A 93,362-nucleotide genomic window follows, 5' to 3' on the forward strand; every position below is an offset into this window, starting at 1 on the left:
TCCTGCCCGCCGCCGCGGCACAACTTCCTCACGCTGCCCAGGATCCGCTCCGAATCCCCGGCGTTCGACCTGCACCACCCTGAGATCGCCGCGATCGGCCAGCTGGAGAACCACGGGCAGAAGGACACCGCGCTGCTCGGTGGCAAGGAGGTCGGCAAGTGAAGATCCAGGGCAAGATGTTCATCTGGCTGAGCGTCTTCATCCTCGCCATGGCCGTCGTGTACGGCCTGTGGTCGAAGGAGCCGGCCGGTACGACGGCGCTCTTCCTGGCCTTCGGCCTGGCGGTCATGATCGGCTACTACCTGGCCTTCACGGCCCGGCGCGTGGACGCCATGGCGCAGGACGACAAGGAGGCCGACGTCGCGGACGAGGCCGGTGAGGTCGGCTTCTTCTCGCCGCACAGCTGGCAGCCGCTCTCCCTGGCGATCGGTGGCGCCTTCGCCTTCCTGGGCGTCGCGCTCGGCTGGTGGCTGCTGTACTTCGCCCTGCCGCTGATCCTGATCGGCATCTGGGGCTGGGTGTTCGAGTACTACCGGGGCGAGAACCAGAACCAGTAGTCCTACTGGCTCACGGTCGCGCTCGTCGAGGGGCCCGGTGACCTCCGCAAGGAGGTCACCGGGCCCCTCTTTCGGGCGTATCCGGCGTGCCGCTGTCGACAGCTCTTCCTACGGTGTGCTCATGAGCCACACGATCCGTTTGCACACCGCCATAAGCTGCACTCTGCTGGCCGCCGTCACCGGAGCGAGTGCGACCGCGTGCGGTGGCCCGGAAGGCCACCCCCTCTCCGCGGAGCCGTACGACGCGGCTCAGCAGATCGAGTTCAACGGCCCCTCCGGCTCCCGGAAGGCCCCCCTCGACAAGCCGCTCGAAGTCACCGCCAAGGGCGGGGACGGCCGCATCACGGACGTCACGGCCGTCGACGCCGCGGGCCACTACCTGGCGGGCGAGCTCGCCGCCGACGGCAGCCGCTGGCGTTCCACCGCGCCGCTGGTGGCCGCCACCCGCTACACCGTCCGGGTCGCCACGGAGGACGACAGCGGCGCACCGGGCGTCCGTACGCTGACGTTCGAGACGGAAGCGGCCAAGAGGGTGCTGAACGTCCGTTTCGGCCCGGAGGCGGGCACGTACGGCGTCGGACAGCCCATCACCGCCGAGCTCAGCTCCCCGGTGAGCTCCAAGACGGGCCGCGCCGCCGTCGAGCGCTCCCTGAAGGTCCGCTCCACCCCGGCCGTCGAGGGATCCTGGTACTGGGTGGACGACAAGAAGCTGCACTACCGGCCCAAGGAGTTCTGGCCCACGGGTGCGTCGGTCACCGCCACCGGCAAGCTCGCCGGCGTACGGATAGACGGGGCCCTGTACGGAGGGCCCGTCAAACCCCTGAGCCTGACCATCGGCGACCGCATCGAGGCCATCACCGACGCGGCGAGCCACCGGATGACGGTCAAGCGCAACGGGGAAGTGATCAATACCATTCCGGTGACCACCGGAAAACCGGGCTTCTCCACCCGTAACGGCATCAAAGTCGTGCTCGGCAAGGAGTACTACGTCCGGATGCGCAGCACCACCGTCGGCATCGCCGCCGGCAGCAGCGAGTCGTACGACCTGCCCGTCTACTACGCCACCCGGGTCACCTGGAGCGGCGAGTACGTCCACGCCGCGCCCTGGTCCGTGGGATCGCACGGCGCCGCCAACGTCAGCCACGGCTGCACGGGCATGTCCACCAGCAATGCGGCCTGGTTCTTCAAGACCGTCCGTCCGGGTGACATCGTCACCGTCGTGAACAGCAGCGGCAACCCGATGGACCCGTTCGGCAACGGCTTCGGCGACTGGAACCTGCCCTGGGACAAGTGGCGCACGGGCAGCGCCCTCCTGACGGGCTCCCACCCGAACGCCACTCCGGCGGACGCGGCACGGATCCGCCCGGCGGCTCTCTGACCCGGTGCACCTCCGGGGCGCCCGGGCCCCCTGCCGACGGCCGGTCGTGCCCGAGTCGCTCACCCGCGACCGAGGCTCACGCTTCGACGGCGAGGCGGCTCCGCAGCAGGCCGGCCAGGGCGTCCGCCAGTTCCACCGGGTCGACCGGGAGCGTCACCGCGGCGTCCGCGCGGCTCCAGGTGGCCAGCCAGGCGTCCTGCGGGCGGCCGATGAGCAGCAGCACGGGCGGGCACCGGAAGACCTCGTCCTTGATCTGCCGGCAGATCCCCATACCGCCGGCCGGCACCGCCTCGCCGTCCAGGACGCAGACGTCGATGCCGCCCGCGTCCAGGTGCTCCAGCACGGCCGGGAGCGTCGCGCACTCGACGTACTCGACCGGGGGAACGTCGGCCGCGGGCCTGCGTCCGGCCGCCAGCCGCACCTGCTCGCGGGTGCTGGCGTCGTCGCTGTAGACCAGGACGGTGGCGCTCGACTGCATTGTTCCTCCGAGTACGTCGGCGGCATGGGCAGGTTCGGCAGGTACCGATGGGCCGGATGCTACTCCTCCGCACCCCCTGTCAACACCGCTTCGAAACACCCCTTCGAAGCCCGTTCGGATGCGCCGTTCGGGCCGGACGGAACGCATCAACACACCGAACGGCACCCCCCGGAGTGAGGGCGGGATAAGCGACCGACATAATGTCGGTCGTGGCGACAGCAACGACAGTAGAAACCGGGCACGCGCACCCGTCGGTCAATCGGCCGAACCTCACCAGCGTCGGAACCATCATCTGGTTGAGTTCCGAGCTGATGTTCTTCGCGGCCCTCTTCGCGATGTACTTCACCCTTCGATCGGTGACGGGTGCCGAGTTCTGGTCCCAGCAGGCGGGCCACCTGAACTTTCCGTTCTCGGCGACCAACACCACGATCCTGGTGCTCTCCTCCCTCACCTGCCAGCTCGGCGTGTTCGCCGCCGAGCGGGGCGACGTGAAGAAGCTCCGGGCGTGGTTCATCGTCACGTTCGTCATGGGTGCGATCTTCATCGGCGGCCAGGTCCTCGAGTACACCGAGCTGGTCAAGGAGGCGGGGCTCTCCCTGTCCTCCGACCCGTACGGCTCCGTGTTCTACCTGACGACCGGCTTCCACGGACTGCACGTGACGGGCGGCCTCATCGCCTTCCTGCTGGTCCTGGGCCGGACGTACGCGGCGAGGAGGTTCACCCACGAGCAGGCAACCGCCGCCATCGTCGTGTCCTACTACTGGCACTTCGTCGATGTCGTCTGGATCGGCCTCTTCGCCACGATCTACATGATCAAGTAATCGGGCCGGTACCTGCGTACACAGGTACACCCGACACATCCAGCAAGCATCGACGCAGAAGATCCTGACACCGGGGTAATCCGTGAAAAAGCTCTCCGCACGACGACGCCATCCGCTGGCGGCGGTCGTCGTCCTACTTCTCGCGCTGGCGGCCACTGGGGGGCTGTACGCCGCGTTCGCACCCGCGGGCAAGGCGCAGGCCGACGAAACCGCCCAGTCACTCGCCATCGAGGAGGGCAAGAAGCTCTACTCCGTCGGCTGTGCCAGCTGCCACGGAACCGGCGGTCAGGGCACCTCCGACGGCCCGAGCCTGGTCGGCGTCGGCGCAGCCGCCGTGGACTTCCAGGTGGGCACCGGCCGCATGCCGGCCCAGCAGCCGGGTGCACAGGTGCCCCGCAAGAAGGTCATCTACACGCAGGCCCAGATCGACCAGCTCGCGGCGTACGTCGCGTCCCTCGGTGCCGGCCCGAGCGTGCCGACCGAGAAGCAGTACAGCCCCGAGGGTGCCGACATCGCCCGCGGTGGTGACCTGTTCCGTACCAACTGCGCCCAGTGCCACAACTTCACCGGCGAGGGCGGTGCCCTGACCGAGGGCAAGTACGCGCCCGAGCTCGACGGAGTGCCCCCGAAGCACCTGTACGAGGCCATGCAGACCGGGCCGCAGAACATGCCGTCCTTCCCCGACACGACCATGCCGGAGCAGGAGAAGAAGGACATCATCGCGTACATCCAGACCGTCAACGGCGACAAGACCGCCACCCCCGGTGGCTTCGCGCTGGGTGGTCTCGGTCCGGTCAGCGAGGGTCTGTTCGGCTGGATCTTCGGTCTGGGTTCGCTGATCGCTGTTGCCGTCTGGGTCGCGGCCCACACCGCTAAGGCCAAGAAGTCATGAGTAGCCAAGAGATTTCCGAAGAGAGCCTGCCCCACAAGCAGGACGCCGCGCACGGCACGGCGGTAGCCGAGAACCCGTTCGCCGACCCGGGGCTGCCGCCCCACAAGCCGCGTGTCCAGGACATCGACGAGCGGGCCGCCAAGCGGTCCGAGCGCACGGTCGCCCTGCTGTTCACGCTGTCGATGCTGGCCACGATCGGCTTCATCGCCTCGTTCGTGATCTTCCCGGTCGACAAGATCATCTATGTCTGGCCGCTGGGTCACGTCAGCGCGACGAACCTGTCGCTCGGTCTGACGCTCGGCATCGCCCTCTTCTGCATCGGCGCGGGCGCGGTCCACTGGGCCCGCACCCTGATGTCGGACGAGGAGATGGCCGACGACCGGCACGCCATCCAGGCGGACCCGGACGTCCGGGCCAAGGTGATGGCCGACTTCGCCGACGGTGCGCGCGAGTCCGCGATCGGCCGCCGCCCGCTGATCCGCAACACCATGTTCGGCGCGCTGGCCATGGTGCCGCTCTCCGGTGTGGTGCTGCTGCGCGAGCTGGGCCCGATGCCCGAGAAGAAGCTGTTCCACACCTCGTGGAGCAAGGGCAAGCAGCTCATCAACATGAACACGAACGAGCCGCTGCGTCCCGAGGACGTCGCGGTGGGCTCGCTGACCTTCGCCAAGCCCGAGGGCCTGGAGGAGAGCGACCACGAGTTCAACACGAAGATCGCCAAGGATGCCCTGATGATCGTCCGGATCCAGCCGGAGGACATCAAGGACAAGCGCGAGCTCGAGTGGTCGCACGAGGGCATCGTGGCCTTCTCCAAGATCTGCACCCACGTGGGCTGCCCGATCTCCCTGTACGAGCAGCAGACCCACCACGTCCTCTGCCCGTGCCACCAGTCCACCTTCGACCTCTCCGACGGCGCCCGCGTCATCTTCGGCCCGGCCGGTCACGCCCTCCCGCAGCTGCGGATCGGCGTCAATGACAAGGGCTTCCTCGAGGCGCTCGGCGACTTCGACGAGCCCGTCGGTCCTGCATTCTGGGAGCGCGGATGAGCACCACGACCGCAACAGACGCCAAGCGGAAGGCGTCCTCCGGCGAGCGCGTCGCCGACTGGGCCGACGGCCGGCTGGGGATCTACTCCCTGGCCAAGGCCAACATGCGGAAGATCTTCCCGGACCACTGGTCCTTCATGCTGGGCGAGGTCTGCCTCTACAGCTTCATCATCATCATCCTCACGGGTGTGTACCTGACGCTGTTCTTCCACCCGAGCATGAACGAGATCGAGTACCACGGCTCGTACGTGCCGATGCAGGGCATCCGCATGACCGAGGCGTACGCCTCGACCCTGGACATCAGCTTCGACGTCCGCGGTGGTCTGCTCATCCGGCAGATCCACCACTGGGCCGCGCTGATCTTCATCGCGGGCATGTTCGTGCACATGATGCGCGTGTTCTTCACCGGCGCGTTCCGCAAGCCGCGTGAGATCAACTGGCTGTTCGGCTTCCTGCTGTTCGTCCTGGGCATGTTCACCGGCTTCACCGGTTACTCGCTCCCGGACGACCTGCTCTCCGGCACCGGTGTCCGCTTCACGCAGGGCGCGATCCTGTCCGTGCCGATCGTCGGCACGTACATCTCGATGTTCCTCTTCGGCGGGGAGTTCCCGGGCCACGACATCATCGCCCGGTTCTACTCGATCCACATCCTGCTGCTGCCGGGCATCATGCTCGGCCTCGTGGTGGCGCACCTGATCCTGGTCTTCTACCACAAGCACACGCAGTTCGCGGGTCCCGGCCGCACCAACAACAACGTCGTCGGCATGCCGCTGCTGCCGGTGTACATGGCCAAGGCCGGAGGCTTCTTCTTCCTGGTCTTCGGTGTCATCGCGATCATCTCCGCGCTGTTCACGATCAACCCGATCTGGGCGCTCGGCCCCTACCGCCCGGACCAGGTGTCCACCGGCGCGCAGCCCGACTGGTACATGGGCTTCGCCGAGGGTCTCGTCCGTGTGATGCCGGGCTGGGAGATCAACCTGTGGGGCCACACCCTCGTCCTGGGCGTGTTCGTCCCGCTGGTCGTCTTCGGCATCATGCTCGCCGCGATCGCGCTCTACCCGTTCATCGAGTCGTGGATCACCGGCGACAAGCGCGAGCACCACATCCTGGACCGCCCGCGCAACGCGCCGACCCGTACCGCCCTCGGTGTCGCCTGGGTGACCGCCTACATGGTCATGCTGATCGGTGGTGGCAACGACATCTTCGCCATCAAGTTCCACATGTCGATCAACGCGATCACCTGGTTCGTCCGGATCGCCTTCTTCGCCGCTCCGGTCGTCGCGTTCATCGTCACCAAGCGGATCTGCATGGGTCTGCAGCGGCGCGACAAGGACAAGGTGCTGCACGGCCGCGAGTCCGGCATCATCAAGCGCCTGCCGCACGGTGAGTTCGTCGAGATCCACGAGCCGCTCAGCCAGGCGCAGCTGCACGCGCTCACCGCGCACGAGCAGTACAAGCCGATCGAGATCGGCCCCACGGTCGACGAGAACGGTGTCGAGCGCAAGCCGTCGCGCGGTCAGCGGCTGCGCGCCAAGCTCAGCAAGGGCTACTTCGGGGCCGACAACCAGGTCCCGAAGGCCACCGTGGAGGAGTACAAGGAGATCTCCAGTGGCCACGGCCACCACTGATCTCCCGGCGCTCGCCGCCTGACCCCAGGGTCGCCACACCGCATCGAGCCCCGTCCATTCACCGGACGGGGCTCTTTGCCGTTCCCGGTGTCTCGATAGGGTGGAGTCACCCTTTGACGTACCGAAGACACCAGGAGCGACCATGAGCGCTGTGCAGCCTGCTGGGGGGGGTGCCCCCCGCGAAGCGAGGGGGAGCTCGAACGCGGCGGGTCGTTCCTGGCCCGAGGTGCTGAACGGCCTCCTGGAGGGGCGCGACCAGAGCGCCGACGACACCGCGTGGGCGATGGACCGCATCATGCGCGGCGAGGCCACCGACGCCCAGATCGCCGGCTTCGCGGTCGCGCTGCGGGCGAAGGGCGAGACGGTCGACGAGCTCGCCGGCCTCGTCCGCACCATGTACGCGCACGCCAACCTGATCGAGGTGCCGGGGCCGTCGGTCGACCTCGTCGGCACCGGCGGCGACGGCGCCAGGACCGTCAACATCTCCACCATGTCCGCGATCGTCGTCGCGGGCACCGGCGCCAAGGTCGTCAAGCACGGCAACCGCGCCGCCTCCTCCGCCTCCGGCTCCTCCGACGTGCTGGAGAAGCTCGGCGTCAACCTGGAGCTCACGCCCCGGCGGGTCGCGGAGGTCGCCGAGGAAGCGGGCATCACCTTCTGCTTCGCGGTGAAGTTCCACCCGGCGCTGCGCCATGTCGCCATCGCCCGCAAGGAGCTGGGCATCCGCACGGTCTTCAACTTCCTCGGCCCGCTCACGAACCCCGCGCGTGTAGGGGCCCAGGCGACCGGCGTCGCGGACCCGCGGATGGCCCCGATCATGGCGGGCGTGCTCGCCGAGCGCGGCTCCTCCGCCCTGGTGTTCCGCGGCGACGACGGCCTCGACGAGCTGACGACCACGGCCACCTCGAAGGTGTGGGTGGTACGGGACGGTGCGGTGCGCGAGGAGGCGTTCGACCCGCGCGACGTCGGCATCGAGCTCGTACCCGTCGAGGCGCTGCGGGGCGCGGACGCCTCGTACAACGCGGACGTGGCCCGGCGGCTGCTGGCCGGGGAGACCGGGCCGGTGCGGGACGCGGTGCTGCTCAACGCGGCGGCGGCGCTGGTGGCCCTGGAGCCGTCGGACGCGCCGCTCGCGGAGCAGCTCCGGGCCGGTATGGCGAAGGCGGCGGAGTCGATCGACTCGGGTGCGGCGCGGGCGGCGCTGGACCGGTGGGTGACGGCGAGCAACGCGTAGCGCGTCCGCGCGCCGACGGGGCCCGGCCATCGGCCGGGCCCCGTCGTGCGTCCCGCCATCCGGACGCCCGGCTTGCGCGGAGGCGATCACGTGGTTTAGCTTCTCGGCAGGTCATGAGTGACAGCGAAGAGGCCCCGGCCCGCTGTCCGGCAACCCTCCGTCCGTGGCGGGGTGCCCCGGGTGAAGACCAGGTCGCAGGCAGCGAGGTCTGCGGCAAGCGCGGACCCCTGCACACCCTGGGGTCCTGGTCCTCAAGGGAGCAGTCTCGTGAGCAAGCGAATGCGATAGGGCGAATCCGCCCCTCCTCCGGCACCCCTCTTTCTCTCCTTCTCCGCACGAGCCGCGCCGCGTCGTGATGTCGCCGACGCGCCCCGGCCTGCGGATTCCGCTTGCTTCGTACGGGAGTTCGCCATGTCTGCCACCGCCGTCGCCGCCGACCAGTCCGTTTGTGCCCCGCTGCCCGTTCTGGGGCGGGATGTCACCGTGCCGCTCGTCACCGGTGGCGAGGTCACCTACGCCGCGCTCGACTACGCCGCCAGCGCCCCCGCGCTCCAGCGGGTGTGGGACGACGTGGCCGCGTACGCGCCCTACTACGGCAGCGTGCACCGCGGTGCCGGGTACCTCTCGCAGCTGTCGACCGACCTGTTCGAGAACAGCCGCACCGTCGTGGCGGAGTTCCTCGACTGCCGCGACGGCGACCAGGTCGTCTTCACCCGGTCGACCACCGACTCGCTGAACCTGCTGGCCCGGGCGCTCCCGGCCGGCTGCGAGGTCTTCGTCTTCGAGACCGAGCACCACGCCTCGCTGCTGCCCTGGCAGGACGCCCGCGTCACCTTCCTCGACGCGCCCCCCACCCCGGCCCTGGCCGTCGAGACGCTGGAGCGCGCACTCGCCGGCCGCGACCCCCACGGCCCGGCGCTGGTCTGCGTCACCGGCGCGTCCAACGTGACCGGCGAGCTGTGGCCGGTACGGGAGCTGGCCGCCGCCGCCCACGCGCACGGCGCCCGCATCGTGCTCGACGCCGCCCAGCTCGCCCCCCACCACCCGGTGTCCGTGAAGGAGCTGGACGTCGACTGGGTGGCGTTCTCCGGACACAAGCTCTACGCGCCGTTCGGCTCCGGTGTGCTCGCCGGCCGCGCCGACTGGCTGAGCGAGGCCGACCCGTACCTGGCCGGCGGCGGCGCCTCCCGGAAGGTCGCCCGGCGCACCGACGGCGGCGTGGACGTGGAGTGGCACACCACCGCCGCCCGCCACGAGGCCGGCTCGCCCAATGTCATCGGCGTGTACGCCATCGCCTCCGCCTGCAAGGCCTTGAGCGAGGCCGGGTTCGACGGTCTGGTGGCGCGCGAGCAGTACCTGGTCGGCAAGGTGCGCGAGGGCTTGGCCGAGGTGCCCGAGGTCAGGGTGCTGTCGCTGTTCGGCGACGAGGCCCCCCGGGTCGGCGTCCTGTCCTTCGTGGTCCGGGGCTGGAACAGCTCGCACTTCGCGGCGGCGCTGTCGGCCGAGTACGGCATCGGCGTCCGCGACGGCCTGTTCTGCGCCCACCCGCTGGTGCGCACCCTGCTGGGCAGCGAGCCCCAGGACGCCGGCGAGTGCGGCGCGCCGGAAGCCGCTCCGGGAGAGAAGTCGCTCAACGCGATCCGCGTCAGCTTCGGGGCGGGGACGCCGGACGAGCACGTCGACCGGTTCGTTCGGGCCGTGAAGGAGCTCGTCCGGGACGGGGCGAAGTGGAACTACCGTACGGAGGACGGGCGCTGCGTGCCCGACCGCGGCTGACCAGCCGCGTGCCCACCAGCACCGTGCGCAGGGCCCGCTCGGCGGCGTCCGCGAGGAGCCCGGCGGCGTGCTCCAGGGCGTGTGACAGCGGTACCGGGCCGGGGGCGATCGACTCGTAGGCGTCCAGCCCCGCGTCCCCAGCCCCGGGGCCGAGGGTGCCCGCCAGCGCGAGGACCGGGACGCCGGCCTCGCGCGCCCGGCGCGCCACCTCGCCGGGGATCTTGCCGCGCACGGTCTGCTCGTCCAGCGCGCCCTCGCCCGTGATGACCAGGTCGGCACCCGCGAACCGCTCGGTCAGGTCCAGCCCGTCGAGCAGTACCTCGAAGCGCGGCAGCAGGTGGGCCCCCAGGGCCGCGAGCCCCGCGCCCAGGCCGCCCGAGGCACCGGTGCCGGGCGCCGCGCGCAGATCGGTGCCCGGCGCGAACGCCGCCGTCAGCGCGGCCGCCCAGTGCTCCAGGGCCGCCGACAGCTCCTCCACCTGCGCGGGCGTCGCGCCCTTCTGGGGCCCGAAGACGCGCGCCACACCGCGCTCGCCGCACAGCACGTTGTACGGGTTGCACGCCACCAGCAGCTCGGTGTCCGCCAGGCGCGGGTCCAGCCCCTCCGGGTCGACCACCGCCAGCCGCGACAACGCCGCCCCGCCCCGGGGGAGTTCCCGGCCGGCTCCGTCCAGGAGGCGGACACCCAGCGCCTGGAGCGCGCCGGCGCCCCCGTCGGACGTACCGGAGTCGCCGCAGCCGACCAGGACGCGGCGGGCCCCGGAGTCCAGGGCGGCGCGCAGGAGTTCACCCACGCCGTACGTGGTCGTGGCGCCCGGGTCCCGGCGGTCGTGGTCCACCAGCGCGAGCCCCGCGACGGCGGCCATCTCCACCACCGCCGAGCCGTCGCCCAGGAGCGCGAAGTGGCTGTCGACGGGGTCGCCCAGCGGGCCGGTGGCCGTGCACGGCACGAGACGCCCGCCCGTCGCGGCCGCCAGCGCCTCCGCCGTACCCTCGCCGCCGTCGACCAGCGGGACCAGGTCGAGCTCCGCGGTCGGCAGCACCCGCAGCACCCCCTCGGCGATGGACTCCGCGGCCTCCCGCGCGGACAGCGATTCCTTGAAGCCGCTCGGTGCGACGGCGATGCGGTAGGAAGGGTTCACGGCTGGGCCTCCAAGAGGACGGGCACGCCGAGCAGCGGCCAGACGGTCAGGGCGAACAGCAGGACCACACCCGCGGTGAGCGGCGCCAGCACCGCCGACAGCCGCAGCAGGTCGCGGGGTGTGTAGGTGGGCACGCCCGCCGGGACGTCGGCGAAGAGCGCCACCGGCTTGGCGGACGCCGGCAGCGTGTGGCAGAACCCGGCCGCGGCGGTGGAGGCCAGCGCGGCGGTGACCGGGTTGACCCCGGCGGCCACCGCGGCCGCCACCACCAGCGGCACCAGCACCGAGGAGCGGGCCGAGCGGGACTGCAGGGCCAGATGGGCGGCCGTGCTGACCAGCACGACGACGGTCAGGAACAGCCACGGCGGCCCGTCCGCCGGCAGCCCTGCCACCAGCCACGCCGCTGCCCCGGAGTCCGCCAGCGCCACGCCCATCGCCATCGTCGCCGCCATGAACAGCAGCAGCGGCCACGGCACCGTCCTCAGCGCCTCCTTGAGCCGTACGGTGCCGAGCGCCGGCGACGCGGCCACCACCGCGCCGATCAGCGCGACCACGGCGGGCGGGACCCGGTGCAGCGGCTCGCTGCACCACAGGACCACCACCGTGGCCAGCAGCAGCGCGCAGCGGGCCTCGGCGGTGGTCAGCGGACCGGTGACGGGGGTGGGGGAGTGCTCCTCGATCGCCGCGGGGGTGAGGTCCACCGGGGCGCGCCGGTCGGCGCGCGAGGTCGTGGTCAGCAGCACCGCCTCGGCCGCCAGGTGGGACGAGACGACGGCCAGCGGCAGGCCCAGCAGCAGCCACTCCACGAACCCGAGCCGCCGGCCCGCCTGCTCCCACAGGACGCTGACGGTGATGAGGTGGGCGCCCGCGCCGATCAGCGTGGCGACGGCGGACAGCAGCACCACGGTCGGGAAGAGCAGCGCCAGCATCACCACCAGCCGCCGCCGGTCCTCCAGCACCTTGGCCAGGGCCAGGAAGACCGGCAGCGCGAGGGCCGCCCGCCCCGAGGTGGCCGGGACGGCGAAGGACGTCACCAGCAGCGCGGCGGTGGCGAGGTGGACCAGCTGGCGCACCGTACGGGCGCCGCTGACCAGGAACGCGGCCGCCCGCCCCGCGAGCCCCGTCCGGGTGACCGCGGCCGCCAGGACGAACGCACAGATCAGCAGCCAGACCGTCTCGTCGCCCAAGGTGGCGAAGAGGGTCCGGCTGCTGATCACCCCGGTCGCGGTGAGGGCGAGTCCGGCACCCAGCGCGATGTACGTGTCGTCGACGGACGTCGCGATCCAGGCGACGGTGGCGAGGACGAACACGGCGAGGGTGAAGCGGGCGTCGGCGCCGAGACCGGGGAACAGCGACGGCATGGCCAGCAGCGCGCATATCCCGAACGCACCGCCGACCCCTGCCGACCGGCCGGGGGAGAGGGTCACGGCTCCAGTCTCGGACCGGGCCGTGAGCCCTCAATGAGTGCTTTGTGAAGGAAAACTCATCCATGGCATGCGATACCCCATACCGCGCACCGTCTCCAGCCGCTGCGCGCCCAGCTTCTTGCGCAGGTTCCGTACGTACACGTCCACGATGTTCGAACCGGGATCGAAGTCGTACCCCCAGACGTGCGACAGGATCTGCTCCCGCGAGAGCACCTGGCCCGGGTGGCGCAGGAACAGTTCCAGCAGGACGAACTCACGGGCCGTCAGGTCCACGGTGCGCTCCTGCGAACGCGCCCGGCGGGTGCGCAGGTCGAGGCTGAGGTCGCCGCTGCGCAGCACCGTCACCTCCGGCGCGCGGGCGGCGGTGCGCAGCCGCAGCCGTACCCGGGCCAGCAGCTCCTCGAAGCGGAACGGCTTGGTCATCCAGTCGTCGGCGCCGCCCTCCAGGCCGGCGACCGTGTCCCCCACCGAGTCCCGCGCCGTCAGCACGATGACGGGGAGCGTCACCCGCGCCTCACGCAGCTCGCGCAGGACGGTGAAGCCGTCCCGGCCGGGCAGTCCGATGTCCAGCACCATCAGGTCGAAACCGCCGGTGACGCCGTAGTCGAGGGCGGTGTCGCCGTCGGCGGCCACGGTGGTGGTGAAGCCGTTGGCCCGCAACCCCTTCTCGACGAAGGCGGCGATCCGTTCCTCGTCCTCGGCGATCAGAATCCGGTTCACCGCTCGTCCTCCTCCAGTACGAGTACGAAAGTGGCCCCGCCGCCCTCGGTACGGCGCAGCTCGACGCGGCCGCGGTGGCCCTCGGCGATGGCCTTCACGATGGACAGCCCGAGCCCGGCCCCGCCGCTGGACCGGGTGCCGCGCCGGGCCGTGCCGCGCCGGAACCGCTCGAAGATCACGGTGGCGTCCTCGGCCCGGACACCCGGCCCGGTGTCGGCGACGTACAGCTCGATCCGGCCGTCGAGGTCACGCGAGCCGATCCTTATCCGCTGGCCCGGCACGGTGTGCTGGACGGCGTTCTGCGCGAGCTGAACCATCGCCTGGGTGATGCGCTGCGCGTCCAGCTCGGCCTCGCGGTCGGCGACGCCGTCGAGGACCCATTCGCGCTCGCCGAGCGCCCGGGCCTTCACGAACACGTCGGCGGTCAGCTCCCCGAGCGGGACCGGCTCGGGCCGGACGAAGTCGGGGCGTTCGGCCTTCGCCAGCAGCAGCAGGTCCTCGACGATCCGGCTCATCCGGTCCAGCTCGTCGGTGACCAGGCGGATCGTCTCCCGCTGCTCGGCCGGGTCGTCGCCCATCAGCTCCAGGTGCCCCCGCACGATGGTGATGGGCGTGCGCAGTTCGTGCCCGGCGTCGTCCACGAACTGCCGCTGCGCGGCGAACGCCCGCTCCAGGCGGTCCAGCATGGCGTTGAACGTCTCCGCGAGCAGGGCGATGTCGTCGCGGCCCCGCACCGGGATGCGGCGGGTCAGGTCCTGCTCCGTGAGCTGCGCGGCCGCCCGGCGGACCAGCCGTACGGGGGCGAGGATCCGGCCCGCGACCGCCCAGCCGATGCCGGTCGTCATCAGCAGCGCGACGCCCGAGATGGCGAGCTGGGTGCGGAACGCCTCGGCGGCGATGGCCTGCTCGTGTCCGGCGTGGAACGCGACGACGAAAGCACCCGGCGCCGCTTCCCCCGCCGGGTCGATGGGCACCTTGGCCCAGCGGACCTCGCCCTGCGGGCGCTCCAGCGTGCCGGAGGGCGCGCCGGCGGCGAAGATCCGGGCGAGCGCGTCGCGGTCGCGGTACAGGGCGCTCGCCTCCGCGATGTCCCGCGGCTGGCGCAGCACGTCCGGCCCGCGGTCCGTGCCGGCGGTCAGGCCCAGCAACTCCTCGTCGGGGTCGGAGTACTGGCGCTGCAGGAACACCTGGAGCAGGCGGCGCGGTTCGGTGAACGGGTCGCCGGTCCGCGGGTCCACGCCCTGATCGACGAAGTTCGCGAATTCCCGCGTCTCCTGCGTCAGCAACTGGCTGATCCGGTGGTCCACGTCCCGCAGCAGGATCGACCGGGTGGTCATCGCGACGGCGGCGAGCGCCACGGCCATCACGAACAGCAGCCAGAGCAGGATCCGTACGCGGGCGGAGATCCGGCGGTCAGTTCTCGTCAACGGCGTCGTCACCGAAGTCGTCATCGTCGTCGTCCCCGCCGGCGGCGGGCGGTCCGGGCACGACCGCGTCGGTCGGCGTCCCGGCGGGCCCGGCGCCGGTCCCCGGCCTCGCGCCGGGCGGCCGGACCGGGGCCGGACCGGCCGGCGCCGTCCCGGGCGGATGCACGACGGCGGGCGGCACCGCGGACGGCGAGGAGCTGCCCGGCACCGGGGTCCCGGAGGCCGTGGTCCCCGGCGAGGTCGCCGCGGGGGACGCAGCCCCGCCGGCACCCGCGCCCGGGCTCCCGCTCCCGCCGCCCGGCCGGGGCGTGGCACCCAGCTTCACCTCGGGCGGCACCTTGGGCGTCTCGGGCGACTCGGTCAGCGTGTAACTCGTCGCTGCGATGCCGAGCGGGACGGCGACGACCGCGGCGAGCGTCGCCATGCGAAGGGTGAAGGCCATGGCCCCATCCTGGGCGCCGGCCGGCCCGCCCCGAATGAGGACAGGATGAAGGCTCCTTCATGAACCGGCGGGCCCGGACCCCCGTCGGAGCCCTACGCGTCGAGGCCGATGGCGAAGGCCGCCTCCAGGTCGTGCTGGGAGTACGTGCGGAACGCGACATGGGTGTCGGTCGCCTCCACGCCCGGGATCTTGCTGATCCGGCCGGGGATGACGTCCGCCAGGTCGTCGTGCTTGGCCACCCGCACCATGGCGATCAGGTCGTAGGTCCCGGTGACGGAGAAGACCTCGCTCACGCTGTCGAGCGCGGCGATCGACTCCGCGATCTCCGGGATGCGGTCCACGCTGGTCTTGATGAGCACGATCGCGGTGATCACGGCTGTCCTTCTCCCTCGGGGCCCGCTGTTCGGGCCTTCACTCTAGCCCCCCGCCCGAACCGTACCCAGGCGTAGACGAAGCCCAGGCCGAAGCCCACCAGGTGCGCGAGGTACGCCACGCCCGGGCCGCTGCCGGCGCCCCGGGCCGCCAGCCACTGCAGCACGAACCAGAAGATCAGCACGATCCAGGCGGGGAACCGCAGGGGAAGGAAGAACAGGAACGGGTAGAGGCTGGTCACCCGCGCCTTCGGGAAGAGGTAGAGGAAGGCGCCGAGCACCCCCGAGATCGCCCCCGACCCGCCGACGAGCGTCTGGTCCGACTGCGCGTGCGCGGCGGCGTACCCGGTCAGCGCCAGGTAGCCGCAGCCGACGTAGAAGAGGCCGAACCCGAGGTGCCCGAGCCGCTCCTCCGCCATCGCGCCGAAGACGTACAGGAAGAGCATGTTGCCGAGCAGGTGCAGCCAACTGCCGTGGACGAACAGGGCCGTCAGCGGGGACGGCAGCGCGTCCGGGGTGCCGGTCAGCAGCTCCGCGGGGATCACCCCCCACCGCCGGAAGTACGAGGTCTGCGCCGCGAGCAGCGCGTCGCCCGTGCCGTGCGCCTGGTTCAGGCCGGACACCGGACTGATCAGGAAGACCAGACAACACGCTCCGATCACGCCGTACGTCACCACAGGTCCGCGCAGTACCGGTCCCCGACGATCGATCATGGACAGATCATGACGTAAAGGGAGGGAGTCGGACAGGGTGCCTCGCCGCGCCACGGGGGTACCCGTGAGGCCGTAGGGTTACGGGCAGTACATCCGCAGTTCGACGGCGCACCGCGGTTCTCCCGGCACGACGGACCAGGAAAGAGGACGGCACGATGACGACGGTTCCCCTGCCGACCGCGACGACCCGCTGGCGCTGCACGCTCTGCGGCAATCTGACGCGCTTCGACGTGACCCGGTCGTCGAAGGTCGTCGAGTACGTCCATCTGGATCTCGCCGGTGAGCCGAAGGTCGAGGAGCGCGAGGTGGTCAGTGAGACCATCGAGTCGGTCCGGTGCCGCTGGTGCAACGCGGTGGACCAGATCGAGCTGGTGGACAGGCCGGGCGCCGGCTCCTGAGGGGCGGCCCCGGCAGGGCGAGGACGACGGGTAGTGGGGTGACGATCGTGGAGCAGCCCGCCAGCGGCGCCGAACCGGCCGGTGCGGCCGGTGACGCCGCCGAGGCGCTCGACCGTCCCATGCCCGAAGGGGTGCGGCGCCGGGTCGTCGCCCTGGCGGCGGACGCCTTCGGCGGCCTGACCGTCGCGGAACTCCCCGCACCCCTGCGGCAGTACGCCCGGTTCACGCCGTCGCGCCGGGCCAAGTTCGCGGGCAACGCCATGGCGGCCGCCCTGGAGAGCGACCCGGTCTTCCGGCAGCGGATCGGGGAGCGGTTCAAGGAGGCGCAGCCCGAGCTGGCCGGTGCCCTGGAGTCCGGGTCCCCGCCGGCCGCCGCCGACCCCGTGGACGTCGCCGCGGCCGCCTACGTGCTGCGCCCGGCCGGCTGGGCCAAGCTGGTGGCCGCGGCCGGCGAGGAGGCCCTGCGCGCGGACGCCGAGCGCGCCGACGAGGCGGGCCGGCGGGAGCTGGAGCGGCTGCGCGGCGAGCTCGCCGAGGCCCGCGCCCAGACCCGTGCCGAGACCGAGCGGCTGCGCGGGGAGCTGGACGCGGCCCGCAAGGAAGCCGAATCGCTTCAGCGCAAACTGCGCAGTGCGCAGAGCGACGTCAAGCGCGGCGAGGCCGCGCTGCGCCGCACCCAGGCCGAGATCGACGGCATCCGGGCCGAGGCGGCCGCCCAGGTCTCCGCCGCCGAGAGCGAGACGCGCCGGCTCAAGGCGCGGCTCGGCGAGACCGAGGCCGCCCTGGAGGCCAGCCGCCGGGCCGCCCGGGAGGGGCGCTCGGTGGAGGACATGCGCCTGCGGCTGCTCCTGGACACCGTCCTGGAGTCGGCGCAGGGGCTGCGCCGCGAGCTGGCGCTGCCACCCGTCTCCGTCCACCCGGCGGACACCGTCGACGCGGTCGAACCGGGCCGGATGTCGCCGAAGGACATCGCGGCGCGGGCCCTGTCGGAGACGGATCCCGCGCTGCTCGACCAGCTGCTCGCGCTGCCGCAGGCGCACCTGGTCGTGGACGGCTACAACGTCACCAAGACCGGCTACCCGACCATGCCGCTGGAGAAGCAGCGGCTGCGGCTCCTGGGCGGGCTGTCGGGGCTGGCCGCCCGTACGGGCGCCGAGGTGACGTGCGTCTTCGACGGTGCCGAGCTGGCCGCCCCGGTGCTGCTGGCGCCGCCGCGCGGCGTGCGGGTGCTGTTCTCCAAGCCCGGCGTGACCGCGGACGAGCTCATCCGCCAGCTCGTCCGGGCCGAGCCGCCCGGCCGGCCGGTGGTCGTGGTCTCCACGGACCGCGAGGTCGCCGACGGCGTGGCCAGGTCCGGCGCGCGGCCGGTCGCGTCCGCCTTGTTGCTGAAGCGGCTTTCGCGGCTCTCGTAACCCCTGGGCTCATTGCCCGAATTGGTCGCACCGCCACCGAACCCAACGTCAACTTCTCATGACGCAGCGTGGGGTGCGTGTAAAGAATGTGGCTCCAGGGCGAGATTTTGCACATGAGGATTTGAACTGATCACAACATGGTCACTAGGGTCTGCTCGAACCTTCGCGCAGTTGATCGTTCATCCGGAGCGACAGCGAAGGAACCGCCCAACCGTCACGACGGAGATGCTTCCGGACGGCCGGGCGGCTCTCGAAGGAGAAGGAGCTCGCCTCCGTGGCGTCCCACCGTCGTCCCAAGCAGCCGAGCCGTGCCCGCGTGACCGTGCTCACCGCGACCGCCGCCGCTGCCGTCGCCCTGTCCTCCCAGACCGCTCAGGCAGACCCCAAGCCGAGCAAGAGCGAGGTCAAGGCCAAGGTCGACAAGCTCCACCACGAGGCCGAGGAGGCCACGGAGCAGTACAACCTGGCCGAGGAGCAGCGCGAGACGCTCCAGAAGGAGATCAGCGCCCTCCAGGACAAGGTCGCCCGCGGCCAGGAGGAGCTCAACACCCTCCGCGACAGCATCGGTTCGGTCGCCAGCGCCCAGTACCGCTCCGGCGGCATGGACCCGTCCCTCCAGCTGTTCCTCTCCTCCGACCCGGACGACTACCTCGACAAGGCGTCCGTGGTCGACCAGTTGAGCACCAAGCAGGCCGAGGTCCTGGAGACCATCCAGAGCAAGCAGCGCACCCTCGCCCAGGAGCGCGCCGAGGCCACCGCGAAACTGGCCGACCTCGAGGACGTCCGCAAGACGCTGGGCGAGAAGAAGAAGGCCTTCCAGGGCAAGCTCGCCGAGGCGCAGAAGCTCCTCAACACGCTCACCGCGGAAGAGCGCGCCAAGATGCAGGAGGAGGAGCAGCGGGCCAGCCGCGCCGCCGGCGAACGCGTCGACCTCGGCAACGAGGTCCCCGCCTCCCAGCGCGGCGCCGCCGCTCTCGCCGCCGCCGACACCCAGGTCGGCAAGCCGTACGTCTCCGGCGCCGAGGGCCCCAACTCCTACGACTGCTCGGGTCTGACGCAGTGGGCCTACCGCCAGGCCGGCGTGAGCCTCACCCGCACCACCTACACCCAGCAGAACGACGGCGTGAAGATCGGCCGCAGCCAGCTCAAGCCCGGCGACCTCGTCTTCTTCAACGGCCTGTCCCACGTGGGTCTGTACGCGGGCAACAACACGGTCCTGCACGCCCCGAAGCCCGGAGCGTACGTCCGGTACGAGTCCATGGACTGGCTCGGCACGTTCCAGTTCGGCGTCCGCGTCTGACGCGCCCGCCACACTCCCCTGTTCGGGGGAATCGCAACACTCCGCGCTGACGCTCCGCCCCGCCGGTGACCTTGTGGTCTCCGGCGGGGCGGCGCTGTTCGAGGGCGATTCGAGCCCCGCGCGGCCTTTGGCCCGTGCGTAGCCGTCCGGCTACTGTCTGGCGCGCACCGCAACACCACTGTGAACCACTGCGGCCTGCGTCCACCTGCGTACAGCTGAAGGGAGCGCGGTTCGTGGCGTCCCATCGCCGGTCCTCGCCGTCGGGCTTCTCCGATCTCACCCGGAGTGCGACGGTCACCGTCCTGTCCGCCGCCGCGGCCACCGCCGCGGCCCTGGGAACGGCCCCGGCGGGCGCCGCCCCCGGCACCCCGGCCGAACCCGGCCGGACCGAGACCGCCCGGGCCGAGGTCGACCGGCTCTACGCGGAGGCGGAGAAGGCCACCGAGGACTACAACGAGGCCGACGAGCGGACCGACGCCCTGCGCGAGCAGGTGGACCGGACGCAGGACAGCGTGGCGCGCGGCCAGGAGCGCATCAACCGCATGCGCGGCGCGCTCGGCACCGTGGCAGGCGCGCAGTACCGCTCGGGCGGCATGGACCCGGCCCTCGCACTGCTGCTGTCCGCCGACCCCGACACGTACCTCGACAAGGCCGCCGCCCTGCACCGGGTCAGCGAGCGCCAGGCGAGCGCCCTCACGGAACTGCGGCGCGCCCAGCGCCTGCTGGGCCAGCAGCGGGCCGAGGCCGGCCGGCAGCTCGCCGAACTGGAGCGCAGCCGGGCCGCCGTGGCCCGCCACAAGCGGATCGTCGAGCGCAAGCTCGCCGAGGCCCGTGCGCTGCTCAACGCCCTGCCCGCCGAGGAGCGCGAGGACTTCGACCGTGCCTCGCGCTCCGGGCGCGACGACCTGCCACCGCTCGCCGGCGAGGCCGCCTCCGCGCGTGCCGCCGCCGCGGTCCGCGCGGCCCGCTCCGCCGTCGGGCGTCCCTACGTCTGGGGCGCCAACGGCCCCGACGGCTTCGACTGCTCGGGCCTGATGCAGTGGTCCTACGCGCAGGCGGGCGTCGCCCTGCCGCGCACCTCGCAGGCGCAGCGCAACGCGGGACGGCACGTACCGCTGTCCGAGGCGCGCCCCGGGGACCTGGTGACGTACCGCTCCGACGCCAGCCACGTGGCGATGTACATGGGCAACGGCCAGGTCGTCCACGCGCCCTATCCCGGTGCGCCCGTGCGGTACGACCCCGTGGGCATGATGCCCGTCTCGGCGGTCACGCGGGTCTGAGCCCAGGCCGTACGATCGGGAGAATGGCGGTCCGGAGGCGTGCGGTGGCGGTGGCGCTCGGCCTGCTGCTGTTCTCCGGCGGCTCCGGAGCGGCCGGCTGCGCGGCCCCGGAGGACGCGGCGCGGACCGGCGCGCTGCGGGCGGCGGTGGACCGGCGGGCCGCCGAGCTGCGGAACCGCGACCTCGCCGGCGTACCGCTGGGCTCCCTGTCGTACCGGATCACCCAGGTGCGGGAGGACGGTGGGCGGGCCATCGTCCGCGCCGAGCTCGGCTACCGCGTCGCCGGGTACGACAGCGGCCCGGTGACCGGCGAGCGGACCCTGGAACTGACCGAGCGCGACGGCCGCTGGCACGTGACGTCCGACCGGCCCGCGCCGGGCGCCCCGCAGCAGCTGTGGGACCAGGGCGACGTGGACGTCGTCCGCGGCAGCCGGAGCCTGGTGCTCGGGGCCGGACAGGACCCGGCGCGGCTGCGGGCCGTCGCCGCGGCCGCGGACCGTGCGGTGCCCGTCGTGTCGGACGCCTGGCCGGAGAGGTGGGCGCGGCGCGTGGTGGTGGTCGTGCCGGCGTCGCTGGAGGCGATGGGCGCGCTGCTGGGGGCTCCGGCGGCGGGGTACCGGGGCGTCGCGGCCGTCACGACCGGCGAGACCGGGGGCGGGCCGGACGCGCCCGCGGACCGCGTGATCGTCAATCCCGAGGCGTATCCGGTGCTGGGGGGGTTCGGACAGGACATGGTCCTCACCCACGAGACGACGCACGTGGCGACCCGTGCCCACACCTCGGCGGCGACCCCCATGTGGCTGTCGGAGGGCTTCGCGGACTGGGTGGCCTACCGGGGGTCGGGCCGCACCGCGGCGCAGGCGGCGCCCGAGCTGCGCGAGGCGGTCCGTGCGGACGGCCCGCCCGTGGGGCTGCCGTCCGACGAGGACTTCGCCTTCTCCGGTGACCCGGCCGCGCTCGCCCGCGCGTACGAGGGCGGCTGGCTGGCCTGCGCGCTGATCGCCGACCGCTGGGGCGAGGCGGAGCTGCGGGCCTTCTACCGGGCGGTGGGCGCGCACGGCACGCGCGACGGTGCGGTGGAGAAGGCCCTGCACGACGTCCTCGGCACGACCCCGGACGCCTTCACGGCCCAGTGGCGCGGTTACCTCCGGGACCGGCTGGGCCGGCCCGCCGCCCCCGCGGGGGCCTGACGGGTCAGGAGGTGAGGACCCGGTCGCGGGGGCTCTGCGCCGGCACCTCCGCGGTCTCCCGCTCCCGCCGGCGCGGCTCGGTGACCGTCTGGGTCCACAGCACGCGGCAGGCGGTCAGGGTGGCCGCGACCAGCAGCCCGTTGCGCACCAGCAGCAGGAGCAGGCCCAGCGGGTCGCTGTCCGCCACGTGCGAGAACCAGATCGGGAACTCCAGCAGCGTCACGCCCGTCGCCGCCAGCACCAGCCGGGCCGCCCCGCGCATCCGGCTCGTGGGGTGGACCAGGCACACCGCGGCCAGGCCGACCAGCCACAGCATGTACTGGGGGCTGATCACCCGGCTCGTGGTGGTGAACAGCAGCACCGCCACGAACGCGGCGTCGGCCGGTGTCGTCCTGCCGAACGCCCGCGCCCGCACCCGCCACACCAGCAGCCAGCCGAACGCCCCGAGCGTCAGCGCCATCGCCGCGGTCGACACCACCGGGACGTACGGCCCCAGGAACTCCACCGACCCGTAGTTGAGCGTCGCCCGCCCCTCCCAGCCGAAGTGCCGGGCCACGTGGAAGACCAGCGCGCCCAGCGATTCGATCTCCGTGCCCCGGTCCCGCTGGAAGGTCAGGAACGCCAGCGCGCCGGGCATCGCCGCCATGCAGAGCAGCAGCACCCCGGCCGCCGTGACCACCGCGGTCGCCCACGACCGCAGGGTGACCCTGCCCCGCAGGGTGCCCGCGAGCACCAGGATCGGCCAGACCTTCAGCATGGCGCCGAAACCGGCCAGCGCGCCGAGGATCCGCGGGTGGCGGACCCCGGCGAGCAGCGCGGCGACGGCGACGGCGGTGACCATCAGGTCGTAGCGGGCGTACGCGGTGGGCCCGAGCAGCGGGACGCCCGCCACCCACACCCAGGCGCCCGACATGCACTTGCCGGGGCGGCGTCCCGCGTACACGAGCAGGCCGAAGACGGCCGCGTCGCACGCGAAGGCGAGGAGGAAGAAGGCGGGGCCGTAATCGATGAAGGGCAGCAGACCGGGGGAGAGTACGGCCAGCGCCGCGGCCGGCGGATACTGCCACGTCACGTCGTCCAGCGGGTACGTACCGGAGCGGAGCACCTCGTACCAGCCGCGGTATATGTGGTCGATGTCCGTGGTGACGTTCGGTCCCGGCAGGACGAACACCCTGAAGACCAGCAGCAGCAGGAGGGCTCTGGTCAGGAGCCATATGGGGATGGGGCCCTTCATACCTATCTCTGCCTCTTGCCTCTGTGTCGTCCGGTGGGGGGCGGGACCGCGCGTGAGCGGTGGAGCGGGGCCGTTCGGTACTGTCGGCAGCGATGCACAAGACCTTGATCGTAACCAACGACTTTCCGCCCAGACCCGGTGGGATTCAGGCGTTTCTGCACAACATGGCGCTCAGGCTCGATCCCGAGCGTCTCGTCGTATACGCCTCGACGTGGAAACGGGGCCGTGAGGGTACCGAGGCGACCGCCCGGTTCGACGCGGAACAGCCGTTCAGGGTTGTCCGGGACCGCACGACGATGCTGTTGCCCACACCGCGCGTCACGGCGCGGGCGGTCGGGCTGCTGCGGGAGCACGGCTGCGCGTCGGTGTGGTTCGGGGCGGCCGCGCCGCTCGGGCTGATGGCGCCCGCGCTGCGGAAGGCCGGCGCACGGCGGATCGTCGCCACCACGCACGGTCACGAGGCGGGGTGGGCGCAGCTGCCGGGCTCGCGGCAGTTGCTGCGGCGGATCGGCGAGGGCACGGACACGATCACCTACCTCGGCGAGTACACGCGCTCGCGCATCGCGGCGGCGCTGACGCCGGAGGCGGCCGGGCGGATGGTGCAGCTCGCGCCTGGCGTCGACGAGAAGACGTTCCACCCCGGGTCCGGGGGCGACGCGATCCGGGAGCGGCTGGGCCTGGCCGGCCGGCCGGTCGTCGTCTGCGTCTCGCGCCTGGTCCCGCGCAAGGGCCAGGACACCCTGATCCGGGCCATGCCCGCGATCCTGGCGCAGGTGCCGGACGCGGTCCTGCTGATCGTCGGCGGCGGGCCCTACGAGCAGGAGCTGCTCCGCCTCGCCGCACGGACGGGCGTGGCCGGATCGGTACGCTTCACCGGCGCGGTGCCCTGGGAGGAGCTCCCCGCCCACTACGGCGCCGGCGACGTGTTCGCGATGCCCTGCCGGACCCGGCGGGGCGGCCTGGACGTCGAGGGCCTCGGGATCGTCTACCTGGAGGCGTCGGCCACGGGGCTGCCCGTCGTCGCCGGCGACTCCGGCGGCGCGCCGGACGCCGTCCTGGACGGCGAGACGGGCTGGGTCGTGCGCGGCGGCTCCCCGTCCGACTGCGCCGACCGCATCGTCACCCTCCTGAAGGACCCCGAGCTCCGCCGCCGCATGGGGGAGCGGGGCCGCGCCTGGGTCGAGGAGCGGTGGCGCTGGGACCTCCTGGCGACACAGCTCCAAGCGCTGCTCTGACGGCGGGCCCGCGGCCGCCGCGGGGGCGAACCGCCCCGCGAACGGAGCCGCGGGCGAGGCGGCCCGCCCGGCGCGCGGCGGAATGGTGGCGCGCGGACTCTGGGCGGAAGCGCGGAATCCGCCCATGCTCCGCCCATGACAGCAGAACTGACGCGCCGTCACCTCCTCGGTCTCGGCGCCCTCCAGACCGCCGCCGCCCTCGGCCTCACCCGTATCGGAAGGGCCACCGCCGCCGGGGCGGCGCGCTCCGACCACAGCCCCGCCCTCGTCATCGGATCCGGTTACGGCGGCGCCGTCGCCGCGCTCCGGCTCGGCGAGGCCGGCATCCGCACGACCGTCCTCGAGATGGGCGCCCTCTGGAAGAACCCGGGCCCCGACGGCCGTGTCTTCTGCTCCACCGGCGCGCCGGACCACCGCTCCATGTGGTTCCGCACGCGCACCGAGGCGCCGCTCGCCACCTTCCTGTGGCTGGACGTCGTCAACAAGGACATCGGCCTGTACCCCGGCGTCCTCGACCGGGTGCGGTTCACCGGCATGTCCGTGTACGTCGGGCGGGGCGTGGGCGGCGGCTCCCTCGTCAACGGCGGCATGGCCGTCACCCCGCACCGCGGCTACTTCACCGAGATGCTCCCGGGCGTCGACGCCGCCGAGATGTACGGCACCTACTTCCCCCGCGCCCGCGCCATGCTGGGCGTCAACACCGTCGACCCGGCCTGGTTCGAGACCACCGAGTGGTACCGGTACAGCCGTGTCGCGCGGAAGCACGCCGTGAACGCCGGTCTGCGGACCACGTTCGTGCCGAACGTGTACGACTTCGGGTACATGCGGCGCGAAGCGGAGGGCAGCGCCGTCAGATCGGCGCTCGGGGGCGAAGTCATCTACGGCAACAATCACGGCAAGCGCAGTCTCGACCGCACCTACCTCGCCGCCGCCCTCGGCACGGGCAACGTCACCATCGAGACGCTCCACCGGGCCAGGGCCGTCCGCAGGGAGCCCGACGGCCGGTACGTCGTCACCGCCGACCGCATCGACCTCGGCGGGAAGGTGGTCGAGACCCGGGAGTTCGGCTGCGACCGGCTCTTCCTGGGCGCCGGCAGCCTCGGCACCACCGAGCTGCTGCTGCGCGCCCGCGAGACCGGCGCCCTGCCCGGGCTGAGCCCCCACATCGGCACGGGCTGGGGCCCCAACGGCAACGTCATGACCGGGCGCGCCCATCACCTGTGGGACACGGTCGGGGCCCACCAGTCCACCATGCCGGTGCTGGGCATCGACGACCGCGACAACCCGGACAACCCCGTCTTCGCGGAGATCGCCCCGCTGCCGACCGGGCTGGAGCACTGGGTGAGCCTCTACCTGGCGATCACCAGGAACCCGGAGCGCGGGACCTTCACGTACGACCCGGTCACGGACGCGGCGCGGCTGCACTGGAGCAGGGCGCAGAGCCAGGTCTCCGTCGCCTCCGCCAGGAAGCTCTTCGACCGCATCAACGCCCGGAACGCCACCGTGTACCGGTACGACCTCTTCGGCGGCAACAGGCCCTTCGCCGACGACTTCACCTACCACCCGCTCGGCGGCTGCGTGCTGGGCCGGGCGACCGACGACCACGGGCGGGTCAGGGGGGCGCCCGGCGTCTACGTGACCGACGGAGCCCTCGTACCGGGCTCCATCGGGGTCAATCCGTTCGTGACGATCACCGCCCTGGCCGAGCGGACCATGGACCGGGCCGTCGCGGACGCTCAGGCGCGGTAGATCGCCTCGATCTCGTCCGCGAAGTCCTTGGCCACCACATTGCGCTTCAGCTTCAGCGACGGCGTGATGTGACCGGCCTCCTCCGTGAACTGGGAGGTGAGGATGCGGAATTTCCGCACCGATTCCGCCTTGGAGACCGCCGCGTTGCCGTCGTCCACCGCCCGCTGGACCTCGGCGAGCAGCTCCGGGTCCTCGCGCAGCGCCGCCGCCGTCGCCCCGGCCGGCTTGCCGCGCTCAGCGGCCCAGCGGCCCAGGAACTCCTCGTCGAGCGTGATCAGCGCGCCCACGAACGGCCGCCCGTCACCGACCACCATGCACTCCGCGACCAGCGCGTGCCCGCGGATGCGGTCCTCGATCACCGCGGGGGCGACGTTCTTGCCGCCCGCGGTGACGAGGATCTCCTTCTTCCGGCCCGTGATGGCCAGGTAGCCGTCCTCGTCCAGGGTGCCGATGTCACCGGTGTGGAACCAGCCGTCGGCCAGCGCCTCGGCGGACGCCGCCTCGTTGTTCCAGTAGCCCGAGAAGACGTGCTCGCCGTGGACCAGCACCTCGCCGTCGTCGGCGATGCGGAGGACCGAGCCCGGCAGCGGCTGCCCGACCGTGCCGATCTTGGGCCGGTCGTACGGGTTGAAGGCGGTCGCCGCGCAGGTCTCCGTCAGGCCGTAGCCCTCCAGGACGGTGAGCCCGATGCCGCGGTAGAAGTGGCCGAGCCGCTCGCCCAGCGGTGCCCCGCCCGAGACGGCCGCCTGGCAGCGCCCGCCCAGGACCGCCCGGAGCTTGCCGTAGACCAGCTTGTCGAAGACGAAGTGCTTCACCTTCAGGCCCAGCGACGGGCCCTCGGAGGTGGAGGTGGCGCGGCTGTACTCGATGGCCGTCTGCGCGGCCTTGTCGAAGATCTTGCCCTTGCCCTCGGCCTGCGCCTTGGCGCGCGCCGCGTTGTAGACCTTCTCGAAGACCCGGGGCACGCCCAGGATCAGCGTCGGCTTGAAGGCGGCGAGCTCGTCGGTGAGTTCCTTGATGTCCGGTACGCAGCCGAGGCGGATCGGCGCCAGGACGGAGCCGACCTCGATGAGCCGCCCGAAGACGTGCGCGGCCGGGAGGAAGAGCAGTGCCGAGCACTCGCCGGTGCGGAACAGCGGCTTGAGGCGCTCCACGACGTTGCCGCACTCGGCGAAGAAGTTGCGGTGCGTCAGGACGCAGCCCTTGGGCCGGCCCGTGGTGCCCGAGGTGTAGACGATCGTCGCGATGTCGTCGGCCTTGGCGACCGACATCGCCTCGTCGACGGCCTCGTCGGAGACGCCGGCCCCCGCGGCGGTCAGCTGGTCGACGGCGCCCGCGTCCAGGCGCCAGACGTGCCGCAGCTCCGGCAGGTTGCCCCGGACCGACTCCACCGCCGCGGCGTGCGCCTCGGTCTCCACGATCACCGCGACCGCGCCCGAGTCGCCCAGGATCCACTGCACCTGCTCAGCGGAGCTGGTCTCGTACACCGGCACGGTCACCGCGCCGGCGCTCCAGATCGCGAAGTCGAGCTGCACCCACTCGTACCGGGTGCGGGAGATCAGGGCGACCCGGTCACCGGGGCGCACGCCGCCGGCGATCAGGCCCTTGGCGGCGGACCGCACCTCGGCGAGGAACTGGGCGGCGGTGACGTCCGTCCAGGCGCCGGCGGCCTTCCGGCCCATCACGGCGACATCTGGGTGCTGAGCGGCATTGCGGCGGATGAGATCCGTCAGGTTGCCGTCCGTGGGGACCTCGTACAGGGCCGGAAGGCTGAACTCGCGCAAAACTGCTGCTCCTCATCGGGCGCCGGCGCCACGGCTCTGTGTGATGCACCGGTTGCGGTCCAAGATCGGGCAGGTGCTCGGTGGGGGTGAGCACGACCGGACTGCCCGGACGTTACCCATCAGTACTCGGTTCCCGATAGGGGCGTTGGCCAGATGTTCCCTGCGTCACACGTGCGTGGCGGTGCTTCGCGCACAGTAGTCCACCCACGTGACCAGGTGAAAGTAACCGCAGGTCCGGCCCCCTTGCGACCGCTTAAGGTGGGGTGCCATGCGAGTCCATGTGGTCAGTGACGTGCACGGGAACGCCGAGGACCTGGCGAAGGCCGGAGAGGGCGCCGACGCCCTGATATGCCTCGGTGACCTGGTGCTCTTCCTTGACTACCACGACCACTCCCGCGGCATCTTCCCCGACCTCTTCGGCGTCCGGAACGCCGACCGCCTCGTCGAGCTGCGCACCGCCCGCCGCTTCGACGAGGCCCGGGAGCTGGGCCGCCGGCTCTGGGCGCAGCTCGACGTCGACCGCGAGAGCGCCATCGAGGCGGCGGTGCGCCGCCAGTACGCCGCCCTGTTCGCCGCCTTCCCGGTGCCCACGTACGCCACCTACGGCAACGTCGACATGCCCGCCCTCTGGCCCGAGTACGCCCGCCCCGGCACCACCGTCCTGGACGGGCAGCGCGTCGAGCTCGGCGGCCGCGTCTTCGGTTTCGTCGGCGGCGGGCTGCGCACCCCCATGCGCACGCCGTACGAGATCTCCGACGAGGAGTACGCGGCGAAGGTCGAGGCGCTCGGCGACGTCGACGTGCTGTGCTCCCACATCCCGCCGGAGGTGCCGGAGCTCACCTACGACACGGTGGCACGGCGCTTCGAGCGCGGCAGCCAGGCCCTGCTGGCCGCCATCCGCCGCACACGGCCGCGGTACGCCCTCTTCGGGCACGTCCACCAGCCGCTGGTGCAGCGCATGCGGGTCGGCCCCACGGAGTGCGTGAACGTCGGCCATTTCGCGTCGACCGGAAGGCCCTGGGCGCTGGAATGGTGAGCCCCGGCTCGCGATAACCTTCCCACCTCAGACTCACCAGAGGAGCCACAGCGATGGCGGAACACACCAGCTCGAGCATTGAGATCGAGGCGGCGCCGGCCGACGTCATGGGCGTGATCGCCGACTTCGCGCGCTACCCCGAGTGGACGGGCGAGGTGAAGGAGGCCGAGGTCCTGTCGAAGGACGCGGCGGGACGTGCCGAGAAGGTCCGCCTGGTGCTGGACGCCGGTGCGATCAAGGACGACCACACCCTGTCGTACACCTGGACCGGGGACAACGAGGTCAGCTGGACCCTGGTGAAGTCCCAGATGCTCCGCGCCCTCGACGGTACGTACCACCTGGAGCCGCTCGCGGGCGGCAGCCGCACCGAGGTCACCTACCAGCTGACCGTGGACGTCAAGATCCCGATGCTCGGCATGATCAAGCGCAAGGCGGAGAAGGTCATCATCGACCGCGCCCTGGCCGGCCTGAAGAAGCGCGTCGAGTCCCCGGCCGCGAAGCCCTGACCGGAGCCCGCCGGCCCGGGGCGAAGGCCCCCGGCCGCGGGGGCGACCGGTAGCGTGTCGCAGCATGCGAACCATCCTCGTCACCGGGCCCGGCGGCGCCGGCCGCTCGACCGTTGCCGCCGCCACCGCCCTCGCCGAGGCCCGGCAGGGGCAGCGGACCCTGCTGGTCACCGGTGACCCCACCGAACGGTTCGCCCCCGGTGACGGCGCACCCGTCGTCCGCCGCATCGACTCCGGCGCGTACTTCCGCGCCGAGCTCCTCGCCTTCCAGGAGCGCGCCGCCACCGCCCTCGGCCTGCTCGGGGCCGCGCCGTTCGCCGAGGAGGAGCTGACCGAACTTCCCGGCAGCGACCGCTTCGCGCTGCTGCGCGCTCTGCGGGACGCCGCCGCCGGCGACTGGGACCTCCTCGTCGTCGACCTGCCGCCCCTGCCCGACGCGATCGCCGTCCTCGCCCTGCCCGAACAGCTGCGCCGCTACCTGCGCCGCCTGCTGCCGCCCGAACGGCAGGCCGCCCGCGCGCTGCGGCCGATGCTCGCCCAGCTCGCCGGCGTCCCGATGCCCGCCGAGTGGCTCTACGAGACCGCCGCCCGCTGGGACGCCGAACTCGCCACCGTCCAGGCCCTGGTCGAGGCCCCCACGACATCGGTCCGGCTGGTCGTCGAGCCGGGCCCGGCCGCCGCCGGCACGCTGCGCACCGCCCGCGCGGGCCTCGCCCTGCACGGCCTCGCGCTCGACCCGGTCGTCGCCAACCGGATGCTGCCCGCAGCCTCGCCGGACCCCTGGCTCGCCGGCCTCGCCGCCCAGCAGCAGGACCACCTCAAGGCGCTGGGCGAGGTGCAGGAGCTGCCGCACCTCGGCCGCGATCCCCGGACCGCCGGCGACCTCGCCCTGCTGGAGCTGCCCGCCGCGCCGCCCGCCCAGGCGCCGGACTGGCCCGTCGAGGACCGCCGCGACCCCGACGGCGTCCTGGTCTGGCGCATCCCCCTGCCCGGCGCCGCCAAGCCCGACCTCGGGCTGGTCCGCCGCGGCGACGAACTCGTCCTCACCGTCGGTCCGTTCCGGCGGATCGTGCCCCTCCCGTCCGTCCTGCGCCGCTGCACCGTCTCGGGCGCGGGGCTGACGGACGGCGTGCTGGGCGTCCGGTTCGCACCCGACCCGGATTTGTGGCCCCGCACGCGGTAACGTCGGGAGTGACCGAGCCACGCAGCCGCAGGAGTACGCCATGAGCGATGCCACCCAGCATCCGGACGCCGACGCCTGGGCGAGGGCCTGCGCCGAGGACCTGGACGCCGAGCGGGCCCGCCGCCGCGGACCCGCCGGGCCGCCGCCCGGCGCCGCCGCCGAGGAGCTGCGCAAGCTCGTCGACGCGGTCGCCGACAAGGTCGCCTCGCTGCGCACACCCCTGCTCGGCGCGGGCGCCCAGAACGCCGTGCAACACCTCGTCGACCAGGCCAAATCCGCCGTCGAGCCGGTCATCGAGCGGAACCCCGCGGTCTTCGACCACCTCGCCGCCGCCGGCAGCGAGCTGCTGGCCGCCTACCGTTCCGCCGTCGAGGGCCAGGAGCGCCGCTGGACCCGTGGACCGGACACCCCGCCCGCCCCGCCCTCCGGGAAGCGGGACGAGGGCGGCCCGGACCCGAGCGAGCACATCGACCTGGACTGACAGGTCCGTGCCCGCCCTCGGGTACGGTTGGCCCTAGCGGGGCTCGACCGAAAACTGAGGGACACATGGGACTCACCATCGGCGTCGACATCGGCGGCACGAAGATCGCGGCCGGAGTGGTCGACGAAGAGGGCACGATCCTCGACATCCACAAGGTGCCCACCCCGCCGACCGCCGACGGCATCGTCGACGCGATCTGCGCCGCCGTCGCCGAGGCCGGCAAGGGCCATGAGATCGAGGCGGTCGGCATCGGTGCCGCCGGGTACGTCGACGACAAGCGCGCCACCGTCCTGTTCGCGCCGAACATCCACTGGCGGCACGAGCCGCTGAAGGACAAGGTCGAGCAGCGGACCGGGCTCCCCGTGGTCGTGGAGAACGACGCGAACGCCGCCGCCTGGGGCGAGTACCGCTTCGGCGCCGGTCAGGGCCACGACGACGTCATCTGCATCACCCTCGGCACGGGACTCGGTGGCGGCATCATCATCGGCAACAAGCTGCGCCGCGGACGCTTCGGCGTGGCCGCCGAGTTCGGCCACATCCGGGTGGTGCCGGACGGCCTGCTGTGCGGCTGCGGCAGCCAGGGCTGCTGGGAGCAGTACGCCTCCGGCCGGGCCCTCGTGCGGTACGCCAAGCAGCGCGCCCACGCCACGCCGGAGAACGCCACGATCCTGCTGAGCCTGGGCGACGGCACCCCCGAGGGCATCGAGGGCAAGCACATCAGCGACGCCGCCCGCCAGGGCTGCCCGGTCGCCGTCGACTCCTTCCGCGAGCTGGCCCGCTGGGCCGGTGCCGGTCTGGCCGACCTGGCCTCGCTGTTCGACCCCTCCGCCTTCATCGTCGGCGGCGGCGTGTCGGACGAGGGCGAGCTCGTCCTCGGGCCGATCCGCAAGTCGTTCCGCCGCTGGCTGGTGGGCGGCCAGTACCGCCCGCACGCCCAGGTACTCGCGGCCCAGCTCGGCGGCAAGGCCGGACTCGTCGGCGCGGCGGACCTGGCCCGCCAGGGCTGAGCCCGCGCCCGTACGACGGTGCCCGCCGCGTCCTCGCCCGGATGCGGCGGGCACCGTCATATCGTGCTCGCATGACGCTCGACGACCTCCCCGACTCCCGTACCGAGCCGGACGGTTCGGCCGTGATCCGGGTGCTCTCCTACAACATCCGGTCGATGCGCGACGACGAGGACGCCCTGGCGCGCGTGATCCGCGCCTGCCGGCCCGATCTGGTCTTCGTCCAGGAGGCGCCCCGCTTCTTCCGGTGGCGCAAGCACGCGGCGCGGCTCGCGGCGAAGAGCGAGCTGGTGGTGCTGAGCGGCGGCGCGACCGCCTCGGGGCCGCTGCTGCTGTGTTCCCTGCGAGCGACGGTCGAACGCACGGAGGACGTCCTGCTGCCGCTGACGCCCGGCCTGCACCGTCGCGGCTTCGCGACGGCGGTGGTCCGGATCGGAGGCGCCCGCATCGGCCTGGTCAGCTGCCACCTGAGCCTCCGGTCCGACGAGCGGTACGCCCAGGCCGGCATGCTCCTGGACCGGCTGGCCGCGCTCGACGTCCCCCACGCGATCGCGGCGGGCGACATCAACGAAAAGCCCGCCGGCCCGTCCTTCCGCCGCCTCGCGGCCGAGCTGCAGGACTGCTGGGCGGTACGTCCCTGGGGCGGCGAGCACACCTGGGCGCCCGGGGACCCGTACCAGCGGATCGACGCGGTCTTCGCGACGAAGGGCATCGAGGTCCTGGGCTGCGGTGTCCCGCAGGGCCTGCCGGGCCTCGCGGACGCCGACCTCCGCGCGGCCACGGACCACCTCCCGGTTCTGGCCGCCCTGAGGGTGCCTCCCGTCTGATCCCGGCCCCTCGCCCCCTCCGGTCGCCGCCGTCCCGGCCCCGCTCACCTCGGCTGCCGGGTCCGGCAGCCGGCCGCCAACCCCAGCGCCTCTTGGCGTCACCTCCGCCCCCCATGGCGAGCGAGCCGGAGGGGCGCGGCGGTGCCGAGAGGACGGACGCGCGGAGGTCGTGAGGAACGAGCGACCGAGCGGGGGTGCCTCCCACGCCGCCGGCGTGGGGGAGACCGACCGCTAAAACCGACCGGGGCGCCCCGGAGGAGAGCCGAGCCCTCAGACGACGGCCCCGCGGCCGGGGTCGTCGTCGTCCTCCTCGTCGCCGTGCCGCATCCGGGCGACCAGGGTGAGGAAGCCGCCGACGAAGCCGCCCACGCAGAGGGTGGTGAGCCACCAGGTCATGTCCCACTGGAGCAGCACGGCGAGCAGCATCAGTACCGGGCCGCCGACCACGCCGAGCCAGGCGAACTTGGCGGTCGTGTCGGCTTCCGGCAGCGGCGGCGGCTCCGGCGGGACGAAGTGGCCTTCGTCGGTGCCGTCGACGTCGTCGTCCTTCGGCTCGGCGAGCCCGTAGTCGCGCGGGCCGGCGCCTCCGACGCCGGGTGCGAAGACCACGGAGCTGCCCAGCGGCCGGTCGGGGGCCGTGTCGGCCTTGCCGCTCGCCTTCGGGTCCTCGTTGACGTCGTCCTCCAGCAGGGCGAGGTCCTCGACCGACTTGAAGGGCTTGATGCCGGGCGGGTCGGCCGGCTCCTCGCCGTACGCGGCGACGATCGCCGCCCACGCCGCCTCCTCGTCGAACGGCTGCTCGTCGCGCTGGTCCGAGTCGTGCTGCTCAGCCACCGGTGGTGCTCCCTCCCCGGGCCTCCGGCATGGGGGACCCCGTGTCGCCGACAGTCGGAGCGAGCCGGCCGATGAACGCGTGACTCTCTTCGAAGATCCGCTCCGCGTCGTGGTCCAACGTCGCGACGTGGTAGCTCTGTTCCAGGATGACCTCCCGGACGTCCACCGACGAGATGCGGCTCAGGATGCGGGCCGAGTCGGCGGGGGGCACCACGTGGTCGTGCGGGCTGTGCAGCAGCAGGACCGGCTGGGTGACCTGGGGCAGCTCGCCGTCGACCATCCGCAGCAGCTGCCGCATGGAGTGCGCGGCGTGCAGCGGCACCCGGTCGTACCCGAGCTCCGTCGAGCCTTCCTTGGCTATGTCGCTCGTGATGCCGGGCCGCGACGGGATGAGGTGGCGCACGACCGGCAGGGCGTGGGCGGCGATGCCGTGCACCTTGTTCGCCGGGTTGACGAGGACGATGCCCTGCACCGCGTCACCGTGCTTGGCGGCGAGCCGCAGGGTGAGCGCCCCGCCCATGGAGAGCCCGAAGACGAAGACCCGGCTGCACCGGGCCTGCAGCGCGCGCAGCTCCCGGTCGACCTCCGCGTACCAGTCCTGCCAGGTCGTGAGCTGCATGTCCTGCCAGCGGGTGCCGTGGCCGGGCAGCAGGGGCAGCGACACCGTCAGGCCGCGCTCGGCCAGATACTCGGCCCACGGCCGCAGGGACTGCGGCGAGCCGGTGAAGCCGTGACAGAGCAGCACGCCGACCTCGCCGCCCTCGTGGCGGTACGGCTCGGCTCCGGGGAGGACCGGCACGGGGGTCTCCTGTTCGGTGATCGGTGGGACTCGGGGAAGGTGTACTTCACCGTACGCGACCGGGCTGACACCGACCAGGGTCGCCGCCCCACCGGGGAACCTCCGGTTCGCCCCCGGGAGCGGGCCGGGCGGGCCGGAGGCGGCCGGGGGGCGCGGAGCGCAGCCGCCGCACGGGTTAAGGTCTGAGCGACGGAACACAGGAGAGGCACTCGAAACTTGATCTACGGCGCAATGAAGTTCTCCATCGGAGGGTCGCTGAAGCTCGCCTTCCGGCCCTGGGTGGAGGGCCTCGAGAACATTCCCGCCGAGGGGCCGGCGATCCTCGCGAGCAATCACCTCTCCTTCTCGGACTCCTTCTTCCTGCCCGCGGTCCTGGACCGCAAGGTGACGTTCATCGCCAAGGCCGAGTACTTCACCTCGCCGGGCCTGAAGGGCAGGCTCACGGCCGCGTTCTTCAAGGGCGTGGGGCAGCTCCCGGTGGACCGTTCGGGTGCGCGGGGCGCGGGCGAGGCGGCCATCCGCAGCGGCGTCGAGGTCATCGAGCGCGGTGAGCTGTTCGGCATCTACCCGGAGGGCACCCGCTCGCCGGACGGTCGGCTGTACCGGGGCAAGCCGGGTGGCCTGGCGCGCGTGGCGCTGGCCACGGGCGCGCCCGTCATCCCGGTCGCCATGATCGACACCGAGAAGATCCAGCCGCCCGGCAAGGTCATCCCCAAGCTGATGCGCCCGGGGATCCGGATCGGCAAGCCGCTCGACTTCAGCCGCTACCAGGGCATGGACGGCGACCGCTTCATCCTGCGCTCGGTCACCGACGAGGTGATGTACGAGATCATGAAGCTGTCCGGCCAGGAGTACGTCGACATCTACGCCACGGCGGCCAAGCGCCAGATCGCCGACGCCGAGAAGGCGGCCAGGGAAGCCGCCAAGGAAGCCGCCAAGGGTGCGGCGAAGAGCGAGCGGGAGCAGTCGGGCGCCTGAGCGCGCGGTACGTCCAGCCGTACATCCAGGGGTGGGGAAGTTGGCCAAGCGCGAGCGCGTCGTGCGCATGTCCGTCGAGCAGCCGCTGTGGCGGGCCCTCACCGCGTACCGCGTCCTGACCATGCTGTACGCGGTGGCCCTGTTCGTGCTCACCCGTGACATGTTCGAGCGGCCGTGGGTGGCCGTCGCCTTCCTCGCGGTGATGTCCGTGTGGACCCTGGCCACCCTCCCCAAGGTGGCGGGTGCCGCCGGGTGCACCAGGCCCTTCCTCGTCGCCGACCTCACCCTCGCCCTCACCGGCATCCTGCTGACGCCGCTCGCCGACGTGGACGCCCAGACGTTCGACGGGTCCACGCTGCCGACCATCTGGACGGCCGGTTCGGTCCTGGCGTACGCCATCAAGGGCGGCTGGCGCTGGGCCGCCTTCGCCTCGTCCCTGGTCGCCGTCGCCAACATCATCGAGCGCGGTGACCCCAGCCGCGACACCCTGCACAACGTGCTGCTGGTGTGGGTCGCCTCCATAGCCATCGGCTACGTGGTGGAGGTCGCCCGCGCCTCCGAGCGCACCCTCGCCCGCGCCCTGGAGATCGAGGCGGCCACCCGTGAGCGCGAGCGCCTGGCCCGCGACATCCACGACTCCGTCCTCCAGGTGCTGGCCATGGTGCAGCGCCGGGGCACGGCACTGGGCGGCGAGGCCGCCGAGCTGGGCCGGATGGCGGGGGAGCAGGAGGTGGCGCTGCGCACGCTGGTCGCGGGCGGCCTGACCCGTACCTCCCGGGTCTCGGAGGACGAGTCGCAGGGCGCCGTCGTCCGCGAGGTGGAGGAGCCCGACGAGGACGGCGCCCCCACCGACCTGCGCACGCTGCTGGCGCCGTTCGCCGGGTCGAGGGTCACCTTCTCGGAACCGGGCGCTCCGGTGCTGCTGGCGCCGGCGGCGGCGCGCGAACTGGCGGCCGCTGTCGGTGCCGCCCTGGACAATGTCCGCAGGCACGTGGGGGAGGACGCCCCGGCGTGGATCCTGGTCGAGGACTGGCCGGACGAGGTGATCGTCACGGTCCGGGACGACGGGCCGGGCATCCCGGAGGGCCGGCTGGCGCAGGCGGAGGGCGAGGGCCGCATGGGAGTGGCCCTCTCCATCCGCGGCAGGCTGCGCGAGCTGGGCGGTACGGCCGATGTGGTGTCGGTGCCCGGACAGGGCACGGAAGTCGAATTGAAGGTTCCACGGGGGAAGGCAGGGCGATGAGCGAGCAGCAGCAGATCAAGGTGATGGTCGTGGACGACCACCCGATGTGGCGGGACGCGGTCGCCCGCGACCTGGCCGAGGCCGGGTTCGACGTCGTCGCCACCGCCGGGGACGGCGAGCAGGCGGTGCGCCGCGCCCATGCCGTCTGTCCCGACGTGCTGGTCCTGGACCTGAACCTGCCCGTCAAACCGGGTGTCCTGGTCTGCAAGGAGCTCGTCGGCGCCAACCCGGCGCTGCGGGTGCTGGTGCTCTCGGCGAGCGGTGAGCACGCGGACGTCCTGGAGGCGGTGAAGTCCGGCGCGACCGGGTACCTGCTGAAGTCGGCCAGTACGGAGGAGCTGATCGATGCCGTGCGCCGCACCGCGGTCGGCGACCCCGTCTTCACCCCGGGCCTGGCCGGGCTCGTGCTCGGCGAGTACCGCCGGCTCGCCTCCGACCCCGCCCCCGCGACCGATCCGGACGAGCCGGGGGCCCCGCGGCTGACGGACCGCGAGACCGAGGTGCTGCGCCTGGTCGCCAAGGGGCTGAGCTACAAGCAGATCGCCGAGCGCCTGGTCATCTCGCACCGCACCGTCCAGAACCACGTGCAGAACACGCTCGGCAAGCTCCAGCTGCACAACCGGGTGGAGCTCGTGCGCTATGCGATAGAGCGCGGCCTCGACGACGCGTAGTCGCGTGCGACTTCCCTGCGCCCGGCGGGAATTCACCTTTCGTACCGTCCCGGAGTGGCGCACGGCACCATTGGGCGTGGCCGCGTGCGGGCCTCCGCGCCCGTGCGGCTCCGTACGTCTGCGGTGACGGCGAAGGGAACGGTCCATGCGGGTCGGAGTACGGGCCGGGGGCGGCGACCGCCCCGGCCCGATTGCGGTCATCCGCGGCATCGTCCGCAAGGGAGTCCAGGAGTACGGCTGCGACTTCACCGGCTCCCGGGACGGCCGGCGCGGCCCCCTGGAGGGGCGCTCCGTGCGGCCCCGCATACCGGCGGTGCGCGGCATCCTGCCGCGCGGCGACACCGTCCTCGGCTCCTCGCGCACCGTCCCGCCGACGGTGGAGGCGGCGTCCGACGCATCCGGGAGAACCTCGCCCGGCGCGGGGTGGACGCGCTCATCGCAACCGGCGAGCCATGGTCGCGTCGCGCGGCACGGACATCGTCCGCGTACCCGTCCGAGAGGCGACCGCGCGGCCGAAGACGGTCGGCCCGCGGCTGTACGAGGAGAGCGGGCTTCTGCGGCTGAGTCCTCCCCGCCGAGCCCTCCCGGCCGGGTCGCCGCCGGCCGGCCGGGCGCCCGACGCGCTGCCGCCGGTCGGCGGGTCCGGGGCCGTATATTCGCGACATCCGTGCCATCACATGATGTTTGGTGACATGTGAGTCATCACGCCTCGAACCGGCTCAGAAGCGCTACCCAGGAGGACACGCCGTGGACATCCTCGCGTTCGGTGTGCAGGCCGACGAGCGGCCGCTGATGGAAGCCGCGTTCGCGGGCCACCACGATCTGCGCTGCCTGGACGTCGTCCTCACCGAGGACACCGTCCCCATCGCCGCCGGGTACGAGGCCGTCTCCACCGGCGTCAACGCCGACCTCGACGGCCGGGTGCTGCGCGCCCTCGCCGCGGGCGGAACCAGGATGATCGCCCAGCGCTCCACCGGCTTCAACAACATCGACCTCACCACCGCCCAGCAACTGGGCCTCACCGTGGCCCGGGTCTCCGCCTACTCGCCGTACTCGGTGGCGGAATTCGCCTGGACGCTCGCCATGGCGGTCAACCGCCGCATCGTGCGCGCCGCCCGCCGCACCCGCGACTTCGACTTCCGCCTCGACGGGCTGCTCGGCCGCGACCTGCACGGCCGCACGGCCGGGGTGCTGGGCACCGGCCGCATCGGCGAGGCCTTCACCCGGATCGCCCACGGCTTCGGCATGCGGCTCCTGGGCTGGGACGTCGTCCGCAACCCGGCGTGCGAGGAACTCGGCATGGCGTACGTCGACAAGGAGGAGCTCTTCGCCGCCGCGGACGTCATCAGCCTGCACGTCCCGCTGGTGCCCGCGACACGGCACGTCGTCGACGCCGCCGCCCTCAAGGCCATGAAGGACGACGCCATCCTGATCAACTCCAGCCGCGGGGGGCTGATCGACACCGACGCCCTCGTCGGCGAGCTGCGCGCCGGGCGCTTCACCGGCGTCGGCCTGGACGTGTACGAGGCCGAGGCCGGGCTCTTCTACCTGGACAAGTCCCTGGAGCCCGTCACCGACGACACCCTCGCCCGGCTGATGACCTTCCCGCAGGTGGTGGTCACCTCCCACCAGGCGTACTACACCGTCGACGCGGTGAACGAGATCATCGCGACGACGGTGCAGAACATCACCGATTACGTGGCGGGCCGCCGCAGCGAGAACGTCCTGGTCCCGCCGCCCGGCGACCTCATCGCCGGCTGACCGCCCGCCCCCGCACCAGCTCCCGCACGATCTCCGCGCCCCGCAGCGTCAGCACCGACTCCGGGTGGAACTGCACCCCCGCGAAGCCCGGCCCGCGCAGCGCGTGCACCTCGTCCGTGGCCGGGTCGCGGCTCACCTCGACGCCGCGTGCCGCCAGCTCGGCGGCGGACGCGCCGTCGCACCGGGCCGTGAAGCTGTTGTAGAAGCCGACCGTCTCCGGCGTGCCGAACAGGTCGATCCGCGCCTGCGCACCCTGGAACGGCACCTGCTTGCGCACGATCTCCAGCCCCAGCCCGGCCGCGATCAGCTCGTGGCCCAGGCACACCCCGATCGTCACGCGGCCCGGAGAGCCGCCCGGAAGGCCGCCCTGCCGAGCGGTGGCCGCGGGCCGAGAGGTCCCGGCCCCCCGGCCGTGTACGAGATCCGCCGCGAGCGCCCGCAGCGACCGCATCTTCGGATCGGCGGGGTCCCCCGGGTCCCCGGGCCCCGGGCCCAGCACCACCGGCCCCTCGTGCGCCAGCGCCTGCTCGCGCAGCCCCGGCTCGTCGAAGCGCCGCACCGTGACCTCCAGGCCCGTCGAGCGCAGCAGGTGCGCGAGCATCGCCGTGAAGGTGTCCTCCCCGTCCACGACCAGGGCGTGCCCGGCGGCCGGCTCCGCGGGCCGGTCCTGCATGCGCAGCCAGAACGGCGCCAGGTCGGCCCGCCGCGCGTCCAGGGCGGCCCGCACCCGCGGATCGTCCGCCAGCCGGGGCCGTACGGACTCCTCCCGCGGCCGCCCGGGGCGCACGCCCAGCGCCGTCAGGACGCCCGCGGCCTTGGCGTGCGTCTCGGCGACCTCGCCCGCCGGGTCGGAGTGGCGCACCAGCGTGGCGCCGACGGGCACGCGCAGCTCGCCGTCGGCCGCGATGTCGGCGGTCCGGATGAGGATCGGCGAGTCCAGGGTCTGCCTGCCGCCCGCGTCCGTGCCGAGCAGCGCCAGGGCCCCCGCGTAGTACCCGCGGCCGCCCGCCTCGTGGCGTTCGATCACCCGGCAGGCGTTCTGCACCGGGGAGCCGGTGACGGTCGCCGCGAACATCGTCGCGCGCAGCACCTCCCGGACGTCCAGCGAGGAGCGGCCGCGCAGCTCGTACTCGGTGTGCGCCAGGTGCGCCATCTCCTTGAGCCGGGGGCCGATCACCACCCCGCCCATGTCCCCGACCGTGCACATCATCTTCAGCTCCTCGTCCACGACCATGGAGAGCTCGTCGGTCTCCTTGCGGTCGGCGAGGAAGTGCAGCAGGTCCTCGGGTGTCGGTCCGCCGGCCGGATACCGGTACGTGCCGCTGATCGGGTTCATCACGACCGTGCCGCCCGACATCCGCACATGCACCTCGGGGCTCGCGCCCACGAGCGTGCGCTCCCCGGTGCACACGACGAAGGTCCAGTACGCGCCCCGCTCACCGGCGAGCAGCCGCCGGAACAGCGCCAGCGCGTCCCGCCGCCCGAAGCCCCCGATCCGCCCGCGGTAGGTGCGGCGGATGACGAAGTTCGCGCCCTCGCCGCGGCCGATCTCCTCCTCGACGACCCGGCGCACGGTCCGCGCGTACTCCTCGTCCGGGACGTCGAAGGCCCCGTCCTCGACCGTCACGTCGTGCGCGGGCAGACGCTCCAGTACCGCGGCCAGCGGCAGCTCGTACGCCTCGTCGGCGACGAGCACCGACAGCGGCGTCCCGTCGTCCCGTACGTCGAAACCCCGCTCCCGCAGCTGCCGGAAGGGCACCAGCGCCAGCGCGGGGCGCTCGCCGACGGGGATGTCGGCCAGCCGCCCGGCCTCGTGCACCGCGCCGGTCAGCACCTCGACGGTGTCGTGGTCGCGACCGGGCGTCCGCCGGCGGAGCAGGGCGAAGGGCGGGCCCGATGGGTCCAGCAGCCGGCCGAGCTCGCGGGCGGCGTCGCGGCCGGGACCGCGGGCGGGGATGCCGCCGGGGTCGCCGCCGGGCTCGTGGGCGGGCTCGTGGGCGGGCTCGTGGGTGGGAATGCCGTCGAGGTCGCGGTCGGGATCGCGGTCGGCGTCCATGTGGTGTGTTCCTTCCAGGAGGTGGCCCGGCGGAGAGGAACAGCCCGTGAAACGAGAAAAGGCCGCCCCTCGGGCGGCCTTCGCGTCTGTCGGTGTACGCGCAATCAGTGGGCCGCCGGATGAGCGGTCCACCACCAGTTCCGGGTCGTCCGGATCGGCTGCGCGTACATGCGGCGCACCTTACCCCATGATTTCTTGTCTCATCAGGTGAGCTCACAGATGGACGCATGGCTGGACCCCGTAAGGTTGGGCAGGTGACCGTGAACGCTAAGACCACCGCTATCGGTGGCAACACCTGGCGAGACCTGCCCGCGGCGCAGCAGCCCGAGTACCCGGATGCCGAGGCTCTGCGCGATGTGATCGCGGACCTCGAGTCGTATCCGCCGCTCGTCTTCGCAGGCGAGTGCGACCAGCTGCGCGCCCGGATGGGAGCCGTCGCCAGGGGCGAGGCGTTCCTGCTCCAGGGCGGCGACTGCGCCGAGGCCTTCGACGCCGTGTCGGCCGACCACATCCGGAACAAGCTCAAGACGCTGCTCCAGATGGGTGCCGTCCTCACCTACGCCGCCTCCGTACCCGTCGTGAAGGTGGGACGGATCGCCGGCCAGTACTCCAAGCCGCGCTCCAAGCCGACCGAGACCCGCGACGGGGTGACGCTGCCGACCTACCGCGGCGACTCCGTCAACGGCTTCGAGTTCACCGAAGAGGCGCGGATCCCGGACCCGCAGCGGCTCAAGCGCATGTACCAGGCGTCGGCCTCGACGCTGAACCTGGTGCGCGCCTTCACCACCGGCGGTTACGCCGACCTGCGCCAGGTCCACGCCTGGAACCAGGACTTCGTGAAGTCGTCGCCGTCGGGGCAGCGCTACGAGCAGCTGGCGCGCGAGATCGACAACGCGCTGAACTTCATGAAGGCGTGCGGCACCGACCCGGCGGAGTTCCGCACGGTCGAGTTCTACGCCTCGCACGAGGCCCTGCTGCTGGACTACGAGTCGGCCCTCACCCGCGTCGACTCCCGGACCGGTCAGCTGTACGACACCTCGGGCCACATGGTGTGGATCGGTGAGCGCACCCGCCAGCTCGACGGCGCGCACATCGAGTTCGCCTCGCGGATCCGCAACCCGATCGGCATCAAGCTCGGCCCGACGACCACGGTCGACGAGGCTCTGACCTACGTCGACCGCCTCGACCCCGAGCGGGAGCCGGGCCGGCTGACCTTCATCGTCCGGATGGGCGCCGACAAGGTCCGCGACAAGCTCCCCGCGCTGGTGGAGAAGGTCACCGCGTCCGGGGCGACGGTCGCGTGGGTGACCGACCCGATGCACGGCAACACCTTCGAGGCCGCCTCCGGCCACAAGACGCGCCGCTTCGACGACGTGCTCGACGAGGTCAAGGGCTTCTTCGAGGTCCACAAGGAGCTCGGCACGCACCCGGGCGGCATCCACGTGGAGCTCACCGGTGACGACGTCACCGAGTGCGTGGGCGGCGGCGACGAGATCTTCGTCGACGACCTGCACCAGCGCTACGAGACCGCCTGCGACCCGCGGCTCAACCGCAGCCAGTCGCTGGACCTGGCGTTCCTGGTGGCAGAGATGTACCGCGACCAGTGATCGGCTTGAAACAGCCTTGACGTGATGATGGGGCGCGGATCCATGTGATCCGCGCCCCATCGTCGTTTCCCCGTCTTTTGCGGGACGGAGTGCCGGGGTAAGGTTAGGTTAGCCTCACCGATCAACGGGATGGGGTTGCAACTTCAGATCCCGATCCCGACGATCCCCGCAGGAGGTGAGCCGCGTGTACGTCTGCTCGTGCTTCGGCGTCACCGAGAAGCAGGTCAAGGCACACGCGGACGCCGGCGCCTGCACGCCCCGCCAGATAGCGTCGGCCTGCAAGGCCGGCACCGACTGCGGCTCCTGCGTACGCCGCATCCAGGCGATTCTCGGGCGCGGCAACTGCCCGCGCCGGGACTTGGTGGACCAGGGCGAGCCCGCCCTCACGGCGGACGTCACCGCCGAGGCCGTGGCAGTCGCCGAAGCGGCCTAGGGTCGCCCTCGGTCGTCGTCCGGTCCGCTTCCGGTTGCCCGGACCCGGCTGCCCGGATCAGCTGTCCGGCTGCTCGATCAGCTGCGCGATGTACAGCGCCTCGCCGAGCTTGCCGATGAGGTCCAGCTGGGTGTCGAGGTAGTCGATGTGGTGCTCCTCGTCCGCCAGGATCGACTCGAAGATGTTCGCCGACGTGATGTCGCCCTTGGCGCGCATCACCTCGATGCCGCGCTTGAGGCGGTCGATCGCCTCCACCTCGACCTGCCGGTCCGCCTGCATCATCTCCGTCACCGTCTGGCCCACTCGTACGTGGAAGAGCCGCTGGTAGTTCGGCAGCCCGTCGAGGAAGAGGATGCGGTCGGTCAGCACCTCGGCGTGCTTCATCTCGTCGAACGACTCCGCACGGGTGTACTTCGCGAGCTTCGTCCACCCGAAGTTCTCCTGCATCTTCGCGTGCAGGAAGTACTGGTTGATCGCCGTCAGCTCGGCGGTCAGCTGCTCATTGAGGAACTCGATGACCTCGGGGTCGCCTTGCATCGCAAAGGCTCCTTCCGCGCGTGTGAACGGGGCAGATGTCGCGCATCCTCGCACCGCCCGCGAAGGTCGTCCAGTAAGTGGAGGCTTAGTAGGAGTTGCCCGAAAAGGCTCCCCGCCGCCCACTTCCTGGTCATGACCACCCTTCCCCGTCTGTCACCATTGAGTCATGGGTCAGCCAGGGAGCGAGGAACACCGGGCAGCAGGGGAGTCCGAGCTTCCGCCGGGGCAGCGGCTGCAGCGCGGCTGGCCGGTCACCCATTACGGCCCCGTCCCCAAGTTCAAGCCGGACCGCTGGGAATTCCGTGTCTTCGGCGCCACGGCCGACGGCGACAAGCACTGCTGGAACCACGAGGCGTTCTCGGCCCTGCCGTTCTCCACGGTCGTGGCGGACCTGCACTGCGTGACGAAGTTCAGCATGGTGGGGGCCGAATGGGGTGGTGTCCCGGCCCGTACGATCCTGGAGCTCGCCCCGCCGGCCGAGCGCGTCACCCATGTCATGGTGTGGGCCGAGTACGGCTTCAGCGCGAACATGCGGCTGTCGGATTTCGCGTCGGACCGCACGATTTTCGCCACCCACAAGGACGGTGAGCTGCTCACCGCCGAGCACGGTTTCCCGCTGCGGCTGATCGTGCCGCACCTGTACGCCTGGAAGGGGCCCAAATGGGTCCGGGGCGTGGAGTACATGACCGCCGACCGCCGCGGCTTCTGGGAGGAGCGCGGCTACCACAACATCGGCGACCCCTGGCGGGAGCAGCGGTACTCGTACCAGGAGGAGCCGGGGGACGGCCCCGAACTGTAGGGCCGTCCCGGCTCTCCTCCCTCACCCTTCCACCGCATACCCCTCCCGGGTGTGTCAGTGGTGGTACTGGTGCACCATCGCGTGGCCCTTGCCGCGGCCGATCATCCACTTGTTGACCGGAGTCGTGATCAGGAAGGCGGCGAACAGGGCGAAGGCCAGGACGACCCAGAAGAAGGCGTCGGTGAGGTGGGCGTCCATGGCTCCCGGCCAGAGGGCGAGCACGCCGTTGTCGATCAGTTCCATGACGGCGATCGAGAGCGTGTCGGCGGCCAGGGCGACCCGGAAGGCGGTGCGGAAGTCGACGCCGGCCTTGAGGATGCCGCGCAGGGTGAGCGCGTAGCCGAAGGCGAAGGCCAGGGTGATGGCGAGCGCCATGGTGGCCACGTTGCCCCAGCCGAGCGCGGTGCCGATGACCATGCCGAGGACCTCGCCGATGGCGCAGCCGGTGAGGCAGTGCAGCGTGGCCCGGGCGGCCATGGCCCAGCTGACCTTGCCGCCGGGGGTGTGGGGGTGCTGCCCGTGCCCGCCGGGGTGGTCCTGGTGGTGGCCCTGGTGGACCTGGTGCCCCGGGTGTCCGGCGTGGACCTGGTGCTCCGCAGGGCTGTGCTCGGCGAGGTGGCCGTGGTGTTCGTGTCCCGTGTGGCCGTCGTGCTGCATGGGGCCCCCAACGTCAGGTAGCGGTTCCTGTCGACCACAGGAACCGTATACCCCCGGGGGGTATTCCTCAACGGGTGCCCGCGGAGGGCGTCACCGGAGTTTCTTCAGCCGCTCCACATCCGCCGCGTGGCCCTCCTTCCCGCCCGGCGTCTCGATGATCAGCGGTACGCCCTCGGTGGCCGGGTGGCGCATCAGCTCGCGGAATGGGTCCTCGCCGATGTGACCCGCGCCGATGTTGGCGTGGCGGTCCTTGTGGGCGCCGACGACGTCCTGGGAGTCGTTGGCGTGGATCAGCTTCAGCCGCCCCTCGCCGACCGTCTCCACCAGCAGGTCGAGCGTCTGGCGCATGCCGTGCTCCCCGGTGAGGTCGTGCCCGGCCGCGAAGATGTGGCACGTGTCCAGGCAGACACCGAGCTTGGGGTGGGAGTCCAGCGCCTCGAAGTACGGGCCGAAGTCCCACGTCCGGGAGCAGAGCGAGGAGCCCTGCCCGGCCGTCGACTCCAGCAGCAGGAACGGGTCGTCGTCGTGCGTGAGCTCGTCCAGCAGCGGCAGCATGTGCGTCCGCACCTGGGCGAGGGCCTCCTCGCGCGGGCGGCCGCCGGTCGCCGAGCCCGTGTGCACGACCACCCCCAGCGCGCCGATCTGCCGGGCGCGGCGCAGGGAGTGGCGCAGGGACGTCACCGAGTACGCGACGGTCGCCTCGGTGTGCGACCCGAAGTTGATCAGGTACGGGGCGTGGACGTAGGCCGGTATGCCCTCGGCGGCGCACTCGGCCCGGAACCGTTCGTCCTGGGCCGGGTTGCCGACGGGTGTCGCCCAGCCCCGCGGATTGGCGACGAAGACCTGGACGGTCTCGGCGCCGAGCTCACGGGCGTACGCCAGGCCGGTCGTGGCGAGGCCGCCGGCCACGGGGACGTGGCCGCCGACGGGGTTGCGCATGGGTGGTCAGATTCCCTTGGTCTTGATGGTGATGGTGCTGCCCTCGGGGGCCTGCCCGCCGCCGGGCACGGACTGGGACGAGACGGTGTCGCTCAGGAACGGGAAGGTCTTGTCGACCTCCACCTGGAAACCGGCCGACTCCAGCGCCCGCCGGGCGTCGTCGATCTTGTCCCCGACGACGTCCGGGACGTCGACCATCCGCGGCCCCTTGGAGACGGTCAGGGTGACCGTGTCCCCCTCGGCGGCCTGGCGGCCCTCGGCGGGGGACTGCCTGGCGACGCTCCCGGCCGCCTCGGTCGAGTGCACCCGCTCGGCGGCGACCTTCACGGTGAAGCCGGCGTCCTCCAGGGTACGGGTGGCGTCCTCGACCCGGTCGCCGGTGACGTCGGGGACGTCGATCGGGGCGCCCTTGCTGACGACGAGCGCCACCGCGGAGTCCGGGGCCCGCAGCGTGCCGGGCGCCGGGTCGGTGCCGATCACCGCGCCCCGCTCGACCTCACGGCTGAACTCCCTGGTGACCGCGCCCGGCGCCAGCCCGAGGTCCGCCAGCTCGCGTTTGGCCTCGGCGAAGGGCTTGCCCTCCAGGTCCGGGACCTTCACGGTCTCCGGGCCGCGCGAGACGGTGAGCGTCACGGAGCCGTTGCCGCGGATCCGCTCACCGGGGGCCGGGTCCGTGGCCATGACGGTGCCCCGCTCGTAGGCGCCGCTGAAGTCCCGCTTCACCTGCTCGACCTCGAGGCCGGCGTCCTTGAGCCGCTTCTCCGCCTGCGCCTGCGTCTGGCCGAGGACCGTCGGGACGCGGGTGAACTGGCCCGAGTTGATGTACCAGACGCCGGCGCCGACGCCCAGGACGAGGAGGACGGCGACGAGCGCCGCGATCAGCCCGCGGCGCGGGTCGCGCGCCACCGGCCCCGGCCGGTCCGGGGCGGGCGGCGGGGGCGCGGGGGCCTCCAGACGGCTCGTGTGCTGCACGGAGTCCTGCGGGTCGGGCAGCGGCCGGGCGATCACGCTCGTCACGTCGTCCGCGCCGGCCCCGTCACCGTCCCGGTCTCCGCCCTGGTCGTCCGCGGACGCGTGCTCCTGCGGCGGCACCAGGTCCAGCTGCTCGTCACCGAGAGCCGCCCGCGCCTCGCGGGCCTGCGCCAGAAGCGCCACCGCGTCGTGCGGACGGACCTCGGGATTGCGGGCGGTGGCGCTCGCCACCAGCTCGTCGAGCTCCACGGCCAGCCCCGGCACGGCGGCCGACGGCGCCGGTACGTCGGCGTTCAGGTGCTGGTAGAGCACCTGCGCGGGCGTGTCGCCGGAGTGCGGCTTGGCGCCGGTCAGCATCTCGTACAGGACGACACCGCACGCGTAGACGTCGGTACGGGTGTCGGCGGCGCCGTGTTCGATCTGCTCGGGCGCCAGGTAGGAGACGGTGCCGAGGACGGATCCGGTGGTGTTGGTGGCGGCCCCGACGGCCCGTACGAGCCCGAAGTCGGCGACCTTGACCCGGCCGTCGTCCCCGATCAGGACGTTCTCCGGCTTCATGTCGCGGTGCACGAACCCCGCCCGGTGCGCCGCACCCAGCGCCGCGAGGACCGGCTCCAGGATGTCGAGCGCCGCCCGCGGCCGCAGCGCGCCGCGCTCGCGCAGCACGTCCCGCAGGGTGCAGCCGGCGACGTACTCCATCGCCAGGTAGACGTACGCCCCGTCGGCGCCCTGGTCGAAGACGCCCACCACGTTCGGGTGCGACAGCCGCGCCACGGACTTGGCCTCGCGGATGAAGCGCTCGACGAACGTCGCGTCGGTCGCGAGGGCGGGGTGCATCACCTTGAGCGCGAGCACGCGGTCGAGCCGGGTGTCCACGGCCCGGTACACCGTGGCCATGCCCCCGATGGCGATGCGGTCCTCGACTCGGTAGCGGCCGTCGAGCAGTCGGCCCACGAGCGGGTCGTGCAGGGTCGTATCCACCCGCCCGAGTCTACGAGCCCGCACCGACACCCCCACCGCCCCGTACGGCACCCCCGCACGACTGCATCCGACCTGTGACACCCGGGCGGACCAGGCGCGGAGCCCGGGCCTCAGAAGGCCGGGCGCTCCGGGTCCAGGGCCGCCCGGCCCTCCGTCGGCGACGACGCCTCCGCGAAGTGGCGCCGCGGGATCCGCCCCGCGCGGTGCGCCAGGCGCCCCGCCTCGACGGCGTGCCGCATCGCCTCCGCCATCAGCACCGGCTCCTGCGCCCGCGTGACCGCCGACGCCAGCATCACCGCCGCGCAGCCGAGCTCCATCGCCAGCGCCGCGTCCGACGCCGTACCGGCGCCCGCGTCCAGGATCACCGGCACGCGCGCGTGCTCCACGATCAGCTGGAAGTTGTGCGGGTTGCGGATGCCCAGGCCCGACCCGATCGGCGAACCCAGCGGCATGACCGCCGCGCAGCCCACGTCCTCCAGCTTGCGCGCCAGGACCGGGTCGTCGTTCGTGTACGGCAGGACCGTGAAGCCGTCGTCGACGAGCGTCTCCGCCGCGTCGAGGAGCTCCACAGGGTCGGGCAGCAGCGTCCGCTCGTCGGCGACCACCTCCAGCTTGATCCAGTCCGTACCGAGGGCCTCCCGGGCGAGACGGGCGGTCAGCACGGCCTCACCGGCCGTGAAGCAGCCGGCGGTGTTGGGCAGGACGCGGATGCCCAGCTTGTCGAGCACGGAGAGGACCGAGCCCTGGACGGTGGGGTCCAGGCGGCGCATGGCCACGGTCGTCAGCTCCGTGCCGCTGGCGGCCAGGGAGCGCTCCAGCACGTCGAGGCTGGGCGCCCCGCCCGTACCCATGATCAGCCGGGAGTCGAAGGTGGTCCCGGCGATGGTCAGACGGTCGTCGGCCATGTCTCAGCCCCCCTGGACAGCGGTGAGGATCTCGATCCGGTCGCCCTCGCCGAGCAGCGTCCCCGCCCACTGGCCGCGCGGGACGACCGTTTCGTTGACCGCGGCGGCCACACCGGAGCGCGCGGTGGTGAGCGTGGCGACCAGGGCGTCGAGCGTGGTCGGGGCGGCGAGCTCGCGGGACTCGCCGTTCACGGAGACGTTCATGACACTCCTGCGGAGACGGGAGCGGAGCCGGAAGCGGCAGGGCGGGAAGTGGCGGTGAACCGGGCCGCGGCGAAGGGCCGTGCCTCCTCCGGAAGGGTGCCGGTCGCGAGCACCTCGGCCATCACGTCGCCGGTGACCGGCGTCAGCAGCACACCGTTGCGGTAGTGCCCCGTCGCCAGGTGCAGTCCGGGCAGGGCGGTCGGGCCGATCAGCGGCGCGTTGTCGGGGGAGCCGGGCCGCAGCCCCGCGCGGGTCTCGGTCAGCGGCAGCTCGGTGATGCCGGGCACCAGCTCGTGGGCGTCCCGCAGCAGCTCGTAGACCCCGCCCGCCGTGACCGTGGTGTCCCAGCCGAGCTCCTCGCTGGTGGCCCCGACGACCAGCTCGCCGTTCTCCCGCGGCACCAGGTACACCTGGCTGCCGCGCACCACCGCGCGTACCGTGCGCGACAGGAACGGCGCGTACGCGGGCGGCACCGTCAGCCGCAGCACCTGCCCCTTCACCGGCCGTACGGGCGGCAGCACCTCGTCCGGCACGCCGCCGAGCCGCCCGCTCAGGCTGCCCGCGGCCAGCACCACCTGTCCGGCGGCGACCCGCGTCCCGTCGCCCAGGACCGCTCCCGCCGCCCGGTCCCGTTCCACCAGGAGCCGCTCCGCCCGGGCCCGGTGGAGAAGCACCCCGGCCCGCTCGCAGGCGGCCACCAGCGCCGCCGCCAGCCGCCGCGGGTCGACCTGGTGGTCGCCGTCCACCCGGAGCCCGCCGCGCACGCCGGGCGCCAGCATCGGTTCGAGGCGGCGGCACTCGCGTCCGCTCAGCCACTCGGACTCCAGGCCCGAACGGCTCTGCAGGGCGTGCAGCTCCCGCAGGTGCGCGCGGTCGTCGGCGTCCAGGGCGACCGCGAGGGTGCCGCACGCGCGGTACCCGACGTCCGTCCCGCCGGCCGCCTCCCGCAGTTCGGCGACGAACTCCGGGTAGCGGCGCGCCGACGCGAGGTTGAGGCCGAGGAGCGTCTCCTCGCCGTAGTGCAGTTCGGTGACCGCGGCGAGCATGCCCGCCGCCACCTGGGCGGCCCCGCCGCCCGGTTCGGGGTCGACGACGGCGGTGCGCAGCCCGCGCTGCGCCGCCCGCCAGGCCGTGACCAGGCCGATGATCCCGCCCCCGATGACGAGGACATCCGGTCCTGTGCGTGGATGCATGGGCGTCCAGCCCCTCCCTTCGCCGGCATGACCCGGATCAGGTTCGTACGGTCGGAGGCCGTCCAGCCTCCCTCTCAGCCCGGTGCGTCCGGGCTCCCGCGTGTGCTCTACGGTGGCCAGACTAACCCCACCCCGCAACGCGCAGTAAGGGAGCCTTCGCCGTGGCGCGCTCGCTCGACGGTCTCGTCCTCGCGCCGGTCGCCGACCAGGCCCCCGGCCAGGTGGGTACGCGGACCCGCTTCACCTACCACGAGGAGCCCGCGGAGCACCCGGAAGCGGGCAGCCGCGTCTGGGCCGAGTACGCGGGCGGGGACGTGGTGCGCGGGTTCCTCGTCGGCACGCGCGCGGGGGACCGGCTGGACTTCCGGTACGTGCAGCTGAAGCGCAACGGGCGCACGGCGTCCGGGCACTGCGTCTCGACGGTCGTGGAGCTGCCGGACGGCCGCGTTCGGCTGGAGGAGACCTGGGAATGGGAGTCCCAGGAGGGCACGGGCACCAGCGTGGTGGAGCAGCTGCCTTCCTGACGTCGCGTCAGCTACGTAAGGTGAGCGGGTGAGCGAGCGGATGAGTGCGAAGCGGCCCCCGGCCGAGGACCCGGCCGAGCAGCGGCCGGCGGACCAGCGGCCGACGGCCGGACAGCCCGCAGGCGGGCGAACGGCGTCCGGACAACCCGCAGGCGGGCGAACGGCGTCCGGGCGGCCGGCGGGGGACGGGCCGGTGCTCCGGCCGTCACCCGGGGAAGCCCCGGGGGGCGAGCCGTCGCCGGGCGGGCGGCGCGTCGTCATCGCCGGGGCCGGGATGGCCGGCGTGCAGACCGCCGTGGCACTGCGCGAACAGGGTTTCACCGGGCGGGTGCTGCTGATCGGCGCCGAGCCCCACCAGCCGTACGACCGGCCGCCGCTGTCCAAGGCGGTTCTGCTCGGCAAGGCCGAGGGGTCCGCCTTCGAGGTCGACTTCGAAGCCCTCGGCATCGAACTGCGCCTGGGGGTGGAGGTCACCGGTGTACGCCCCGGCGCGCACGAGGTCGACACCGAGGCCGGGCCGGTCCCGTACGACGTCCTCGTCGTGGCGACCGGGTCCGTGCCCGTCACGCTGCCCGGCACCGAAGGCGTCCGGGGCGTCCATCTGCTGCGCACGCTCGACGACGCGGAGCGGCTGCGCCCCGTCCTGGCGGACCAGCACGACATCGTGGTCGTGGGCGCCGGCTGGATCGGGGCCGAGTTCACCACGGCCGCCCGCGAGGCCGGCTGCGCGGTCACGGTGGTCGAGGCCGCCGGCCGGCCACTCGCGGGCGCGCTGCCCGCCGAGGTCGCCGGCCCCATGGCCGAGTGGTACGACGAGAGCGGCGCCGCCCTCCTCACGCACGCGCGCGTGGCGCACGTCGAGCCGGGCGAGGTGGCTCTGGAGGACGGCCGGCTGCTGCCCGCGGGGGCCGTGGTCGTCGGCATCGGCGCGCGGCCCGCCACCGACTGGCTCGAGGACTCCGGCATCGAGCTCGGCGAGGACGGCGCGATCGTGGCCGACGACCATCTGCGCACCTCGGTCACCGATGTGTACGCCGTCGGCGACTGCGCCTCCTTCCCCTCCGCCCGCTACGGCGAACGGCTGCTCGTCCACCACTGGGACAACGCGCTCCAGGGCCCGCGCACGGTCGCCGCCTGCATCGTGGGCGAGGCGCCCCGGGCGTACGACCCGGTGCCCTACTTCTGGTCCGAGCAGTTCGGCCGCTTCGTGCAGTACGCCGGCCATCACCCGGGCGCCGACACCATGGTGTGGCGGGGCGACCCGGCCGGTGCCTCCTGGTCCGTGGCGTGGCTGTGCGACGGCGCGCTGCGGGCGCTGCTGGCGGTGGGCCGCCCCCGCGACCTGGCGCAGGGCCGCAAGCTGATGGAAGCGGGCACGGTGCTCGATCCGCAGCGTGTGGCCGACCCGTCCGTCCCCCTGAAGGCCGCAGCTCAGCGGTAGTCCGGCGCGCCCTCGGCGTAGCCCGGGTACCGACTGTCGGTCCGGGATGGCACGCTTGTCCCGTGACCGAGATTGACGCAAAGACCGATGCTCTCGTCCCTGCCTGGCTCCACCTGCCGGACATCGCGGACATGCTTGGTGTCGAGGTGACGCGGGTGCGGCAGCTGGTCAAGGAGGGCCAGCTGATCGCCGTGCGCCGCGGTGAGAACCGGACGCTGCAGGTGCCTGCCGCCTTCATCAAGGACGGCAAGGTGCTGAAGGGTCTGGCCGGGACCCTGACCCTGCTGAAGGACGACGGCTTCACCGACGAAGAGATGCTGGAATGGCTCTTCACCCCCGACCCTTCCCTGCCGGGCACCCCCGCGCAGGCGCTCAGCGAGAATCGCGGCACGGAGGTGAAGCGCCGCGCCCAGGCGCTCGCCGTCTGACGTAACCGACGTACCGAACCGAACCGCACCGACACCAGGTGGTGGGCGGGACGGGCCCGGCTGCCCGGTGCCCGTCCCGCGCACCACCGCACCCACGGGGGGAACACCTCATGTCCACCGCACGCGCGCTCCTGTCCGACGCCCGGCTCTACCTGTGCACGGACGCCCGCAAGCGGCAGGGGGACCTCCCCGCGTTCCTCGACGCCGTGCTCGCCTCCGGTGTGGACGTCGTCCAGCTGCGCGACAAGGGCATGGAAGCCGGTGAGGAGCTGGAGCACCTGGCGGTGTTCGCGGACGCCTGCCGCCGCCACGGCAAGCTGCTCGCGGTGAACGACCGGGCCGACGTGGCCCACGCCATCGGCTCCGACGTGCTGCACCTGGGCCAGGGCGACCTGCCGGTCCCCGCCGCCCGGGCGATCCTCGGCGACCGGGTGCTGATCGGCCGCTCCACGCACGCCGAGGGGGAGGTGGACGCGGCGGTCGCCGAGCCGGGCGTCGACTACTTCTGCACCGGGCCCTGCTGGCCCACCCCCACCAAGCCGGGGCGCTACGCGCCGGGCCTGGACCTGGTGCGGTACGCGGCGTCGCTGGACCAGGACCGGCCGTGGTTCGCGATCGGCGGCATCGACGCGGACACCCTGGACGAGGTGCTGGACGCCGGCGCCCGGCGGATCGTCGTCGTCCGGGCCATCACCGAGGCGGACGACCCCGCGGCGGCCGCGGCGGCGCTCGCCAAGCGGGTGCGCGAGCGGGCCGCCTGAGACCCGCCCGGAGCGGCGGGCCCCGCCCGGCCCCGCGGTGCCGGGAGACGCGGCTCGGCCATGTTTTGTCCGAGGGGTGGACAACAAACCGGCGAATCCGACAAATCCCCCCGCTCTTGTTGGGTGGCCGACCCACCCTCGCTAACCTGCGGGTATGGCCCTTGGCACACCCTCCACCAGGACGGATCGCGCCCTCACCGTGCGCGATCTGCTCGCGACCGGCAAGACGACGTACTCCTTCGAGTTCTGGGCGCCCAAGACGGAGAAGGGCGAGCGGAACCTCTGGAACGCGCTGCGCCGGGTCGAGGCGGTGGCGCCGAGCTTCGTCTCCGTGACCTACGGGGCCGGCGGCTCCACCCGCTCCGGAACGGTGAAGGCCACCGAGCAGATCGCCGCCGACACCACCCTCACCCCCGTCGCGCATCTCACCGCGGTGAACCACACCATCGCCGAGCTGCGCAACATGATCGGCCAGTACGCCGACGCCGACATCCGCAACATCCTCGCCGTCCGGGGCGACCCGCCCGGCGACCCGATGGGCGAGTGGGTCCCGCACCCGGAGGGGGTGAGGTACGCCGCCGATCTCGTCCGGCTGATCAAGGAGTCCGGCGACTTCTGCGTGGGCGTCGCGGCCTTCCCCGAGATGCATCCGCGCTCCACGGACTGGGACACGGACATTCGTCATTTCGTGGACAAGTGCCGGGCGGGCGCCGACTACGCGATCACCCAGATGTTCTTCGATCCGGAGGATTATCTTCGGCTGCGCGACCGGACGTCCGCCAAGGGCTGCGAGACGCCGATCATCCCCGAAATCATGCCGGTCACCAGCGTGAAGCAGATCGAACGGTTCGCCCGGCTCAGCAACGCACACTTCCCGCCCGCCCTGAAAGAGCGGATCCTCGCCGTCCAGGACGATCCGGCCGCTGTACGCTCCATTGGCATCGAGTTCGCAACGGAGTTCGGCGCTCGTCTGCTGTCCGAGGGTGCTCCCGGGCTGCACTTCATCACGCTGAACAACTCCACCGCGACGCTCGAGATCTACGAAAATCTCGGACTGCACGAGCAGTCCTGACCGGCCGTACCCGCTCCGTGACGGGGCGGCGGCCGTACGAGAGGGGCGGGCATGGGCTGGACGGTCCTCTACATCGCGTTCGGAATCGTCGCGTTGTGGCTGCTCGGTGAAGTGCTCCTGCAGTACAAGGCACGGCTGCGCTGGCGCCTGCTCGCCTTCGCGGGCTTCCTGGGCGTGGTCGTGGGCGTGCTGCTGCCCTCCGTCGCGGTGATCATCGCTGGCGCGCTCGCCTTCGCGGTCGGCCAGACGTACGTCACGCTCTCGTTCCGCCGCGGCTTCTCCACCGGCTGGGCGCTCGGCGGCAGCCCCGGCGCGAGCCGCCGGCGCCGGTCCGGCGCCGCGGAGGGCGGTCCCACGCTCCAGGTCACCGACCTCGACTACGACACGCCCGAACCGCCGGCCACGCCCGCCGACACCACGGCCGTCTACGAGCCCCAGCCCCTCCCGGACGAAACCGGGCAGTACGGCGTCTACACGGGCCCCTCCGGCTCCTCCGGTCCCTCCGCGGCCTACGGATTCGAGCAGGCCGGGTCCGACGCGTACGCCGACCGGAACGCGTCGTACGACTCCGGCTTCAGCAGCTACGCCCAGCCCGGGTACGAGACGCAGGACGCCTACACCTACTCCGCCTCGTACGACTACGACACCGGACAGCAGCACTACGCCTCCTACTCCGACCCGTACATCGGCCCCAGCGGCGGCCCCGGCGCCCAGCCGTACGGCGGGTACGACGGCTACGGTGGCCCGCAGCCCTACGCGGACCCCTACGGGGACGGCGCCCAGTACGGCACCGACACGCCCCCCGGCGGCGTCTGGGTGCCGCAGCAGCGCGACGGGGAGCAGCAGTACCCCCCGCCGCCGCCCGGGCAGCCCTCGCCGTACGGCTACGACCCGAACGACTCGCAGTACCGCTACTGAGCCGGGCCCCTGCCCCGGGCCGTGCCGCACGGCCCGCGCTGCGGCTACTGCGAGCCGCGGAAGCCCGCGCCCTCCACGATCAGCCCGGCCGCCAGCGCGCCGGACATCCCGGCGTGCGCGAGCCCCCCGCCCGGATGCGCCCAGCCGCCGGCGAACCACAACCCCGCCAGCGGCGCCGGGTTCGCGGCGGGCAGCAGCGCCCCGCCCGCACCCGCCAGCGCCGGCCCCGGCACCCCGTAGGCGCCCGTCTCCCGGAGCGTGTCCGCGGGGGTGCGCACCACCCGCCACAGCAGCCGCTCCCGCAGCCCCGGGACGGCGGCCTCCGCGGCCGCGGTCATCCGGTCGGCGAACGCGGCCGCCTCCGCTTCCCTGGGCTCGCCCCACAGGTTCTCCGACGCCCACGCGCCGCCCGCGGGAACGGTCGCGGTGACCGTGACCGCCTCGTGCCCGGCGTCGGGGCGCAACCGCTCGTCGTCCGGGCGCAGCACCGTCACGGTCGGCCGCTCGCACAGCCGGCCCGCGGCGAGCGCGTCCAGCTCGTCCTCGCGGTCGGCGGAGTGCACCACCGTGCGGTGGACGGCGTCCGCGGGCCGCCCGCCCCGCAGCGCCAGGAACAGCGTCACGCGCCCGGTGCGCACCGCCGACTGGTAGCGGGGCCACTCGTCCTGGCTGCGCCACTCCAGGACCTGGTCCCGGTACAGCGAGGGCACGGGTGCGCCGGCCACCACGTGGTCCGCCTCGGCCACCCGGCCGTCGGCCAGCTCCACGCCCACGGCGCGGCCGTCCTTCGCGACGACCCGGGTCACCTCGGCACCGAAGACGAACTCGACCCTGCGCGCCCGGCACCGCTCGTACACGGCGTCGGCCAGCGCCCGGATGCCGCCGGAGACGTACCAACTGCCGAAGGTCTGCTCCATGTAGGGCAGCACGGCGGCGGACGGGGGAGCTGTGGCCGGGTCGAAGCCGTAGGCGAGCGCGTAGCTCTCCAGCAGCGCCGCCAGCCGGGGATCGCGCAGCTCGCGACGCCCCACGCCGGCCAGCGTCGTCGCCGCACGGCGCAGCAGACCGCTCCTGAGCGCCGGGTAGGGGTCACGGCCGAACGGCGACACGTCGGCGGGCAGCGGTTCCTCCAGCAGGGGCCGCCGCGTGCGGTCCCACGCGTCCCGCGCGCGGTTGAGGAAGCCGCCCCAGCGCTCACCCGCGCCCGCGCCGAGCGCCGTGTCCAGCGCCGAGACCACACCGGCGCGCGAGGCGTTGGGCAGGGACACGGTCGTGCCGTCGGCGAACACGTGCCGGCTCGCCGGGTCCACCTGGGTCATCCCGACGCACCGCTCCAGCGGCTCCTTGCCGGTCTTGACGAAGAGGTCCCGGTAGACCGCGGGCAGGTGCAGCAGGCCCGGTCCGGTGTCGAAGGCGAAACCGTCGCGCTCGAACCGGCCGACCGCGCCGCCGTACGTCCCCGCGCGCTCGTACACCGTCACCCGGTGGCCCGCCACAGCCAGCCGGGCCGCCGCCGCCATGGCGCCCATCCCGGCGCCGATCACCGCAATCCGTGCCATGCCAGGGACCCTATCCGGCGCCGCCGACCGCACCGTGCCTGGGCATGAACACCCAGCTCTGAGTATCCGTACCTAGGTCATGAGATGAGTAGGGCGGCGGATGGGGCCGGACCCGCGCGGACGGAAGAGTGGAGGCCACGGAAGGGGCGCGGGGCCGGCACCGCCGACACGGGGCGGCGGAACGGCGCCGCGCGCCTGACGGAACGGGGGCACGGGGGAAGAGGAGAACGGGGAACGGGGGAGATCCCGGGACAACGGGGGTGGAAGACCCGGGGGAACGGGGGACGGGGGAGCAGGAAACGCCGCGGGAACGGGGAACGGGGGAGAACCCGCGGAAACGGGGGAACGGGGGAAGCGCCGGTTCGAATGGGCTCGGGGGGATCGAGCCCATCCGGACCGGCTTTCCGTCGTCCGGAGCTACCCCCGGCCGCTCACCCGGCCGTGCAACAGGCGGGACAGGGCGGCGTGGACGTCGTCGATGGAGCGCTCGCTCTGGAACGCCTGCCAGTCCAGCGCCGCCACCAGCACCATGCCGACCAGCGCGGCCGCCGTCAGCGGGATGTCGATCTCGTCGCTCAGCTCACCGTCCGCGACACCTTCCCGCAGCACCGCCTCGACGACGGCGACCGCCTCCTGGCGCACCACCAGGAGGGTGGCCTGCCAGGCCCGGTTGGTGCGCCACAGCTCGGCCACGTACAGCTGCGTGAAGGCCGGGTAGCGGTCGATGAAGAGCAGACCGGCCCGGATCATGGCGTCCAGGGCCTCGACCTTCGTCCCGCCGCGCGCGGCGGTGTCGTCGGCGGCCGCCCGCAGCGACGCCGTGAGCAGTCCGACCCCGTGGCGCAGCAACTCCTCGAAGAGCTCCGTCTTGCTCTTGAAGTTGTAGTAGACGGTGCCCTTGGCCACCCCGGCGCGTTCCGCGATCTCGTCCACCGTCGTGGCCGAGAATCCCTGCTCGGCGATGAGGGTCACGGCGGCCTCGTACAACTTGGTGCGAGTGGCCTGCCGTCTGCTGCTCCGGGTGTCCATGGGGACGATTCTCACAGGTCTCACCGCCTCTACAGAGTCAGCTCGGGGTGCAGCCGGTCCAGGGTCCACACCTGCTTGCGCCGGGCGGAGAGGGCCGTCAGCGCCAGCGCGCCCAAAGTGAAGGCGGCCAGAACCGCGGAGCCCTGCCAGACCGGACCGAGGCCGCCGCCCGTGATGAGCCGGCGCAGCGCCTCGACGACGTACGTCATCGGCAGGAAGGGATGGATGGCGTTGAAGAAGCCCGGGCTGGTCTGGACGGGATAGGTACCGCCGGCCGAGGTGAGCTGGAGCATCAGCAGGGCCAGCACCAGGATCCGGCCCGCCGCGCCGAACCGGGCGTTCAGCCACTGGATGATCGCCGCGAAGCAGCAGGTCACCAGCGCGAGGAAGGCGACCGTCCCGGCGGCCTGCGCCATCTTCAGGCCGAGCCCCCAGCGCAGCACCGACATCAGCGCGGCCACCTGGAGCAGGCCGATGGCGGCCACCGGCAGCCAGCCGGCCAGCGCCGTGCGCCAGGCCGAGGCCCCCGCGGCCAGGGCCCGCCGGTTGAGCGGCTGGATGAGCATGTACGCCACCATGGCGCCCACCCAGAGGGAGAGCGGGATGAAGTACGGGGCGAAGCCCGTGCCGTAGTTGGGCGCCTTGTGCAGCGACTGGGAGGCGAGCTCGACCGGGTCGGCCATGACCTCGGTGCGGCGGTCGCGGTCCTTCTTGTCGTAGTCCGGGATCTTGTCGACGCCCTCTTTGAGGCCCTGGGCCAGGTCGCTGGAGCCGTCGGCGAGCTTGAACAGGCCGCCGTCCAGTTCCCCGGCGCCCTTCTTGAGCTTGCCCACCCCGGTGTCCAGCGCGCTGGAGCCGGTCTTGGCGCTCGTCACCCCGGTGTGCACCTGGTCGGCGCCCGTGGCGACCGCGTGGGCGCCGGCGTTCAGCTCGTTGATCTTCGTGACGGCGTACTGGAGGTCGCTGTCCAGGTTGGGCGCCCGCTTGGCGAGGGCGTCGGCCTTCTTCTGGAGGTCGGCCAGCTGCGCGTCCAGCTTCTTCAGGTCGCCGTTGCTGTCCTTGGACAGCTCGTGCAGGTCGTCGGCGATCCTGGCCACGTCGGCGGAGGTGACCTTCGCGCGCTCCATGGCCGGGCACCACTGGGGGTCCGGGACCGGCGCGTCCTCGCAGCGCTCCTTGTGGAGGCCGGCCAGGGCGGTGGCGTCCTCCTGGGCGTTCTGGCGCAGGGTGGGACCGGTCTTCACGATCAGGTCGAGGTTGTGGCGCATGGCGGCCGACAGGTCCGAGACCAGGCGGGCCGAGTCGCCGATCTTCTTGCCGTTGTCCTTCAGGTACGGGCGGACGTCGGCCGCCACTCCGTTGACCTTGTCGGCCAGCCTCTGCGTACCGTCCGCCACCTGCCGGGCGCCCGTCTCGACCTGGCCGGCGCCCTTGTCGAGCTCCTTGAGGCCGCCGGCCAGCTTGCCGCTGCCCTGCTTGGCGTTCTTCAGGCCGTTCGCCAGGTCGGCGGAGCCCTTCTTCGCCTTGCCCACGCCGTCCTTGACCTGGTCGGCACCCTCGGCGGCCTTCTCGGTCGCGTCGTGGATGTCCGAGAACGAGATGAAGATCTTGTCCAGGAAGGAGCGGGACGTCTTCGTCGAGGCGGCGGTGCGCACCTCGGAGAACACCGTCCGGGAGATCTGCCCGACGATGTAGTTGTTGGCGTCGTTCGTCCGCACCTTCAGGGCGCCCGTCTCAGGGGCGTTGCCGGAGCTGGAGGCGATGCGCTTGCTGAAGTCGCCGGGCATGGTGAGCGACAGGTAGTACGTGCCGTTCTCCACGCCCTCACGCGCCTCGGCGTCGCTCACCTCGTGCCACTGGAAGACCTTGCTCTCCCGCAGCCCCTTGGTGATGTCGTCGCCCGCGTTGAGCTTCTTGCCGTCGGCGGTGGCGCCCTTGTCCTCGTTGACGAGCGCGACGGGGATCTTGTCGAGCCTGCCGTACGGGTCCCAGAAGGACCACAGGTACAGCGCGCCGTACAGCAGCGGCAGCAGCAGGATCGCGACGAGTGCCGCGCGCGGCAGCTTACCCCTGCCGAACCGCTTCAGCTCAAGCGCGGCCAGTTTCGGCGAGCGCATCGGCCGTCCCCTCCTCGGTGGTGCGGATCGTGATGGTGTTCCCGGGAGCCTCGCTGCACACCGCCAGCACGGTGGTGCCGCCGTCGGCGATCGACCGCAGCATCCGCCACGCCTCGGCCCGGTCGGCGTCGGACAGCTTGAGGTCCGCGTCGTCGACGGCCAGCAGACGCGGCTCGCCGATCAGGGCGAGGGCCACGGACAGGCGCAGCGCCTCCAGCCGCTCGAGATCGCGCACGGAAGTGCGCTCCCCCTTGGGCAGCGCCGCCACATCCAGGCCCGTCGCCTCCAGCGCGGCCTCGATGCGTGCGCGGGAGGCCGCGGCCCGCTCGGCACGCGGGCGCAGCAGGGCGAGCGGGGAGGCGTCGAACCGGCGCTGCAGCAGCGCGCGTTCCCGCAGGTGCTCGCCGACGGTGAACGCCGGGTCGAGGTCGCTGACCCCCGGCACGGGACCGAGGGCGCTGATGCGGCGTACGGCGGCCATCTTCCGGGGCAGCCGCAGACCGGCGACCTCGGCGTGCCCCTCGGTGGGGCGCATGCGGCCGGTGAGCGCCAGGAGCAGGCAGGTGCGGCCGGACCCCGACGGCCCCTCCAGGGTGATGAGGTCACCGGGCGCGGCCTCCACGGACACGCCCCGGAAGACCCAGCCGCGCGGCCCCTTCATCCCGAAGCCCTCGGCCACCAGCGCCGCGCCGCGCGGCTCCTCGGCGGAGGGGGCGCCGGCCGGGCGGCCGGTGCCGGTGCGGCCGGTGCCGGCGCCGGTTCCCGTGCCCGAGGCGGTGGTGTCGGTGTCGGGATCGGTCTCCGCCGCTTCTGTGCGGTCGCTCGCGCGGTCCTCCGCGTCCCTGTCCGGCTTTTCCGCATCCGCCGCGCTGTCCCGCGTGTCGCGGGCGCCGTCCTCGGACCCCGTGGGACGGCCTTCCGGCACGGTGCTCCCGGCCTGCGCGGTTTCCGCGCCGGTCTGCCCGGTGCTTCCGGCCCGCCCGGTTTCCGCGCCGGTTTCTGCGGGCTGCGCCTCCTCGGTGCCGTCCTCGGCCGTGCGGTCGGTGGCGTCAGCGCCCTTCGTGCCCGAGCTGCCTTCGCTGCCGTCGCCGCCCTTTGTGAGGTCCGTGCGGTCGGCGCGGTCGGTGCGGTCGGGATTCCCGGGTATGCCCTTGTCCACGACCCTCCCCCCAACTTCTTTGAACTGACCAGTCAGTTCAAAAGCTACTCCGAACGCCCGCCCGAAGCAAAAGCGCAGCTCAGCCCGGATTGTCAGTGGTGGCCTGCACGATGGGCACATACGGCCACAGCGCCGTCCCGCGACGACAGGAGGTTCGTCATGGCCGGTTCGAACGCAGCAGCGCGTGACGTCCACCCCGTGCTGCGCCGCGCCTCGGCACCGCCCGCCGCCCTGGACCTGCTCGCCCAGGCGCACGCCGGCCTCGATGAGGCGGCCGCGCTCGACACCCCCAACGAGCGGTACGCCACGGCCCACCTCGCCGCCCTCCGCGCCGCCGCCGCGGTCCTCGCCGCCCGCGGCCGCCCCGAGGCCACCCCCCGCAAACGGCAGCAGATCCGCAGCGCTTGGGAAGTCCTTCCCGAGATCGCCCCCGAGCTGACCGAGTGGAGCGCCCTGTTCGCCTCCGGAGCAGCCCGCCGGGCCCGGGCGGAAGCCGGCATACAGGGCGCGGCGAGCGCCCGCGCCGCCGACGACCTGATACGCGACGTGACCGTGTTCGTGCGACTCGTGGAGCGGTTGCTGGTGCTCCGTCCGGTGCTGCCCAGGCCGAGGGTGCGGCAGTCGGGTGCGGACGACGGCACGGGGTGAGCCATGGGGTGACCGGGGACGGCAGGTGAGGCCATAGGGTGGGAGGCGTTCATCACCCTCCCGAGGAGTCAACTGCCGTGTCGGACCCGCAGCGCCCCCGCGCCTCCCTTCGTACCGCCGTGGTGTGGGACGTCCTCGAGGACGCCCTCGACCGCAGGGTCAAGGCGACCGGTAAGGACAGCCTGGACGTCCTCGACACCGGTGGCGGCAGCGGGAACTTCGCCGTGCCCGTCGCCCGCCTCGGACACCGGGTCACGGTCGTGGACCCCAGCCCCAACGCCCTGTTCGCGCTGGAGCGCCGGGCCGGCGAGGCCGGTGTGGCCGACCGGGTGCGCGGCGTCCAGGGCGATGTGCACGGCCTGTTCGACGTCGTCGAGCGCGGCGGCTACGACGTGGTGCTGTGCCACGGCGTCCTGGAGTACGTGGACGACCCGGTCGAGGGCATCAGCAACGCCGTCGAGGCACTCCGTCCCGCCGGTGCGCTCAGCCTGCTCGCCGCCGGGCTCGGCGGGGCCGTCCTCGCCCGGGCGCTCGCCGGGCATTTCACCGAGGCCCGGCACGCGCTGAGCGACCCGGCCGGGCGCTGGGGCGAGGGCGACCCCGTGCCCCGCCGCTTCACCGTCGAGCAGCTCACCGAGGTCGTCGAGGCGGCCGGCGTGGACGTCGGCGCGGTCCACGGCGTGCGGGTCTTCGCCGATCTGGTCCCCGGTGTTCTGGTCGACACCGAGCCGGGCGCCCTGGACGCGCTGCTGCGGCTGGAGGCGGCGGCCGCCGAACTGCCCGCGTTCCATTCGGTCGCCACGCAGCTGCACGTCCTGGGCGAAAAGCGGGGCTGACGCGCGCAGTGGGCTGATCAGCGGCGCAGCGGCAGACGGAGTACGTCACACACCCCCCGATCGCCGTCGGATCCCCGTATGATCGAGGGACACCATCCGGCATGACGGATCGGAGGACGGGGAATCAACGCCTCACCAGCCGAACCGGCATGGCGGCCCGATCGGTGAATCGGGACAGAGGGCGGGTTTCACGGGGGCGATTCCCTGCCTATCCTGAAAGGGCCGCATACCGGTCGCCCCCCGCGACCGACGACGAGGAGGACTCCGTGCCGCTCTCGGAGCACGAGCAGCGAATGCTCGAGCAGATGGAGCGAGCGCTGTACGCCGAAGATCCCAAGTTCGCGACAGCGCTCGAGGGAAGCGGGCTGCGTACGTACACCCGGCGACGGGTCTACCAGGCGGTCGCAGGCTTCCTTGTGGGTATCGCGCTCCTCATGGCCGGAATGGTCGCCCAGCAGATCTGGATCAGCGTGGTGGGTTTCCTCGTCATGCTGGGCTGCGCGGTCCTCGCGGTCACCGGTTGGCGCAAGGCGCCCAAGCCGGGCGAGCAGCAGTCACCGGCCGGCGCCCCGGGTCCCGGCCGGCAGGCCAGGCAGCGCCGCTCGATGATGCACCGGATCGAGCAGCGGTGGCAGCGCCGCCGCGACGAACAGGGCCACTGAGCGCGCAGACGGCATCACCTGCGCGGCAGCGCGCAGGACAACCGCATCGTGAGCACGCGCGTGCGTGCATCAAGGCTGAGGGGTGACCGCTTCCGAGCGGTCACCCCTCAGCCATGCCCTCGGCGAGTCGGCCGTCCGCTCCGCAAACACCGCCGGCCCGCATGCCCCACCCGGCAGCCTGCGGGCTCTGCGCGCGCCCGCGCCGGGCGCCCTCCCGGTACCGGGCACCGCTGGCCTGCCCGGCCATGCCGTACCTGCTCCGCAAATACCGCCGGCCCGCACGCCTCCCCGGCAGCCTGCAGGCTCCGGGCGCCCGCGCCGGGCGCCCCCGGTACCGGGCTCCGCAGGCACCGCCGGCCTGCCCGGCCATGCCGTAACGGGGGCTCCGCAGGCACCGCAGGCCCGTCCGGTCATGCCGTGCGCGCCGCCCGTGGACCGGTGGCCACGGGCGGCCGCGTCAGCCGCGCTGGCGGGACGGGCGGCGCAGGGGGCCCGACCAGCGCGTGGTCAGGCGGTGGCGGACCGCCGCCCAGCGGTCGGCCACCGCGGCCCAGCGGGCCGACAGTGCCCACAGCACCTGGACGGCCGAGCGCGGCGCCAGCGTGGCCCGCAGCCGCGGTACCGCGCCCAGCGGGGCACGCAGGCCGGCCCGCACCCGCGCCACGTCCTCGGCGAGCCCGGTCGCGGGCCGCGGCCGCGGCGCGTAGAGCACCTGCTCCACCGCGCCCGCCGTCCGGTGCACCGCCTCCGCCGCCGGACCTTCCAGCCCGCCCAGCCGCACGATGCGCTCGGCGGTCCGGCGGGGCGTCCGGGACTCGTCCGGCACGACACCGTGGTCCCAGGCCGTGTCGATGATCTCCCGCCAGGCCGCCAGCGTCCGGGCCGCCGCGTCCTCGGCGGTGCGCCCGGACGAACCGAGCCGGCGTGAGGTCACCCGTATCCGCCAGAGCATCGGCAGCAGGGGCACCAGCAGCGCCGCCACCACACCGAGCGCGATCAGCAGGACCGTCGTCAGGGGCGTTCCCGGGTCCGCGGGCGTCACCGCGCCCGGCGCCGCCGTCTCGCCGCACTCGCCCAGGCGCCGCATCTGCGGTGTGCAGCTCGGGTCGGCCGACGGCGCGGTGGACGGCGCGGCCGAAGCGCTGGCCTCGGGCTGCGCGGGTGCGGGCGCCTCAGCCGAGGGTGCCTCGGGCCGCGTGTACTCGGGTACCGAGCCCCGCGTCGGGGTCGGCTCGAACCGCAGCCACCCCACGCCCTCGAAGTACAGCTCCGGCCAGGCGTGCGCATCGCGGATGCCGACCGACATGACGCCGCCGCCCTGCTGCGTGCCGGGCGTGAAGCCGACCGCGACCCGCGCCGGTATCCCCAGCGTCCGGGCCATCGCCGCCATCGAGAACGAGAAGTGGACGCAGAACCCCTTCTTCGCCGTCAGGAACCGGGAGATGGCCGCGACTCCGGTGCCCGACGACACCTGTGTGTCGTAGGTGAAGCCGCCCTCGGCCGCGAACCAGTCCTGCAGCTTCACGGCCCGCTCGTAGTCGTTCGCCGCCCCCGCGGTCACCTCCAGCGCCGTGGCCTTCACGTCCCGCGGCAGCGAGTCCGGCACGCTCGTGTACTCGCGCGCCAGCGACCCGGGCGGCGCCGGGGCGTCCGCCAGCTGCTTCGGCGTCGGCTGCACGAGCAGACTGGTCACGGTGTACTGCTTGCCGCGCGTGGTCTGGCCGTCGTCGCCGACGAGCATCCGTCCCGCCGGCTCGTACCGCCAGCGCCCCTCGATGGCGACGGAGGTCGCCGGGTAGGGCAGCGGCAGCCACTTCTGCTCGTAGGAGTCGGCGGCCGAGAGGTTGGTGGTGACCGACACGCCGCCCACGGCCTCGCTCAGCCCCTCCGGGCGGGGCAGCTGCGCCGGGACGTCCTCGACCTTGCGCACCGACGATCGCCACGAGGTGCCGTCGAACTGGTCCAGCGCGACCATGCGCAGGTACATGCCGGAGGGGTCCTGGGCATTGGTGCGGTACCGCAGGACCTCCCGGTCGTCGGGCTGGTTCAGGTTGTCCTGGAGGGACACCAGCGGGTTCACCGCCGAGATGGTGCCCCCGCCGCCTTCGCCCCGGCCGCTGCCCGCGGTGTTCAGCAGCCCGCCGCTGAGCGACGGCAGCGCCGCCGGCACCACCATCGCGATGCCCAGGGCGACCACACCGATCCGCCGTCCCGTGCGCACCGGCGCGGTCGTGCCGCCTCCCGGCGCCAGCAGCCCGGTCGGGCCGTTGCCCCGGGACGGCGCCGCGCCGCCGAACACCCGCCCCCACTGGGAGAGCCGGTCCCGGCCCTCCGCCAGCAGGAGCACCAGGTAACCGGTGGCCGCCAGCAGGAACCACAGCCAGGTCGCGCCGCCGCCCGACAGCCCGGCGGCCACCGAGTACAGCGCCAGCAGCGGCAGCCCCGCGGGTGCCGCACTGCGGAAGGTCACCGCGAGCGCGTCGACCGCCAGTCCGATCAGGAGCACGCCGCCGATCAGCATCAGCCGGATGCCGGCGCTTGCCGGGGCCGGTATCGCGTACTGGCCCACGTCGTCGGCGCCCGCCCGCAGCAGCTCGCCGAGCCGCTGAACGGCCTCGGGCCCCGGCACGACGGCCGCGAGCGCCTGCTCCCGCGCGAAGACCACCGTCAGCATCACCACGGCCAGCACGGCCTGGAGCACCACGATCAGCGGCCGGGCCAGCGGAACCCGCCGCGCCAGCGCGCCCACGACGCTCTGGATGCCCAGCAGCAGTGCCGCATGGGCGATCCAGTCGACCTCGTCGACCAGCGGCACCAGCGCGCCCGACGCCATCAGCGTGGCGGCGTACGCGCACAGCGCGAGCCTCGCCCGACCGCTCATGACCAACTCCCCGCGAACCCTGTCGTACCGCCACCCGGCGCACCCGACTCCAGCGGCGCCGAACCGGCGTGCCGCCACACCTCGGCGAGCGACGCCCGCGGCGGCACGGCCACCGCCGTCCACCCGGCCTCGCGCAACCGGCGCACGGCGGCGGTCGCGGCCCCGCCCACCGGGCGTCCGTTCGACCAGGAGCCGCTGTCCAGCACGAAGGCGACAGCACCGCCGCTGCCCCGCCGCATCCTGGCGGCCATCGCCGCCTGCTCGTCGTCCAGGTCGCCGATGAAGGCCACCAGCTGCCCTTCGTTCCCGCTCCGCAGGACGTCGAACGCGCGCGACAGGCCCGCCCCGTCGGAGTGGTCGACGACCGCGAGCGTGTCCATCAGCAGCCCGGCGGCGTCCGCGGAGTCCTGCGTGGCCCCGGCGAACCCGTCGGCGCCCTCTCCGGGCAGCACGCTCCCGGTGTCCGTCAGCAGCCGCACCGCGAAGCCCCGCTCCAGCATGTGCACCAGCACCGAGGCGGCACCCGAGACCGCCCACTCGAAGGCGGAGTCCGGCCCCGCCCCCTGGTACGCCACCGCGCGGGTGTCCAGCAGAACCGTGCACCGGGCACGCTGCGGCTGCTCCTCGCGCCGCACCATCAGCTCGCCGTGGCGTGCGGTGGACCGCCAGTGCACCCGCCGCAGGTCGTCGCCGTAGCGGTATTCGCGCGGGATCACGTCGTCCTCACCGGCCAGGGCCAGCGAACGCTGCAGGCCGTCGCCGTACCCCGCGCCCTCACCGGCCAGCCGCACCGGCGGCAGCGGCTCGGTGCGGGGTATCACCGTGAGGGTGTCGTACGCGCTGAAGGAGCGCGTCAGCTCGCACATCCCGAAGGGGTCGTTCAGCCGCAGTTGGAGCGGACCCAGCGGGTACCGGCCGCGCAGGTCGGAGCGGACCCGGTACGACACCTCGCGCCGCCCGCCCGCCTCGACCCGGTCCAGCACGAACCGGGGCCGCGGCCCCAGGACGTACGGCACGTGGTCCTGGAGCATCAGCAGGCCGGTGGGCAGCCGGGAGACGTTCTCCATCCGCAGGTGCACCCGCGCCTCGCCGCCCGCCGCCACGCGCCGCGGGGACAGCCCCCGGCCGGCGGTCACCCGGTAGCGGGTGCGGTACAGCACGAGCACGCACACCAGCGGCAGCACCATGAGCAGCAGGCCGACCCGCAACAGGTCGCCCTGCCCCAGCACGTACGCGCAGACCGCCGCCGCCACACCGGCCGCCAGGAACGACCGGCCGCGCGTGGTGAGCCCGCCGAGGGCGTCCCGGACACCGCCGCCCCGGCTCTCGCCGTCCGCGGCGGCGGGTGCGGGGGCCGCCATCAGAGCCGCCGGACGCCGGGCTGCGGCCGGCCGTAGTGCGGGGCGGGGGCCGCGGGCTGCTGGGCGGCGGTCGGCACCGGCGTGCGCTGGAGTATCTCCATCACGACCTGCTCGGAGGTGCGCCGGTTCAGCTGGGCCTGCGACGTGGGCAGCAGCCGGTGCGCGAGGACCGGCACCGCCAGCGCCTGGACGTCGTCCGGCAGGGCGTAGTCCCGGCCCTGGAGCGCCGCCGACGCCTTCGCGGCGCGCAGCAGGTGCAGCGTGGCGCGCGGCGAGGCGCCCAGCCGCAGCTCGGGGTGGGTCCGGGTGGCCCCGACCAGGTCCACGGCGTACCGCCGGATCGCCTCGGCCACGTGGACCGTGCGCACCGCGTCGATCAGCTTCACGATGTCGTGGGCGTGCGCCACCGGCTGCAGGTCGTCGAGCGGTGACACGGAACCGTGGATGTCGAGCATCTGCAGTTCCGCCTCGGGGCTCGGGTAGCCGATCGAGACACGGGCCATGAAGCGGTCGCGCTGCGCCTCGGGCAGCGGGTAGGTGCCCTCCATCTCGACCGGGTTCTGCGTGGCCACCACCATGAAGGGGCTGGGGAGTTCGTAGCTCTGCCCGTCGATGGTGACCTGCCGCTCCTCCATCGACTCCAGCAGCGCCGACTGCGTCTTCGGCGAGGCGCGGTTGATCTCGTCGCCGATCACGATCTGCGCGAAGATCGCGCCCGGCTTGAACTCGAAGTCGCGGCGCTGCTGGTCGTAGATCGAGACGCCGGTGATGTCCGACGGCAGCAGGTCGGGCGTGAACTGGATCCGCCGGACCGAACAGTCGATGGACCGTGCCAGCGTCTTGGCCAGCATGGTCTTGCCGACGCCGGGCACATCCTCGATGAGGAGGTGTCCCTCGGCGAGCAGCACGGTCAGCGAAAGCCGTACGACCTCAGGCTTGCCCTCGATCACAGCCTCGACCGACCTGCGGACACGTTCCGCTGTGGTGGTCAGATCTGTGAGGCTCGCTCGATCGTCATAGGTCGTCACCCGGCCCTCCTCGGCCCGTTCCATGGGCCGTGCGCGGCTGACGGCCCGGCCCACCCTTGAAACACGGACACCGTCTCCGAACCATTCAGCGACGGTGTCTCCCCCCGCATTCTTGTTGGCGTTACCCGTGCGTGTCACTCGGCTGTGGATAACCCTGGGCGATATGTCGGAGGTTGCGGTGCTACGGGTGGTGCCGGGCTCCGGAAATCGGTCGGGAATCGGTCAGGCAGCCGGGTCGATCTCGCGCAGCAGACCCGTGTGGACGTCGAACACGAAGCCCCGCACGTCATCGGTGTGCAGCAGGAACGGCGACGTGCGGACCCGCTGCATCGACTGCCGTACGTCCTGGTCGACGTCGCGGAACGCCTCGACGGCCCACGTCGGACGCTGCCCGACCTCGACCTCCAGATCCTGGCGGAACTCTTCGGTCAGCTTCTCCAGGCCGCAGCCGGTGTGGTGCACCAGCATCACGCTGCGGGTGCCCAGCGCGCGCTGGCTGATGGTGAGCGAGCGGATCACGTCGTCGGTGACCACGCCGCCCGCGTTGCGGATGGTGTGGCAGTCGCCCAGCTCCAGGCCGAGGGCGGCGTGCAGATCGAGCCGAGCGTCCATGCAGGCGACGACGGCGACCTGCTGCACGGGGCGGGCGTCCATCCCGGGGTCTTTGAAGCCGGCGGCGTAGCGCTTGTTCGCCTCGACGAGACGGTCGGTGACCGTACCGCCGGTGCGGACATCGGTGGTCGAGGTGTGCGCGGAAGTCGACATGCCTCCGACGTTAATGGTCACAGTGGCCGGAAGCCTGCAGTGAGACGGGACAAAGAACATCAACGTGTCTTGTTGTGAGGTAACCCACAGGCCGGTCCGCTCAGCCCCGTACGGGTGGGATGTCCGCACTCGTCCGGCTCGCGTCCGCGCCCCCGGGCGACGCGCTGGCCGGTTGATTGACCGGGCGGGGGAGTGGACTAAAGTGACGCGAAGTTCACGGAGACATTGAGCGAATCACAGAGAATTCCGCAGTTTCTCCCCCGCGTGTGCGGCGGTACGTACGGCTCGGCCTCCTTCCGCTCGCCGGTCGGCCGACGCCCGACCCGGCCCCGGCCCGGCAGTACGTGCGGCCGCGCCGAATCTGGAAGGGCGCATGAGCGAGACCCGACACGTCCCGGTGATGCTCCAGCGGTGCCTGGACATGTTGGCCCCGGCGCTGGGGGAGTCGGGTGCGGTCGTCGTCGACTGCACGCTCGGCCTCGGCGGCCACAGCGAGGCGCTGCTGACCCGCTTCCCCGAAGCCCGCCTGATCGGCCTCGACCGGGACAAGGAGGCGCTGCGGCTCTCCGGCGAGCGGCTCGCCCGCTTCGGCGACCGCGCCACCCTCGTCCACGCCGTGTACGACGAGCTCCCCGCCGTGCTCGAACGCCTCGGTCTGCCCCGCGTCCAGGGCGTCCTCTTCGACCTCGGCGTCTCCTCCATGCAGCTCGACGAGGCGGACCGCGGCTTCGCCTACGCCCAGGACGCCCCGCTCGACATGCGCATGGACCAGACGACCGGCATCAGCGCGGCCGAGGTCCTCAACACCTACCCGCCCGGCGAGCTCGTGCGCATCCTGCGCCAGTACGGCGAGGAGAAGCAGGCCAAGCGGATCGTGGCGGCGGTCGTACGGGAGCGGGAGAAGGAGCCCTTCACCACCAGCGCCCGGCTCGTCGAGCTGATCCGCGACGCCCTGCCGCAAGCCGCCAAGCGCACCGGGGGCAACCCCGCCAAGCGGACCTTCCAGGCCTTGCGCATCGAGGTCAACGGCGAGCTCTCGGTCCTGGAACGGGCGGTCCCGGCCGCCGTCGAGGCACTCGCCGTCGGCGGACGCATCGCCGTGCTGTCGTACCACTCGCTGGAGGACCGGCTGGTCAAGCAGGTGCTCACGGCGGGCGCCACCAGCACGGCCCCGCCCGGCCTGCCCGTCGTGCCGGAGCAGTACCAGCCGCGGCTCAAGCTGCTGACGCGCGGCGCCGAACTCCCCACCGAGGAGGAGATCGCCGAGAACCGCCGCGCCGCCCCGGCCAGGTTCCGGGCGGCGGAACGGATCAGGGAGGACGAACGGTGAACCACGGCTGCGACACCGGCCGCCGCGGCGGGGCGAACGGGGCGTCCAGGTGACCGGAGCGGGACCTCTGAAGGGACGGGCCGCGCGGCTCGCGCGGTTCATGCCGTCCGGGCCCACCACCGCGGCCCGCACCCCCTTCGTCCTGCTGGTCGTCCTGCTCCTCGGCGGCGGCCTGATCACCCTGCTGCTGCTCAATTCCTCCCTCAACGAGGGCTCCTTCAAGCTGAGCGAGCTCAAGAAGAGGACCACCGAGCTCACCGACCAGGAGCAGGAACTCCAGCGGGACGTGGACGACCGCTCGGCCCCCGACGCACTCGAACGCCGGGCCAGGGAGCTCGGCATGGTCCCCGGCGGCAGCCCCGCCTTCCTCGACCCCGACGGCACCGTCCGCGGCGTCCCCGCCCCCGCGACGTCCCCGCCCGCGCAGCCGCCCGCCTCCACGACCCCCGGCAGGTGACGCAGTGCCCCCGACGCAGCCCCCGCGCCGACGCGTACCGGCCCCCGCGCGCCCCGACGGGCGCCGCCCGCGCCGCACCCCCGGCCCGTCCGGCAGGACGCCCGCCAAGGCCCGCCCGCGCACCATGCGCCTCGCCAGCCCCCGGCCGCGGCTGCGCCTGGTCAGCCTCGGGCTCACCCTCGTGATGCTGGCCTTCGTCGTGCGGCTGCTCCAGGTCCAGGCCGTCGACGCCGACGCGTACGCCGCCAGGGCGGAGAAGAACCGCTACCTGAGCCATGAGCTCACCGCCGAGCGCGGCGAGATCACCGACCGCGCCGGCATCGCGCTCGCCGCCAGCGTCGACGCGTACGACATCACCGCCGACCCCAAGATGTTCACGCCCGAGGAGAGCAAGGCCCCCGACGCCCCGGAGCAGGCCGCCGCCCTCCTCGCCCCCATCCTCGGCAAGGACCCCGCCGAGCTGGTCAAGAAGCTCAAGGCGCCCAAGTCCCGCTACACCGTGCTGGCCCGCCGCCAGACCCCCCAGGTCTGGAACCAGATCAAGGACCTGAAGAACGTCTTCGCCGAGAAGGCCCGCGCCGAGAAGGCCAAGGGCGGCCCCGGCGTCAGCGTCCTCGCCGGTGTCTTCAACGAGCCCAGCAGCACCCGCGTCTACCCCAACGGCAGCCTCGCGGCCGGGATACTGGGGTACGTCAACGCCGACGGCCACGGCGGCGGCGGCCTGGAGTCCATGCTCGACGAGGAACTGGCCGGCAAGGACGGCGAGATCACCTACGCCCAGTCCGGCGGCCGCCGGGTGCCCACCGCGGGCGCCCGCGAGACGCCCGCCGTCCCCGGCTCCGACATCGAGCTGACCATCGACCGGGACATCCAGTGGGCCGCCCAGCGGGCCATCACCGAGCAGGTCGAGGCGTCCGCGGCCGACCGCGGCTACGTGATAGTGCAGGACGTGCGGACCGGCGAGGTGCTGGCCATGGCCAACGCGCCCGGGTTCGACCCCAACGACCTCTCCGGGGCCGACGCCGCCGCCATGGGCAACGCCGCCCTCCAGGACGCGTACGAGCCCGGCTCCACCAGCAAGGTCATGTCGATGGCCGCCGTCCTGGAGGAAGGCGTCGCCACGCCCTCCACCCATGTCGTCGTGCCCAACCGGCTGCACCGCGGCGACCGGCTGTTCAAGGACGACATCGACCACCCCACCTGGTACCTGACGCTCAACGGCGTCCTGGCCAAGTCCAGCAACATCGGCACCATCCTGGCCACCGGCCAGCTCGGCAGGACCCAGGCCGAGTCGAACCGCATCCTCCACTCCTACCTGCGCAAGTTCGGCATCGGGCGCCCGACCGGCCTCGGCTACCCCGGGGAGACGTCCGGCATCCTCGCCAAGCCGCAGGACTGGTCCACCTCGCAGCAGTACACGATCCCCTTCGGCCAGGGCCTGTCCATCAACGCCATGCAGGCGGCGTCCGTGTACTCGACCATCGCCAACGGCGGCGTCCGCATCGAGCCGACCCTGGTCCGCGGCACCAAGGGCCCCGACGGCCGGTTCACCCCGGCCCCCGCACCGGGGAAGACCCGCGTCGTCAGCGAGAAGACGGCCAGGACCCTCGCCGCGATGCTGGAGTCGGTGGTCGGCAACGAGGAAGGCACCGGCACCAAGGCCGCCATCCCCGGCTACCGCGTCGCCGGCAAGACCGGCACCGCCAACCGCGTCGACCCCGAACTCGGCCGCTACAAGGGCTACACCGCCTCCTTCGCCGGCTTCGCGCCCGCCGACGCACCGCGCGTCACGGTCTACTGCGCCATCCAGAACCCCACCCGGGGAAACTACTTCGGCGGCCAGATCTGCGGCCCCATCTACAAGAAGGTCATGGAATTCGCCCTGAAGACCCTGCAGATCCCCCCGACCGGCGAGGAAGCCGCCCGGCTGCCGGTCACCTTCCAACCCGGTGAGTGAGCCGACGGGAGCCCCCAGTGACAACCACCACCCCCGACCCCGCGGGCCGCTCCGGCACCCGTACCGCACCGGCGGCCTCTTTTGGCCCGATGACGGGTACGCCCGGTACGCTCACCGCCGTGCCACACGCTGATCAGTCCCGAACCACCCCGAAGGACGTCCCCGTGAAACAGCAGGGGGCTCCCCGCCCGGCCCAGGTCCGCCCCACACCCCTGGGCGAACTCGCCGCGCGGCTGGACATCCCGGCCCCGGGCAGCGCGGAGGTGTCCGGGATCACCCACGACTCGCGGGCCGTACGCCCCGGTGACGTGTACGCCGCGCTCCCGGGCGCCCGCCTCCACGGCGCGGACTTCGCCGGCCAGGCCGCCGACCTCGGCGCCGTCGCGATCCTCACCGACCCGACCGGCGCCGAGCGCGCGGCCGCCACCGGCCTGCCGGTCCTGGTCACCGAGGACCCCCGCGGCCGGATGGGGGAGCTCGCCGCCGACATCTACGGACGGCCGGGCGGCGACCTGCTCCAGATCGGCATCACCGGCACCTCCGGCAAGACCACCACCGCCTACCTCGTCGAGGGCGGCCTCAAGGCGGCCGGGCACCGCACCGGGCTGATCGGCACCGTCGAGATGCGCATCGGCGACGAGCGCATCAAGTCCGAGCGCACGACCCCCGAAGCCACCGACCTCCAGGCCCTGTTCGCCGTGATGCGCGAACGCGGCGTCGAATCCGTCGCCATGGAGGTCTCCAGCCACGCCCTCGTGCTCGGCCGGGTCGACGGCTGCGTCTTCGACGTCGCCGTCTTCAACAACCTCAGCCCGGAGCACATGGAGTTCCACTCCGGTATGGAGGACTACTTCCAGGCCAAGGCGCAGCTGTTCACCCCGCGCCGCTCCCGGCAGGGCGTGGTCAACCTCGACGACGCGTACGGAAGGAGGCTCACCGAGGAGGCGTCCGTCCCCGTCGTGACCTTCTCCGCCGAGGGCCACCCCGACGCCGACTGGCGTGCCCAGGACGTCGAGATCGGCCCCCTGGGCAGCACATTCACCATCCTGGGCCCCAAGGGCGAGCGGGTGACCGCCAAGGCGCCGCTGCCCGGCCCGTTCAACGTCGCCAACACCCTCGCCGCCGTCGTCACCCTCGCCGTCGCCGGGGTCGACCCGCAGACCGCCGCCGACGGCATCGCCGCGGTCCCCGGCGTCCCCGGCCGGCTGGAGCGTGTCGACGCGGGCCAGCCCTACCTCGCGGTCGTCGACTACGCCCACAAGACGGACGCCGTCGAATCGGTCCTGCGCGCCCTGCGCAAGGTCACCGACGGCAGGCTGCACATCGTGCTGGGATGCGGCGGCGACCGGGACGTCACCAAGCGCGGCCCCATGGGCGCCGCGGCGGCGCGCCTCGCCGACACCGCCGTACTGACCTCCGACAACCCCCGCTCCGAGGATCCGCTCGCGATCCTCGCCACGATGCTCGCGGGCGCCGCGGAAGTGCCCGTCCACGAGCGCGGCGAGGTCGTCGTGTTCGAGGACCGGGCGGCCGCGATCGCCGCAGCCGTGGCCCGCGCCCGGCCCGGGGACACCGTGCTGGTCGCGGGCAAGGGCCACGAGCAGGGCCAGGACATCGCAGGGGTGGTACGCCCCTTCGACGACCGGCAGGTGCTGCGCGAGGCCATCGCGGAGCGCGCCAATCGACACGAGAACAGTCAGGGATGAAGTAGTGATCGCCCTCTCCCTCGCCGAGATCGCCGAAATCGTCGGCGGGCAGTCGCACGACATACCGGATCCGGCCATCCAGGTCACCGGGCCCGTCGTCCGCGATTCCCGCGAGATCGAACCCGGCAGCCTCTTCGTCGCCTTCGTCGGCGAACGCGTCGACGGCCACGACTACGCGCGCCAGGCCCTGGAGGCCGGCGCGGTGGCCGTCCTCGCCACCCGGCCGGTCGGCGTGCCCGCCGTCGTCGTCGACGACGTCCAGTCGGCCCTCGGCGCCCTCGCCCGCGCGGTCGTCGCCCGCCTGGGCACCCGCGTCGTCGCGCTGACCGGCTCGGCCGGCAAGACCAGCACCAAGGACCTCATCGCCCAGGTGCTCCAGCGCAAGGGACCCACCGTCTGGACGCCCGGCTCCCTCAACAACGAGATCGGCCTGCCGCTCACCGCGCTGCGCGCGACGAAGGACACCGAGCACCTCGTCCTGGAAATGGGAGCGCGCGGAATCGGCCACATCCGCTACCTGACCGAGCTGACCCCGCCGGGCATCGGGCTCGTCCTGAACGTGGGCAGCGCCCACATCGGCGAGTTCGGCGGCCGGGAGCAGATCGCCCAGGCCAAGGGCGAGCTCGTCGAGGCCCTGCCGTCCGCGGACGAGGGCGGCATCGCCGTGCTGAACGCCGACGACCCGCTCGTACGAGCCATGGAAAGCCGGACCCGCGCGCGCGTGACCCTCTTCGGCGAGGCCGACGACGCCCACATCCGTGCCGAGAATGTCCGTCTCACAGAGAACGGACAGCCCTCTTTCAGGCTTCACACACCCACCGGGTGCAGCGACGTGACCTTGCGCCTGTACGGTGAGCACCACGTGTCGAACGCGCTCGCCGCGGCCGCCGTCGCCCATGAGCTGGGCATGTCCGTCGACGAGATCGCCACCGCGCTCTCCGAGGCGGGCTCCCTCTCCCGCTGGCGCATGGAGGTCACCGAGCGTCCGGACGGTGTGACGATCGTCAACGACGCCTACAACGCGAACCCCGAGTCCATGCGGGCGGCCCTGCGCGCGCTCGCGGCCATGGGCAAGGCCGCACAGGTCAAGGGGGGCCGTACGTGGGCGGTGCTCGGCCAGATGGCCGAGCTCGGCGACGAGTCGCTCGCCGAGCACGACGCGGTCGGACGGCTCGCCGTCCGGCTCAACGTCAGCAAGCTCGTCGCAGTCGGGGGCAGGGAAGCGTCCTGGCTGCAACTGGGCGCATATAACGAGGGTTCGTGGGGTGAGGAGTCGGTGCACGTGTCCGACGCGCGGGCGGCGATCGACCTGTTGCGCAGTGAGCTGCGCCCGGGAGACGTCGTGCTGGTGAAGGCTTCCAGGTCGGTGGGGCTCGAGCGGGTGGCCCAGGCACTGCTTGAGAACACCGCCGAGGGCGAGGTCGCCGGCCGATGAGGCAGATCCTCTTCGCGGGGGCCATCGGGCTCTTCCTGACCCTGATCGGCACCCCGCTGCTGATCAAGCTCCTGGCCCGCAAGGGATACGGGCAGTTCATCCGGGATGACGGCCCCCGCACGCACGGCAGCAAGAAGGGCACGCCCACCATGGGCGGCATCTCCTTCATCCTCGCCACGCTCATCGCGTACGCCCTCGCCAAGGTCATCACCGGCGAGGACCCGACGTACTCGGGTGTCCTGGTGCTGTTCCTGATGGCCGGCATGGGTCTCGTCGGCTTCCTCGACGACTACATCAAGATCGTCAAGCAGCGTTCGCTCGGTCTGCGGGCCAAGGCGAAGATGGCCGGCCAGCTGATCGTCGGCGTCGCCTTCGCCGTCCTCGCACTCCAGTTCGCGGACGCCCGGGGTCAGACCCCGGCCTCCACCCGGCTCTCCTTCATCACCGACTTCGGCTGGTCCATCGGCCCGGTGCTGTTCGTGGTCTGGGCGCTGTTCATGATCCTGGCCATGTCCAACGGCGTGAACCTCACCGACGGTCTGGACGGCCTGGCCACCGGCGCCTCCGTGATGGTCTTCGGCGCGTACACCTTCATCGGGCTGTGGCAGTTCCAGGAGTCGTGCGCCAACGCGGACACCCTGACCAACCCGAACGCCTGCTTCGAGGTGCGCGACCCGCTCGACCTCGCCGTCGTCGCCTCCGCCCTCATGGGCGCCTGCTTCGGCTTCCTGTGGTGGAACACCTCGCCCGCGAAGATCTTCATGGGCGACACCGGCTCGCTCGCCCTGGGCGGCGCGCTCGCGGGTCTGGCCATCTGCTCCCGCACCGAGCTGCTGCTGGCCCTCCTGGGCGGCCTCTTCGTCCTCATCACCCTCTCCGTGATCATCCAGGTCGGCTCCTTCCGGATGACCGGCAAGCGGGTCTTCCGGATGGCTCCCCTCCAGCACCACTTCGAGCTCAAGGGGTGGTCCGAGGTGCTGGTCGTGGTCCGGTTCTGGATCATCCAGGGCATGTGCGTCATCGTGGGTCTGGGGCTCTTCTACGCGGGATGGGCAGCCGACAAGTGAGTACCACCTGGCAGGGCAAGAACGTCACCGTCGCCGGCCTGGGCGTGAGCGGCATCCCCGCCGCCCGGGTCCTGCACGGCCTCGGCGCGCGCGTCACGGTCGTCAACGACGGCGACGACGAGCGCTCCCGCGCGCAGGCCGCGCAGCTGGAGGCGGAGGGCATCACCGTCCGCCTCGGCGACGGCGCGACCCTGCCGGAGGGCACCGGACTCGTCGTCACCACGCCCGGCTGGGCGCCCGGCAAACCGCTGTTCGCCGCCGCCGCCGAGGCGGGCGTCCCGGTCTGGGGCGACGTCGAGCTGGCCTGGCGCCTGCGCGGGCGGACCGGCCGCAAGGCCGCACCGTGGCTGGCGGTCACCGGCACCAACGGCAAGACGACGACGGTACGGATGCTGGCGTCCATCCTGACGGCCGCGGGCCTGAGGACGGCGGCCGTCGGCAACATCGGGGTCTCCCTCCTCGACGCCGTGCTCGGCGAGGAGGAGTACGACGTGCTCGCCGTCGAGCTGTCCAGCTACCAGCTGCACTGGTCGCCGTCCCTGCGCGCGCACTCCGCCGCCGTGCTGAACCTGGCACCGGACCACCTGGACTGGCACGGCTCCATGGAGGACTACGCCGCCGACAAGGGCCGCATCTACGAGGGCAACCAGGTCGCCTGCGTCTACAACGTGCAGGACCCCGCCACCGAGGACCTGGTCCGGGCGGCGGACGTCGAGGAGGGGTGCCGCGCCATCGGCTTCACCCTCGGCACGCCCGGCCCGTCCCAGGTCGGCATCGTGGACGACCTCCTGGTGGACCGTGCCTTCGTCGAGAACCGGCAGAAGCAGGCGCAGGAGCTCGCCCAGGTGTCGGACATCGACCCGCCGGCCCCGCACAACATCGCCAACGCGCTCGCCGCGGCCGCCCTCGCCCGTGCCTTCGGCGTCGAGGCCAAGGCCGTGCGCGAGGGACTGCGCGCCTTCCGGCCCGACCCGCACCGCATCGAGCTCGTCGAGGAGGTCGGGGGCGTCCGCTACGTCGACGACTCCAAGGCGACCAACACGCACGCCGCCGAGGCGTCGCTGGCCGCGTACGACCCGATCGTCTGGATCGCGGGCGGCCTCGCCAAGGGGGCGACCTTCGACGAGCTGGTCGGCGCGTCCGCGGGGCGGCTGCGCGGGGTGGTCCTCATGGGCGCGGACCGCGCCCTGATCCGCGAAGCCCTCGCGCGACACGCCCCCGAGGTACCGGTCGTCGACCTCGACCGGACCGACACTGGGGCGATGTCCGCAGCGGTCCAGGAGGCGGCACGGCTGGCCCGGCCAGGGGATACGGTTCTGCTCGCCCCCGCCTGTGCCTCGATGGACATGTTCGCCAACTACAACAAGCGCGGCGAGGCGTTCGCGGACGCGGTCCGCGCACTCGCCGCCGGGCGCGCCTGACCAGCGACCAGGTCCGGTGGTGCCGGGCACGACTGGAGCGACTGGAGGGGACGGCGACCTTGCGGGCCCATCACACCGCCTCGTACGCACCGCACGCACCGATCGGGGCGGGCCTCGCCCTGCGCGGCCGGACAGCGGGACCGCGCCGGCCCCCCACCGCGCTCAAGGGGGGCCGGCTCCGCAGGGTCCCCGCTCCGCGCCCGCCGCGCGGCAGCACGGTGCGCGGCTGGTACGAGCGGGCGCGCCGGGCCTGGGACCGGCCCCTGACGGCGTACTACGTGATCCTCGGCGCCAGCCTGCTGATCACGGTCCTGGGGCTGGTGATGGTCTACTCGGCGTCCCAGATCAAGGCGCTGGAGCTGTCGCTGTCCGACACGTACTTCTTCCGCAAGCAGTTCCTCGCGGCCGCCATCGGGACCGGGCTGCTGCTCTTCGCCTCCCGCGTGCCGGCCAACCTGCACCGCGCGCTGGCGTACCCGCTGCTCGTGGGGACCGTCTTCCTGATGGTGCTCGTCCAGATCCCCGGGATAGGGCATTCCGTCAACGGCAACCAGAACTGGATCTACCTGGGCGGGCCCTTCCAGCTCCAGCCCAGCGAGTTCGGCAAGCTCGCCCTGATCCTGTGGGGCGCCGACCTGCTCGCCCGCAAGCAGGACAAGCGGCTGCTGACCCAGTGGAAGCACATGCTGGTGCCGCTGGTGCCGGTCGCGTTCCTGCTGCTCGGGCTGATCATGCTCGGCGGCGACATGGGCACCGCGATCATCCTCACCGCCATCCTCTTCGGCCTGCTGTGGCTGGCCGGCGCTCCCACCCGGATGTTCGTGGGCGTCCTGACCGTGGCCGCCGCGATCGGCGTGATGCTCATCAGGACCAGCGGCAACCGCATGGCCCGGCTCGCCTGCATCGGCGCCACCGAGCCCGGCCCCGGGGACTCGTGCTGGCAGGCGGTGCACGGCATCTATGCTCTGGCGTCGGGCGGATGGTTCGGTTCGGGCCTCGGTGCCAGTGTGGAAAAATGGGGGCAACTCCCCGAACCGCACACCGACTTCATCTTCGCCATCACCGGGGAGGAACTGGGGCTGGCGGGGACGCTGTCGGTACTCGCCCTGTTCGCGGCTCTAGGCTATGCGGGTATCCGCGTGGCCGGACGCACGGAGGACCCCTTCGTGAGGTACGCCGCGGGAGGTGTGACCACCTGGATCACGGCCCAGGCCGTGGTCAACATCGGTGCGGTGCTCGGCCTGCTGCCGATCGCCGGTGTCCCCCTCCCGCTGTTCTCCTACGGGGGTTCCGCCCTGCTGCCGACCATGTTCGCCGTCGGTCTGCTGATCGCCTTCGCGCGAGAGGAGCCTGCGGCGAGAGCGGCCCTGGCCATGCGCCAGCCCGTGTTCGGCAAGAGGGCCGGGGTGAGTTGGAAGTCGATGCGACGGCGCGTCAAGAAGCGTCCGTCCGGAGAGCGGTGAATTTCGGTGCATGTCGTACTCGCCGGTGGGGGGACCGCCGGCCACATCGAGCCCGCGCTCGCCCTCGCGGACGCCCTGCGCAGGCAGGACCCGACCGTGGGGATCACGGCCCTCGGTACGGAGCGGGGTCTGGAGACCCGGCTCGTACCGGAGCGGGGCTACGAGCTGGCGCTCATCCCCGCCGTCCCGCTGCCCCGCAAGCCCACACCCGAGCTGATCACCGTCCCCGGGCGGCTGCGCGGCACGATCAAGGCCGCCGAGCAGATCCTGGAGCGCACCAAGGCCGACTGCGTGGTCGGCTTCGGCGGTTACGTGGCTCTGCCCGGCTATCTGGCGGCCAAACGGCTCGGTGTGCCGATCGTGGTCCACGAGGCGAACGCCCGGCCGGGCCTCGCCAACAAGATCGGTTCGCGGTACGCGGCCGGGGTCGGTGTCGCCACCCCGGACAGCAAGCTCCGCGGCGCCCGCTACATCGGCATCCCGCTGCGGCACACCATCGCCACGCTCGACCGCGCCCGGGTCCGCCCGGAGGCGCGCGCGGCCTTCGGCCTCGACCCGAACCTGCCGACGCTGCTGGTCTCCGGCGGCTCGCAGGGCGCCCGCCGCCTCAACGAGGTGGTCCAGCAGGTCGCCCCGGTGCTCCAGCGCTCCGGCATCCAGATCCTGCACGCGGTCGGCCCGAAGAACGAACTGCCGCACGTCGACAACATGCCGGGTATGCCCCCGTACATCCCGGTATCGTATGTGGACCGGATGGACCTCGCCTACGCGGCGGCGGACATGATGCTCTGCCGCGCGGGTGCGATGACCGTCGCCGAGCTCTCCGCCGTCGGGCTGCCCGCCGCGTACGTGCCGCTGCCGATCGGCAACGGCGAACAGCGGCTCAACGCCCAGCCGGTGGTCAAGGCCGGCGGCGGCCTGCTGGTCGACGACGCGGAGCTGACCCCCGAGTGGGTCCAGGGCAATGTCCTGCCCGTGCTCTCCGACCCGCACCGGCTGTACGAGATGTCCCGGGCCGCGAGCGAGTTCGGCCGCCGGGACGCCGACCAGCTGCTCGTCGGCATGGTCTACGAGGCGATCGCGGCGCGCCACAGGGCGTAGGAGCAGCCGCAGGAGGCAGGGAGCATGGCCGGACCGACGACGACCGCCGCCCAGCGGGGCGCCCGCAGGACCAACGGCACGTCGTCGGCCCGGTCCCGGCCCTCCCGTCCGGGGCCGCGGGGCGGCCGCACGCGCCTGCCCTCGCCCCGGACCGTCCTGGTGGTCCTGGCCGCCCTCGCCCTCGTCGCCTCGACCGTCTGGGTGCTCTACGGCTCGAAGTGGCTGCGGGTCCGGGACGTCACCGTCTCCGGCACCCGGGTCCTGGCGCCGGCCCGGGTCGAGGCGGTCGCGGCAGTGCCGCTGGGCTCGCCGCTCGCCTCGGTGGACACCGATGCCATCGCCGAGCGCCTGCGGCGCGAGCTGCCCAGGATCGACTCCGTGGACGTCGTCCGCTCCTGGCCGGACGGGATCGCCCTCGAAGTGACCGAGCGCAAGCCCGTCCTGCTGCTGGAGCAGGGCACGAAGTTCGTGGAAGTGGACCGGAAGGGTGTGCGTTTCGCCACGGTCGACCGGCAGCCGCGCGGTGTCCCCCTGCTCCGGCTGACGGCCGATCAGTCCCCGAGCCTGCGCCGCTTCGACACCGAACGGCTCATCCGGGAGGCGGTGGGAGTGGCCGGCGAGCTCCCGGCCGCGGTGGCCAGGGACACCCGGATCGTCGGCGTCCGCTCGTACGACTCCATCACCCTGGAGCTGACCCGGAACCGGACGGTCGTGTGGGGGAGCGGCGAGGCCGGCGAGGCGAAAGCGCGTGCGCTCACCGCACTCATGAAAGCATCCCCCAAAGCGGGGCACTTCGACGTGAGTGCACCCACAGCGCCCGCCGCGTCGCGGAGTTGACGCACATATGCCCTGGCCAGCACCCTGGTTGGTCAGCGCTATGGGTGATCACATAGGGTGAAAAGAAAAACGGGAGGTTCGGCGTGTTCGTTGAACGTGCGCCACTTGTCGACTTAGTGTCCTGTTCGGAAGAGTCCAGCGAACAGAGACACTGGTAACCCTAAACTTCAACGTTAGGGTTTGGGTCGGCGTTTCGGACCGTCCCATCGGCATCCGTCGTCGCGGCGCGAGACCACCGCGAAGTGGCGACACGTAACTCGAGGCGAGAGGCCTTCGACGTGGCAGCACCGCAGAACTACCTCGCAGTCATCAAGGTCATCGGTGTCGGCGGCGGTGGTGTCAATGCCATCAACCGAATGATCGAGGTCGGTCTCAAGGGCGTCGAGTTCATCGCCATCAACACCGACGCGCAAGCACTGTTGATGAGCGACGCCGACGTCAAGCTCGACGTCGGCCGCGAACTCACCCGCGGCCTCGGGGCCGGAGCCAACCCGGCAGTCGGCCGCAAGGCGGCAGAGGACCACCGTGAGGAGATCGAGGAGGTCCTCAAGGGGGCCGACATGGTCTTCGTCACCGCCGGCGAAGGCGGCGGCACCGGCACCGGCGGCGCCCCCGTCGTCGCCAACATCGCGCGCTCCCTGGGCGCCCTGACGATCGGTGTGGTGACGCGGCCGTTCACCTTCGAGGGCCGGCGCCGCGCCAACCAGGCGGAGGACGGCATCGCCGAGCTCCGCGAAGAGGTCGACACCCTCATCGTCATCCCGAACGACCGGCTGCTGTCCATCTCGGACCGCCAGGTCAGCGTGCTGGACGCCTTCAAGTCCGCCGACCAGGTGCTGCTGTCCGGCGTCCAGGGCATCACCGACCTCATCACCACCCCGGGCCTCATCAACCTCGACTTCGCCGACGTCAAGTCGGTCATGTCCGAGGCGGGCTCCGCGCTCATGGGCATCGGCTCGGCCCGGGGCGACGACCGGGCGGTGGCGGCCGCCGAGATGGCGATCTCCTCGCCGCTCCTCGAAGCCTCCATCGACGGTGCCCGCGGCGTGCTGCTCTCCATCTCCGGCGGGTCGGACCTCGGTCTCTTCGAGATCAACGAGGCCGCCCAGCTGGTCAGCGAGGCCGCCCACCCCGAGGCCAACATCATCTTCGGTGCGGTCATCGACGACGCGCTCGGCGACGAGGTGCGGGTCACGGTCATCGCGGCCGGGTTCGACGGCGGGCAGCCGCCCGCGCGACGGGACAACATCCTCGGCGCCTCGTCCACCGCCAAGCGCGACGAGCCGGCCCCCGTGCAGCGCGACAGCTCCCGCTCCGTCGGCGGACTCGGCACCGTCCCGGTCCGTGAGGAGCCGCCGGCCGTCCCGGTCGAGCCGGCCCCGGTCGCGACCGACTCCCCGCTGTCCACGGTCAACCCGACGGCGGTGCCGCCGGCCCGCCCCTACCCGGACACCTCCGCCGAAGAGCTGGACGTCCCGGACTTCCTGAAGTGACCGTGTGACGTGATAGGACAGCGCGACACCGTGAACGGCGCGCACTTCGCCTTCACCGACAGGTGGGGCGGGGTGAGCGCCGTTCCGTACGAAGAGCTCAACCTCGGCGGGGCGGTCGGGGACGACCCCGCCGCCGTGCGGACCAACCGCCGGCGCGTGGCCGGTGCGCTGGGGCTCGACCCGGAGCGGGTCGTCTGGATGAACCAGGTCCACGGCCGGGACGTCGCCGTGGTCGACGGGCCCTGGCCCGCGGACCGGGAGGTCCCTCCCGTGGACGGCGTGGTCACCGCCCGGCGCGGGCTGGCGCTCGCCGTGCTCACCGCGGACTGCACCCCGGTGCTGCTCGCCGACCCGGTCGCGGGTGTGGTGGGCGCGGCCCACGCGGGGCGCCCCGGGATGGTCGCGGGCGTGGTGCCCGCCGCCGTCGAGGCCATGATCGCGCTCGGCGCCGAACCGTCCCGCATCACCGCCCGGACCGGCCCGGCTGTCTGCGGGCGGTGCTACGAGGTCCCGGAGGCCATGCGCGCGGAGGTCGCCGCCGTCGTACCGGAGGCGCACTCGGAGACGAGTTGGGGCACTCCGGCCGTGGACGTCACTGCCGGCGTACTCGCGCAGCTCGACGCGCTGGGGGTGTGCGACCGGCGCGCGTCGGAGATCTGCACGCGTGAATCGCGCGACCACTACTCGTACCGCCGCGACCGCACCACCGGGCGGCTCGCCGGATATGTCTGGCTGGACTGATACCTCATGACGGACCGCAAGACTCAGCTCGCCGAGAACCTGGCGCGAGTGGAGGAACGAATCTCTGCAGCGTGCGAGGCCGCCGGACGCAAGCGGGAGGACGTGACCCTGATCGTGGTCACCAAGACCTACCCGGCGAGCGACGTGCGGCTGCTGCACGAGCTGGGCATCCGGCACGTCGCCGAGAACCGCGACCAGGACGCGGCTCCCAAGGCGGCCGCCTGCGCGGATCTCGATCTGACCTGGCACTTCGTCGGTCAGCTTCAGACCAATAAAGTCCGTTCCGTAGCGAGTTATGCGCATCTGGTGCAGTCGATCGACCGACTGAAGCTGGTGACCGCACTGTCCGCCGCCGCCGTCCGCACCGGGCGCGAACTGGGGTGCCTCATCCAGGTCGCCCTCGACGCGGGGGCGGGCGAACGGGGGGAGCGGGGCGGGGTGGCTCCGGACGGCATCGAGGAGTTGGCCGGCGCGGTGGCGGCCGCGCCCGGGCTGCGGCTCGACGGACTCATGACGGTGGCGCCGCTGGCCGGCCCGTACGCCGGGCGCGAACGGGCGGCATTCGATCGGCTGATGGAATTCTCATCAAGCCTGCGCGCGGCCCATCCGGCTGCGAACATGGTGTCAGCAGGGATGAGTGCGGACCTCGAGGACGCCGTGGCGGCCGGAGCGACACATGTACGCATCGGTACGGCGGTACTCGGAGACCGACCCCGGCTCGGGTAACGTCGCGAAGCAAGTCGGACCACAGCAGAAAATATGGTCATTTCCGCCGAACAGCGGACAGGCCCAGTGGATCGCGGGCACGAGCTGACGTTGCCGATCCACCACAGAGCGGAGGACTCAGAGCATGGCCGGCGCGATGCGCAAGATGGCGGTCTACCTCGGCCTCGTGGAGGACGATGGGTACGACGGCCGGGGCTTCGACCCCGATGACGACTTCGAACCCGAGCTGGAGCCGGAGCCCGAGCGGGACCGGCGGCGCCACTCGCAGCCCCCGCTCCAGGCGGAGCGGGAGGAACCGGTACGTGTCGTACCGCAACCACCGGTCCAGCGGGAACCGGTTCCGCTTCCCGCTGAAAGCGGACGACCCGCCCGAATCGCCCCCGTGGCATCCATCACACCTGAACGTCCGAGCCTGGAGAAGAACGCACCGGTGATCATGCCCAAGGTCGTGTCCGAGCGGGAGCCCTACCGCATCACCACGCTGCACCCGCGGACCTACAACGAGGCCCGTACCATCGGGGAACACTTCCGCGAGGGCACGCCTGTGATCATGAACCTCACGGAGATGGACGACACGGACGCGAAGCGACTTGTCGACTTTGCCGCCGGTCTGGTCTTCGGCCTGCATGGCAGCATTGAGCGAGTGACGCAGAAGGTGTTCCTGTTGTCGCCTGCTAACGTCGATGTCACGGCGGAGGACAAGGCCCGCATCGCAGAGGGCGGATTCTTCAACCAGAGCTGAGAGCACGACACCGGGAACGGCCGGCCGGGAGGCCGACGGACATGGCCAGGGGAGAGGGAAGCGCGGAATGAGCGTCGCACTGCAGGTGATCTACATCGCTCTGATGTGCTTCCTCGTCCTGCTGTTTTTCCGGTTGGTCATGACATACGTCTTCCAGTTCGCCCGTTCATGGGAACCCGGCAAGGCGATGGTGGTCGTTCTTGAGGCCACCTACACTGTCACCGATCCACCACTGAAGCTTCTGCAGCGGTTCATCCCACCGTTGCGTCTCGGGGGCGTGGCACTCGACCTGTCCTTCTTCGTTCTGATGATCATCGTCTACATCCTCCTCAACATCGTGGGTGGCTTCGCGATGAGGGTGTGAGGGTTGTAGCGATTACGGTCCTGCCGACTGCCGACGACTACGTAGAGGTGAAGAAGAGATGCCGCTGACCCCCGAGGACGTGCGGAACAAGCAGTTCACGACCGTCCGCCTCCGAGAAGGCTATGACGAGGACGAGGTCGATGCCTTCCTCGACGAGGTCGAAGCCGAGCTGACGCGCCTGCTCCGCGAGAACGAGGACCTGCGCGCCAAGCTGGCCGCTGCCACGCGCGCGGCCGCGCAGAACCAGCAGCAGCAGGGTATGCGCAAGCCGCCGGAGCAGCAGGACCGGCCCGTGGGTCCCGGCGCTCCCGTACCCGCCGGGATATCGGGTCCGCCGGTCCAGCAGCAGCCCCCGCAGATGGGTCCCCCCCAGCTGCCCGGTGGTGCTCCTCAGCTGCCGGCCGGTCCCAGCCACGGCGGCCCGCAGGGCCAGCACGGCCCCGGCCCCATGCAGGGCGGCCCGATGGGCGGCCCGATGGGCGGTCCCATGGGTGGCCCCATGGGGGGTCACGGCCCGCAGATGCCGCAGCCCGGTCAGGGCCCCGGCGGCGACAGCGCGGCCCGCGTCCTCTCCCTCGCCCAGCAGACCGCCGACCAGGCGATCGCGGAGGCCCGTTCCGAGGCCAACAAGATCGTCGGCGAGGCCCGGTCGCGCGCCGAGGGTCTGGAGCGCGACGCCCGCGCCAAGGCGGACGCCCTGGAGCGGGACGCGCAGGAGAAGCACCGCGTCGCGATGGGCTCGCTGGAGTCGGCCCGCGCCACGCTGGAGCGCAAGGTCGAGGACCTGCGCGGCTTCGAGCGCGAGTACCGCACGCGCCTGAAGTCGTACCTGGAGAGCCAGCTGCGCCAGCTGGAGACCCAGGCCGACGACTCGCTGGCCCCGCCGCGGACCCCGTCCGCCGCGCCGTCGCTGCCGCCGTCCCCGTCGATGGCGTCCGCGGGTGCGAGCGGCCCGTCGTACGGTGGCAACCAGACGATGGGCGGCAACCCGACGATGGGCGGTGCCCCGTCGTACGGCGGCCAGCAGCAGATGTCGCCGGCGATGACCCAGCCGATGGCGCCGGTGCGTCCGCAGGCGCCGCAGCCGATGCAGCAGGCTCCGTCGCCGATGCGCGGCTTCCTCATCGACGAGGACGACAACTGACGGGGGCGGTCACGCGATGACCGCGTAGCCGTCGGCCGGCAGGCTGTAGGGCCGGGGCCCGGGACACATGTCCCGGGCCCCGGCCCTTTGCCATGGGGTGTGCGGGCCGGCCGCCGATCGCCGTCCGCCCGGGGGGGGGTGCCCCTATCTAGTTCATCAAGGTGCCGGGTTAGGTTGCTGGTGATGCCGGCTGGGGAGGGAGATGCGGTGGGGGCGGCAGATGGAGGGCCGAAGGGGCGGCCCGTCGAAGAGTGGCGGGACGTCTATGACCTGCTGGCTGCCGTTCGGCAGCGGCCGAATGCATGGGTGCGAAACGGCTCATTGCAGGAACTGGCGGTGATGATGTTCGGCTACCACCTCGCCCTTCAGGTCCACGATGTCCACGAGGTGTTCGAGTTCCACCGTGGAAGTGGAGGGTTTGCCTCTTGGCTCAGCAGGACCCGTGGATGGTCGATGGCGACCGGGTGGGACGCTGCGATCACGGAAAACCTGCCTGGCGAACCTCCGCTTGAAGCCTTCTTCCGGCTCGTGGACGAGTACCGAGGGTTCGCAGGTCAGCAAGGGTTGTAAACCCCTCGGCCTGGTGTCTGCTCAAACTGAACGCGCGGGTTGGGGTTCGTAGAAGGTTCCGTCGCGGAGCATTGCGAACAGCACGTCGGCCCGGCGTCTGGCGAGGCAGAGCAGGGCTTGGGTGTGGTGTTTGCCTTGGGCGATCTTCTTGTCGTAGTAGGCCCGGGATGCCGGGTCGCCCAGGGCGGCGAACGCGGAGAGGAAGAAGGCACGTTTGAGCTGCTTGTTTCCCCGTCTGGAGGGCTGTTCACCGCGGATCGAGGAGCCTGAGCTGCGGGTCGCCGGGGCGAGTCCGGCGTAGGCGGCGAGGTGGCCGGCGGTCGGGAAGGTGCTGCCGTCGCCGACCTCGATCAGGATGCGGGCTCCGGTCCTGGCGCCGATTCCCGGCATCGAGGTCAGGACCTTCGAAAGAGGGTGGGCCTCCAGCAGTTCCTCGATCCGCCCGGCCAGCAGCTTGCGCTGTTCAAGGACGGCGGCCAGCGATCCGGCCAGGCTCGGGACGATCAGCGCAGCCGCCTCGGTCCCCGGAACGGTCACGGTCTGCTCGTCCAGCGCGTCGAAGATCTCTTCGACCAGCCGCTCGGCCATCCTCGGAGCCTTTGGCCGCAGCAGGGTGACCAGCCGCCGCCGTCCGGCCTTGCGGATCTGGGCCGGGGACCCGAACCGTTCCAGCAGCATCAGGACGGCCGGGTGCTGCAGCCGCGGCCCCAGGACCCGTTCCAGCGACGGGTGGATCTGTGTCAGCAGGCCGTGGAGCCGGTTGGCAACCCTGGTGGCCTCGCCGGCCAGGTCGTCGTCGAAGCCGACGATCATCTCCAGTTCGGCGATCGTCTCGTCCTCGCCGTCGATCGCCCGCAGCGTGTGAGGCATCGCGCGTGCGGCGTCGGCGATGATGAACGCGTCCCTCGCGTCGGTCTTGGCCTCGCCCGGGTAGAGGTCGGCAATTCGCCGCATCGTTAATCCGGGCAGGTAGGCGATTGGGCAGCCCATGTCCCGTGCGACTGCGAGCGGCAGGGCGCCGATCGAGGCCGGCTGGTCGACCACGACCAGCACTGTTCCGTGCTTGGCCTGGAGTTTCGCGAAGAGCTCGCGGAGCTTGGGCTCGGTGTTGGGCAGGCGCTTGTCGAACGCCTTCTTGCCGGCGGGGGTGACGGCGGTGGCGTGGTGTTCGCCCTTGCCGACGTCCAGGCCGAGGAAGACGTCGATGTCGCCGGTGTCGATCACGTGCAAGCCCCTCCATCACGCTTTCGTCCGGCCTTGCCAGGGCACCGAGCTGCCACATCCACGTTACGGAGAGCTCTTCCGGCTCGGGTGAAGCCGGTGCTCAAGCCCCTCATCAGCGGTTCGTCGATGCCTCCGGGCCCGGTGACACCACCCCCCGGATCATCAACAACAAGGGGGGGAAGTCATGCCGGACCCGAAGGCCGGAGGCCCCATTGCGGAGCCACGAAAACGGTAACGGGGGGGCGGCGCGTCGCCGGCGATGGCCGTCCACGCGGCGGTTCGCGCGCGTGTGCACCCTCGACGAACCGCCGGCCAAGGGCCAGCGGTCCCATTCCGCCTCGGGTCTCGGGCAGCGTGGCCGCCGGTGAGGACGTTCGCCACCTGATCGCCCAGCCGGAAGACCCCAGGCGCACCGCTCCGGGGGCTTCGCTTGCCCGAAGGCCCCAGCCATCAGCGTGCCGGGGGCTTTCGTAGTGGTGGGCGCGGACGGTCTCGAACCGCCACAGTCTGCTCCATCAGGTCGACCAGCACGGCTGTACGGGCCTCTCTTCCTTGCACCGACGACTCCCGCATGGCTGCCTCGAGCTGCCCGTGTCCCCTGTCGTGATGTCACCTGGTGATGTCATGACTCGGTGCTGTCCTGAGGTGCTGCCGCCACGCGGCTCGCAGACCTTCGAGCTCGGCTCGGGGAAACGACCGGCCCCACTGAGACTCGTAGGCTTCCTCGCCCAGTTCGTGGACGATCCGGTCGAAGGGCCGGACAACCGACCGGGCGAGTACCGTGATCGTATGGCGCCCTGACTTCGCATCCCCCCGACGCGAACTCTACGGAAGGTCCCGGACGTAGACAAGAAGATCGTAGACAGGACCCTCCGGACCTATAACTCCCATCTCAGTCGCGTTGAGGTTCTCACCTACGATGATCTCCTCGATGCTGCTGACAGAGCGCTGCGCTTCGAGAACGACGCTCTATCGGACTCCAACCCTGAATCGATTTCAGACAGACCATCCTGATCCTTCCCGGGCGGTCGCCGGCTTCGTGTAAACCGCACGTCGCGCTGCTATCACCCCATCTGCCGCCGACCCACACGGTGTGAGCTGGGCAGGCTTTGAGGGCTTGCCTGAATCGGCGGCGGGCAAATCCCTACCCGCCAGGAAACAGCCGATGGCCAGTTCGACCAGTCGGCCCACGCATCTGCGCGCCGCCGGGCGCGGCCGGGCATGGACGACTGTTCTCGTGCGCCTTCGTTGCCGTCAGTCTGCCGTCAGGTCCAAGCCTCAACAGACAGTGACCTGAGCTTGGGAATCACCGTGCTTCTGGGCGTGGTTGGCGACCTGACCAGCGGAAACGGGTGTCAAGGTGAAGCCATGGGCTCTTGCTGGCACCCGCTGTTGACCGTGGTTTACCGACCTGTCGGGCACGGATCGGGCACGGTGCTGAGCACCACTTTAGGAGCGAGGTGGGGCAACTTCGGGCCTGACCTGGGTCATGCTGGCTCCCGTGCCGACGGCCTCGAAGCCCCGTTCGCAGCCGCCGTTCCCCGTGAGTCCCCGCTCCTTCTGGCACGCCTGTGGCACGGGCTGACTCTCTCGATGCGAACTATCGGCAGTTCGGCCGCTGAGGTCTCCCGGTGTGGTTACGCAGCCTAGTGCGGTCGACCAGGATCATCCGGGAGCGGCACGGTTGCTGCACTTCGCTGCTGTACGCCTTATGCCTGGGTTGCCAGTCGGGACGGTGGACACCGTCGGCCGCTGTCTGGCCAGTCGATCCACTGCCGTCAGAGGTTCCGTTCAAGATGGCCTGTCACTGGCAAGCCCTATCGTCGGCGCCATGGGTGATCACTTCCAGACCATCGTTGACCTCGATGCCACGCCTGCCGAGGCTTCGGCGCTCGCAGTCCGCGCCCTCGATTGGCTCGTTCGAGAGGGGATCGTGCTCGCCAGACGGGCTGACTGCTTGCTTGGAGCACGGTCGGGAAACCCACCCGGCGAGCAATGGGCGAAGGCAGTCAGCGAGCCGGACTGGGAGCCGACGGACGGCCTCAAGATTGAGACTGGACGCACGGTTTTCCATGGTGGACAGGGCGATGCGCAGTACGCGACCTGCCCGCGGTGCGCCAGCCGGACCTACTTCTACACCGAAACCTGGGACAGCATAGAGGGGGCCAGCGAAGCGTTCGATGGTGCCTTCAACGCCTGGCACAAGACCGGAGAGGCGACCGTCGCGTGCCAGCACTGCGGGTCGGCCTCTGACCTCCGCGCCTGGACGTGGGCTGACGACTACTTCGCGTTCGCCTACCTTGGCTTCGAGTTCTGGAACTGGCCCGAGTTCGCGCCTCAGTTTCTGGCTGACTTCGCCCAAGTGCTCGACGGTCACCGAGTAGTGCGCGTCTGGGGAAAGCTATGAGGACCGGAGTTCACGCCAGAAGCCGAAGAAGTGACGCGGGGCCTCGCTGACCTGGGGCCTCCTGAGCGACCAATGCTGTGACCTGCGGCTTAGCTGTCGATGGTTGTCAACGTTGGTCGCTGTCGGCTGCCCTCGGACGGCCCCGAGACGGCCCAGCGTCCTCTATGCACGTTGTTCTGCGAACTGCTGCGGCTGGCAGCCCTTGTTTGCTGAGATCTACGTGTGAGCGACACACTCATAACCACTGTGATTGCGGCCGCCTCCGCCTTCTCGGCGTCAGGCCTTGCCTCCTGGCTTGCGCTGCGCGGTGTGCGACAGCAAGTCACTACACAGCGAGCGCTGGCGGAGGAAGACCGTGCTGATCGCCGCGAAGCGGAGAATCGGGCTGTGCGCCGAGATGCTTACGCGCAGTTCATCGCTACCGCTATTCGTTGCGCGGGGCTGATTCGCGACGCCAGAGAAGCCGGCACCTCCGACGAGACATACCGTGAGCGTTTCCGAGCAGCTCAGAGCGGGCTTTCAGAGATCATCCAAGCGCAAGCGATCGTGACTGTGGAAGGACCGGCCGCGGTAGCAGGTGCCGCTACCCGCGCGCGCTGGAGTCTTGGGCGGGAGCTTGAAGCTGTAGATGGGTGCCGTCGTGGCGTGGACACAGACGAGGGTGTAGTCAGTGCTGGGCGAGCCCGGCTACAGGCCGTAACAGAAATGGCGAACGCAGCCAGGCGAGCTTTTGGCGATGCTGAAGGAGATCCGGTTGCTGCCCCTTGCGTAGGTTTCACTGCACCACCGGCTGGCAGTTAGCGTCGCGCAGGAGGTCGGTGGAGCGGCTTTGGGCGGGAGCTGCCATGGGGCGAGAGATCGGGGCCCGTAAGCTTGCCGCGACTCGGGCAGTCTCTGGACCTGCGCAGCGCGCTCAGCGCCGCCTGTCGGGAGGAGCTGATCACCAGGAACGTGGTCAAGCTCGTACCAGCCCCGCGGGTGCAGCAGAGGGAGCTGAAGCCGTGGGACCTGGAACAGACGACGACCTTCCTGGAGGCGGCGCGCGGCGACGCGCTGTACGCCGCGTTCGTCCTGGCCGTGGCCCTCGGGCTGCGCCGGGGGGAGGTTCTCGGGCTGCGGTGGTCGGACATCGACCTGGAGCGTCGCACCCTCACCGTGCGGAACCAGATCCAGCGGGTGCAGCACGAGCTGTACGCGGACTCCACGAAGAACCGCCGGACCCGCGCCGTCCCTCTCCCCCTCATGTGCGTGCCGCCACTGCGCTGGCAGCGCCTCCGGCAGGCTGCGCAGCAGCTCGCCGCAGGGGAAGACTGGCAGGACAGTGACTACGTCTTCACAACCCGCACCGGTCGCACGGTTGAGCCGATGAACCTCAGCCGCTCGTTCCAGCGCATCACGGAGGCAGCGGGACTACCCCGGATCCGGCTGCACGACGCCCGGCACGGGTGCGCGACGCTCCTGTTCGCCGCGGGCGTGCCGGCGCGGGTCGTTATGGAGATCCTGGGGCACTCCCAGATCGCCGTCACGATGAACGTGTACACCCACGTCTCCGACGAGCACCGGAGGGAGGCGATGGGGCACATGGACCGGCTGCTCCGCCGGCGCCGTCCCGAGTGAGACTGCCGTCAATCACTACCGTCGAAGGCCCCCGCAAGATGACCTGCGGGGGCCTTTGTGCTGGTGGGCGCGGACGGTTTCGAACCGCCGACATCTGCTTTGTAAGTTCGATCCGAGTCTGTTCCGGCTGCT

84 protein-coding genes, 3 pseudogenes and 2 riboswitches are annotated in these 93,362 nt (G+C 72.2%); of the genes and pseudogenes, 57 read left to right on the forward strand and 30 right to left on the reverse strand.

The annotated features are described in order from the left end of the window. The first annotated feature begins 158 nt into the window (after window positions 1–158). Window positions 159–557: a cytochrome c oxidase subunit 4 gene (locus tag IH00_RS0104310; RefSeq protein WP_031069716.1), complete on the forward strand. Its 399-nt coding sequence runs from the start codon at window positions 159–161 to the stop codon at window positions 555–557. A gap of 121 nt (window positions 558–678) precedes the next feature. Then, window positions 679–1,935, forward strand: coding sequence for a L,D-transpeptidase (locus IH00_RS0104315; RefSeq protein ID WP_031069718.1), 1,257 nt, complete (start codon window positions 679–681; stop codon window positions 1,933–1,935). 76 nt (window positions 1,936–2,011) lie between these two features. On the opposite strand, the gene IH00_RS0104320 is transcribed toward IH00_RS0104315, so the two are convergent. Further along, window positions 2,012–2,413 (reverse strand): DNA-binding transcriptional response regulator, encoded by a 402-nt coding sequence (locus tag IH00_RS0104320; protein WP_031069721.1) that lies wholly within the window; start codon window positions 2,411–2,413, stop codon window positions 2,012–2,014. Window positions 2,414–2,613: 200 nt separating this feature from the next. On the opposite strand from IH00_RS0104320, the gene IH00_RS0104325 reads away from it, so the two are divergent. The 6 genes from IH00_RS0104325 (at window position 2,614) to IH00_RS0104350 (ending at window position 9,810) form a co-directional block, all read left to right on the forward strand. Further along, window positions 2,614–3,234 (forward strand): aa3-type cytochrome oxidase subunit III, encoded by a 621-nt coding sequence (locus IH00_RS0104325; RefSeq protein ID WP_031069723.1) that lies wholly within the window; start codon window positions 2,614–2,616, stop codon window positions 3,232–3,234. 82 nt (window positions 3,235–3,316) lie between these two features. Next, the gene (locus IH00_RS0104330) at window positions 3,317–4,126 is read left to right on the forward strand and encodes a cytochrome bc1 complex diheme cytochrome c subunit (RefSeq protein WP_031069724.1); all 810 of its coding nucleotides are present in this window, start codon (window positions 3,317–3,319) and stop codon (window positions 4,124–4,126) included. Next, window positions 4,123–5,172 (forward strand): cytochrome bc1 complex Rieske iron-sulfur subunit, encoded by a 1,050-nt coding sequence (locus IH00_RS0104335; RefSeq protein WP_031069726.1) that lies wholly within the window; start codon window positions 4,123–4,125, stop codon window positions 5,170–5,172. The genes IH00_RS0104330 and IH00_RS0104335 overlap by 4 nt, the downstream gene beginning before the upstream one ends. Beyond that, on the forward strand, window positions 5,169–6,800 hold the full coding sequence (locus IH00_RS0104340; RefSeq protein ID WP_031069728.1) for a cytochrome bc1 complex cytochrome b subunit: 1,632 nt from the start codon (window positions 5,169–5,171) through the stop codon (window positions 6,798–6,800). The genes IH00_RS0104335 and IH00_RS0104340 overlap by 4 nt, the downstream gene beginning before the upstream one ends. Before the next feature lie 142 nt (window positions 6,801–6,942). Beyond that, window positions 6,943–8,034, forward strand: a complete 1,092-nt coding sequence (trpD, locus tag IH00_RS0104345) for an anthranilate phosphoribosyltransferase (RefSeq protein WP_031069730.1) — start codon at window positions 6,943–6,945, stop codon at window positions 8,032–8,034. Between the two features lie 109 nt (window positions 8,035–8,143). Then, window positions 8,144–8,260, forward strand: a riboswitch (SAM riboswitch). 185 nt (window positions 8,261–8,445) lie between these two features. Next, window positions 8,446–9,810 carry an aminotransferase class V-fold PLP-dependent enzyme gene (locus IH00_RS0104350; RefSeq protein ID WP_031069732.1) on the forward strand — a complete coding sequence of 455 codons (1,365 nt, stop codon included), beginning with the start codon at window positions 8,446–8,448 and terminating at the stop codon, window positions 9,808–9,810. On the opposite strand, the pseudogene IH00_RS0104355 reads toward IH00_RS0104350, so the two are convergent. The 7 genes and pseudogenes from IH00_RS0104355 to IH00_RS0104385 form a co-directional block, all read right to left on the reverse strand. Further along, a pseudogene (locus IH00_RS0104355) lies at window positions 9,806–10,951 on the reverse strand (glycerate kinase); the annotation flags it as partial. The gene IH00_RS0104350 and the pseudogene IH00_RS0104355 overlap by 5 nt on opposite strands. Continuing rightward, on the reverse strand, window positions 10,948–12,312 hold the full coding sequence (locus tag IH00_RS0104360) for an SLC13 family permease (RefSeq protein ID WP_107064412.1): 1,365 nt from the start codon (window positions 12,310–12,312) through the stop codon (window positions 10,948–10,950). The pseudogene IH00_RS0104355 and the gene IH00_RS0104360, both read right to left, overlap by 4 nt. 96 nt (window positions 12,313–12,408) lie before the next feature. Further along, window positions 12,409–13,098 (reverse strand): response regulator transcription factor, encoded by a 690-nt coding sequence (locus tag IH00_RS0104365; RefSeq protein ID WP_031069738.1) that lies wholly within the window; start codon window positions 13,096–13,098, stop codon window positions 12,409–12,411. Beyond that, the gene (locus IH00_RS0104370) at window positions 13,095–14,549 is read right to left on the reverse strand and encodes a sensor histidine kinase (protein WP_031069739.1); all 1,455 of its coding nucleotides are present in this window, start codon (window positions 14,547–14,549) and stop codon (window positions 13,095–13,097) included. The genes IH00_RS0104365 and IH00_RS0104370 overlap by 4 nt, the downstream gene beginning before the upstream one ends. Next, window positions 14,512–14,967: a hypothetical protein gene (locus IH00_RS0104375; protein WP_031069741.1), complete on the reverse strand. Its 456-nt coding sequence runs from the start codon at window positions 14,965–14,967 to the stop codon at window positions 14,512–14,514. Before IH00_RS0104375 ends, IH00_RS0104370 begins: the two co-directional genes overlap by 38 nt. Window positions 14,968–15,059: 92 nt before the next feature. Then, a complete protein-coding gene (locus IH00_RS0104380; RefSeq protein ID WP_031069742.1) occupies window positions 15,060–15,341 on the reverse strand; it encodes an Lrp/AsnC family transcriptional regulator in 282 nt (93 codons plus the stop codon). Next, window positions 15,338–16,051: a rhomboid family intramembrane serine protease gene (locus IH00_RS0104385; RefSeq protein ID WP_039946220.1), complete on the reverse strand. Its 714-nt coding sequence runs from the start codon at window positions 16,049–16,051 to the stop codon at window positions 15,338–15,340. Before IH00_RS0104385 ends, IH00_RS0104380 begins: the two co-directional genes overlap by 4 nt. 155 nt (window positions 16,052–16,206) lie before the next feature. Between IH00_RS0104385 and IH00_RS0104390 the strand changes: the two genes are divergently transcribed. From IH00_RS0104390 to IH00_RS0104410, 5 genes are all read left to right on the forward strand, one after another. Then, a complete protein-coding gene (locus IH00_RS0104390) occupies window positions 16,207–16,449 on the forward strand; it encodes a hypothetical protein (protein WP_031069745.1) in 243 nt (80 codons plus the stop codon). A 47-nt stretch (window positions 16,450–16,496) separates the two neighbouring features. Further along, on the forward strand, window positions 16,497–17,861 hold the full coding sequence (locus IH00_RS0104395; RefSeq protein ID WP_031069747.1) for an NYN domain-containing protein: 1,365 nt from the start codon (window positions 16,497–16,499) through the stop codon (window positions 17,859–17,861). A gap of 274 nt (window positions 17,862–18,135) precedes the next feature. After that, window positions 18,136–19,161, forward strand: coding sequence for a C40 family peptidase (locus IH00_RS0104400; protein WP_031069749.1), 1,026 nt, complete (start codon window positions 18,136–18,138; stop codon window positions 19,159–19,161). A gap of 233 nt (window positions 19,162–19,394) precedes the next feature. Further along, the gene (locus IH00_RS0104405) at window positions 19,395–20,441 is read left to right on the forward strand and encodes a C40 family peptidase (RefSeq protein ID WP_031069752.1); all 1,047 of its coding nucleotides are present in this window, start codon (window positions 19,395–19,397) and stop codon (window positions 20,439–20,441) included. 23 nt (window positions 20,442–20,464) lie between these two features. Further along, the gene (locus IH00_RS0104410; protein ID WP_031069754.1) at window positions 20,465–21,631 is read left to right on the forward strand and encodes a gluzincin family metallopeptidase; all 1,167 of its coding nucleotides are present in this window, start codon (window positions 20,465–20,467) and stop codon (window positions 21,629–21,631) included. Window positions 21,632–21,635: 4 nt separating this feature from the next. On the opposite strand, the gene IH00_RS0104415 is transcribed toward IH00_RS0104410, so the two are convergent. Beyond that, window positions 21,636–22,865, reverse strand: coding sequence for a glycosyltransferase family 87 protein (locus tag IH00_RS0104415; protein ID WP_031069756.1), 1,230 nt, complete (start codon window positions 22,863–22,865; stop codon window positions 21,636–21,638). Between the two features lie 92 nt (window positions 22,866–22,957). Between IH00_RS0104415 and IH00_RS0104420 the strand changes: the two genes are divergently transcribed. Both IH00_RS0104420 and IH00_RS0104425 read left to right on the forward strand, forming a co-directional pair. Further along, complete coding sequence (locus tag IH00_RS0104420) at window positions 22,958–24,100, forward strand: glycosyltransferase family 4 protein (RefSeq protein WP_031069758.1); 1,143 nt, start codon at window positions 22,958–22,960, stop codon at window positions 24,098–24,100. A 135-nt stretch (window positions 24,101–24,235) separates the two neighbouring features. Next, window positions 24,236–25,849, forward strand: a complete 1,614-nt coding sequence (locus tag IH00_RS0104425) for a GMC oxidoreductase (protein WP_031069762.1) — start codon at window positions 24,236–24,238, stop codon at window positions 25,847–25,849. On the opposite strand, the gene IH00_RS0104430 is transcribed toward IH00_RS0104425, so the two are convergent. Continuing rightward, the gene (locus IH00_RS0104430) at window positions 25,837–27,633 is read right to left on the reverse strand and encodes an AMP-dependent synthetase/ligase (RefSeq protein WP_031069763.1); all 1,797 of its coding nucleotides are present in this window, start codon (window positions 27,631–27,633) and stop codon (window positions 25,837–25,839) included. The two genes, IH00_RS0104425 and IH00_RS0104430, sit on opposite strands and share 13 nt — an antisense overlap. A 268-nt stretch (window positions 27,634–27,901) precedes the next feature. Between IH00_RS0104430 and IH00_RS0104435 the strand changes: the two genes are divergently transcribed. The 6 genes from IH00_RS0104435 (at window position 27,902) to IH00_RS0104460 (ending at window position 32,670) form a co-directional block, all read left to right on the forward strand. Beyond that, a complete protein-coding gene (locus IH00_RS0104435; RefSeq protein ID WP_078887553.1) occupies window positions 27,902–28,669 on the forward strand; it encodes a metallophosphoesterase family protein in 768 nt (255 codons plus the stop codon). A 53-nt stretch (window positions 28,670–28,722) separates the two neighbouring features. Next, window positions 28,723–29,175: an SRPBCC family protein gene (locus tag IH00_RS0104440; protein WP_031069767.1), complete on the forward strand. Its 453-nt coding sequence runs from the start codon at window positions 28,723–28,725 to the stop codon at window positions 29,173–29,175. A 64-nt stretch (window positions 29,176–29,239) separates the two neighbouring features. Further along, window positions 29,240–30,358: an ArsA family ATPase gene (locus IH00_RS0104445; RefSeq protein WP_031069770.1), complete on the forward strand. Its 1,119-nt coding sequence runs from the start codon at window positions 29,240–29,242 to the stop codon at window positions 30,356–30,358. Between the two features lie 40 nt (window positions 30,359–30,398). Then, window positions 30,399–30,839: a DUF5304 domain-containing protein gene (locus IH00_RS0104450; RefSeq protein WP_031069771.1), complete on the forward strand. Its 441-nt coding sequence runs from the start codon at window positions 30,399–30,401 to the stop codon at window positions 30,837–30,839. Between the two features lie 65 nt (window positions 30,840–30,904). Beyond that, window positions 30,905–31,846 (forward strand): ROK family glucokinase, encoded by a 942-nt coding sequence (locus tag IH00_RS0104455; protein ID WP_031069775.1) that lies wholly within the window; start codon window positions 30,905–30,907, stop codon window positions 31,844–31,846. A 71-nt stretch (window positions 31,847–31,917) separates the two neighbouring features. Continuing rightward, complete coding sequence (locus IH00_RS0104460; protein ID WP_031069776.1) at window positions 31,918–32,670, forward strand: endonuclease/exonuclease/phosphatase family protein; 753 nt, start codon at window positions 31,918–31,920, stop codon at window positions 32,668–32,670. A 270-nt stretch (window positions 32,671–32,940) separates the two neighbouring features. On the opposite strand, the gene IH00_RS0104465 is transcribed toward IH00_RS0104460, so the two are convergent. Continuing rightward, window positions 32,941–33,504, reverse strand: a complete 564-nt coding sequence (locus IH00_RS0104465) for a hypothetical protein (RefSeq protein WP_031069778.1) — start codon at window positions 33,502–33,504, stop codon at window positions 32,941–32,943. Next, a complete protein-coding gene (locus IH00_RS0104470) occupies window positions 33,497–34,303 on the reverse strand; it encodes an alpha/beta hydrolase (RefSeq protein ID WP_031069780.1) in 807 nt (268 codons plus the stop codon). The genes IH00_RS0104465 and IH00_RS0104470 overlap by 8 nt, the downstream gene beginning before the upstream one ends. Before the next feature lie 231 nt (window positions 34,304–34,534). On the opposite strand from IH00_RS0104470, the gene IH00_RS0104475 reads away from it, so the two are divergent. From IH00_RS0104475 to IH00_RS0104490, 5 genes and pseudogenes are all read left to right on the forward strand, one after another. After that, complete coding sequence (locus IH00_RS0104475; protein ID WP_031069782.1) at window positions 34,535–35,281, forward strand: lysophospholipid acyltransferase family protein; 747 nt, start codon at window positions 34,535–34,537, stop codon at window positions 35,279–35,281. A gap of 40 nt (window positions 35,282–35,321) precedes the next feature. Further along, window positions 35,322–36,524: a MacS family sensor histidine kinase gene (macS, locus tag IH00_RS0104480; protein WP_031069784.1), complete on the forward strand. Its 1,203-nt coding sequence runs from the start codon at window positions 35,322–35,324 to the stop codon at window positions 36,522–36,524. Next, complete coding sequence (locus IH00_RS0104485) at window positions 36,521–37,195, forward strand: response regulator (RefSeq protein WP_031069786.1); 675 nt, start codon at window positions 36,521–36,523, stop codon at window positions 37,193–37,195. Before macS ends, IH00_RS0104485 begins: the two co-directional genes overlap by 4 nt. 145 nt (window positions 37,196–37,340) lie before the next feature. After that, window positions 37,341–37,684, forward strand: a pseudogene (locus IH00_RS39850) (6-phosphofructokinase); the annotation flags it as partial. Window positions 37,685–37,942: 258 nt separating this feature from the next. After that, window positions 37,943–38,956, forward strand: coding sequence for a 2-hydroxyacid dehydrogenase (locus IH00_RS0104490; protein WP_031069788.1), 1,014 nt, complete (start codon window positions 37,943–37,945; stop codon window positions 38,954–38,956). On the opposite strand, the gene IH00_RS0104495 is transcribed toward IH00_RS0104490, so the two are convergent. Both IH00_RS0104495 and IH00_RS45380 read right to left on the reverse strand, forming a co-directional pair. Then, window positions 38,943–41,012, reverse strand: coding sequence for an anthranilate synthase family protein (locus IH00_RS0104495; protein WP_078887554.1), 2,070 nt, complete (start codon window positions 41,010–41,012; stop codon window positions 38,943–38,945). The two genes, IH00_RS0104490 and IH00_RS0104495, sit on opposite strands and share 14 nt — an antisense overlap. Window positions 41,013–41,116: 104 nt before the next feature. Beyond that, window positions 41,117–41,182, reverse strand: coding sequence for a trp operon leader peptide (locus tag IH00_RS45380; protein ID WP_107064414.1), 66 nt, complete (start codon window positions 41,180–41,182; stop codon window positions 41,117–41,119). A 90-nt stretch (window positions 41,183–41,272) separates the two neighbouring features. On the opposite strand from IH00_RS45380, the gene IH00_RS0104500 reads away from it, so the two are divergent. Together IH00_RS0104500 and IH00_RS0104505 are read left to right on the forward strand one after the other, a co-directional pair. Continuing rightward, window positions 41,273–42,619 (forward strand): class II 3-deoxy-7-phosphoheptulonate synthase, encoded by a 1,347-nt coding sequence (locus IH00_RS0104500; RefSeq protein ID WP_039946378.1) that lies wholly within the window; start codon window positions 41,273–41,275, stop codon window positions 42,617–42,619. 175 nt (window positions 42,620–42,794) lie between these two features. Then, window positions 42,795–43,052, forward strand: coding sequence for a (2Fe-2S)-binding protein (locus tag IH00_RS0104505; RefSeq protein ID WP_031069795.1), 258 nt, complete (start codon window positions 42,795–42,797; stop codon window positions 43,050–43,052). A gap of 57 nt (window positions 43,053–43,109) precedes the next feature. Here the strand turns inward: IH00_RS0104505 and bfr are convergent, their stop codons facing one another. Then, window positions 43,110–43,589 carry a bacterioferritin gene (gene bfr, locus IH00_RS0104510; RefSeq protein WP_031069796.1) on the reverse strand — a complete coding sequence of 160 codons (480 nt, stop codon included), beginning with the start codon at window positions 43,587–43,589 and terminating at the stop codon, window positions 43,110–43,112. Between the two features lie 166 nt (window positions 43,590–43,755). Between bfr and IH00_RS0104515 the strand changes: the two genes are divergently transcribed. Beyond that, entirely contained in the window at window positions 43,756–44,388 is a 633-nt protein-coding gene (locus tag IH00_RS0104515) for a sulfite oxidase-like oxidoreductase (RefSeq protein WP_031069798.1), read from the forward strand. A 54-nt stretch (window positions 44,389–44,442) separates the two neighbouring features. On the opposite strand, the gene IH00_RS0104520 is transcribed toward IH00_RS0104515, so the two are convergent. From IH00_RS0104520 to thiO, 6 genes are all read right to left on the reverse strand, one after another. Continuing rightward, window positions 44,443–45,045, reverse strand: coding sequence for a DUF4396 domain-containing protein (locus tag IH00_RS0104520; RefSeq protein WP_031069799.1), 603 nt, complete (start codon window positions 45,043–45,045; stop codon window positions 44,443–44,445). 90 nt (window positions 45,046–45,135) lie between these two features. Beyond that, window positions 45,136–45,984, reverse strand: coding sequence for a deoxyribonuclease IV (locus IH00_RS0104525; RefSeq protein ID WP_031069801.1), 849 nt, complete (start codon window positions 45,982–45,984; stop codon window positions 45,136–45,138). A 6-nt stretch (window positions 45,985–45,990) separates the two neighbouring features. Continuing rightward, window positions 45,991–47,937, reverse strand: a complete 1,947-nt coding sequence (gene pknB, locus IH00_RS0104530) for a Stk1 family PASTA domain-containing Ser/Thr kinase (protein WP_031069803.1) — start codon at window positions 47,935–47,937, stop codon at window positions 45,991–45,993. A gap of 110 nt (window positions 47,938–48,047) precedes the next feature. Next, window positions 48,048–48,842, reverse strand: a complete 795-nt coding sequence (locus IH00_RS0104535) for a thiazole synthase (protein WP_031069806.1) — start codon at window positions 48,840–48,842, stop codon at window positions 48,048–48,050. 3 nt (window positions 48,843–48,845) lie between these two features. Further along, a complete protein-coding gene (gene thiS, locus IH00_RS0104540) occupies window positions 48,846–49,046 on the reverse strand; it encodes a sulfur carrier protein ThiS (protein WP_031069809.1) in 201 nt (66 codons plus the stop codon). After that, entirely contained in the window at window positions 49,043–50,239 is a 1,197-nt protein-coding gene (gene thiO / locus IH00_RS0104545; RefSeq protein ID WP_052411165.1) for a glycine oxidase ThiO, read from the reverse strand. Before thiO ends, thiS begins: the two co-directional genes overlap by 4 nt. Then, window positions 50,237–50,349: riboswitch (TPP riboswitch) on the reverse strand. (Overlaps the previous gene by 3 nt.) A gap of 51 nt (window positions 50,350–50,400) precedes the next feature. Here thiO and IH00_RS0104550 point away from each other — a divergent pair. The 6 genes from IH00_RS0104550 (at window position 50,401) to IH00_RS0104575 (ending at window position 55,383) form a co-directional block, all read left to right on the forward strand. Continuing rightward, a complete protein-coding gene (locus IH00_RS0104550; RefSeq protein ID WP_031069814.1) occupies window positions 50,401–50,763 on the forward strand; it encodes an avidin-fold protein in 363 nt (120 codons plus the stop codon). A gap of 274 nt (window positions 50,764–51,037) precedes the next feature. Then, window positions 51,038–52,204, forward strand: coding sequence for an NAD(P)/FAD-dependent oxidoreductase (locus tag IH00_RS0104555; protein ID WP_078887586.1), 1,167 nt, complete (start codon window positions 51,038–51,040; stop codon window positions 52,202–52,204). A 62-nt stretch (window positions 52,205–52,266) separates the two neighbouring features. Beyond that, entirely contained in the window at window positions 52,267–52,632 is a 366-nt protein-coding gene (locus IH00_RS0104560) for an Rv2175c family DNA-binding protein (RefSeq protein ID WP_031069818.1), read from the forward strand. 110 nt (window positions 52,633–52,742) lie between these two features. Beyond that, entirely contained in the window at window positions 52,743–53,393 is a 651-nt protein-coding gene (gene thiE, locus IH00_RS0104565; protein ID WP_031069820.1) for a thiamine phosphate synthase, read from the forward strand. Between the two features lie 154 nt (window positions 53,394–53,547). Further along, window positions 53,548–54,465 (forward strand): methylenetetrahydrofolate reductase [NAD(P)H], encoded by a 918-nt coding sequence (metF, locus tag IH00_RS0104570; protein WP_078887555.1) that lies wholly within the window; start codon window positions 53,548–53,550, stop codon window positions 54,463–54,465. A 51-nt stretch (window positions 54,466–54,516) separates the two neighbouring features. After that, the gene (locus IH00_RS0104575) at window positions 54,517–55,383 is read left to right on the forward strand and encodes a hypothetical protein (protein WP_031069823.1); all 867 of its coding nucleotides are present in this window, start codon (window positions 54,517–54,519) and stop codon (window positions 55,381–55,383) included. A gap of 44 nt (window positions 55,384–55,427) precedes the next feature. Here the strand turns inward: IH00_RS0104575 and IH00_RS0104580 are convergent, their stop codons facing one another. The 4 genes from IH00_RS0104580 to IH00_RS45385 form a co-directional block, all read right to left on the reverse strand. Then, on the reverse strand, window positions 55,428–56,942 hold the full coding sequence (locus IH00_RS0104580) for a phytoene desaturase family protein (RefSeq protein WP_234334763.1): 1,515 nt from the start codon (window positions 56,940–56,942) through the stop codon (window positions 55,428–55,430). Between the two features lie 417 nt (window positions 56,943–57,359). Next, a complete protein-coding gene (locus IH00_RS0104585) occupies window positions 57,360–57,971 on the reverse strand; it encodes a TetR/AcrR family transcriptional regulator (RefSeq protein WP_031069825.1) in 612 nt (203 codons plus the stop codon). 29 nt (window positions 57,972–58,000) lie between these two features. Then, window positions 58,001–60,088 (reverse strand): YhgE/Pip family protein, encoded by a 2,088-nt coding sequence (locus tag IH00_RS0104590; RefSeq protein ID WP_031069826.1) that lies wholly within the window; start codon window positions 60,086–60,088, stop codon window positions 58,001–58,003. Then, window positions 60,060–61,247: an ATP-binding cassette domain-containing protein gene (locus tag IH00_RS45385; protein WP_420710856.1), complete on the reverse strand. Its 1,188-nt coding sequence runs from the start codon at window positions 61,245–61,247 to the stop codon at window positions 60,060–60,062. The genes IH00_RS0104590 and IH00_RS45385 overlap by 29 nt, the downstream gene beginning before the upstream one ends. Window positions 61,248–61,406: 159 nt before the next feature. On the opposite strand from IH00_RS45385, the gene IH00_RS0104600 reads away from it, so the two are divergent. The 3 genes from IH00_RS0104600 (at window position 61,407) to IH00_RS0104610 (ending at window position 63,393) form a co-directional block, all read left to right on the forward strand. Beyond that, entirely contained in the window at window positions 61,407–61,895 is a 489-nt protein-coding gene (locus tag IH00_RS0104600) for an SAV_6107 family HEPN domain-containing protein (protein ID WP_052411166.1), read from the forward strand. Between the two features lie 77 nt (window positions 61,896–61,972). Then, entirely contained in the window at window positions 61,973–62,731 is a 759-nt protein-coding gene (locus IH00_RS0104605) for a methyltransferase (protein WP_031069834.1), read from the forward strand. Between the two features lie 266 nt (window positions 62,732–62,997). Then, complete coding sequence (locus tag IH00_RS0104610) at window positions 62,998–63,393, forward strand: DUF3040 domain-containing protein (protein ID WP_031069836.1); 396 nt, start codon at window positions 62,998–63,000, stop codon at window positions 63,391–63,393. A 457-nt stretch (window positions 63,394–63,850) separates the two neighbouring features. On the opposite strand, the gene IH00_RS0104620 is transcribed toward IH00_RS0104610, so the two are convergent. The 4 genes from IH00_RS0104620 to IH00_RS0104635 form a co-directional block, all read right to left on the reverse strand. Next, on the reverse strand, window positions 63,851–66,274 hold the full coding sequence (locus IH00_RS0104620; protein ID WP_031069839.1) for a transglutaminase TgpA family protein: 2,424 nt from the start codon (window positions 66,272–66,274) through the stop codon (window positions 63,851–63,853). Further along, entirely contained in the window at window positions 66,271–67,635 is a 1,365-nt protein-coding gene (locus tag IH00_RS0104625; protein ID WP_031069841.1) for a DUF58 domain-containing protein, read from the reverse strand. The genes IH00_RS0104620 and IH00_RS0104625 overlap by 4 nt, the downstream gene beginning before the upstream one ends. Then, window positions 67,635–68,663 carry an AAA family ATPase gene (locus IH00_RS0104630; RefSeq protein ID WP_031069843.1) on the reverse strand — a complete coding sequence of 343 codons (1,029 nt, stop codon included), beginning with the start codon at window positions 68,661–68,663 and terminating at the stop codon, window positions 67,635–67,637. The genes IH00_RS0104625 and IH00_RS0104630 overlap by 1 nt, the downstream gene beginning before the upstream one ends. 222 nt (window positions 68,664–68,885) lie before the next feature. Then, window positions 68,886–69,428 (reverse strand): beta-class carbonic anhydrase, encoded by a 543-nt coding sequence (locus IH00_RS0104635; RefSeq protein WP_031069845.1) that lies wholly within the window; start codon window positions 69,426–69,428, stop codon window positions 68,886–68,888. Window positions 69,429–69,801: 373 nt separating this feature from the next. Between IH00_RS0104635 and rsmH the strand changes: the two genes are divergently transcribed. The 17 genes from rsmH to IH00_RS43805 all read left to right on the forward strand — a co-directional run bounded on the left by rsmH (window position 69,802) and on the right by IH00_RS43805 (window position 87,982). Further along, window positions 69,802–70,758, forward strand: coding sequence for a 16S rRNA (cytosine(1402)-N(4))-methyltransferase RsmH (rsmH, locus tag IH00_RS0104640; protein ID WP_031069848.1), 957 nt, complete (start codon window positions 69,802–69,804; stop codon window positions 70,756–70,758). A gap of 49 nt (window positions 70,759–70,807) precedes the next feature. Beyond that, window positions 70,808–71,215 carry a cell division protein FtsL gene (locus IH00_RS0104645; RefSeq protein WP_031069851.1) on the forward strand — a complete coding sequence of 136 codons (408 nt, stop codon included), beginning with the start codon at window positions 70,808–70,810 and terminating at the stop codon, window positions 71,213–71,215. A gap of 4 nt (window positions 71,216–71,219) precedes the next feature. After that, window positions 71,220–73,172, forward strand: a complete 1,953-nt coding sequence (locus tag IH00_RS0104650) for a peptidoglycan D,D-transpeptidase FtsI family protein (protein WP_031069853.1) — start codon at window positions 71,220–71,222, stop codon at window positions 73,170–73,172. Between the two features lie 17 nt (window positions 73,173–73,189). Further along, the gene (locus IH00_RS0104655; protein WP_031069854.1) at window positions 73,190–74,878 is read left to right on the forward strand and encodes a UDP-N-acetylmuramoyl-L-alanyl-D-glutamate--2,6-diaminopimelate ligase; all 1,689 of its coding nucleotides are present in this window, start codon (window positions 73,190–73,192) and stop codon (window positions 74,876–74,878) included. A gap of 4 nt (window positions 74,879–74,882) precedes the next feature. Further along, a complete protein-coding gene (locus IH00_RS0104660; protein ID WP_031069856.1) occupies window positions 74,883–76,313 on the forward strand; it encodes a UDP-N-acetylmuramoyl-tripeptide--D-alanyl-D-alanine ligase in 1,431 nt (476 codons plus the stop codon). Continuing rightward, a complete protein-coding gene (gene mraY / locus IH00_RS0104665; protein WP_031069858.1) occupies window positions 76,310–77,380 on the forward strand; it encodes a phospho-N-acetylmuramoyl-pentapeptide-transferase in 1,071 nt (356 codons plus the stop codon). Before IH00_RS0104660 ends, mraY begins: the two co-directional genes overlap by 4 nt. After that, complete coding sequence (murD, locus tag IH00_RS0104670; protein WP_031069861.1) at window positions 77,362–78,801, forward strand: UDP-N-acetylmuramoyl-L-alanine--D-glutamate ligase; 1,440 nt, start codon at window positions 77,362–77,364, stop codon at window positions 78,799–78,801. Before mraY ends, murD begins: the two co-directional genes overlap by 19 nt. A gap of 59 nt (window positions 78,802–78,860) precedes the next feature. After that, the gene (gene ftsW, locus IH00_RS0104675) at window positions 78,861–80,264 is read left to right on the forward strand and encodes a putative lipid II flippase FtsW (protein ID WP_234334764.1); all 1,404 of its coding nucleotides are present in this window, start codon (window positions 78,861–78,863) and stop codon (window positions 80,262–80,264) included. 6 nt (window positions 80,265–80,270) lie between these two features. After that, window positions 80,271–81,365: an undecaprenyldiphospho-muramoylpentapeptide beta-N-acetylglucosaminyltransferase gene (gene murG, locus IH00_RS0104680; RefSeq protein ID WP_031069865.1), complete on the forward strand. Its 1,095-nt coding sequence runs from the start codon at window positions 80,271–80,273 to the stop codon at window positions 81,363–81,365. Between the two features lie 24 nt (window positions 81,366–81,389). Further along, entirely contained in the window at window positions 81,390–82,202 is an 813-nt protein-coding gene (locus IH00_RS0104685) for a cell division protein FtsQ/DivIB (RefSeq protein WP_031069867.1), read from the forward strand. 278 nt (window positions 82,203–82,480) lie between these two features. Beyond that, on the forward strand, window positions 82,481–83,695 hold the full coding sequence (ftsZ, locus tag IH00_RS0104690) for a cell division protein FtsZ (RefSeq protein ID WP_031069869.1): 1,215 nt from the start codon (window positions 82,481–82,483) through the stop codon (window positions 83,693–83,695). A 9-nt stretch (window positions 83,696–83,704) separates the two neighbouring features. Further along, window positions 83,705–84,436 (forward strand): peptidoglycan editing factor PgeF, encoded by a 732-nt coding sequence (gene pgeF / locus IH00_RS0104695; protein ID WP_031069872.1) that lies wholly within the window; start codon window positions 83,705–83,707, stop codon window positions 84,434–84,436. Window positions 84,437–84,442: 6 nt separating this feature from the next. Beyond that, window positions 84,443–85,162, forward strand: coding sequence for a YggS family pyridoxal phosphate-dependent enzyme (locus IH00_RS0104700; RefSeq protein ID WP_031069874.1), 720 nt, complete (start codon window positions 84,443–84,445; stop codon window positions 85,160–85,162). Between the two features lie 124 nt (window positions 85,163–85,286). After that, on the forward strand, window positions 85,287–85,904 hold the full coding sequence (locus tag IH00_RS0104705; protein ID WP_031069876.1) for a cell division protein SepF: 618 nt from the start codon (window positions 85,287–85,289) through the stop codon (window positions 85,902–85,904). A 67-nt stretch (window positions 85,905–85,971) separates the two neighbouring features. After that, window positions 85,972–86,268 (forward strand): YggT family protein, encoded by a 297-nt coding sequence (locus IH00_RS0104710; protein ID WP_031069879.1) that lies wholly within the window; start codon window positions 85,972–85,974, stop codon window positions 86,266–86,268. A gap of 58 nt (window positions 86,269–86,326) precedes the next feature. Next, on the forward strand, window positions 86,327–87,412 hold the full coding sequence (locus IH00_RS0104715) for a DivIVA domain-containing protein (RefSeq protein WP_031069881.1): 1,086 nt from the start codon (window positions 86,327–86,329) through the stop codon (window positions 87,410–87,412). A gap of 174 nt (window positions 87,413–87,586) precedes the next feature. Beyond that, window positions 87,587–87,982: a hypothetical protein gene (locus tag IH00_RS43805; RefSeq protein ID WP_234334765.1), complete on the forward strand. Its 396-nt coding sequence runs from the start codon at window positions 87,587–87,589 to the stop codon at window positions 87,980–87,982. 21 nt (window positions 87,983–88,003) lie between these two features. Here IH00_RS43805 and IH00_RS0104725 read toward each other — a convergent pair whose 3' ends face one another. After that, entirely contained in the window at window positions 88,004–89,206 is a 1,203-nt protein-coding gene (locus IH00_RS0104725; RefSeq protein WP_039946229.1) for an IS110 family RNA-guided transposase, read from the reverse strand. A 1,831-nt stretch (window positions 89,207–91,037) separates the two neighbouring features. Between IH00_RS0104725 and IH00_RS0104730 the strand changes: the two genes are divergently transcribed. Continuing rightward, window positions 91,038–91,613, forward strand: a complete 576-nt coding sequence (locus tag IH00_RS0104730) for a hypothetical protein (RefSeq protein WP_031069886.1) — start codon at window positions 91,038–91,040, stop codon at window positions 91,611–91,613. A gap of 900 nt (window positions 91,614–92,513) precedes the next feature. Next, window positions 92,514–93,230: pseudogene (locus IH00_RS0104735) on the forward strand (tyrosine-type recombinase/integrase); the annotation flags it as partial. Between the last annotated feature and the right edge of the window lie 132 nt (window positions 93,231–93,362).

It is taken from the genome of Streptomyces sp. NRRL S-118, assembly GCF_000716335.1.
In the GTDB taxonomy this organism is placed as follows: Bacteria; Actinomycetota; Actinomycetes; order Streptomycetales; family Streptomycetaceae; genus Streptomyces.

Excerpts from the sequence above, each read along its gene's own strand:
- IH00_RS0104495 (WP_078887554.1), bottom strand. The coding sequence starts at position 41,012 with ATGGACGCCGACCGCGATCCCGACCGCGACCTCGACGGCATTCCCACC.
- IH00_RS0104370 (WP_031069739.1), bottom strand. The coding sequence starts at position 14,549 with ATGACGACTTCGGTGACGACGCCGTTGACGAGAACTGACCGCCGGATC.
- thiE (WP_031069820.1), top strand. The coding sequence starts at position 52,743 with ATGTCCACCGCACGCGCGCTCCTGTCCGACGCCCGGCTCTACCTGTGC.
- IH00_RS0104325 (WP_031069723.1), top strand. The coding sequence starts at position 2,614 with ATGTCGGTCGTGGCGACAGCAACGACAGTAGAAACCGGGCACGCGCAC.
- IH00_RS0104455 (WP_031069775.1), top strand. The coding sequence starts at position 30,905 with ATGGGACTCACCATCGGCGTCGACATCGGCGGCACGAAGATCGCGGCC.
- IH00_RS0104575 (WP_031069823.1), top strand. The coding sequence starts at position 54,517 with ATGGGCTGGACGGTCCTCTACATCGCGTTCGGAATCGTCGCGTTGTGG.
- IH00_RS0104435 (WP_078887553.1), top strand. The coding sequence starts at position 27,902 with ATGCGAGTCCATGTGGTCAGTGACGTGCACGGGAACGCCGAGGACCTG.
- IH00_RS0104685 (WP_031069867.1), top strand. The coding sequence starts at position 81,390 with ATGGCCGGACCGACGACGACCGCCGCCCAGCGGGGCGCCCGCAGGACC.
- IH00_RS0104705 (WP_031069876.1), top strand. The coding sequence starts at position 85,287 with ATGGCCGGCGCGATGCGCAAGATGGCGGTCTACCTCGGCCTCGTGGAG.
- IH00_RS0104485 (WP_031069786.1), top strand. The coding sequence starts at position 36,521 with ATGAGCGAGCAGCAGCAGATCAAGGTGATGGTCGTGGACGACCACCCG.
- IH00_RS0104715 (WP_031069881.1), top strand. The coding sequence starts at position 86,327 with ATGCCGCTGACCCCCGAGGACGTGCGGAACAAGCAGTTCACGACCGTC.
- IH00_RS0104340 (WP_031069728.1), top strand. The coding sequence starts at position 5,169 with ATGAGCACCACGACCGCAACAGACGCCAAGCGGAAGGCGTCCTCCGGC.
- IH00_RS0104535 (WP_031069806.1), bottom strand. The coding sequence starts at position 48,842 with ATGGCCGACGACCGTCTGACCATCGCCGGGACCACCTTCGACTCCCGG.
- IH00_RS0104730 (WP_031069886.1), top strand. The coding sequence starts at position 91,038 with ATGGGTGATCACTTCCAGACCATCGTTGACCTCGATGCCACGCCTGCC.
- bfr (WP_031069796.1), bottom strand. The coding sequence starts at position 43,589 with ATGCAAGGCGACCCCGAGGTCATCGAGTTCCTCAATGAGCAGCTGACC.
- mraY (WP_031069858.1), top strand. The coding sequence starts at position 76,310 with ATGAGGCAGATCCTCTTCGCGGGGGCCATCGGGCTCTTCCTGACCCTG.
- IH00_RS0104580 (WP_234334763.1), bottom strand. The coding sequence starts at position 56,942 with ATGGCACGGATTGCGGTGATCGGCGCCGGGATGGGCGCCATGGCGGCG.
- IH00_RS0104450 (WP_031069771.1), top strand. The coding sequence starts at position 30,399 with ATGAGCGATGCCACCCAGCATCCGGACGCCGACGCCTGGGCGAGGGCC.
- rsmH (WP_031069848.1), top strand. The coding sequence starts at position 69,802 with ATGAGCGAGACCCGACACGTCCCGGTGATGCTCCAGCGGTGCCTGGAC.
- IH00_RS0104475 (WP_031069782.1), top strand. The coding sequence starts at position 34,535 with ATGAAGTTCTCCATCGGAGGGTCGCTGAAGCTCGCCTTCCGGCCCTGG.
- IH00_RS0104555 (WP_078887586.1), top strand. The coding sequence starts at position 51,038 with ATGGCCGGCGTGCAGACCGCCGTGGCACTGCGCGAACAGGGTTTCACC.
- IH00_RS0104620 (WP_031069839.1), bottom strand. The coding sequence starts at position 66,274 with ATGAGCGGTCGGGCGAGGCTCGCGCTGTGCGCGTACGCCGCCACGCTG.
- murD (WP_031069861.1), top strand. The coding sequence starts at position 77,362 with ATGGGCAGCCGACAAGTGAGTACCACCTGGCAGGGCAAGAACGTCACC.
- IH00_RS0104335 (WP_031069726.1), top strand. The coding sequence starts at position 4,123 with ATGAGTAGCCAAGAGATTTCCGAAGAGAGCCTGCCCCACAAGCAGGAC.
- thiO (WP_052411165.1), bottom strand. The coding sequence starts at position 50,239 with ATGCATCCACGCACAGGACCGGATGTCCTCGTCATCGGGGGCGGGATC.
- IH00_RS0104390 (WP_031069745.1), top strand. The coding sequence starts at position 16,207 with ATGACGACGGTTCCCCTGCCGACCGCGACGACCCGCTGGCGCTGCACG.
- IH00_RS0104460 (WP_031069776.1), top strand. The coding sequence starts at position 31,918 with ATGACGCTCGACGACCTCCCCGACTCCCGTACCGAGCCGGACGGTTCG.
- IH00_RS0104700 (WP_031069874.1), top strand. The coding sequence starts at position 84,443 with ATGACGGACCGCAAGACTCAGCTCGCCGAGAACCTGGCGCGAGTGGAG.
- IH00_RS0104320 (WP_031069721.1), bottom strand. The coding sequence starts at position 2,413 with ATGCAGTCGAGCGCCACCGTCCTGGTCTACAGCGACGACGCCAGCACC.
- IH00_RS0104585 (WP_031069825.1), bottom strand. The coding sequence starts at position 57,971 with ATGGACACCCGGAGCAGCAGACGGCAGGCCACTCGCACCAAGTTGTAC.
- thiS (WP_031069809.1), bottom strand. The coding sequence starts at position 49,046 with ATGAACGTCTCCGTGAACGGCGAGTCCCGCGAGCTCGCCGCCCCGACC.
- IH00_RS0104440 (WP_031069767.1), top strand. The coding sequence starts at position 28,723 with ATGGCGGAACACACCAGCTCGAGCATTGAGATCGAGGCGGCGCCGGCC.
- IH00_RS0104590 (WP_031069826.1), bottom strand. The coding sequence starts at position 60,088 with ATGCGCTCGCCGAAACTGGCCGCGCTTGAGCTGAAGCGGTTCGGCAGG.
- IH00_RS0104385 (WP_039946220.1), bottom strand. The coding sequence starts at position 16,051 with ATGATCGATCGTCGGGGACCGGTACTGCGCGGACCTGTGGTGACGTAC.
- IH00_RS0104445 (WP_031069770.1), top strand. The coding sequence starts at position 29,240 with ATGCGAACCATCCTCGTCACCGGGCCCGGCGGCGCCGGCCGCTCGACC.
- trpD (WP_031069730.1), top strand. The coding sequence starts at position 6,943 with ATGAGCGCTGTGCAGCCTGCTGGGGGGGGTGCCCCCCGCGAAGCGAGG.
- IH00_RS0104625 (WP_031069841.1), bottom strand. The coding sequence starts at position 67,635 with ATGGCGGCCCCCGCACCCGCCGCCGCGGACGGCGAGAGCCGGGGCGGC.
- metF (WP_078887555.1), top strand. The coding sequence starts at position 53,548 with ATGGCCCTTGGCACACCCTCCACCAGGACGGATCGCGCCCTCACCGTG.
- IH00_RS0104415 (WP_031069756.1), bottom strand. The coding sequence starts at position 22,865 with ATGAAGGGCCCCATCCCCATATGGCTCCTGACCAGAGCCCTCCTGCTG.
- IH00_RS0104525 (WP_031069801.1), bottom strand. The coding sequence starts at position 45,984 with ATGCGCAACCCCGTCGGCGGCCACGTCCCCGTGGCCGGCGGCCTCGCC.
- IH00_RS0104350 (WP_031069732.1), top strand. The coding sequence starts at position 8,446 with ATGTCTGCCACCGCCGTCGCCGCCGACCAGTCCGTTTGTGCCCCGCTG.
- IH00_RS0104375 (WP_031069741.1), bottom strand. The coding sequence starts at position 14,967 with ATGGCCTTCACCCTTCGCATGGCGACGCTCGCCGCGGTCGTCGCCGTC.
- IH00_RS0104515 (WP_031069798.1), top strand. The coding sequence starts at position 43,756 with ATGGGTCAGCCAGGGAGCGAGGAACACCGGGCAGCAGGGGAGTCCGAG.
- IH00_RS0104410 (WP_031069754.1), top strand. The coding sequence starts at position 20,465 with ATGGCGGTCCGGAGGCGTGCGGTGGCGGTGGCGCTCGGCCTGCTGCTG.
- IH00_RS0104360 (WP_107064412.1), bottom strand. The coding sequence starts at position 12,312 with ATGCCGTCGCTGTTCCCCGGTCTCGGCGCCGACGCCCGCTTCACCCTC.
- IH00_RS0104600 (WP_052411166.1), top strand. The coding sequence starts at position 61,407 with ATGGCCGGTTCGAACGCAGCAGCGCGTGACGTCCACCCCGTGCTGCGC.
- IH00_RS0104710 (WP_031069879.1), top strand. The coding sequence starts at position 85,972 with ATGAGCGTCGCACTGCAGGTGATCTACATCGCTCTGATGTGCTTCCTC.
- IH00_RS0104315 (WP_031069718.1), top strand. The coding sequence starts at position 679 with ATGAGCCACACGATCCGTTTGCACACCGCCATAAGCTGCACTCTGCTG.
- IH00_RS0104635 (WP_031069845.1), bottom strand. The coding sequence starts at position 69,428 with ATGTCGACTTCCGCGCACACCTCGACCACCGATGTCCGCACCGGCGGT.
- IH00_RS0104425 (WP_031069762.1), top strand. The coding sequence starts at position 24,236 with ATGACAGCAGAACTGACGCGCCGTCACCTCCTCGGTCTCGGCGCCCTC.
- IH00_RS0104420 (WP_031069758.1), top strand. The coding sequence starts at position 22,958 with ATGCACAAGACCTTGATCGTAACCAACGACTTTCCGCCCAGACCCGGT.
- IH00_RS0104520 (WP_031069799.1), bottom strand. The coding sequence starts at position 45,045 with ATGCAGCACGACGGCCACACGGGACACGAACACCACGGCCACCTCGCC.